The organism is Pseudomonas sp. p21 (genome assembly GCF_001642705.1).
Classification (GTDB): Bacteria; Pseudomonadota; Gammaproteobacteria; order Pseudomonadales; family Pseudomonadaceae; genus Aquipseudomonas.
Map to the genome: position 1 here is coordinate 1 of NZ_LWBV01000003.1, position 107,488 is coordinate 107,488.

Genomic DNA, 107,488 nt, shown 5'->3' on the forward strand with positions numbered 1-107,488 from the left:
CCTTGCTCGTTGGCGTAGCACCGCCACGTTCTGACTGGAGTTGATTCACCCAGCGGCGCAGCGCCGATTCAACCAAGTCGAGCGACCGGGCGGCTTCAGTAAGGCTATAGCCCTGGTCGAGCACCAGGCCGGCTGCCTCGCGCTTGAATTCGGGGGTGAAAGTACGTCGTTGTCTGCTCATCGAACACCTCTGTGTGGCGACCATTTTCGCCTAAAAAGGTGTCCGAGGTTAGTAGACCACTACATTACGCATCCACCAAACCCTTCGGTGATGATCAGTAGCGCATTAGCAGCGGGCTCATGGAAGATTGGATTAAGGTTAGGCCGTTCATCTTCGGCGCGTCTCCCCCATCGAATTCGAACCTACGTCTGTAGGAAAGGGCCGATTCCGGTGTAGGATTGGCACACTTTACGCCTTCACCCCGCGCTACAGAGCAGCAAACCACGGCGCTCGCCATCGCATCTGGTCGAAGGTCTCTGAGAACGCCAGCGTTCGGCGCGCTCTCGAGCGGATCCACTGGCATGGAGTATTTGCATTGAAGCAACGCGGCGTGGCACTTAACCAGATCCTCTTTGGTCCACCCGGTACCGGGAAAACCTATGCGACTATCGACTTAGCTCTGGAGATTCTGGACCCTGAGACGCTGCGGGAACACTCAAAAAACCGCGCCGTCCTCAAGCGTCGGTTCGATGAACTCGTCCAGCAAGAACGGATTCGCTTCGTCACATTCCACCAAAGCTTCAGCTACGAAGACTTCGTAGAGGGCTTGCGCGCCACGACCGATGAAAGCACCCAACAATTGCGCTATGAAGTCGTGGATGGTGTTTTCAAATCAATCTGTGAAGCCGCAGCAGCCAAGGTGACGCACCAAGCTCAAGGCCCAAGTGACCTTAGGGGGCGACGTGTCTGGAAGATGTCCCTCGGAAATACACTAGGGGATGACTCCCACGTTTATCAGGAGTGCCTACAGGGCGGCTACGTGCTGCTCGGGTATGGCGAGGCTATTGATTTTTCCGGGTGTACCAGCCGCCTGGAAGTGCAACAACGTTTCGCTTCATCTGGCGTAATGCCCGCCAACCCGGCCAATGACTATGGCATCACCAGCGTTACAGCCTTCGTTACGCGAATGAAGATTGGTGATTTGATCGTCGTATCCGATGGCAACTTCAAATTCCGCGCGATCGCAGAGGTGACCGGCGATTACCAGTACAAGCCTCACCCAGAGTTCGATGCCGGCTACTCGCAGATGCGCTCAGTGAAGTGGCTGCGTGAGTACGCCCCTTCCCTGCCGCACACCGAGTTGCTTAACGGCCAGTTCAGCCAAATGACCTTGTATGAGATGAGCAGCACCACCTTGGACCGGGACAAGCTGGCCGGGCTTCTCAGTAATGTAGCCAGTAGCGGAGAGCTCGCTCTGCAAGTCGATCAACGTTTCGGCAGCTATGTAGTGCGTAAAGTTGGCAGCGAACAAATCGAATTCGATAAGCCTAGCGGGGGCAGCCTGCCATTGCCGTTGAGCATTATCCGCCAACTCCTCACCTACGTTCAGGACGGCCGCATAACGGTTGAGGACATTCGACAGAAACGGGTATTCGAACGGGTGGCCGAGTCCGACCTAGAGAAGTACCTCGTCAACGGCTATCAGAATCTTTTCGCAGCGCTGGTTGAGCGCCTGCTTCAGCCGACCGAGGCGCCAAGGCTCAACGATGCGCGAGTGCTCATTATCGATGAAATCAACCGCGGCAATATGTCTCGAATATTCGGCGAGCTCATCACCTTGATCGAGCCGAGCAAGCGAGCCGATGCCGATGAAGCACTCTCCGTGATGCTGCCGTATTCGAAAAAACCGTTCAGCGTCCCCAGCAACCTGTTTCTGATCGGCACAATGAACACTGTCGATCGCTCGCTGGCAGGTTTGGATATTGCTCTACGACGCCGCTTTACTTTCCGGGAAATGCCACCCAAACCCGAGCTGCTAGACGATGTGGTGATTAATGGTCAACTCAACATCGGACAACTGCTACGCGTGATGAACCAGCGGATAGAAGCGCTACTGGATAGAGATCACCGCTTGGGTCATGCCTATTTTATGCCGTTGCAAAACGACAATTCGATCACGCGGCTGGAAGAGATTTTTCACAATCAGATTCTTCCATTGCTTCAGGAGTACTTCTTCGAGGACTGGCAACGCATAGCCTGGGTCCTCAATGACCATCGCAAACCAAGCTGCGATCAATTCGTCCAACAGCGCCCGAGCCAAGCGGAGGCTTTGTTTGGCAGCGAAATCGCTCTCGGCCTTGAGAAAGCGTCTTGGGAATTAAACGACGAAGCCTTTCAACGCTTGGAAGCCTACCTCAGCATTCTCGACACCCAGCTGCCGAGCAGCGTACAAGCCGTAAAGCGCGAAGTCGCATCCGGCGATTTGGTCTTGCGAGAACTCGCCAGTGGCTCCATCGAGGTAATACGCCAAGGACAGCGACAACAACCCACATACCCAGCGCTACGGGAATTGGCGAATACGATCGGGTTGAGCATGCAGGGAGAGACCGGCAATAGATTAAACACCCGACGCTTGGGGCGTCAGCTACTTAGCCACCTGCAGAATCAAGAGTCGTGAAAACAACTGTCACGATCCGCGAATACGCGCGCCTCACGACACAAGAAGTGAAGCCTTCGCTCGATTTAGCCCAGGTCTCACAAAGCGCGTTCGATTGGCTGTGTGATTTCAGCGGGTGCTTGGAAGCCAGTGGTGCCAGCGTCCTAAAGCTTACAAATCGGCGCACCTTGAAGTGGGACTCGTATGTCGGGGTGCTGGAAACCCCCTGTGGCACCCGTTTGGAAATACTACCTAAGCATCACGAGGAGGATGGCTGCATAGCAAAAAGTCGTCAGTTGCTACGCAAGCTGATTCAAAACGCGCTTCAACTCAAGCCGCGAAAGGCTGGAGCTGCAAACGTCGAAGCGTTTGATGCGCCACTCAGCGAGTGGGTGATGCAGCAGTTCCTAAGCGAGCTCGATTTGTTACTCAAGCGAGGCATACGCTTTGATTACGAACGTGTCGAGGAAGAGCAGCGTTATCTCCGGGGTCAGTTGAATGCGGTAGCGCAAATGCGCCAGCCACCGGGGCGACAGCACCACTTTCAGATTCGCCACGACATATTCTTACCGGACCGTGCTGAAAACCGCCTGCTTAAGCTTGCGCTGGACCAGGTTGCGAAACTCACGACTAGCCCCCGGAACTGGCGACTTGCGACTGAACTGCAGGTATTCCTGGCAAGCATTCGGGGGAGCCGAAATATCGCTCAAGACCTACGGGCCTGGAGCGAGGATCGGTTGATGAGTCACTACAGGCCGGTTAAACCCTGGTGCGAACTGATCCTCAGTCAGCACGTTCCCCTAGCAGTGGTTGGTAGAACCGCCGGCATGAGTTTACTGTTCCCAATGGAACGGCTATTCGAGCGCTATGTGCAGGATTGGCTACAACGTAACCTCATACCTGAAGCCAAGATGACTGCCCAATCGCGGAGCAAATATCTGTGCGAGCATGACGATCGGCGGATGTTTTGCCTGCGACCGGATATTTTGATCGATCTGCCTGCACAGCAGTGGATTTTGGATACGAAGTGGAAGCGGATCGACGCGGGGAAACACGAGAAAAACTATCATCTGAGCCAAGCGGATTTTTATCAGCTTTTTGCCTATGGCCATCAGCACCGGACAGATGGGAGCGTACCTAACCTCTTTTTAGTTTACCCGTGTTGGTCGGGTCTTCAGGTGGGGCTTCCTGCTTTCGATTACGGGGGAGGCTTGCGGTTGTGGGTGCTGCCGTTTGACCTGGAAGCCGGGCGGTTGGTCGTGGATGAGCGGCATTGTGTTCCCATTCGGAGCCAAACTAGAAATCCATCTTGCCATCCTTGACAGGCTCTGTGGTGATCTACTAACCCCGGAGATCGTGTCCCGGGAAGTGGTGTAATGAATCGCCCCTGGTTCCCTAGACACTCTCCAAGTTCAGGAAATAGCGTTTCTCATATTCTACTGGAGACAGCTGCATAGCACTGCTGTGCCGCCGTTTAGGGTTATAGAACATCTCGATGTAGTCGAAAATATCACTTCGGGCTTCTTCACGGGTTGTGTAGATCTTTCGTCGGATTCGCTCCCGCTTCAAAAGCTGGAAAAAGCTCTCGGCTACAGCATTGTCGTGGCAGTTTCCCCGCCGGCTCATGCTGCTGATTTCATTGTTGGCCTTCAAGAAGCTTTGCCAATCTGAGCTACTGTACTGACTGCCTTGATCTGAGTGAATCATCACTTGCTGCTGTGGCTTGCGTCGCCAAACGGCCATCAGCATCGCGTCGTTAGCCAAGTCGCTGCACATCCTCAGCTTCATTGACCAACCAATTACTTGGCGTGAGAACAGATCCAGCACTACCGCGAGGTAGAGCCACCCCTCATAGGTGCGGATGTAAGTGATATCTGTCACCCAGACCTTGTTTGGCTCACTGACCTTGAACTGCCGCGCGAGGTGGTTGGGCGAGGCCACTGTTGGCTTTCCACCATAAAACCCTGGGCGCCGCCGATAGCCCGTTTGCGAACGCAGCCCCTCCACCTGCATCAAACGCCCGACTCGATTTCGACCGCATTCCTCTCCCAGCTCACGCAGGTCATCGTGGATTTTGCGGTAGCCGTATACACCTCCGCTTTCCAGCCAAGCGTGTTTGATCAAACCAAGCAGACGTTGATCTTCTTTTGCTCGGGCAGATTGAGGCTCGGCCAGCCAGGCGTAGTAGCCGCTGGGGTGCACTTTGAGGGTTTGGCAAAGGCGACGTACCGGGTAATCCGTCGAGTGCTTCTTGATGAAGGCGTACTTCAGCCGCACTCGTTGGCAAAGTACGCGGCGGCCTTCTTTAAGATGTCTCGCTCTTCCGTCACGCGCTTGAGTTCAGCGCGTAGTTTGCGAAGTTCGGCCTGCTGATCGTCATCTTGCTGACCCTGCTCTTGGGGCTTGCTGTAGACCTTGATCCAGGCGTAGAGGCTGTGCACGGACATGCCTAGGCGCTGGGCGACATCGGCCACAGGTTTGCCTTTTTCGGTCACTTGCTTGACCGCTTCGATCTTGAATTCTTCGGGGTAACGCTGACGACTCATGGCACCTCCTATTTGGGCCTCATTATGAGGCTTGGAGGTGTCGATGAAACCAGGGGCGATTCAGCCAAATACAAGCCAACAAAAACTACAACCAATGCGAAGGGATTTGCAAATCATACTGTTTTGCTACGTACTGCAATACACTGAGCAGTGAAACAAACCGCTCCTTGTCATACTCCTGATGAGCAGCGCGACGCCGTATAAGAGTTTCAAACTCATTCAAATTATACAGGCCCAACCTATATAGATTTCCCCAGGAGGCCTCACCAAATAGATTATACACCGTAGCGGTATCATCACGCTCACTAGCTAGTCGCTTTTCCCCAACAAGCCGTGCTAGAGCTTCCTCGCCTTTATCGCGATCTTCGTAAGTAAATAAAAGTTTCACAATAACTCCACTGACTGATCCTCAAGGCCTTCAGGACCGAAGCCGCCCGCATCAATCGGAGTAGGTAAAACAACATCAGACACCAACTCCACTGTTGTCTGATACATAAGGCGCCCATGCTTTTCAACGTGTGAGACTGGAATCTTGGGGTTATTTCGATCTTTACCACCAGTTGCATACCACTTGGCTTCCCATCGAGCAAAGTAAACCTCCAAATCTTCCGGCTCTAAAACATAGACCGCCTGCAGCTCAATGTCTCGATAAATTGCAAATACCCAAGGAACCTCACGATACTTATCAAGTATAGTCGGATTCAAATGATGATGAGTTGAAAAACCCTTAGTTAGCTCGATATTCACCGATTTAAGCTCATACTCCCTTCCAGCAACATCTACGGCGTCATTACCCTCCCGCCCTGGAAGTACCGCAAGGTTGAGTAAAAGCAAGACTTGAAGAAGCTTCCCACCATTATCCTGAAAAATATCGTTTATTCCGTGAGCCTTGGCAAGCGCTTGAAAGTCCTTCACTGCAGGCCAAACCTGAGTCAACTTTTCATAATCAGGGTGAGGCACTAGAGGTTCCACTCAAATCTTCCTTCTCTTCCATTAGAAACGCTGGAGAGACTCTCAGTGCAACTGAAAGTCTCTCAATATTATCTATCGATATATTTCTTTCCCCTCGCTCCACTGACCCGACATAGGTACGATGAAGCCCCGACGCTTCCGCCAGAGCCTCTTGTGACCAACCAAGTGACTCACGTGCGGCTCGCAGATTCCTAGCAAAAACGCGCCTTATCGGGGAGGGGTTTATCTTCTTGATCATGCGAGGGATAATGGTGCTCTGATGACTATGGATCTACAGCCTATGAGTAGCATTTCTCACAACCTAAGCCCCGCTTTCCTACCCGCGTACCACACAGAGAAAGGGGCGACCTACATCGGCGATTCAAGGGAATTACTTGAAAGGGTACCCGACAATAGCGTAAACCTAGTCATGACGAGTCCCCCTTTCGCTCTGCAACGACAGAAAGAATACGGAAACTTAGATCAGCATGAATACATTGATTGGTTTTTGAGCTTTGCAGAGATCGTGTACAGAAAGCTTACCCCTGACGGGAGCTTTGTAGTCGATTTCGGCGGAGCTTACATGAAAGGCGTGCCAGCAAGAAGTCTCTATAACTTCCGGGTCTTAATCCGCATGATCGACGAGCTAGGTTTTTTCCTGGCAGAAGACTTTTATTGGTTTAACCCCTCCAAACTCCCCAGCCCAATCGAATGGGTAAATAAAAGAAAAATGAGGGTAAAGGACTCTGTCAACACCGTATGGTGGCTAAGTAAGACCGAATGGCCAAAAGCAAATGTGAGTAAAGTTTTGGCACCCTATAGCGATCGTATGAAAAAGCTGATTGAAGATCCGGACAAATTTTACACCCCGAAAGTTCGCCCCTCCGGCCACGACATAGGAAAGAGTTTCAGCAAAGATAACGGCGGCGCCATTCCTCCAAACTTACTCCAAATACCAAATTCCGAATCGAATGGTCAATATCAGGCGGGTTGCAAGTCTGTAGGAATTAAGGCGCACCCAGCCCGCTTCCCAGCCAAGCTACCCGAGTTTTTTATAAAAATGCTAACAGACCCCAACGATTTGGTTGTCGACATTTTTGGTGGATCTAATACTACGGGCCAAGTCGCGGAGGCGGAGGGCCGCAGATGGATGACATTCGAACAGCTTCCTGAGTATGTTGCAGCCTCAGCTTTCAGATTCATTGATAAAGGTACTGCTCCCGAGAAAATGCAAGAAATTTTCGAGGCGATTTCACAAGGAAGATCGGTAAATCTCACAGAACACACGCGCCAGCCCGCATTCTCACTCTAATTCCTTGCCACGCTGATTGTTGAAGCTGAACGAAGCCAGCTTCAACAATTACGCCCAAGCTTACCCATTCAATCAAATTGCTTCAGCACCACTAAAAATCTGAAACAATAAAAAAGCCCAGTCGTCACCAACTGGGCTTTTTCGTTTCAATAATGGTCGGGACGGAGTGATTCGAACACTCGACCCCTTGCACCCCATGCAAGTGCGCTACCGGGCTGCGCTACGCCCCGACTGGGCTTTGAAGCATGCTCTCAATGTTACCGAGAACTTTGAAGAATTTACCCTAACCTCCTGATAAATGAAAGCTTTTTCTCAAAAAATTTTCATTCACCGCCAACCAGGTCATTTCTTCAAAACCACCAACACATCCTCCAACTCGACAATCATCTGTCGAATCAGCTGCTTGTACTGGCTAGACTCATCCTTGGCCTCATCACTGGAAAGCCTCAACCGAGCCCCCCCAATGGTGAACCCCTGATCATAAAGCAGCGCACGAATCTGGCGAATCATCAGCACATCCTGCCGCTGATAATACCGCCGGTTCCCCCGCCGCTTCACGGGATTGAGCTGATCGAACTCCTGCTCCCAATACCGCAGCACGTGCGGTTTCACCGCACAAAGCTCACTCACCTCACCAATGGTGAAGTACCTTTTGCCCGGTATGGGGGGCAGTTCGTCGTTATGGCTTGGTTCCAGCATAGGCCTCAACCCGGGCCTTCAACTTCTGCCCTGGACGAAAGGTGACGACGCGCCGTGCGGTGATCGGGATTTCTTCCCCTGTCTTGGGGTTGCGGCCCGGCCGCTGGCGTTTGTCGCGAAGGTCGAAGTTGCCGAAACCGGACAGCTTGACCTGCTCGTTCTCTTCAAGTGCGTGCCGAATTTCTTCGAAAAACAGCTCGACCAGCTCCTTGGCCTCACGCTTGTTAAGCCCCAGCTCCTCGTACAGCCTTTCGGCCATCTCAGCTTTCGTCAGAGCACCCATGCCGTTATTTCCTTAACGTGGTGTTCAACCTTTGTTCGAGCGAGGTGAGGATGTTTTGCAGTGCGGCGTTCACCTCATCGTCGTTAAGAGTGCGCGATGGATGCTGCCAGGTCAAGCCAACGGCAAGGCTTTTTCTATCAGGATCAATACCTTTACCTTGGTAGACGTCAAACAGCCTGAGGTCTGTAAGCCATTCGCCTGCATTGTCACGAATTACTTCAAGCACCGCGCTAGAAGCCACATCACGTCCTGCGATCAAAGCCAGGTCGCGGCGGGTTTCCGGGAACTTGGACAGCTCGCTGAATTTCGGCAGGCGGCCTTCGACCACGTCGCCCAGCACCAGCTCGAACAGGAACACCGGGCGGTCCAGGTCCAGGGCTTTGGCCAGCTCTGGGTGGATGGCGCCGAGGTAGCCGACCAGCTTGCCGTCACGCTCGATGGCGGCGGTCTGGCCTGGGTGCAGGGCTGGGTGCTTGCCGGCGCTGAAGGTGAAGTCGCTCAGGGCACCGGAGTAGCCCAGCAGGGCTTCCACGTCGGCTTTGACGTCGAAGAAGTCGACGCCGTCGCGGCCGTTGGCCCAGCCTTCTGGCAGGCGGCTGCCGGTGACTACGCCGGCGATCATCGGCTGCTGCTTCAGGTCGCCGAGCTGGCCGACGAAGCGCAGGCCGCTTTCGAACAGGCGCACGCGGTCTTGCTGGCGGTTCAGGTTGTGCTGCAGTGCCTTGACCAGGCCCGGCCACAGGGACGCGCGCATGGCGGCCATGTCGCTGGAGATGGGGTTGGCCAGCAGCAGCGGCTCTACGCCCGGGCTGAACAGTTCGAACAGTTTCGGGTCGATGAAGCTGTAGGTGATGGCTTCCTGGTAGCCGCGGGCAACCAGCAGGCGGCGCAGGGTCGGCAGGTCACCGCGGGTTTCCGGCTTGCCCTGTGGGGCCAGGCGGGCTTGCGGGTAGCGAACCGGCAGGTTGTTGTAGCCGTACAGGCGGGCCAGCTCTTCGATCAGGTCCACTTCCAGGCTGATGTCGAAGCGGTGGCTTGGGACGTTAACGGTCCACTGCCCTTCCCCGTCTTTAGTCGTGGTCAGTTCCAGGGCGTTGAGCAGCTGCTCGACCTGGGCTGGGTCCATTTCCATGCCGAGCATCTGGGTGATGCGTTCGGCGCGCAGGGTGACCGGGGCCACTTGCGGCAGGTGCTGTTCGCTGACGGCTTCGACGACCGGGCCGGCTTCGCCGCCGACGATGTCCAGCAGCAGCTGGGTGGCGCGCTCCATGGCTTCGCGGGCCAGCTGCGAGTCCACGCCGCGCTCGTAGCGGTGCGAGGCATCGGTGTGCAGGCCGTAGGAACGGGCTTTACCGGCAACGGAGATCGGCTCGAAGAAGGCGCTTTCGAGGAACAGGTCGCGGGTTTTTTCGGTGTTCACACCGCTGTGCTCGCCACCCATGACGCCGGCGATGGCCAGGGCGCGGGTGTGGTCGGCGATAACCAAGGTGTCGGCGCGCAGGGCCACTTCCTGGCCGTCGAGCAGGACGAGCTTCTCGCCCTCTTCGGCCATGCGTACGCGGATGCCGCCGTTGATTTCTGCCAGGTCGAAGGCGTGCATCGGCTGGCCGAGTTCGAGCATCACGTAGTTGGTGATGTCGACGGCGGCGTCGATGCTGCGCACATCGCTGCGGCGTAGGCGTTCGACCATCCACAGTGGGGTCGGCTTGCTCAGGTCGACGTTGCGGATGACGCGGCCCAGGTAGCGTGGGCAGGCAGCCGGGGCGCTGACTTCGACCGGGCGCACTTCGTCGTGGGCAGCCGGTACGGCTGGCACTACCGGGCGGGTGACCGGGGTGTCGTACAGGGCGCTGACGTCGCGGGCGAGACCTGCGATGGACAGGCAGTCGCCGCGGTTGGGGGTGAGGCCGATTTCGATGCTGGCGTCGTCCAGGCTCAGGTACTGGCGAATGTCTTCGCCAACCGGGGCGTCAGCAGCCAGCTCGAGCAGGCCGTCGTTCTCTTCGCTGATCTGCAGCTCGGCAGCCGAGCACAGCATGCCGAACGACTCGACGCCGCGCAGCTTGGCCTTCTTGATCTTGAAGTCGCCTGGCAGTTCGGCGCCGATCATGGCGAACGGGATCTTGATGCCTGGGCGGGCGTTAGGGGCGCCGCACACAACCTGGAAGGTTTCCTGGCCGTTGCTTACCTGGCATACGCGCAGCTTGTCGGCGTCCGGGTGTTGTTCGGTGGCGAGGATTTCGCCCACGACGATGCCGCTGAACTGGCCGGCAGCGGGGGTAACGCTGTCGACTTCGAGGCCGGCCATGGACAGGCGGGCGACCAGTTCGTCACGGGAGACTTGCGGGTTTACCCAACCGCGCAGCCACTGTTCACTGAATTTCATGCTGTTCTCCTAGAATGTGCGTCGATTGGGCCTAGCGGAATTGGGCAAGGAACCGCAGGTCGTTATCGAAGAACAGACGCAAATCGTTGACGCCGTAGCGCAGCATGGCCAGGCGCTCGGCGCCCATGCCGAAGGCGAAGCCCTGGAACTCTTCAGGGTCGATGCCGGACATGCGCAGCACGTTCGGGTGCACCATGCCGCAGCCCATCACTTCCAGCCAGCCGGTCTGCTTGCACACGCGGCAGCCTTTGCCGGAACACATCACGCACTGGATGTCGACTTCGGCGGACGGCTCGGTGAAGGGGAAGAACGATGGGCGGAAACGTACCGCCAGTTCTTTTTCGAAGAACACGCGCAGGAACTCTTCGATGGTGCCCTTGAGGTCGGCGAAGTTGATATCGCGATCGATCAGCAGGCCTTCGACCTGGTGGAACATCGGCGAGTGGGTGATATCCGAGTCGCAACGGTATACGCGGCCCGGGCAGACAATGCGGATGGGCGGCTGGGTGGACTCCATGGTCCGCACCTGCACCGGCGAGGTGTGGGTGCGCAGCAGCATGTTGGCATTGAAGTAGAAGGTGTCGTGCATCGCCCGGGCCGGGTGGTGGCCGGGGATGTTGAGCGCTTCGAAGTTGTGGTAGTCGTCTTCGACCTCTGGGCCTTCGGCAATGCCGTAGCCGATGTGGGTGAAGAACTGCTCGATGCGCTCGAGTGTACGGGTGATCGGGTGCAGGCCACCGGTGGCCTGGCCGCGGCCTGGCAGGGTGACGTCAATGCATTCGGCAGCCAGGCGAGCGCTGAGCTCGGCTTCTTCGAAGGCGGCCTTGCGGGCATTGAGCACAACGGTGACGCGCTCTTTGGCGTCGTTGATCAGCGCGCCGACTTTCGGCCGCTCTTCGGCTGGCAGGTTGCCCAGGGTCTTCATCACCTGGGTCAGCTCGCCTTTCTTGCCGAGATAGTTCACCCGGATCTGTTCCAGGGTATTGATGTCTTCAGCGCGCTCCACGGCCTCTAGGGCTTGGGAGACCAACGCATCCAGGTTTTCCATGTACAGACTCCAGATACGAAAATAGGGGAAGAGCTTTGAAGGCTCTTCCCCTATCGATGACGTTCAATGCCCGACGGCGCTAGCGCCGCCGGGTGATTGTCGCGGGTACTTAAGCCAGAACGGCTTTAGCTTTCTCGACAATCGCAGCAAACGCCGCTTTTTCGTTCACTGCCAGATCGGCCAGAACCTTACGGTCGATTTCGATCGAAGCCTTTTTCAGGCCAGCAATCAGACGGCTGTAGGACAGACCGTTGGTGCGGGCACCGGCGTTGATACGAGCGATCCACAGTGCGCGGAACTGACGCTTCTTCTGACGACGGTCACGGTAGGCATATTGACCTGCCTTGATGACAGCCTGCTTGGCAACGCGGAATACGCGCGAGCGTGCACCGTAGTAGCCTTTAGCCAGTTTCAGAATTTTCTTGTGACGCTTACGAGCGATGACGCCACGCTTAACACGAGCCATGAGTAACTTCCTCTATCTAAACCAGAATTAACGTACGCGCAGCATGCGCTCGACTTTTGCCACGTCAGACGGGTGCAGCAGGCTGGCACCGCGCAGTTGACGCTTACGCTTGGTCGACATTTTGGTCAGGATGTGGCTCTTGAAAGCGTGCTTGTGCTTGAAGCCGGAAGCGGTCTTCAGGAAGCGCTTCGCAGCACCGCTCTTGGTTTTCATTTTTGGCATGTTGGAACTCCGCATTCGATAAAATTACACAATAATCATCAGGCCTGCCGTGCCCGGGAGATTACTTCTTCTTTTTGGGGGCGATGACCATCATAAGCTGGCGTCCTTCCATCTTCGGATGCTGCTCAACGGAGCCGTATTCGGCGAGGTCGGCTTCGACCCGCTTCAACAGCTCCATGCCCAGCTCCTGGTGGGCCATCTCACGGCCGCGGAATCTCAGAGAGATCTTGGCCTTGTCCCCATCGGTAAGGAAACGTACCAGGTTGCGTAGTTTTACCTGGTAATCCCCTTCTTCCGTCCCTGGACGAAACTTGATTTCTTTGATCTGGATCTGCTTCTGGTTTTTCTTGGCTTCGTTGGCCTGCTTCTTCTTCTCGAAGAGGTGCTTGCCGTAGTCCATCACCTTGCAGACGGGCGGTTGCGCGTCGGCGGAGATCTCCACCAGATCCAGCTTCGCTTCATCAGCGATACGAAGCGCTTCATCAATCGAGACGATGCCAATCTGCTCGCCGTCAGCGCCAATTAACCGAACCTCGCGTGCCGAGATATTCTCGTTGATCGGGGCTTTCGGTGCAGTTCGTTTATCGTTTCTCATTTCACGCTTAATAGTCATTACTCCGATTCTAGGCGACCGCGCTGGGCGACAGCGCTGTTGAGCAGCTGCGTGAATTCAGCCACCGGCATGGAGCCGAGGTCTTTGCCTTCACGGGTGCGTACTGCGACGGTCTGCGTTTCGACTTCGCGATCCCCTATAACCAAAAGGTACGGGACCTTGAGCAAAGTATGCTCGCGGATTTTAAAGCCGATCTTCTCATTTCTCAAGTCCGACTTGGCACGGAAACCGCTACCGTTCAGGGTATTTTCCACCTCGAGGGCGAAATCGGCCTGCTTGTCGGTGATGTTCATGATCACGGCCTGGGTGGGTGCCAGCCAGGCCGGGAACACGCCAGCGTAGTGCTCGATCAGCATGCCGATGAAGCGCTCGAACGAACCGAGGATGGCGCGGTGCAGCATGACCGGGCGAACACGGCTGTTATCTTCGGCGATATAGCTGGCATCCAGGCGTTCTGGCAGGTTCGGGTCGTACTGCAGGGTACCGCACTGCCAGTTACGGCCGAGGCAGTCGCGCAGGGTGAACTCGATCTTCGGGCCGTAGAAGGCGCCCTCGCCCGGCTGGTATTCCCACTCCAGGCCCGATTCGTTCAAGGCATCGGCCAGTGCGCCTTCGGCACGGTCCCACAGCTCTTCGGAGCCCACGCGCTTGGCCGGGCGGGTCGACAGCTTCATGGCGATGTCGGTGAAGCCGAAGTCCTTGTACACGTCCAGGGTCAGCTTGATGAAGTCGGCGGCTTCTTTCTTCACCTGTTCTTCGGTGCAGAAGATGTGCGCGTCGTCCTGCACGAAGCCACGCACGCGCATGATGCCGTGCAGGGCGCCGGACGGCTCGTTACGGTGGCAGGCACCGAATTCGGCCAGGCGCAGCGGCAGGTCGCGGTAGCTCTTCAGGCCCTGGTTGAACACCTGCACGTGGCACGGGCAGTTCATCGGTTTTACCGCGTAGTCACGGCTTTCCGACGAAGTGGTGAACATGTTCTCGGCGTAGTTGGACCAGTGGCCGGAGCGCTCCCAGAGGATACGGTCGACAACCTGCGGGGTCTTGATTTCCTGGTAGCCGTTGACGCGCTGGACCTGGCGCATGTACTGCTCGAGTACCTGGTACACGGTCCAGCCGTTGGCGTGCCAGAACACCATGCCTGGGGCTTCTTCCTGCAGGTGGAACAGGTCGAGCTGCTTGCCGATCTTGCGGTGGTCGCGTTTTTCGGCTTCTTCGATGCGCTGGATGTACGCCGCCAGCTGCTTCTTGTCAGCCCAGGCGGTGCCGTACACGCGTTGCAGCTGCTCGTTCTTGGCATCACCGCGCCAGTAGGCGCCGGACAGCTTGGTCAGCTTGAATGCCTTGAGGAAGCGGGTGTTCGGCACGTGCGGGCCGCGGCACATGTCGACGTATTCTTCGTGGTAGTACAGGCCCATGGCCTGCTCGTCCGGCATGTCTTCGACCAGGCGCAGCTTGTAGTCTTCGCCACGGGCCTTGAACACATCGATGACTTCGGCGCGCGGGGTCACCTTCTTGATGACGTCGTAGTCCTTGTCGATCAGCTCCATCATGCGCTTTTCGATGGCGGCCATGTCTTCAGGGGTGAAGGGGCGCTCGTAGGCGATGTCGTAGTAGAAGCCTTCGTCGATGACCGGGCCGATCACCATCTTGGCGGTCGGGTACAGCTGCTTCACCGCGTGGCCGACCAGGTGGGCGCACGAGTGACGGATGATCTCCAGTCCCTCTTCATCTTTAGGGGTGATGATCTGCAGGGTGGCGTCGTTGCTGATCAGGTCGCAGGCATCGACCAGTTTGCCGTCGACCTTGCCGGCCACGGTGGCCTTGGCCAGGCCGGCGCCGATGGAAGCGGCGACTTCGGCTACGGATACGGCGTGATCGAACGAACGTTGACTGCCATCGGGAAGAGTAATAACGGGCATGGCGCCTCCTCTCCTAGTGGTGACCCCTACCAAAGGTCACGTGGGTTGGGATGAGCCAGTACAAGATCCGACCTGCCTTCCTCGGTGGGAAGCCTGCCTCACAGTGGCAGAAGCCTTTCGGCTTGTCAGGGACGAACCAGAGTGACTGGAAAGAAAAAAGATTGCTGCAAGCTGCACGTTGTCAGCTGCAAGCCGGGCATGCTAGCACGCGGGTTGCGTGGCAGGCAGAAATATTTGGAAATTACAGACTTCGGCTGAACTTACACGGAAAAATTCCTATCAGACCTTGGGAAGCAACCTACTCTTGATGTGACCTAACCCAAGGAGTAACTGGTTATGCGAGTTCCGTCTCTTCTGGCCCTGGCGGCCGCTGGGGCCCTGCTGCTGCCCATGGCTGCGAACGCCGGCAACTTCCCGGCCGGGAAGGAGGCCGCCTACATGACCCAGTGCACGCAAGTGGCTCAAGGCCAAGGCGTTGACGCTGCGGCCGCGAAAAAACACTGCGACTGTGGCGCGCAAACCATCAAAAAGAATTTCACCGACGCAGAGATTGCCGACCTCGACAGCAACGATGGCGTGGACGCCAAGCTGATGCAGAAAGCCCAGACGCTCGTGAAACAGGCCTGCGCACCGAAGAGCTGAAACCTTAAAGCCAGAGCAGGCCAGCCATTCTTTGAGCTGGATCAATATCCTGCGAAGGTAAAAGGCGCTAGATGCGCAGAATTAGACTATGATGTGTCCCGTGCTCCGTAGCCTCGGCCGCATTGCACCACTGAAAAAACTAAATGTTCTGGAGATTCACCCATGTCCAATCGCCAACAAGGCACCGTCAAATGGTTCAATGATGAGAAAGGCTACGGCTTCATCACCCCAGCAGGCGGCGGCGACGACCTGTTCGTTCACTTCAAGGCCATCGAATCTGACGGCTTCAAGAGCCTGAAAGAAGGCCAGACTGTTTCCTTCGTCGCCGAGCGCGGCCAGAAGGGCATGCAGGCTGCACAGGTTCGTCCGGAGTAATTCGGATAGCTGTAAAAAACCCGCCCTTGTGGCGGGTTTTTTTATGGGTGCTGCATGGGCTGACGGGGTTGGCCATGCAGGCACGGCTTTTTTTGTGGAAGCGGCCTTGTGTCGCGAAAGGGGCGCGTAGCGGCCCCAAGGTTTTCAGCTTCGCAGCATCAATGGCCGGGGCCGCTTTGCGGCCCTTTCGCGACACAAGGCCGCTCCCACAAGGACCGCGTATCAACCGCAGTTGACGCGAATCACCTTGCCCTGCTCGTCCACATTCAGGTTCAGGCGCTCGGAGCGGTACTCCAGGGTGACCACGTCGTGCGGCTTGAGAATGCGTGCCATCTGCGAGCCACTGGCCTTGCGCGCCTGCTCCAGCAGCTCGGCGCTGGCTGGCTTGCCAATGGCAAAATCGGCGCCACTGGCTTCGCAGCGGCCGTCGTTGCCTGCCGGCGCAGCGCCACCCGCAGAATTGCCACCAGTGCTGCAACCAGCCAGGACAGCAGCCACCGCCAGGGTTGCCAGGTAAGCACGGGTACGGAACATGAAGCCTCCTAAATCGGTCCGGGAACTGTCTGATCCGACAGTTCCACTCATCATTTGTTGCAAAACCGACCAAGTCTGCCTGAACTCGCCGACATAGGCGAAAACGCAATCGTGACCGGATTTTGCACAACCCGCTGCGTTTGCCATATGCTTAAGCCGCAACGTCACTGACGCAAAGTCATGATTTAGTGCAGGAAGTGGAGCGCACCCCGCCTCCATCGAACACCAGGGTCAGGTGTTCGCCCCTTCGTCCTGGGCCCCAAGCGAGAGCCTTTCATGAGCAGCCACAGCATCGATGCCGATATCAAGGTCAAATGGGCCGAGGGCCAGAGCGCGTACAGCCCTGGCACACCGGAAGAATTGCTGTTGATTGCCATCGACCTGCTGGTGCGCGATCGCGGCGCCGAGGCGGCACGCAGCTTCATCGACCAGGTGTTCGAGCGCTTCGCGCCGCACACGGCTATTCCAATCGCGCCAAACGGGCGCTGAGTAGGTCGAACAGGCCCTGGGCATCACCCTGATCCACCCACATCACGTTGGCTGGCTGCTTTAGCACGCCATACCAGTCTGCAAGGGTCTGGCCGAAGCTGGGGCCTTCGCGGCTGTCGATGCTCATATGGATGCGCCGGCCGCTGAACAGTTCGGGCTTGAGCAGGTAGGCGATCACGCTGGCGTCGTGCACCGGGCCGCCGGGCATGCCGTACAGGTCCATGTCGTGGGTGATGTAGGCGTTGAGGATATCCACTACCCGTTTGCTTGCCTGGTTGTTAACGGCTGCCAGTTGCTTGAGGCGCGCGTCGCTGGTCAGTAGCTTGTGGGTGACGTCCAGCGGCAGGTAGGTCAGTTGCACGCCGCTGGCCAGCACCACTTCGGCGGCATGCGGGTCGGCATAGAGGTTGAATTCCGCCGCTGGGGTGATGTTGCCGCCGTTGAAATGGGCGCCACCCATGACCACCACTTGCTTGATGCCTTTGGCAATGTCCGGGCGCTGGATCAGCGCAAGGGCCAGGTTGGTCTGCGGGCCAAGCATGGCGATGGTGATACTGTGGGGTTGGGCGGCGCCCAAGGTGTCGACCAGGTATTGCACGGCATTGCCCTGGGCTAGCGGCGCTTTCGGTTCGTGGACCTGGATGCCAGTGAGGCCTTCTTCGCCGTGGACGTCGGCGGCGTAGATCGGCTTACGCACCAGCGGGCGCGCGGCGCCGGCGTACACGGGGATGTCTTCGCGGCCGGCCCATTCGCGAGCCAGGCGGGCGTTGCGCGAGGTTTTGTCCAGGCGCACATTGCCGGCCACGGTGGTGATGGCGCGAATCTTGAGCTCGTCGGGCGAGGCCATGGCCAGGAACAGCGCGACCACGTCGTCGGCGCCCGGGTCGGTGTCGATGATCAGGTCGATGGGGGCGGCCTGGAGGGTGGTGGCTGCGGCCATGAGGGCGATTCCTTGTAGCAGGGGTTTGAGCATGGGTGGCACTCCTGTTGCCTGGATTGGTATTCCTGGTACACCGCAAATCCCTGTGGGAGCGGGTTTACCCGCGAAGGAGGCAGCGCGGTGGATGGCACCGGCTTCGCCGGTGTTCGCGGGTGAACCCGCTCCCACAGGGGGCGACGGGCTAGAAAGTCACGCCGGAAATCAGCGCGATGTTGCTGTAGGGCTGGCATTCGCCAGTGCGCACGACCGCACGGGCACTGCGCGACAGTACTTTGAAATCTTCATGGCTCAGCCATTCACGCTTGCCCAGCTTGCCCTTCAGCCGCTCGATTTCGACCAGCGCCGGCGGCACCACTTTCTGCATTTCTTCGGCCAGCACATGGCGCTCCACCTGCAACTCGCTCAGCACGGCCCGCAACACGCTGGCGAAATCCGGCAACCCAGGCGTAACGGCCAGGTCGATCAGTTCGACCCCCGGCGGCACCGGCAGCCCGGCATCGCCGATCACCAGGATGTCACCATGCCCCATGCCGGCGATGGTCCGCGACAAGGCGACGTTCAGCAGTGGGTTTTTTTTCATGGCGTCAGCTCCGCCAGGTAGGGAATGGACGGCTGGGCACCAGCGCGGGTGACCGACAGGGCTGCGGCGCGCTGGCCGAAGGTGATGGCTTCGCCCTCCTCCAGGCCGCGTACCAGGCCAGCGGCAAATCCACCGATGAAAGTGTCGCCGGCTGCAGTGGTGTCCAGCGGCTGTACCACCGGTGCAGGGAAATGCTGGTGGTCCTTGGCCGTGACCAGCAAGGCCCCTTGCGCGCCCAGGGTAATGATCACTTTGCCCGCGCCCAGCTGCAGCAAGTGCTCGCCGGCGCGCCGGGCACTGTCCAGGTCGGTCACTGCCACGCCGGTCAGGGCCTCGGCCTCGCTTTCGTTGGGTGTCAGGTAGTCGATATGGGCGAACCAGTCCGCTGGCAAGGGGCCGGTCGCCGGCGCCGGGTTCAGGATCACCCGCTTGCCCAGTTCATGCCCCCTGGCCAGGGTCCAGGCCACGGTATCGGCCGGCACTTCCAGCTGGCAGATGATCACCTCGGCCGCCTGCAGCAGCGCATCGAAACGCTGCACCGACTGCGGCGTCAGCAGGCCGTTGCCACCGGGGATGATGACGATGCAGTTCTGGCTGGCGGCATCCACGGTAATCAGCGCCACACCGCTGGACACGCCCGAGCAGGTGGTAACGCCCTGGCAGTCGATGCCTTCTACATACAAGGCCCGGTGCAGTTGCTGGCCGTAGGCGTCGTCGCCGACGTTGCCGATCATTGCCACGCTGCCACCCAGGCGCGCCACGGCCACCGCCTGGTTGGCCCCCTTGCCGCCCGGCACGGTGAAAAAGCTTTCGCCGGGGAGTGTTTCGCCGGCCCGGGGCAAGCGCTGGGCGCGGGCCACCAGGTCCATGTTGAGGCTACCGACTACCACGACCTTGGCATTCATGACATTTCCTTAGCATTAGCGGTAATCGTTGAACAGGTCCGGGCGCGGCCCGGTGGACTCGCGCAGCACGATGCGCGGGGCGACGATACGTTGCTCTGCCGCGCCCTGCCGAGGCGTGCCGATACGCGCCAGCAACAGCGACGCGGCGCTCTCGCCCAACGCGCGGATCGACTGGCCCACCGTGGTCAACGGCGGGTACACATAACGGCTGAGTTCGATGTCGTCGAAGCCGATCACCGACAGCTCGGCGGGTACGTTGATATTGTGTTCGGCCGCGGCGCGCAGCACGCCGAAACCGATCATGTCGTTGCCGGCGAAAATCGCCGTGGGCCGCTTGCCCTCCAGCAACCGGGTTGCCGCTGCATGGCCGCCCGGGCTGGTGAAGTCGCAGTGCAGCACGCGGTTGCCCAGCACCGCTGCGCCGGCCTCGGCCATGGCGCGGCGGAAGCCGCTCAGGCGCAGCTGGGTAACCCCGGTCTCGGCGGGGCCGCCGATGTAGGCGATGTCGCGGTGGCCAAGCTCCAGCAGGTGCTGGGTGGCCAGGTAGGCGCCCTGCTCGTGGTCGATGCGCACCAGGTCGGCATCCACGCCGTCCAGTTCGCGGTCGACGATCACCATTGGCGTGCGCACGCCAGCCAGGCTTTGCAGCAGGTCGTTGTCCTGGCCCACCGAGGCCACCACCAGGCCGTCGATGCGTTTTTCCAGCAGCACGCGCAGGTAGCTGCGCTGCTTCTGCGGGTTATCGTCGGAGTTGCACAGGATCACGCAGTAGCCGTTGCGTTCGCAGGCGTCTTCGATACCCCGCGCCAGTTCGGCGAAGTACGGGTTGACGCTGTTGGGCACCAGCAGGCCGATGGTGGCCGTGCTGCGCGCTTTCAACGAACGGGCCACGGCACTGGGTACGTAATCGAGTTCGGCGATGGCGGCTTCGACTTTCAGCCGCACCTGTTCGCTGACCGGCCGGGTCTTGTTCAGCACATGGGACACGGTGGTGTATGAAATACCCGCCAGTGCCGCGACGTCTTTGATGGTTGCCATGTTCTCAGTTCCGCCGGCCTGCACGCCGGCTACGGTAAGTGTCGAGCACCACGGCGATGACGATCACCGCCCCGGTGATGATGCGTTTGGTCGGTTCGCTGGCACCGATCTGCGCCAGCCCGGCGGCCAGCACCGAAATGATCAGCACGCCAAAGAAAGTGCTGATGACCGAGCCACGCCCGCCCATCAGGCTGGTGCCGCCAATTACCACGGCAGCGATCACCTGCAGCTCCAGACCGGAGCCGGCATTGGGGTCGGCCGCTTCCAGCCGCGAAATCTGGAACAGCGCGGCCAGGCCGGCGAGCAGGCCCATCAGGGCGAATACCTGCACCTTGTACGGGCGCGGGTCGATACCGGCCAGGCGCACGGCTTCTTCGTTGGTGCCGATGCCGATCAGGTAGCGGCCGAATACCGTGCGGGTCAGCACCAACTGGGCCAGCACGATCACCAGCAAGGCGATGATGAACGCCGGCGAGATGCCGAATGCAATGGGGTTGGAGAACCAGGCATAGGCATCGCCGATATAGGCGGTGCGCGAGTCGGTGAACTGGTAGGCCAGGCCGCGGGCCATTTCCAGCACGCCGAGCGAGACGATGAACGACGGAATGCGCCAGGCCACGGTGACGCCGCCGGTGATGCTGCCGGCCAGCGCGGCCACGGCCATGCCCAGCAGGGCCGAAGGCAGCACGCCCCAGCCCCAGCCGAGGATCGCCACGCTGACCGTCGAGGCCGCCAGCGCCAGCACCGAGCCCACCGACAGGTCGATGCCGCCGATGATCAGCACGAAGGTCATGCCCACCGCCAGCACCATCAGGTCGGGGATCTGGTTGGCCAGGGTACTGAAGGTGTTGTACGACCAGAAGTGGCTGCTGAGGAACGAGAACAGCACGATCATCGCCAGCAAGGCGCCGGCCAGGCCCAGGTAGGTACCCAGGCCAAAATAGGTACCACTGCGGCGCACCGGTGCGGCGCCTTGGCTGTCGAGCGGGGTGGTTTTCATGCATCCATCCTGGGAGCTGCGTCATGCAGCAGTGCGTCACGTTTCTGATAACCGGCAAAGGCCGCGGCCAGCAGTTGGTCCTGGCTCCAATTGTCACGCTCGAAGGTGTCGATCAGGCGGCCGGCCGACAGCACGGCGATGCGGTCGCAGATCAGCATCAGCTCGCGCAGGTCGCTGGACACCACCACCAGGGCCTTGCCCTGGCGCGCCAGCTCGGCCAGCAGGCCATAGATGTCGAACTTGGCGCCAACGTCGATGCCACGGGTGGGCTCGTCGAACAGCAGCACCTGGCAGTCGCGCTCCAGCCAGCGGCCGATCACCACCTTCTGCTGGTTGCCGCCAGACAGCTCGCCCACCACTTGCTGCGGGCCGGCACTGCGAATGCGCATGGCCTGGATCTGGCGCTCGGCCAAGGCCCTTTCGGCCTCGCCATCGAGCACACCGGCCCGCGATACCGCGCCGAGGTTGCCCAGGGCGATGTTGGCGCTGATCGACTGCGTCAGCAGCAGGCCTTCGCCTTTGCGGTCTTCGGTGATCAGGGCGATACCGGCCTGTACGGCGGCCTTGGGCGAGTCGATGGTGACCGCCTGCGGTGGCTGGCCAAGGGCGATGCTGCCGCTGTCGGCGCGGTCGGCACCGTAGATCAGGCGCAACAGTTCGGTACGGCCGGCACCGATCAGGCCGGAGATGCCGAAGATCTCCCCTGCCCTGACCTCGAACGACACTTCACGCACCTTGTCGGCGCGGCTGAGCTTGTCGACCTTGAGCAGCGGCGCGCCGATCTGCCGGCGGCCCAGGTCGATATGCTCGCCCAGCTCGCGACCGACCATGAGGTTGACCAGCTGGGCGCTGCTGTAGCGCTGGATGGGTTCGTCGCACACCAGCTTGCCGTCGCGCAGCACGACGATGCGCTGGGCCACGCGCTGCAGTTCTTCCAGGCGGTGCGAGATGTAGACGATGGCCACGCCACGTTGGCGCAGGCGTTCGATCTGGGTGAACAGCAGCTCCACCTCGCGCGCGGTGAGCATGGCGGTGGGCTCGTCGAAGATCAGCACATGGCAGTCGCCGATCAGGTTGCGGGCGATCTCGACCATCTGCTGATGGCCGATGCCCAGTTCGCCGACCGGGGTGTCCGGGTCGATGGCGTCGAGGCCGACCTGGGCCATGGCGGCCGTGGCCAGTTGGCGCAGGCGCTTCTGGCTGATCCAGCCGAAACGGCCGGGCAGGTTGTCGAGGAACAGGTTTTCCGCCACGGTCAGCGTGGGCAGCAGGTTCAGCTCCTGCATGACCATGCGCACGCCGAGGCGCTCGGCCTCGCTGCGGCTGCCGGGTGCGTAGGCCTGGCCGCGGTAGCGCATGTGCCCGGTTGTTGGGGTTTCCAGGCCACTGATGAGCTTGGACAGGGTGCTCTTGCCCGCGCCGTTCTCGCCGGTCAGGGCCAGCACTTCACCCGCCCGCAGGTTCAGGCTGACCTCGCCGAGCACGGGCTGGGCATAGGTCTTGCCCAGGCCGCTGGCGGTGAGCACCACTTCATTGGCCGATGCAGGCATGGCCGTTTCTCCTGCCAGCGATCAGGGCTTGGTGATGAGTTGGACCGGGGTCTGGATGACGTTGTCGGCATCCACGTCGGGCTTCTCGCCCTTGACCATTTTCAGCGCCGCCTGGATGCCGTACACCGCCTGCTGGCTGGCCGCCTGGTCGAGGGTGGCGAGCACGCGGCCATCGGCGAGCATCGGCTTGATGGCGTTGATGTTGTCGTAACCCACCACTTGCACCTGGCCGGTCTTGCCGGCGGCACGCACGGCCGACACGGCGCCCAGGGCCATGCTGTCGTTGCCGGCCAGCAGCGCTTTCAGGTCGGGGTATTCGTTGAGCATGGAGGCCGCGACGGCGTTGCCTTTGTCGATTTCCCAGTTGCCGCTCTGCACCGAGACGATGTTGATCTGCGCGGCCTCCATGGCGTCCTTGAAGCCGGCGGTACGCTGCTGGGCGTTGGTGGTGGTCGGCACGCCTTCGATGATGCCGACCTGGTCGCCGGCCTTGAGCTTCTGGCTGGCCAGGAAGTCGCCGACCAGGCGCGCGCCCTGGCGGTTGTCGGGGCCTACGAAGGGTACGCTGATGCCTTTGCTCTTGAGCAGTTCAGGGTCCAGGCGGTTGTCGATGTTGATCACCACCACGCCCTGGTCCATGGCCTTCTTCACCGCCGACACCAGCGCCTTGGAGTCGGCCGGGGCAATGACCAGGGCCTTGGCGCCAGCGTTGACCATCTGCTCGACGATGCGGATCTGCTCGCCGGTGTCGGTCTCGTTCTTGATGCCGTTGGCGATCAGCTCGAATTCATCGGCGTGGGCTTTCTGGTAGTCCTTGGCGCCATCTTCCATGGTGCGGAAGAACTCGTTGGCCAGTGACTTCATGACCAGGGCGACCTTGGGCTTGTCTTCGGCGTGGGCGGCGGAAAACGGCAGGGCAAAGGACAGCGAGGAAATGACCGCGAGGGCCAGCAGACGACCGGGGAACGGCAGTTTCATGGACGATGACTCCGGATCTTGTGTTTTTTGTCGGATCGCAAACGTTTGCGTTGACTCACTATGGAAACAGGACCGGGGTTTGTCAAATCCGTTTGGCTGGCAGAGGTCTAGTCGAGCCGGGCGCAGTTTATCCGGATTTTGTCCGAAAAGCCGAACGCCTTTTCCTGTTTTTGTTCGGAATTCCGAATGGAACGCCGCCTTACGTGGGAGCTGCGCGGCACCTGTGGGAGCGGGCATGCCCGCGAAGAATGCGACACGGTGTATGGCACCGGCTCTGCCGGTGTTCGCGGGCATGCCCGCTCCCACAGGGAAGGTGCAAAACATGAGAATGTGGTTTATTACCTCAATCGCCAGCCAGCGCGACACATCTGCGCGCCAAAATCAGCGTAGGGTCCACCAGAGCAACCGTCCTGCTGCCCAGCTCATAAGCATCACAGTGGCTGAGCACCAGCGGCAATTCCGTACAACCCAGAATCAGCACCGTCGCACCCACTTCCGAGAGATGCTCGGCAGCAATCAGCAGTTGGTCTCGACACAGTCCTTCAGTGAAGCCAGCCTTGATGCCCCGCTCACCGTAAATGGCCTCCATGACCAGCTTCTGGTAATCCGGCGCCGGGACGACAATCTCAAGCCCGGCACGGCTCGCAGCCTGGTGATAGACCTGGCTGGCGACGGTGCCTGACGTCGCCAGCAGGCCGATGGTCTTGTCACGGCCGTAGGCTTTCCTTATCCAGTCGATCGTCTCCGTGAGCATGTTGACGATAGGCACGCGCAGGTGCTCCTGGATGCGCTCAACGAACGCGTGAGCGGTATTGCACGGGATTGCAATTGCGTTGGCACCCGCGCTTTCCAGGCGCTTGCAGGTCGCATACATGGCCATCGTCGGGTCGGTTTCATCATTCAGCAGGCTGGCCGTGCGATCCGGAATTTGCGGGTTCTGCTCTACCACCATCTTGATGTGGTCCTGATCCCGGCCTGCAGGCGTACTGGCAACCACCTTGCCCATGAAATCCACCGTCGCTGCAGGGCCGACACCACCCACGATACCCAGCTTGAAAGGCAGTTCACGCGGCGCATTCGAGCCTTGGGTCGCAAACGTGGCGTAGAGTTCGTTGATATCCAGTGCGGCAATGCCACGGCGCTGCAGATCGGCGCACACCAGCGAAAGCTCGGTCATACCCGGCACGACAAGTGTGGCGCCCTGTGCCTGCACTGACAGGCAGGCCTGGTAGACGGACTCCAGAGGCAGGCCATCCAGGTGCCCATCCTTGATGCCGTTGGCACCATACATGGCCTCCATGAGCGCGACTTGCGCTTGCGCGTCGGGGTACACCACGTCGTATTGGCAGCCCAACGCTTGCTCGAAGAGCCCGGAATGACGCACATAATCCGAAGCAAGCACACCGAGTGTACTGCCCGGTTGGGCGACCTGACGGATGTGTCGTACCAAGGCTTCCATCATGTCCAGCACCGGAATCCCCAGCTCGTCCTGGATCTGCGCGCGGAACGTCTGGCTGGCAAAGCAAGGCAGCATGATTGCATCCACGCCGCTCGCTTCGAATGACCTGCACACCTCGAAAACGTAGAACTTCCGCGAGGTCATGCTCGCGCCTGCGTCCAAAGGCAGCAGGACATCCTTGAAGGGATGTTGCTCGAGCAGGAAATGAAAACGCCCCTGGTCCTCCAGCACCGCCCGCGACTTCACCAGCTTGTAGAAAAGATCGCCACCTGCGAGCGATCCAAGCCCGCCGACAATCCCGATCGTGTGAGAACGGGCTTGCAGACCTGCCGCCTTCTTCGACTTCATGAGCGAACTCCTCAGGCGACCGATACCGGGCGGTCGAGGGTGGGCGCCTCGCTTGCCGCTTGCGGCTCGGACTGCGGCTCTGATTTGGCGATCACCGCCGTGGCAATGCTGTTGCCCACCACATTGGTAGCGGTACGCGCCATGTCGAGGAACTGATCGATGCCGATGATCAACAACAGGCCAGCCTCTGGCAGGTTGAACATGGGCAAGGTCGCAGCGACCACCACCACCGAGGCACGCGCCACACCCGCCATACCCTTGCTGGTAATCATCAGCGTCAAAAGGATCAACACCTGCTGGGTGAAGCTGAGGTCGATGTTGTATGCCTGGGCGATGAACATGATGGCGAACGCCTGGTACATCATCGAACCATCGAGGTTGAACGAGTAGCCCAACGGCAGGACGAAGCTGGACACCCGTTTCGGCGCACCGAACTTCTCGAGCGCTTCCATCGTTTTCGGATAGGCCGCCTCGCTACTGGCAGTGGAGAACGCCAGCAGCACAGGCTCGCGAATCAGTTTGCCGAGCGTGAAAACAGACTTGCCCAGGCACACATAACCCGCACCGAACAACACTGCCCACAGCAGCAGGATGCCCAGGTAGAACTCGACAATGAGCTTGCCATAGTCGACCAGCAGCCCGAGGCCTTGAGTAGTGATTGCCGAAGCGATCGCTGCAAAAACCCCGATCGGTGCAAACGCCATGACAAAGTCAGTGATGCGGAACATCACTTTCGCAAGTTCATCGATGCAGTCCACAATCTTTGTATGGCCGGCACCGTTGACGCCAGCCAATGCAAAGCCGAAAAACAAAGAGAAGACCACAATTTGAAGTATTTCATTATTGGCCATGGCCTCGGCAATACTGCGAGGGAACACATGACTGATAAATACCTTGAGGCTGAAGTCACCTGTATTCACCGGCACTGTAACGGCATCAGCGTGCTGGGCGACCTGCAAGTTGATGCCGGCACCCGGTTCGAACAGGTTGACCAGCGCCATGCCGATCGCCAGTGAAATGGCCGAAGCGCAGACGAACCAGGCCATGGCACGAAAGCCGATGCGGCCGACCGAGCGCGAATTGCCCATGCTTGCGATCCCGCCGACAAGCGTGGCGAACACCAACGGCGCAATGATCATTTTGATCAGACGCAGAAAGATGTCCGTCACCATCGAGAAGTAGGCAGCTATCTGCCTGGCGTCCTGTTCGCTGCCTGCGAAATGATGACATGCCCAGCCGACGACTACGCCCAAAGCGATACCCATCGCAATTCGGCGCGGAAGCTTATTATTTTTCACGACGTTTTCCTCAAGTTATTTTCTATTTCTTCTACTTGGCAGGATTGGAATAAAGACAGGAACAGCAACTCGCGGAGTGAGTGCTGGGGACAAGTTTATCGCCGTGAAAAAACAAGTTGATGAGTAATAGGGCTGACCCTATGCGTTTTCGGAATAGTTTATAAACGTCGCTGTCGAGGCTTGTGCGAACACGCTTACACTGAGCGCCTGGCGAAGGAGATCAGCGATGCAAATCAAGTGGCTGGACGACCTCATGGCGATCGCCGAGTGGAAGAATTTCTCTCGCGCCGCCGAAGTGCGATGCGTTACACAGTCCGCGCTCTCCAGGAGAATCCGCTCGCTCGAAGAGTGGGTGGGCGTCGAGCTGGTTGATCGTGCCACCTACCCGGTACAGCTCACGCCCGCCGGCCAGAGCTTCTGCGCTGAAGCTCGCCAGGCCCTCGCCGCCTTGATGGCGCTGCGCGCCGACCTGAGGGACGTGAAACGCATGCCAGGGCGCTCGATCCAGATCACGGCGGCCCACAGCCTGTCCATGACGTTCCTGCCAAAATGGCTCAGCCAGTTCCAGCAGCAAAACGAGCGCTTCAATGCCCGGGTAGTGGCAGCCAACATCAATGACGCCGTCATCGCCCTCGAAGAAGGCAGCTGTGACCTGATGATTGTCTACCATCATCCGCTCACCCCCATCTCCCTTGACCCTGAGCGCTTCGGCAGCCTGGCGCTCGGCCATGATGCGTTCATCCCTGTATGTGCGCCCGACACGCAAGGCAAGCCGATGTTCCAGCTTTCCGGAAGTAAAAAGCCCATTCCACACCTGGCGTACACGGCCACGACGTTCCTGGGGAAAGTGGCAGACGTCGTCATTCGCAACGCGCCTGAAGTCGCCCCTCTGGAAAGGTGCTATGAAGCCGATATGGCAATGCTGCTGGTTCGCATGGCTGTCGAGGGCTATGGGGTAGCCTGGCTGCCCCACAGTGCAGTGAATGATGAGCTGGAAAGAGGGTTGCTCGTGCAGGCTGGAGGCGCCGAATGGAGCACTCGCCTGGAGATCCGCTCGTACTGCTCGCTGTTGAATCAGAACCCTACGATGAGAAGCCTGTGGAATACCCTGGATAAAGCTGCGCACGGATCGGCTCAGGCTTGAGCACAGTTTTCGCCTGACAGGCTGTTGCGAATTTACTTACAGTGAAATACTGTATGTGCATACAGCAAAACAAGGAACTTCCCGTGTCCAGCACCGCCTCTGCCACCCCGAGCAGCTATGAACAACTGGGTATGCGCATCCAGAAGATCATCAACAGCCCCACCGCCCAGCGCAGCCGCGCGGCGCTGATCTTCCGCCTGGAACAGGAAACCCCGGAAGACTGGGAAACCCTGCTCGAGGAAATCGCCGAAAACGACAACGTCACCCTCGCCCACCGCGACGATGGCGGCGTGCAGATTTTCTGGACCGTACCGAAGGAAGACTGACCGCGGCCAGCATGGCAGTTGCCGGACCCGGATCGACTTCAAGGCCTGCGGCTGAACCTCAGGCCAAGGCTTGCAGGTAGGCGCTGGCTTCGCGATAACGCGCCAGCCGCGCCAAGTCGGTGGGGCCTGGGCACGGGATACGCGAAAGGTCGCTGTTGTCGGCCAGGTCGGCCAGTTTGACGGTGCGCGCCAGCGGGTCACCGCCCAGGCGCACCACGAAGTCCTGGTAGGCCTCGCCCTCACGGCGGCTGAGCGCTAGCAAGGCGGCAAGGATTTTCAGTGCGAAGCCCTCGCGTGCCAGGTCGGACAGGGTCAGCGGGGTGTCTTCGATCACATCATGAAGCACTGCGACAATCCGTTGTTCAGGTGTGGAAACCCGCATCATCACGCGTAACGGGTGGAGGATATAAGCAGCCCCACCCTTGTCGTACTGCCCTTCATGCGCCCTGGCGGCCACGGCAATGGCCCGCTCCAGTGTAGACATGAGGCCCTCCCTGTTCGGCTTCTTCCTGCCAAGCATAGCCAAAACTGTGCGGACAATGTCCAGCACAAGTTTGACTGTTGCCGCTCCCACAAAAGGCCGCGCCTGCAGAAACCGGGTTTAGCGTGCTGCGCCGTGCTGGATGACCACTGAATCGGTACCCAGTTTGGCCATCACCTCGGCCTTGCGTGCTTCGGCTTCCTCACGGCTGGGGAACGGCCCCATCAGCACCACCGGCTTGCCGTCGCGGTACTCCACCGAGGAGGGAATGCCCTTTTCGATCAGGCGTGCGGTCATGTCGCTGAGCGCCCCCATGTTGGCGCCCTGGATCACTTCCACATCCCAGCCTTGCGGGGCCGGCTGGCCAGCCAGGGCTTCGGCGCGGCGCTGCAGCTCGGCGCCGCCGCACATCTCGCGGATGCGCAGGTTGTTGCCACTGTCGTCAACGATGATTTCGTACTGGCCATCGCGCTTGATCGCCACGTAGCTGCGATAGGCTTCGTACTGCCCGGCATCATCCTTGCCGCGGACCTGGCCGCAGATGGTGCCCTGGGTGTCGATCCGCACGTTGCCGAACTTGGCGGTCTTGGGGTTGTGCAGGTGCTCGGCCACCTGCTTGTGCACGCCTTCGACCTCGTTCTCACAGCCCGCCAGGGCGAGCACTGCCATTACCACAGCCAGTTTGCGCACGCGTGTACCTCCAGATTCGAAGGGGCGGATTCTAGCACGCCGGGCAATGCCCCGGACCGCGACCAAACGTTACACGCCGCTTCGTGCGCACAGCAAAAAGGGCGATCATTGCTGATCGCCCTTTTTCGATTTGGTAGGCACAATTGGACTCGAACCAACGACCCCCACCATGTCAAGGTGGTGCTCTAACCAACTGAGCTATGTGCCTGTCGTGTGGTGCGCATATTAGTGATCGAATGCGTACCTGTAAAGCGTTTTTTTGAGAAAAATCAAAAACTTTCGAGATTCATGCACAGGGAGGGCGCTTGGCGCATCAGGCCGCATGAAACCCCAATGAAAAAAGGGGTGACCCTTGCGGATCACCCCTTTTTCGATTTGGTAGGCACAATTGGACTCGAACCAACGACCCCCACCATGTCAAGGTGGTGCTCTAACCAACTGAGCTATGTGCCTGTCGTGTGGTGCGCATTCTACTCATTCCAAAAACCCTGTCAACACTTTTTTTCGCGCTAACCTACTGAATCTTAAACTCTTTATAGAAAGGCGCGCTGGCAGGGAGCGAGTAAAGGATTTTCAACGGACGACTAGCGGGTGTTTATTATTATTGATAGCATCGGTACATTCGTTAAAAATATAAAACACGAGGTTCCTGCAGCATGGCTAACACCCCCTACCCCCAGTCCTACTACGCCGCCTCGGCCAACCCGGTGCCGCCACGTCCGGCGCTGCAGGGTGAGGTGGAAACCGATGTGTGCATCATCGGTGCCGGCTACACCGGCCTGTCCAGCGCCCTGTTCCTGCTGGAGAACGGCTTCAAGGTGAGCATCGTCGAAGCAGCCAAGGTCGGCTTCGGCGCGTCGGGCCGCAACGGCGGCCAGATCGTCAACAGCTACAGCCGCGACATCGACGTCATCGAACGCACCGTCGGCCCCAGGGAGGCCCAACTGCTGGGCCAGATGGCCTTTGAAGGCGGGCGCATCATTCGTGAGCGCGTGGCCAAGTACAACATCCAGTGCGACCTGAAGGACGGTGGCGTGTTCGCTGCCCTCACCAGCAAGCAGATGGGCCACCTGGAGTCGCAAAAGCGCCTGTGGGAACGTTTCGGTCACAACCAGCTGGAGCTGATGGACCAGAAGCGCATCCGCGAAGTGGTCGCCTGCGACAACTATGTGGGCGGCATGCTGGACATGAGCGGCGGCCACATCCACCCGCTGAACCTGGCCCTGGGCGAAGCCGCCGCGGTCGAGTCGCTGGGCGGCATCATCTATGAGCAAACCCCGGCCGTACGCATCGAGCGTGGCGCCAACCCGGTAGTACACACCCCGCAGGGCAAGGTCCGCGCCAAGTTCATCATCGTCGCCGGCAACGCCTACCTGGGCAACCTGGTGCCAGAGCTGGCCAGCAAGTCCATGCCATGCGGCACCCAGGTGATCACCACCGAGCCACTGGGCGACGAACTGGCGCGCACCCTGCTGCCGCAGGACTACTGCGTAGAGGACTGCAACTACCTGCTCGACTACTACCGCCTGACCAGCGACAAGCGCCTGATCTTCGGTGGTGGCGTGGTGTACGGCGCGCGTGACCCGGCCAACATCGAGGCGATCATTCGTCCGAAGATGCTCAAGGCCTTCCCGCAGCTGAAGAACGTGAAGATCGACTACGCCTGGACCGGCAACTTCCTGCTGACCCTGTCGCGCCTGCCACAGGTTGGCCGTATCGGTGACAACATCTACTACTCCCAGGGCTGCTCGGGTCACGGCGTGACCTACACCCACCTGGCGGGCAAGGTGCTGGCCGAGGCCATGCGTGGCCAGGCCGAGCGTTTCGACGCCTTCGCCGGCCTGCCGCACTACCCGTTCCCGGGAGGCCAGATGCTGCGCGTGCCGTTCAGCGCCATTGGTGCCTGGTACTACAGCCTGCGCGATCGCCTGGGCTTCTGATGTAGGCAGGCCTAGCCTCTTCGCGGGTAAACCCGCTCCCACAGGGATATCACTGCACCTGAGGGCAGCGGGTTTCCTGTGGGAGCGGGTTCACCCGCGAAAGGGCCGGCAGAGATAAAGCTATTTGTTCAGGCTACTCACAGCCTGCTTCGCCGCAATCTCCTGCCCTGCCCGGGCCAGTTCATCCGCAGCCTGCAGCCAGCGCTGGCGGTCCACCTGGGCCGGCAGTTGCCGTGGTGGCTGCACCAGCACCGCCCAACTCCCCAGCTTCGCCCATGCCGATGCAAAGGCATCGAATCCCATCACCTGCCGCCGATGCATGCCCGAGCGCAACAGCACCCGCTGCTTGTAACGGTCGTAGCCGATCAACACGGCGTAGCGTGGCTCGCTCCACCAGGCCGAACCGTCCTCGTAACGCAGCAGCACCGGGTTGCCCGCCGCAACCTGGGTCAACAGCGCGTCCAGCTGCTTGTCCAGCGGATACACCACCATGCCGTAGTCGCGCGCCACGCGAGGGATACCGGTGTCCAGCGCCTCGGCGCCCTGAGGCAGGTTCAGCGGTTTGTCCAGCAGCCCCGGCGTGATCGGAGCCCCCTGTTGCGACAGCACCGCCGCCAAAGCCATGGCCCCGCTGTGGTTGGCGTTGCCACGGTAGAACGGCACGCTGCTGATCTCGACCCGCTGCGGCAGGCCCTTGAGGTTGGCGGAGGGTGCGCTGGCACAGCCGGCCAGGCTGGCCGCTACCAGGTAGGCAGCCAGCAGCCGACGGGGGGTGCTTTTGAAGGAATGTTGCTGCATGGACACTCGCTTGCTCCAACGCCAGGCAGGCAGCGCCCGGCTCTGCCACCGATCATAGGTCGGACAGCGGCGCGGGTATAGTCCGACACCGGTTAGGAGCGAATCGGACCAAGCAATAGACCTTTGGTCAATGGAACGTCACAGGCGAAGGGCTAGACTAAAGCAGTGTCTGGACGGCCAGCGCCGGTTGACCGAGCGCGGCCTGTAGAGATGGAGGCACAGATGAGCCTGACCATGGCAATCCTCATGCTGGTGGGCATGTGGCTGAGCGTCGCAGCCGCCATGCTGTGGGGGGTACTGCGTATCGTGCGGCGTCACTCCCACCACCACCTGCCACCGCAGGCACCCGCCAAGCCACAGCCTGTGCGCCGGGCACGGCGGCATGCCGGGGTGCACTGATTTCAGAATTTCCTGAGGCCCATTCGCGGGCTTGCCCGCTCCCACAGGGACCGCGTAGCTATCTGGCTGACGCGGTCCCTGTGGGAGCGGGCAAGCCCGTGAACGGGGCGCAAAGCGCCCCGCTGTTTCGATCAACCTTCAGCCGCCTCACGCTTCAACCGCGCCCGACGGGCCAGGATGTTGAGGACCTCAATCGCCGTCGAGAAGGCCATGGCAGCGTACACATACCCCTTCGGTACATGGGCGCCAAAACCTTCGGCGATCAGCGTCATGCCGATCATGATCAGGAAGCCCAGGGCCAGCATTACCACGGTCGGGTTGTCGTTGATGAAGTTGGCCAACGGGTCGGCGGCCACCATCATGACGATCACGGCAGTGATAACGGCAATGATCATGATCGGCAGGTGCTCGGTCATGCCCACGGCGGTGATGATGCTGTCGACCGAGAAGACGATGTCCAGCAACAGGATCTGGAAGATCGCCGCGGCAAAGCCCAGGGTAACCGTCGACGACACCTTGGCTTCTTCCTTGGCACCGTGCGGGTCGACGTTCTCGTGGATCTCCTTGGTCGCCTTCCACAGCAGGAACAGGCCACCGGCAATCAGGATCACGTCCTTCCAGGAGAAGGCATTACCGAACACTTCGAACACCGGGTCGGTCAACTGGACGATCCAGGCCACCGTGCTGAGCAAGGCCAGGCGCATGACCAGGGCCATGCTGATACCGATACGGCGCGCCTTGGAGCGGTACTCCACCGGCAGTTTGTTGGTCAGGATGGAGATGAAGATCAGGTTGTCGATACCCAGTACAACTTCCATTGCCACCAGCGTAGCCAGGGCAACCCAGGCGGTAGGGCTAGCGACGAGTTCCAGCAAGTATTCCATTGTTCAAATCCTGCAGCAGCGGTTGGGGTCAGATTTCCTGGGTGTCTTCTTTCTTTTCGGCATCCTTGGGCTTGTGCCCTTCGCTGCCGATAGCCTCGCTCAACGCCTGCTGCGCGGCCTTGTTGGTGTCGTCGATGGCCTGCTTGGCCGACTGCGCGGCCTGGTCGAGCATCTGTTGGGCGGATTTCTCGGCCTGCTCGCAACCGGCCAGGGTGAACAGGGCCAAGGCCAGCACCAGCGGCGTGCCGATGGATTTGAGTTGCAGCATGGGTTCCTCGCTTGTCGATATTGCGGCGGCGCACAGGGCGCCTGATGGAGTCGCATTCTAAAGAGCGCAATACATCAGGAAAATTCGTATTTTCAGCGGTTATACTTCGGTTTTTACGAATCCGGAAAAGCACCGATGCTCAACTATCGGCAGTTGCACTACTTCTGGGCCGTGGCCAAGACCGGCAGCATCGCCCGCGCCAGCGAACAGTTGAACCTGACCCCGCAAACCATCAGCGGACAGATCAGCCTGTTCGAACAGACCTACGGCCTGGAGTTGTTCCAGCGCGTGGGGCGGCAGCTGGAGCTGACCGAAACAGGGCGCCAGACGCTGATCTATGCCGAGCAGATGTTCCAGCTGGGCGGCGAACTGGAAGCCATGCTGCGGGCCGGCCCGCAGGAGCAGATCCTGTTCCGCGTGGGCGTGGCGGACGTGGTGCCCAAGTCCATCGTCTACCGCCTGCTGGCGCCGACCATGGAGCTGGACGACGTGCTGCGCATCAACTGCCGTGAAGACAAGCTCGAACGGCTGCTGGCCGACCTGGCGATCCAGCGCCTGGACCTGGTGATTTCCGACAGCCCCATGCCCAGCCACCTGGACATCAAGGGCTATAGCCAGAAGCTGGGCGAATGCGGGTTGAGCTTCTTCGCCACCCCGGCGCTGGCACAACGCCTTGAAGGCCCCTTCCCCGCCTGCCTGCAGGATGCGCCATTGCTTATTCCCGGGCAGGAAACCGTGGTCCGCAGCCGCCTGCTGCGCTGGCTGGCTGAGCAGCAGGTGCAGCCGCGGATCGTGGGTGAGTTCGATGACAGTGCCTTGATGCAGGCATTCGGGCAGTCGGGCAGCGGCATCTTCGTCGCGCCCAGCGTGATCGCCGAGGAAGTGTGCCGCCAGTATGGCGTGGAGCTGATCGGGCAGACCGAGGCCGTGCACGAGTCGTTCTATGCCATTTCGGTGGAGCGCAAGGTCAAGCACCCGGGGATCGTGGCGATTACCGAGGGGGCGCGGCGGGAGTTGTTTCACTGGTGACCGTGGTGGCTTCTTCGCGGGCACGCCCGCTCCCACAGGGACCGCACAGCATTTGAGGCCGGTGCAGTACCTGTGGGAGCGGGCATGCCCGCGAAGAGGCCGCCCCTGCTAGACAAAGGTCTATGGTAAAGTCGCGCCCTTTTTGAACATGCTGGGATATCGCTGCACATGACCCCTGTCCTCCGCTTCCTCAACCGCACCAGTCTGGTGACGCAGATCGTCATCGGCCTGATCGCCGGCATCGCCCTGGCCCTGCTTGCGCCCGCCATCGCCCGCGACATGGCCTTCCTCGGGAAAGTGTTCGTCAGCGCCCTCAAGGCGGTGGCACCCGTGCTGGTGTTCATCCTGGTGATGGCCTCGATCGCCAACCACCGCCACGGCCAGGAAACCCATATTCGCCCGATCCTCTGGCTGTACCTGCTGGGCACCTTCGGCGCCGCAGTAGTCGCGGTGGTCGCCAGCATGCTGTTCCCGTCCAACCTGGTGCTGAGCACCGGCGAGGCTACGCTGAGCGCGCCGGGCGGTATCACCGAGGTGCTGCAGAACCTGCTGCTGAGTGCGGTCGACAACCCGATCAACGCCCTGCTCAACGCCAACTTCATAGGCGTACTGACCTGGGCCATCGGCCTGGGCGTGGCCCTGCGCCATGCCGGCGAAACCACCCGCACCGTGGTCGAGGACCTGTCCAATGGCGTGACCCTGATCGTGCGCGTGGTCATCCGCTTCGCCCCGCTGGGCATCTTTGGCCTGGTCAGCGCCACCCTGGCCCAGTCGGGCCTGGACGCCCTGCTCGGCTACCTGCACCTGCTGGCGGTGCTGATCGGCTGCATGCTGTTCGTGGCGCTGGTGATGAACCCGCTGATCGTGTATTGGAAAATCCGCCGCAACCCCTACCCGCTGACCCTGCTGTGCCTGCGCGAAAGCGGTATCACTGCGTTCTTCACCCGCAGCTCGGCGGCCAACATTCCGGTCAACCTGGCCCTGTCGGAGCGCCTTGGTCTGCATGAGGACACCTACTCGGTGTCGATCCCGCTGGGTGCGACCATCAACATGGCCGGTGCCGCCATTACCATTACTGTGCTGACCCTGGCGGCGGTGCATACCCTGGGTATTCCAGTGGACCTGCCGACTGCTGTGCTGCTCAGCGTGGTGGCCGCGGTGTGTGCCTGCGGTGCCTCGGGTGTGGCTGGCGGCTCGCTGCTGCTGATTCCGCTGGCATGCAGCCTGTTTGGCATCCCTAGCGAAATTGCCATGCAGGTGGTGGCAGTGGGCTTCATCATCGGCGTGCTGCAGGACTCGGCCGAGACGGCGCTGAATTCGTCGACCGATGTGCTGTTTACCGCGGCGGCGTGCCAGGCCGAAGAGCAGCGCACCGCTTGAGATTGCCGGGCACCTGTGGGAGCGGGTTCACCCGCTCCCACAGGTGCCAATTGCCTAACACGATGGCATTACCTACCCTAGTGGCCTTTCCCCAGCAATGAGACAGGGCCATGTCAGAACACGAAACCGCCGGCGAAGGCCGCTTCAACAGCATCGAGATCCGTATTCTCGGCTCGCTGATCGAGAAGCAGGCCACTAGCCCGGAAAGCTACCCGCTGACCCTCAATGCCCTGGTCCTGGCCTGCAACCAGAAGACCAGCCGCGAGCCGGTGATGAACCTCACCCAAGGCCAGGTCGGCCAGGCCCTGCGCGCCCTCGAAGGGCAAGGCATGACCCGCCTGCAGATGGGCAGCCGCGCCGACCGCTGGGAACACCGGGTGGACAAGGCGCTGGAGCTGGTGCCGGCGCAACTGGTACTGATGGGCCTGATGTTCCTGCGCGGCCCGCAAACCCTCAACGAACTGCTGACCCGCAGCAACCGCCTGCACGACTTCGACGACACCGAGCAGATCCAGCACCAGCTGGAGCGCCTGATCTCGCGCGGCCTGGCCTTGCACCTGCCACGCCAGGCCGGCCAGCGGGAAGACCGTTACACCCATGCCTTGGGCGACCCGGCGGAAATCGAGGCGATCCTGGCTGCACGGCAGCAGGAAGGTGGCGCACGCAGCAGCGGCGGCAATGTGTCGGAAGACCGTATCGAAGCCCTGGAAGCCCGCATCGCGGCGCTGGAGGCACGCCTGGCCGAGCTGGAAGGCTGAGCCTTCACGGCTCGGGGTCGGGGAAGTTGCGGCAGCTCTTGCGCTCGGCCAACTCCCGGTCACTGGGGCGCTGGTCGACGAACACGGTGCGGCCGTCGGCGTAGATTTCCAGGTAGCCCCAGTGCAGGTCCTGCTCCTGCTGCCCGGGCTTTGGCGGGACTAGCCACCAGGGTTCGCGGCTGATCAGGGTCATGGGTGTGATTCCTGAAGGGTCTGCAGTAATCATAGACACCTTCAGGTTCCTGCTTTGCCTGCACCGGCCCTTTCGCGGCTAAAGCCGCTCCCACAGGGACCTCCACAGCTTTCAAAAGCTGCGCAGTACCTGTGGGAGCGGCTTTAGCCGCGAAGAGGCCGGTACAGGCTCATGCCGGTGCCGACGTGCGAATCAGGTGGTCAAAGGCCGCCAGCGATGCCTTGGCCCCCTCACCCACCGCAATCACGATCTGCTTGTATGGCACGGTCGTCACGTCACCCGCCGCAAACACACCCGGGATGCTGGTCTGGCCCTTGGCGTCGACGATGATCTCGCCACGCGGCGACAGCTCGACGGTACCTTTCAGCCAGTCGGTGTTCGGCAGCAGGCCGATCTGCACGAAGATGCCTTCCAACGCCACTTCATGCTGCTGGTCGGTGGTGCGGTCCTTGTAACGCAGGCCGGTCACTTTTTCGCCATTGCCCAGCACTTCGGTGGTCAGCGCACTGGTGATCACCTTCACGTTCGGCAAGCTGTGCAACTTGCGCTGCAGCACCGCATCGGCACGCAGCTGGCTGTCGAACTCGATCAGCGTCACCTGGGCGACGATACCGGCCAGGTCGATGGCCGCCTCCACACCCGAGTTGCCACCACCGATCACCGCCACGCGCTTGCCCTTGAACAGCGGGCCGTCACAGTGCGGGCAGTAGGCCACGCCACGGGCGCGGTATTCCTGCTCGCCCGGCACGTTCATTTCGCGCCAGCGGGCACCGGTGGCCAGGATCACGGTCTTGGCCTTGAGCGAGGCGCCGCCGGCCAGGCGTACTTCGTGCAGGCCGCCAGCGGTAGCCGGGATCAGCGCTTCGCCACGCTGCAGGTTCATGATGTCCACGTCGTACTGCTTGACGTGTTCTTCCAGCGCCGTGGCCAGCTTCGGCCCTTCGGTCTCCTGTACCGAGATGAAGTTCTCGATGGCCAGGGTATCGAGCACCTGGCCGCCGAAACGCTCGGCCGCAATACCGGTGCGGATGCCTTTACGCGCGGCATAGATGGCTGCCGAGGCGCCGGCTGGGCCACCACCGACCACCAGCACATCGAAGGCGTCCTTGGCGTTGATCTTCTCGGCCTGGCGGCTGCCTGCGTTGGTGTCGATCTTGCCGAGGATTTCTTCCAGGCCCATGCGGCCCTGGCCGAACACTTCGCCGTTCAGGTAGATGCTCGGCACCGCCATGATCTTGCGCGATTCCACTTCTGCCTGGAACAGCGCGCCGTCGATGGCCACGTGGCGCACGTTGGGGTTGAGCACCGCCATCAGGTTCAGCGCCTGGACCACGTCCGGGCAGTTCTGGCACGACAGCGAGAAATAGGTTTCGAAGGTGAACTCGCCTTCCAGCGCCTGGATCTGCTCGATCACTTCGGCACTGGCCTTGGACGGGTGGCCGCCGACTTGCAGCAGTGCCAGCACCAGCGAGGTGAATTCGTGGCCCATGGGGATGCCGGCGAAGCGCAGGTTTATGTCGGCTCCCGGGCGATTCAGCGAGAACGAAGGACGACGGGCGTCGATACCGTCAGCGCTAAAGGTAATGAGGTTCGACAGGCTGGCAATTTCCACCAGCAGGTCGTGCAATTCGCGGGACTTCGCGCCGTCGTCGAGGGAAGCAACGATCTCGATCGGCTGGGTGACCCGCTCCAGGTAGGTTTTCAGTTGCGATTTAAGCGTGGCGTCCAACATACGGGCGATTCCTTTTTCAAAACTCGGATACAAAAACGCCCAGGCGAGGTCGCCCGGGCGTTTGACGGGGCGGTAAGTACTTCAGCTTTGGCGGCTGCTCACCGCCCGCGACTGGCACATGGACTTAGATTTTGCCGACCAGGTCCAGCGATGGCGCCAGGGTGGCTTCGCCTTCTTTCCACTTGGCCGGGCAGACTTCGCCTGGGTGAGCGGCAACGTACTGGGCAGCCTTCACTTTACGCAGCAGTTCGGCAGCATCGCGGCCTACACCACCGTCGTTCAGTTCGACGATCTTGATCTGGCCTTCCGGGTTGATCACGAAGGTACCGCGATCGGCCAGGCCGGCTTCTTCGATCAGCACGTCGAAGTTGCGCGAAATAACGTGGGTCGGGTCACCGATCAGTGGGTACTGGATCTTGCCGATGGTGTCCGAAGTGTCGTGCCAGGCTTTGTGGGTGAAGTGGGTGTCGGTGGACACACCGTAGATTTCCACGCCCAGCTTCTGGAACTCGGCGTAGTTGTCGGCAAGGTCGCCCAGCTCGGTCGGGCAGACGAAGGTGAAGTCGGCCGGGTAGAAGAACACGACAGACCACTTGCCTTTCAGGTCGGCTTCGCTGACCTGGACGAACTCGCCCTTGTGGTAGGCGGTGGCGTTGAACGGTTTGACCTGGCTGTTGATGATTGGCATGAGAGACGCTCCTTCATGGGGTTGGAATCAGTTGATGGAAAGAATCCTAACCGCTGGTCCCGATAAAGGCTCATTGGCAAAGCTCATGCTTTTGATTGGTTTTGGCTATAACCGGGGTTTATTAATAGAAGGGAATGGGCTGAGCAAAGGATTGCGGGGAGGTTTGTTGTAGAAGCAGCTTTTGTGGGAGCGGCCTTGTGTCGCGAAAGGGCCGCAAAGCGGCCCCTGGATCTCGGCGGTGATGCGCAGATTACCGGGGCCGCCTTGCGGCCCTTTCGCGACACAAGGCCGCTCCCACAGGATGGAACGCGCTCAGCGCGTCGCTGTGCGCATGGTCACGAACTCTTCGGCCGCCGTCGGGTGCACGCCAATGGTTTCGTCGAACTGCTGCTTGGTCGCACCGGCCTTCAGGGCAACGCCCAGGCCCTGGATGATCTCGCCCGCGTCGGGGCCGACCATGTGGCAGCCCAGCACCTTGTCGGTCTCGGCATCGACCACCAGCTTCATCAGGGTCTTTTCCTGGATGTCGGTCAGGGTCAGTTTCATCGCGCGGAAGCGGCTTTCGAACACCTGCACCTTGTGCCCGGCTTCCAGCGCCTGCTCCTCGGTCAGGCCAACGGTACCGATGGGCGGCTGGCTGAACACTGCGGTGGGGATGTTCTGGTAGTCCACCGGGCGGTATTGCTCGGGCTTGAACAGGCGTCGCGCCACGGCCATGCCCTCGGCCAGAGCCACCGGGGTCAGTTGCACGCGGCCAATCACATCGCCAATGGCCAGGATCGACGGCGCGGTGGTCTGGTACTGCTGGTCAACGCGAATGTAACCGCGTGCATCCAGCTCGACGCCGGTGTTTTCCAGGCCCAGGTTGTCCAGCATCGGGCGCCGGCCGGTGGCATAGAACACGCAATCGGTGACCAACTCGCGGCCATCCTTGAGGGTGGCCTTGAGGCTGCCGTCCTCGAGCTTGTCGATGCGCTGGATGTCGGCATTGAACTGCAGGTCGAGGCCGCGCTTTTCCAGTTCTTCCTTCAGGTGCGTGCGCACCGAACCATCGAAGCCACGCAGGAACATGTCGCCACGGTACAGCAAGGTGGTGTCGGCCCCCAGGCCCTGGAAGATGCCGGCGAACTCGACGGCGATGTAGCCACCACCCACCACCAGCACCCGGCGTGGCAGGTCCTTGAGGTAGAAGGCTTCGTTGGAGGTGATGGCCAGTTCCTTGCCCGGGATGTCCGGCACCTGCGGCCAGCCACCGGTGGCGATGAGGATGTGCTCGGCGGTGTAGCGCTGGCCTTCCACTTCCACTTCATTGGCACCGGTCAGGCGCGCATGGCCCTGCAACAGGGTGACCCCGCTGTTGACCAGCAGGTTGCGGTAGATGCCGTTGAGGCGTTCGATTTCCCGGTTCTTGTTGGCAATCAGGGTGCCCCAGTCGAAATGCCCTTCTTCCAGGGTCCAGCCGAAACCAGCAGCCTGCTCCAGTTCGTCGGCAACGTGCGCGCCGTACACCAGCAGTTTTTTCGGCACGCAGCCCACATTGACGCAGGTACCGCCCAGGTAGCGGCTCTCGGCCACTGCCACCTTTGCGCCGAAGCCGGCGGCAAACCGCGCCGCGCGCACACCACCGGACCCGGCGCCAATCACGAACAGATCAAAATCGTAGGCCATGTATTCAGTCTCCTAGGCAGGCGCCCAGCATAACGCACTGGGGCCGCTTTGCGGCCCTTCGCGGGCACGCCCGCTCCCACAGGCTTGTCGCTACCTTGAAGGTCTGCACAATACCTGTAGGAGCGGGCGTGCCCGCGAAGGGCTGCAAAGCAGCCCCAGTTACTAGCTTTAATACAAGTAGCGGCTTATCAGTAAGCCTTGCCAGTCTTGTAGTAGTTCTCAAAGCAGAAGTTGGTCGCGTCAATGTAGCCTTCGGCGCCACCGCAGTCGAAACGCTTGCCTTTGAACTTGTAGGCGATCACGCAGCCGTTCTGCGCCTGTTGCATCAGGGCGTCGGTGATCTGGATCTCGCCACCTTTGCCCGGCTCGGTGTTGGCGATGATGTCGAAGATATCCGGGGTCAGGATGTAGCGACCGATGATCGCCAGGTTCGACGGAGCGTCTTCCGGCTTTGGCTTCTCGACCATGTTGGTGACGCGGAAAATATCGTCACGGATCATGTCGCCGGCGATCACACCGTACTTGTTGGTTTCCTGCGGGTCGACTTCCTGGATGGCGACGATCGAGCAACGGAACTGCTTGTACAGCTTGACCATCTGGGTCAGTACGCCGTCACCTTCCGGGTTCACGCACAGGTCGTCCGCCAGCACCACGGCGAACGGCTCGTCGCCGATCAGCGGGCGGCCGGTGAGGATGGCGTGGCCCAGGCCTTTCATTTCGGTCTGGCGGGTGTAGGAGAACGAGCATTCGTCGAGCAGGCGACGGATACCAACCAGGTATTTTTCCTTGTCGGTGCCCTTGATCTGGTTTTCCAGCTCGTAGCTGATGTCGAAGTGGTCTTCCAGAGCGCGCTTGCCGCGCCCGGTGACGATGGAGATCTCGCTCAGACCGGCATCCAGTGCCTCTTCAACGCCATACTGGATCAGTGGCTTGTTGACCACCGGCAGCATTTCCTTGGGCATGGCTTTGGTAGCAGGCAGGAAGCGGGTGCCGTAACCGGCTGCCGGGAACAAGCATTTTTTGATCATATACGTCCTTACAAAAGGCTAGGCCTGTGGAATTCGGCGCAGTCTAATCAGGCGGCAGTCACCTTACAATGCCCCCACCCGTGCCGACCGATGCCATGATAGAGATAACCCAGTGTAGATAGTTCCGGTGGGTCGTAAATATTGCTGTCATCAATGACAGTCGGATGACAGGAAATGAGCTTACCTGTACTGCCTCTTCGCGGGTAAACCCGCTCCCACAAGGATCACCACAGGCTCTGAATGCTGTGCAGTACCTGTGGGAGCAAGTTTACCCGCGAAGAGGCCGGTACAGGCATTACCTCAGCTACCGGTCCCCTGCCCGATCAGCACCCCATCGACCTTCTGCCCATACAGGTTCACCCCGTCATTGGCATGGAACTTCACCCGCGTCTTCTCGATGGAGCCTTCCACCAACCGCGGATCCTGCGGCCGTTCATGGCGATTGATCCAGGCCGCCACATCCCAGGCCTGCTGGTCACTCAGGCTGCCCGGCTTGCCCAGCGGCATGTTGTACTTGATGAACGACGCCGCGGTGTTGATGCGGTGCATGCCAGCGCCCCAGTTGTAGGAATCCTTGCCCCACAGCGGCGGCATCACATACTCGCCCGCCACCTTCTGCCCTTCACCGTTGTCGCCGTGGCAAATCGCACACTGCTCGCGATAAACCTGCTGGCCGCGCTTGAAGTCGTATCCGCCCTTGGGCTGCGGCACTTCCGGGTAACCACGCCCGGCAATCTCCACGCCAGTCGGCGCCTTGGTCGACAGCCAGTACGAATACACCGCCAGCGCCGTCATCTGCGGGCTATCGGCCGCAGGCGGCTTGCCGTTCATGCTGAACTGGAAGCAGCCCTGGATTCGCTCGGCGTAGGTGTTGACCTTGTCGTTTTTCTTGCGGTACGCAGGGTACATCGGGTACGCCCCCCACATCGGCGCGGAATGCGCCAGCCGACCCTGGTCAAGATGGCAGTTGCTGCAGTTCATGCCGTTGCCCACGGCCTCGGGCATCAGCCTACGGGTGTCGACGAACAGGGCATGGCCCTCGCGCACCATCTTGCCAAAGGCATTGTCTGGCAACTCACTTTCCGCAGGCGGCACGAACTGCGGCGCGGCCTGCACGCCAGGCACTTTCAACTGCGACTGGTCTTCCATGGCAATCTGGGCGGCCTGGGCGCTACCCATGGCCAGCAGCAACAGGGCTGGAATCATCGGTTTCATGGCTTGACCTCCTGGCTGGCGGGGCGGGCGAAGAACTCGGCAACGGCCTTGATCTCGTCATCGGTCATGGCCTTGGCCACGCCGACCATCAGCTGGTTGGGGTCATTGCTGCGGGTGCCGTCACGCCAGGCATTAAGCTGCGCCACCAGGTAACTGGCAGGCTGGCCGGCCAAAGGCGGGAAGTGTTCGCCAACCCCGCCGCCACCCGGGCCATGGCACTGCACGCAGCCAGGAATCTGCCGGTTCCAGTCGCCGTACAGGGCCATGCGGGTGGTGGGGTCATCGGCAATCTGCTGGCGACGCAGGTCACCTGCGGGGTCTGCCGGCAGGCTGGCCAGGTAGGTGCTGACCGCCTTGATCTCATCCTCGCTCAGGGCCTTGGCAAGCGGCTCCATCACCGGCTGCTTGCGGCTGCCGCTGCGCCAGTCATGCAATTGCTTGCTGAGGTAAGCCGCCGGTAGCCCGGCCAGGCGCGGGAAGCCGGCAGCGGCAATGCCCTTGCCGTCCGGGCCATGGCAACCCAGGCAAGCCATGGCGGCGGGGTTGGCCCCGCCCTGGGTGAAGACTTTCTGGCCGTCGGCGGCATGCGCCGTGGGCCAGGCCAGGATCAGCAGGCTGCCGATCACGGCGCGACTCAACGGTGTCATCACGAATCTCCTTTTCTATTGTTATAAGCTTAGGCTTAAAACATATAAGCAAAAGGAGCGTAATCACTTGCCCTGGATCAACTACCAGAGATGCATTTGGTGGCTGCGGTGCGCACATCTCCCAGGCGCAGCGGGAAGTTGTTCAGCCGCTCGTGCAGCTTGATGCTGCTACCGCTGCCACGCTTGTCGATATCCACCAGCGCCGCCGGGCCCACGCCCGAGCTGATCTTTTGCGGCACGATCAGCCGCAGGCCATCGCCACGCGGCTCTTCCACCAGCGGATCGCGGGTATCGGCCAGCTTCTGCTTGACGCAATCGGCATACGCGCGTGGGGATTTGCCAGAGATTACATCCAGCGTTTCACGCGATTGTTCCAGTTCCGAAACACTCACACAGCCACCCAGCGTCACTGCCAACGCCGCCACCATCCACTTCATTTGCAGCACCTCTGCCTTCAAGAATCCGATTCGACCACGGCCAGGCCGTTTTGCTCCCTGCTTTGGCAGATTTATCTGCGCCTGGCGCAACAGCGCGGCAGTGTAACCCGACATCGTGGTATCGTTTGCCTTTGCAGAACCAATCCTTGCGGAGCATCACATGAAATTCGTACACCAGCGCGAGCACCTGAACGAGGACGACATCGTCGTCATCGAGTGCTCCCAGCGCTGCAATATCCGCCTGATGAACGACGCCAACTTCCGCAGCTTCAAGAACGGCGGTCGTCACACCTACCACGGCGGCCATTTCGACAAGTTCCCGGCAAAGATCACCGTGCCCAGCACCGGGTTCTGGAACATCACCATCGATACCGTGACCACCCGCCCGATCTCGGTCACCCGCAAGCCAACCTTGACCCACAAGATCAAGATCGTCCGTCGTTCGTCGTCGAAACTCAGATAAGGCCACCATGACCCAGACCACCAAGTACGTCATCAAGTACAAGCTCGACGGCCAGCGCCGCTGGGATTTCGCGCTGATGCCCGATGCCTCCCTCGAACAAGCCCTGGAAGCCCTGCGCAAGATCCACGGCGAAGATGCCGAGAAGATCAGCGACATCCAGGTCAGCAAAGCCTTGTAAACACCCGCCCCCGCCGCACCGCTCGCCCGCGCAAGGAGAACCGCATGAGCCACTGGCCCGACCGTCGCATCCTCGACCTGCTGGGCATCGAGCTGCCCATTCTGCAGGCCCCCATGGCCGGTGCGACGGGCTCGGGCATGGCCATCGCCGTGGGCCTGGCGGGCGGTTTGGGCGCCCTGCCCTGCGCCATGCTCACCGGCGACCAGGTGCGCGCCGAGATCGCCGCCTTTCGCGCCGGCTGCCCGGGCCGCCCGTTGAACCTGAACTTCTTCTGTCACCAGCCGCCAGCGCCCGATGCCGAGCGCGATGCACGCTGGAAGCAGGCGCTCGAGCCCTATTACCGCGAAGTGGGTGCCGACTTCGCGGCCCCCACGCCGGTGTCCAACCGAGCGCCTTTCGACGAACAGAGCTGCCAGCTGGTCGAGCAACTGCGCCCGGAGGTGGTGAGCTTCCATTTCGGCCTGCCCCAGGCCGACCTGCTGCAACGGGTAAAGGCCAGCGGCGCCAAGGTGCTGTCCAGCGCCACCACCGTCGAGGAAGCCATGTGGCTGGAGCGCCACGGTTGTGATGCGATCATTGCCATGGGCTATGAAGCGGGTGGCCATCGCGGCATGTTCCTCAGCGACGACATCACCAGCCAGATCGGCACCTTCGCCCTGGTGCCGCAGGTGGCCGATGCGGTCAGCGTACCGGTGATTGCCGCCGGCGGCATTGCTGACCACCGCGGCCTGTTGGCGGCACTGGCCTTGGGGGCTTCGGCAGTGCAGATCGGAACGGCTTACCTGTTCTGCCCCGAGGCCAAGGTCTCGCCGGCGCATCGCCAGGCCCTGGACAGCGCGCCTGCCAGTGACACGGCGCTGACCAACCTGTTCACCGGCCGACCGGCGCGTGGCATTAACAACCGCATCATGCGCGAGCTGGGGCCGATGAGCGACCTGGCGCCGCGCTTCCCGCTGGCCGGTGGGGCGTTGATGCCTTTGCGGGCGATTACGGATCCGCAGGGCAATAGCGATTTCAGCAACCTGTGGTCGGGGCAGGCGTTGCGGCTGGGCAAGCATATGCCGGCGGGTGAGTTGACCCGGGAGATTGCCGAAAAGGCGCTGGCCGTGCTCGGCCGCCAGCCGTCTGCGTAAGCAGGCCTGGCCTCTTCGCGGGTAAACCCGCTCCCACAGGTACTGCGCAACATTCACCTATTGTGCCGACCCTGTGGGAGCGGGTTTACCCGCGAAAGGGCCCAGCCTGCTTAAGCATTACTGGGCCCCTTCACGGTCCATGGCCTATCGCTATATAGTTAAGGATATAACGATAACCCCAAGGAGCTGTGTTCATGCGTATCCGCCCGCCCCACCTGGCTGCCACCGCCCTGGCCGGCCTGCTCGCCTTCAGCACTGCCTGGGCCGATGAGGTCCAGGTCGCGGTCGCAGCCAACTTCACAGCCCCCATTCAAGCCATTGCCAAGGACTTTGAAAAAGACACCGGCCACAAGCTGGTCGCCGCCTACGGCGCCACCGGCCAGTTCTACGCACAGATCAAGAACGGCGCGCCGTTCGAGGTATTCCTCGCTGCCGACGACAGCACCCCGGCCAGGCTCGAGCAGGAAAAGGCCATTGTCCCGGGCTCGCGCTTCACCTATGCCATCGGCACGCTGGCCCTGTGGTCGGCCAAACCTGGCTATGTCGACGCCAACGGCGAAGTGCTGAAGAAGAACGCATTCAAACACCTGTCCATCGCCAACCCGAAAACCGCACCTTACGGCCTGGCCGCCACCCAGGTGCTGGACAAGCTGAAGCTGACCGAAGCCACCAGGCCCAAGCTGGTCGAAGGGCAGAACATCACCCAGGCGTTCCAGTTCGTCTCCACCGGCAACGCCGAGCTGGGCTTTGTCGCCCTGTCGCAAATCTACAAGGACGGCAAGGTCGAAAACGGTTCGGCCTGGATCGTTCCCTCGTCCCTGCACGCGCCCATCCGCCAGGACGCGGTAATCCTCGAAAAGGGCAAGGACAACCCTGCTGCCAAGGCCTTGGTCGACTACCTGAAAGGCCCGAAAGCTGCGGCAGTGATCAAATCCTACGGTTATGAAATCTGATGCCACTGGACGCAAGTGACCTGGGTGCCATCTGGCTGACCGTTAAACTGGCCAGCCTGACCACCCTGATCCTGCTGATCGTCGGCACGCCCATCGCCTGGTGGCTGGCGCGCACGCGCTCGTGGCTGCGCGGGCCGGTGGGCGCGGTGGTGGCGTTGCCGCTGGTGCTGCCACCCACGGTGATCGGCTTCTACCTGCTGATCGCCCTCGGCCCGAATGGCTGGCTGGGCCAGGCGACCCAGGCGCTGGGCCTGGGCAGCGCGGTGTTCAGCTTCACCGGCCTGGTGATCGGCTCGGTGATCTACTCCATGCCGTTCGTGGTCCAGCCGCTGCAGAATGCCTTCGGCGCCATTGGCCAGCGCCCGCTGGAAGTGGCCGCCACGCTGCGCGCCAGCCCCTGGGACACCTTCCTCCATGTAGTGCTGCCGCTGGCCCGCCCAGGCTTCATTACCGCCAGCATCCTCGGCTTCGCCCATACCGTGGGCGAGTTCGGCGTGGTGTTGATGATTGGCGGCAACATCCCCGACAAGACACGCGTGGTCTCGGTGCAGATCTTCGACCATGTCGAAGCCATGGCCTACTCGCAAGCACACTGGCTGGCCGGTGCCATGCTGCTGTTCTCATTCCTGGTGCTGCTCCTGCTGTACGCTGGACGCCGCAGCAAAGCTGGCTGGAGCTGAAATGAGCGCATCGATTGTGGCGCGCCTGAAACTGGCGCGCGACGAATTCACCCTGAACGTCGACCTGCATCTGCCCGGGCGCGGTATCAGCGCGCTGTTCGGCCACTCGGGCTCTGGCAAGACCAGCTGCCTGCGGTGCCTGGCCGGGCTGGAACGGGCCACCAGCGCCTACATCGAAGTCAACGGCGAAGTCTGGGAGGACAGCGCCCGCGGCTACTTCCAGGCACCGCACCTGCGCCCGGTGGGCTACGTGTTCCAGGAGGCCAGCCTGTTCCCGCACCTGTCGGTACGTGGCAACCTGGAATTCGGCTGGCGCCGGGTGGCCGCTGCCGAGCGCAAGGTCAGCCTCGACCAGGCCTGTCAGCTACTGGGGATCGGCCACTTGCTGGCACGCCGGCCAGTAACCTTGTCCGGTGGCGAGGCGCAGCGGGTAGGCATTGCCCGCGCCCTGCTCAGCAGCCCGCGCCTATTGTTGATGGACGAGCCGCTGGCGGCCCTCGACGGGCCGCGCAAGCGCGAGATCCTGCCCTACCTGGAACGCCTGCACAACGAACTGGACATCCCGTTGGTGTATGTCAGCCATGCCCAGGACGAAGTGGCGCGGCTGGCCGACCACCTGGTGCTGCTGGAGCAGGGCCAGGCGGTGGCCAGCGGCCCGATCGGCGAAACCCTGGCCCGCCTCGACCTGCCACTGGCCCAAGGCGAGGATGCCGGTGTGGTGTTCGAGGGCCTGGTGGTAGGTCACGACCCGCACTACGACCTGCTCGACCTGCGCCTGCCCGGCAAGCATGGCCCGCTGCTGCGCATCGCCCACCCGGCCCAGGTGATGGGCAGCACCCTGCGGGTCAAGGTGCAGGCCCGCGACGTCAGCCTGGCCCTGGCAGCCGAGAGCACATCGAGCATTCTCAACCGCCTGCCGGTGCGCGTGCGCGAAAGCCGCCCGGCTGCCAACCCGGCCCATGTGCTGGTCAGCCTGGATGCCGGCGGCAATGCCTTGCTCGCGCGAATCACCCGCTTCTCGGCAGACCAACTCGGCCTGCACCCGGGCCAGGTACTGTTTGCCCAGATCAAGTCGGTGGCCTTGCTGGGCTGAGAGCGAAGCCACGCGCCAGGGCAATACACCGGCGGTGTGCAGGCGCTGCTACATCCACCCTGCTGTACATGAACACGATGCCCAGGTGCGTCTGGCCAACTTGCCGAATAGCCGTGTACGCAAGGCCTGAACGATGAAGAAGTGGCCTTGCTGTTATTTCTTCAGGCACTTGAGGAACAGGATGACCATTAACCCGGTCTATTCAGCCGATGATGCGAAGAAATTTCCCATTGGCCGCCAAGCCCCCTATTCTTGCCATCGAGCACCTTGGCCGACAAACCGCTGGCGGTTTGCTTCGGCACCTGCGACTGAAGACACGCAACAGAATTTGTCTGTCGGGGAATTACTATCTGCCGAAAGCGTCTTTAATGAGAAGGAAGAGGGACAAGCTCCCGCCGCCGTGGCAACTAGCCCGACGGACTTTTACATCACCAAGGAGAACTACATGCTGATACTCACCCGCAAGGTTGGCGAAAGCATCGTCATCAACGATGACATCAAAGTCACCATTCTGGGCGTCAAAGGGATGCAAGTGAGGATCGGTATCGATGCACCGAAAGACGTCCAGGTCCATCGCGAAGAGATCTTCAAGCGTATCCAGGCCGGCAGCCCGGCACCGGAAAAACACGACGACTCGCACTGAGCGACCTGCCTCAAGCCGCACGGACGCGCTTGATCGCCCCGCGCCTCAGGTGCCCAGCAGTTCGCGCACCTTGGCGATCATACAGTCCATGTCGAACGGTTTGTCGAACACGGCGGCGAACAGTTCCGGGCATCCCTGGTTGGCCTGCGCGCCACTCATGAGGATGACCGGCAACTCGCTCAAGGCCGGGTCTTCCCGCATCGAGCGCACCAGCTCCTCACCGTTGAGCAGCGGCATCATGTAGTCGGTGATAACCAGCTGAACGCGCTTTTCCTTCAACGCCTCCAGCGCCTTGAAGCCGTTGCTCGCCTTTTCCACCAGGAACCCTTCGTCCTCCAGGGCAAAACCGAGGATGTCGGCAATCAGGTACTCGTCATCGACGATCAGGATGGTGTTCATCGGCGCGCCCCGTCACCCACTCCCCTGCGGCACCGGCGTTCCCGAGAGCACACCGCAGGCGCCTTCGAACGCCTTGCGCAAGGTAATGCCCTGCGGCCCGATCAGCAGCTCATGCAAGGCAGGGTCATGATGGCTGTCACGCACCTTGAGGATCGACAGCATGCGCCGCAGCTGCGAATCCAGTTCGACGAAGCGCATCAGCATCAGGTTGTCGACGATACTCGACAGGTCCGGGGCCGGGGCGCTGATTTCCGCACCGAAGATATCGCGCATTTCCCAGGTCAGCATCACGCTGACATCGCGCGCGCGCAGCTCGCCGGCCAGGGCGCGGAAAAACGCATTGAGCCGCGCCGGGTCGATGGCCAGGCGGCTGAATGCCCCCAGGCTGTCGATCAGCACGCGCTTGCTGCCTTGCGCCTCGACCCGCTCGAGCAGGCGTGCACCAACCTGGTCCAGCAGGCCCTCGGTGGTCGGCTGCCAGCACAGCTGCAGGCTGCCACCCTGCTCCATCGCGGCAAAATCGTAACCCAGCGACGCGGCCTTGATACGCAGGCGCTCCGGCGTTTCGTAAAAGCCGAAATGCAGCCCCGGCGCCTGCGGGCTGCTGGCGCCGAGAAAGGCCAGGCCCAAGGACGTCTTGCCAATACCCGAGGGCCCGATCAGCAAGCTGACCGAGCCCGTGGCCAGGCCGCCACCGAGCATTTCATCCAGGGTTGCCACCCCGCTGCTGATGCGCTCCAGGGTGGCGCTACCCGCCTGGCTGGGGTGGCTGAACAGCGACTCCAGGCGCGGGTAGACGTGCATGCCGGCTCCATCGATGAGGCACTCATGGCGCCCCGACAACGCCGCACTGCCCCGCGTCTTGCGCAGCTGGATATGGCGCACGGCGCGGCTGCCGAACAGTTGCTCGCCCAGTTCGATCACGCCGTCGACCATGGTGTGTTCCGGGCTGCCCTCTTCCAGCCGGGCGCTGGTCAGCAGCAGCAAGGTGCAACCGGCAAAGGCCGCATGGCCCTGCAGTTCGGAGACAAATTTCTTGGTGTCCAGCGCAGTTTCCGCACGCACCCGGGCATTGAGCACACCATCGACGATCAGCAGGCTGGCCTGCTGCCGGGCAATTTCCTGGCGCAGCAGCCGTACCACGGCGTCCAGGCCTTCCTGCTCCAGGGTGTCGAAGGCACTGACGAACTGGATCGGGTCGCCGACCAGCGCCGGGTCGAAGAACTCCAGGGTCGCCAGGTACTGGAACAGCCGCTCGTGCGACTCGCTCAGCAAGGTGGCCACCAACACTCTTCCGCCACCGCGCACATGCCCGCAGGCCAACTGGTTGGCGAGGATGGTCTTGCCGGCCCCCGGCGGGCCCTGGATGATGTAGGACGCGCCGGCCACCAGGCCACCCTGGAGCAACGCATCGAGCCCTTCGATCCCCGTCACCAGCCGCCTGAGTGCCTGTGCCATGGTGTCTACCTGTCGAGTTGGCTGTCCGTCTGGTCCTGATAGATTGGCAAGTAAAGCTGCATGCAAGTTCCCCGGCCGGGCTCACTGTCGACGCAAATGGCGCCACCGCTCTGCCTGGCAAAACCATACACCTGGCTAAGGCCCAGGCCAGTCCCCTTGCCAAAGGGCTTGGTGGTGAAGAACGGCTCGAAGATCCGCGGCAGTACCGCTGGCGCGATACCTTCGCCGCTGTCTTCCACCTCGAAACGTACAAACCCGCCGTGCAGCCCTTCCACTTCGCCGGCCAGTTCGACCACATCGACCGTCAACACGATCCGGCCCTGCCCTGTGATGGCATCGCGGGCATTGAACAACAGATTGAGCATTACCATCTGCAATTGCCCGGCATCCACCTCGATAAGGGGCAAGTCCGGTTGCAACAGCACCTTCAGCTCAATCGAACCAGGCAGCGCATGCTCCAGTAGACCACGGGTGGCAGCAACAAGGTTCGCCGGGGCGACGCGGGCCACATCAAGCTTGCGGTGGCGGGCAAAGCTGAGTAACTGCTGGGTCAGTTCGGTGCCCCGCTGCCCGGCATCGAGAATGTGCTGCAGCATGCGCTGGGCCCGTGCCGGGTCCTGGGTGGCCAGCGCCAGGCGCGCCGAACTGATGATGATGGTCAGCATGTTGTTGAAGTCATGCGCCAGGCCACCGGTCAACTGGCCGAGGGCCTCCAGCTTCTGTGCCTGGAACAGCTGGGCGCGCACCGCGTCCAGTTGCAGTGCCGACTCGCGACGGTCGGTGATGTCCCGGGTCACCTTGGCCAGGCCGACGATCTGGCCATGGTCATCGCGGATCACATCCAGCGCGGCCAAGGCCCAGAACTGCGTGCCATCCTTGCGTACGCGCCAGCCTTCATCCTGCGCCACGCCCTGTTCCAGCGCCTGCCGCAGCAAGCGCTCCGGGCGGCCTTCGGTGCAATCCTGCGGGGTGAAGAACAACGAGAAATGCTGGCCGATCACTTCATCGGCGCGGTAACCCTTGATACGTTGCGCGCCTGCATTCCACGACACTACATGGCCGGACGGGTCGAGCATGAAGATGGCGTAATCCACCACCGACTGCACCAACTGCTCATAGCGGTGGGCAGGCATGACGGGGTGGTCGAGGCAGTCAGCTGAAACCATGCGAGCTCCACCGGCACAACAGCAGGAGGGAAAATAGGCCTGGCCGAACGCGCTCGCCTTTGAGCGCCCGCGTGGTTAGCCCTGCGTGATTGACCCCGCGCGGCTGGCGAGGTTCAGCGCTCAGGTTCAACCAGCACCGGGCTGATGCGCCGCGGCATCGCCACTTTCAGCAGCCACAAGCCGACCAGCAGGATAAGCCCGCCACCGGCCAGGGCCATCAGCCGCTGCGGTTGAGAGTGTTCGGCATCGAACCCCAGCATCAGCAGGTAACCGCCCAGGCTGATCAGGCTGAGGTAGAGAAATGCCCCCAACACGACCACCTGCACGAACAGCAGTCGCCAGAACAGCCGTGGGCGCACGATACGCCCGGAAGCAGCGGATTGAGTCATCACCGCACACTCTTTGGATCCAATTAAAGAGGGCAACAGTGGCGTAATGATAGCAAGGTGTCAATTGCCCATTCGATCGACCCTTCATTCTGTTGATCATAGGTGCTGTGGTTGACTCAACTATAACAATGAGTTATAAAGCGCGCTTGATTGCGAAGCCCTTCTGCTTAGAAGCGAGCTGGTCATTGCGACCCCTTCAAGCGTGCGAGTGTGGTGGAATTGGTATACACAGCAGACTTAAAATCTGTCGGCGTGAGCCTTGCGGGTTCGAGTCCCGCCACTCGCACCAAACTTCTTTGAAAAGGCGCCCTTGCGGCGCCTTTTTGCTGCCTGCCGGCAATCCTGGGCGCAGCTGCTAGAGTGGACCTTGTACCCGTCCACTGGAACGCCGCCATGCGCTACTCCCTGTTCGATGGTCAACGCGACATCATTATCCTGATTGCCCGCGTGCTGCTGATGATCCTGTTCGTCTTGTCTGGCTGGGGCAAGCTGACCGGGTTCGAAGGCACGGTCGGCTACATGACCTCACTGGGCGCCCCTGCCCCCATGCTGGCAGCGGCAGTTGCCGTGCTCATGGAGTTCGTCGTCGGCATCCTGCTGATCCTCGGTTTCTACACCCGGCCGCTGGCCTTCCTGTTTGCACTGTTCGTGCTGGGCACGGCGCTGCTGGGCCACCCGTTCTGGAGCATGGTCGACCCTGAGCGCAGCGCCAACATGACCCAGTTCCTGAAAAACCTCAGCATCATGGGTGGCCTGCTGTTGCTGGCAGTGAGCGGCCCTGGGCGTTTTTCGGTAGACGGGCGCTGAGTCAGTCGTCTTCGCAGTCGTCGAACCAGGCTGGGTGATCGCGTTCCTCGTCATCGAGGTCATCCAGCGTTTCCTCGTCTTCCTCCACCTCGTCCTCGGCGCCCTGGGCATCCGCTTCCGGCTCCACATCGTCGTAGAGGAATTCGTGGTCAAGCAGGTGATCGTGCTCGGGTTCGTGCAGGTCGTCTTCGCCGTTCATGCTGGCTCCTGGGCTAATGGCAGGCCTGTATAGGCCGATCGGCCGTGCAGGTCAATGCGCTACCGCTTAATGCTCGGTTAACCGGCCGGGTCCAGTCTGCAGGCTCTCCCTTCAAACGTTGCTTGCCCGCCTTCCATGGCGGGCTTTTTTTTCCCCTTGGCCTACCCTTCGTCCAGCCTTGGCAAATCACAATGAACTGCGTGCATGTTGCCCGTTGTGAGTGGAAGAAGGCCCTGTACCAGGCCCTGAACAGCACCGCCCGGCACCGCAATTACCGGACCATGACGAAGCTGTTCTGGAACTGAGCCATGCATGACACGCTCATGACCTGACCTTCACGAAACACTGACATCCGGGCGGGCACACTGACCCTGCTCCGTATGTTCTTGCAGCCCGCCGCATTATTGCCGCGGGCTTTTCTTTTTGTGCCTAGTCTCTGGCAGCCGCCATACGCAGGGCAGGTAAATGTGTGCAAGGTGGTTGCCCCCCCAGACCATGACCTGAAGCAGTTTTGCATCACCTGGTAAGGGCTATGCTGATCCGGCGATTACCCAAGCTCACTTGGATAGACACGGAGGCTCCTATGAAAGCTGCTGTTGTTGCACCAGGCCGTCGCGTGGCTGTGGTGGAGAAACACCTACGCCCCCTCGAGCACGGTGAAGCGCTGCTGAAGATGCAGTGCTGCGGTGTGTGCCACACCGACCTGCATGTGAAAAATGGCGACTTCGGTGACAAGACCGGTGTAGTGCTAGGCCATGAAGGCATCGGCGTGGTCCAGGAAGTAGGGCCAGGCGTCACCTCGCTCAAACCGGGTGACCGCGCCAGCGTGGCCTGGTTCTACCAGGGCTGCGGGCATTGCGAGTATTGCAACAGCGGCAACGAAACCCTGTGCCGCGAAGTGAAGAACTCCGGCTACACCGTGGACGGCGGCATGGCCGAAGCCTGCATCGTCAAGGCCGACTACTCGGTCAAGGTGCCCGACGGGCTCGACTCCGCTGCTGCCAGCAGCATTACCTGCGCCGGCGTGACCACCTACAAGGCGGTGAAGATCTCCAACATCCGCCCCGGCCAATGGATCGCCATCTACGGCCTTGGCGGCCTGGGCAACCTGGCTCTGCAATATGCCAAGAACGTCTTCAACGCCAAAGTGATCGCCATCGATGTCAACGAAGAGCAACTGCGCTTCGCCAGCGAGATGGGCGCCGACCTTGTCATCAATTCACGCACCGAGGATGCCGCCAAGGTTATCCAGGCCAAGACTGGTGGCGCCCATGCCGCCGTGGTTACCGCCGTTGCCAAGGCTGCATTCAACTCGGCCGTCGACGCCCTGCGCGCCGGGGGGCGGCTGGTTGCTGTCGGGCTGCCATCGGAAGCCATGAACCTGAATATCCCCCGCCTGGTACTGGACGGTATCGAAGTGATCGGCTCGCTGGTCGGCACCCGCCAGGATCTGCAGGAAGCTTTCCAGTTTGCGGCGGAAGGGAAAGTGGTGCCGAAGGTGACCCTGCGGCCGATCGAGGATATCAACCAGATCTTCGAGGAGATGCTGGAGGGCAAGATCAAAGGGCGGATGGTGATTCAGTTCGAAGGTTGATAGCCTGAAGGTCGATCATTTCGAACAAACAAAAAAAGCCCGTAGATGATCATCTACGGGCTTTTTGCCTTCTCGATAGTCAAGGAACAGACCATGAGCTTCGACTGGCACGCGGGCCCGATTAGCCGCACCACTCCGCTGGACAAGCATTACCGCAATACCCAGAAGGTTCGTCAGTTTCTGCTCAGCGAGTGTGGGGCGGCATTCAAGTTCGACCGTGCCTTCATGGTTTGGATCAAGAGTGGCACGCCGTCCACCATGGGCGATGTGGCGGACGAATGGCTACGAAGGTATCGATGACTCTCGGTATCTGATACCTGTAGACAGATCCGTGCTGCAGCTGCTTGTTTTAGCATCTTGTCCAACGATTCAACCATGCTGGAATAATCCATTTCCTGACTCCCCCGCTGATGGAATTGGCTTGGGTTCAACCATAGCTTGGGAACATTTCAATATTTGATGAGGGTACCGAAAAGAAATCACTCGCCCTTCATGCTGATGACCTGCGCCCCAGAGGTGTGGCTCAAGAAAAGTGCTCAACCTGCAGTGGCGAACCTGTGCATATGAGGAGATAGGTATGTCCATTCGAAGCTTGGCGAAGAACTTGCCACCGGATCCTTCGAGGGAAGGCTGGGTAATGGGATGGGGCGTGCTGAGAGACAGATATCCATGGCATTTCGTCGACATTTATGCCGACCAGAAGACGGCCAAGGCGGAGGCAGAGCGCCGAGGTGATGGCTACGTCGTTGAGTTTGGCTCGCACCGACTGGGATCGCGTGATTTTGTCTGCGGCGTAACCTTACCTGAAGGCTAGCGCTTAATCGGAAATGATCAGGTTTTCCTGACGCGAAAATAAGAACCCCCGCAAACGTTAATCTGCGGGGTTTTCGAATGGTGGAGGCCGAGGTCGGAATCGAACCGGCGTAGACGGATTTGCAATCCGCGATTCATTTTCTTGAATTTCAAAAGTTTACGAGCTTTTCATTTCCGCACTGACCTGATTTTAGATGGCCTGCACCCCTTTAAAATGAAGGGGTATGCATCGAGTTGCGGAACTGATTTTCGGGCGGTTTCGCCAGCTTCCAGTACTGCAATAGAAAAGGAGCGTGATGGCTGCTTTTCTAGCATTGGCTATTAGCTAACGCACTCTACAGGCGCGCCCTACTCGGATGGTTTCAAATCCTCACACCTATCGATTAAGTCATCGGTCTTATCGTTATCCGGGAGTTTCTCCCAATACTCAGGTGTGCAATGCTCTTCCGATACGGAATAGTCCAGATCATCGGCGGCCATGATGGTAGTCGATAACATCGCAGTAGAGACAAGCAGAAAAGCTGTTAGCTTCATAATTTCATTCCTTTGAAGTGGCTGGCCGTTATAGCAAATTTGGGTGATTCACAAAAGGTTCAATGCTCGCACGCTCCGAAGGCGAACCTCCGCTACGGTCGAAAGCAGTCTGTGATCGTGATCCACTAACCTCTCGTACTAAAACAGATCAATGTGCCAGGCTTCCTCATGTTCGAGTAGAGCCCAAAGCCTTGCAGACTCGGCTAGCTCGAGCATGGCGACCAGATCGCCGTGAACAACTTCCCGCCGCCGGCGCGCAGCATAGGCCATCTCACTGAGCACGGCCGCGCGCCCATCGTAATCCGCAACCTGGTCGTCCGTTCGGGCAGCCAGGCACAAGGTTGCCCGGCCGTCTCTCTTCTTACTCCACCAACATCGCCCATAGACCACCGTCCGCTTTCGACCCATTGCAGCTGGTCAGCACGCGCCGGGGCCCGACCATCAACGGAATTAGCGATCGTCAGTAGCGAAAGGATTGTTCCAGAAATTCGGTAATCAGCGAGGCTATCTGCGCCTGTATCTGCGCGCGCGGTCGTGCGTTAACGCCGTCCTGGCAAATGATGCCATCGCCAGGTGCCTCTTCTTCAAGCAATGCCGTCGCGCCCGGTTTGCACATCGACAGGAAGCTGAAGTGGCTGGCGTCCTCGATCTCGACATAACGAGTCGTCGCCGGGGGCAAACGCTTGGCTAGGGCGGCGGATTCCAGCTGTGCAGGGAGATCTTCAGACGCTGCGCCCGCAGCGATCACCAGACTCGGTACTGGCAACGCCACCAGGCTTTCATCGGTCAGGCCGCGTGAAAGGCCCAGATCCAGGGTAACAATGGCAGTGACACGTTTGTCGCGCAGATCGTCGCCCAGTCGAGCTATCGAAGCCGGTGCGCTATCGGGACCGATCTGCTTGTAAACGCTGCAGCTGGATAGCTTGGGATGGGTGATGCAGTCCTGGACGAAACGCTTGGGATCGAAACGGGCACCCGCGATTTCCAGCGCGGTCCAGCCACCCAGTGAATGGCCAGCCACTGCGATCTGACGGTTGGCTACCTGTCCAAACTGATCCGGCTGGGCCATGACTGCATCGATGGCCCGTTGCAAGTCGATGGGGCGCTGCCACAACTGTGCCGCGGCTTCAGGACGGCGATCGTGGGTGGTGGTGCCAGGGTGGTTGACTGCTGCCACGATATAGCCCTGGTGAGCCAGTGCACTGGCCAACCATGACTGGTTCCCCCAATTGCCGCGAAAGCCGTGGGAAAGTACCACCAATGGAAGCGCACCTGCGGCCGGGGGCGCATTGCGGACGGCGAGTTCACCGGCGAATACCTGGGTCTCAGCAATCAATTGTGGTGTAGCGGTGGTTGTACTCGGGTACCAGACTGCCAGCTCCAGCGGGCGGCCATTTTGCGCGCCCGGCAACGTCGATACCTGGAAGCCGATGGTCTTGTAGCCTGCGAACGCGGATGTGTTCAGGCAGATATAGAGCAAGAAGCCGAATACTGTTTTCATTGGCTTATCTTCCTTGATGAGGCCAGCGTCGATTGGGTGCGACCTGATGCGCGGAAAACATATCAGCCATCGCGCCCGCGCGCGCAATCATTTTGAATCGCTCTTGATTTCACAGACACTGAACGACCGCATTTGGCCGACTGCTGCCCCCGCGAAAGACCGCTACATGTCTCGGCCATTGAGCTGATCAGCAGGTCCAGGGCAGTGCCTTCCTCGCACTATCCCTACCGTTAGTCGGATATCTCTGAGGGTTCTGGCGCAACGGCTAGCCTCCAGCCTAGCGTCAGGGATAACGCTGAACATTCGGTCCATGGAGGGCCAGTACGTCTCGTCGTCCCGATGCTTTACCTGCTGAGGAGACGATAATGAGAATAACTCTGAAACACTTGGCATACCTGGGTGCGAGCTTCACCAGCGTGTTCGCCGTGGCCGATTCGGCCGGGCCACCCGTACTATCGCCCACCATCCCCTTCGACGTCACCGCCAACCCGCCCTTCAACCTCGACAGCCTGCAACACGATTTCGACGTGCTGTCGTGGCAGACCTTCGTCGCCCTCAACTGGCCCGCCAACGCCGACGGCAGCGCCAACACCTCAGCGACCATCGGCGCGCCCGGCAAGACGGTGTGGGAATCGTGGAAAGAGAGCTACGAGATCTTCCTGCCCCAAGGCCAGAAACCGGTCGCCTGGGACCAGCAGGCGCCGGTACCCGCTGCCTGCCAGGGCAAGGGTGACCTGCCCGTACTACAACAGATGGGCAAGGTCGCCGGTGTGCTCGACGAATTCATCCAGCCGTTCAAGACCGGCCCACTGGTGGACCAGAACGGCACCTACACGCGCAACGCGATCATGGTCAACCAGCCGATGTTCGATGACATCGTCAACAATGGTCTCTACAGCAAGGAAGGCCAGCAGGCGTTCTTCAGCAAGGCCGACAACCGCATCGCCTTCTCCTGCGGCTCGCAGAAGGCCCAGCAAGTCGGCGCGATCATGGTCAAGTCGGCCTGGAAGGTACTCGGCGGCAACGACAACCCGCAGGACTTCCACGCCGTTGACGCCTTGGTCTACACCCCCGGCAACGCCGACCCGAACAAGGGCGCGGTGATCCCCGAGTCGTGCAGCGCGCAGAAGGTCGGGCTGGTCGGCCTGCACATCGTGCACAAGACCAAGGATGCGCCGCAGTGGGTGTGGTCGAGTTTCGAGCACGTGCGCAACGTGCCGGAAAAGACCACGCCGATCAACGAGCGCAAGGGCCCCTACCTGTTCTACGACGCCCAGGCCAGCGACCGCCCGGTGAACGAGCCGCCCGCGCAACCGTGGGACCCGTCGAAGAAGGCCACGCCTTCGCAGATCGTGCGGGAAATTCCGCTCACCGCCGCGACCCACCAGCTCAACGCGCAGTGGCAAGGCGCGCTCAAGGGCACGGTCTGGGCCAACTACCAGCTGATCAGTACCCAGTGGCCGACCGACCCGGCCAAGGATTGCCAAGTGCCGTCGCCGACCAACCCGCTGGGTACGCCTGCACCAAACTTCCTGGCCAACGCCACGCTGGAAACCTACAACCAGGGCACTACGCCGCAGGCCTCGTCCAGCTGTATGGAATGCCACAACAACGCGACCACCCGCGTGACTCAGTCCCCGCGCACCAGTTTCGCCGATTTCACCTTCCTGCTTGAACGTGCCCAATCCACCGGCGCCAAGGAGTGATGCCATGAGCGACCCGAACCTGCAGAACTTCATCGAACTGTCCGCCGCACTCACTGGCCTGTCAGCCGACCTGCTGGCACCCTCCGTTGATCCGATCAACCTGCCGCCACTGTTCTTCGCCACTGCCCAGCAAGGCATGGGCACCGCAGCGTTCAGTAACCTGCTGGAGCTGTATGCCAGCATCAGGAGCGAAACGCCTGAGCAAATTGCCAGCACCGTGCTCGGCAACCCGGACCCGCAGATCGCCCAGGGCGCCCGCTCGATCATGAAGCTGTGGCTGCTTGGCAGCTGGTACCAGCCGTATGACCAAGGCAGCAAGCACAAGGGTGACACCAGTGTGGTCTCCGACCAGGCCTACAAGGAGAGCTGGGCGTGGAAGATCGCTCAATCCCACCCCATGGGCTACAGCCAGTACCACTTCGGCTACTGGGCTGAGCAGCCACCGACCCTCAAGCAATTCACCGGTGTCGACGCCAAGGAAGGGCAGCAGCCATGAGCAATGTAAAAACACAGAGTATCGAAACCGCCGATGTGATCGTGGTGGGCGCCGGCATGGCCGGCAGTGTCATGGCCTACCAGTTGGGCCTGGCCGGGTTGAAAGTGCTGGTGCTCGAATCCGGCCCGGCCATTCCGCCAAATCGCAGCGAGTACCTGGAGCGCTTCTACACCGCGGTACTCAAGTCGCCCGAGTCGCCGTACCCGCCTGAGCAGAGCGAGCAGACTCCGGCCACACAGTTCGCGCCACGGGCGACCATCCAGGACCTGATCACCGCCGGCAGCAAAGACCCGAACAAGGCGCAGAAGAGCTACCTGGTACAGAAGGGGCCGCAGCTGTTCGCCAGCACCTACGAGCGGGTTGGCGGCGGCACCATGTGGCACTGGATGGGCACGGCCCTGCGCCTGCTACCCAACGACTTCCGCATGCGCACTGCGTACAACGTCGGGGTCGACTGGCCGATCAGCTACGACGACCTGCAGACCGCCTACTGCCGCGCCGAGGAGGAAATGGGCGTGTCCGCCGATGTTACCTCGCAGACCTACCTGGGCGTGACCTTCCCGCAGGGCTATGAGTACAGCATGCACGGCATCCCGCCGTCGCTGGTCGACCAAGGCCTGGGCAAGAACATCACGGGCACGCTGTACCAGAGCCCGGAGAAGGCGCCCGACGGCAAGCCGTACCCAGGTGTCACCCTCAATGTCCGGCAGACCCCGGCCGGGCGCAACTCGCAGAGCGACAACGGCCGCCGGGTGTGCGCTGGCAATACCAGCTGCACGCCGATCTGCCCGATCCAGGCCAAGTACGACGCCACCGTGACCATGGCCAAGGCACTGGATACCGGCAACGTGCGCATCCTCTACCAGGCCGTGGCAAGCCAGGTGCGGGTCGATGCCAATGGGGTCACGGGCATTGACTTCATCCAGTATCAGAACAATGGCACGCGCCAGAACGGCACGGCCCAGGGCAAGCGCTACGTGATTGCCGCCCACGCGATCGAAACGCCGAAGCTGCTGCTCAACTCCATCGGCCCGAACAGCCCTCAAGGGGTCGCCAACAGCAGCGGCCAGGTTGGCCAGGCATTGGCCGACCACCCGGTGTATCTGGCTTGGGGGCTGATGCCCGAAGGCAAGCCGCTGTTCCCGTTCCGCGGGCCGTTGTCCACCTCGGGGATCGAGGACATGCGCGATGGCCCGTTCCGCAGCCAGCGTGCCGCCTGGCGTATCGAGATCGGCAACGAGGGCTGGAACTGGTCGGTGAACGACCCCTACACCTCGGTCTGCGATTTCATCGACGGCACCAACAACGGCGGCGCTAACCCCAACAAGCTGGCGTTGTCCGGCAAGGCGCTGGTGCAGCAGCTCAACAGCGTGCTGACCCGCCAGTTCCGTCTGGGCTTCTTGATCGAGCAGGTGGAGAAAGACCCCGACAATGCACTGTGCCGGGTGGAGAGGAGCACAGAGTTCACAGACGGCTTGGGCCTGCCTCGGCCTCAGATCACCTACAAACTGTCCGACTACACCAAGGAGGGCTTCAAACAGGCGCGCCTGGCTGCCACGCATATCATCACCGAGCTAATGGGCGCCACCGAGCTGACCGACCTGAACCCTAAGCTTGAGCCCGGCTCGCAAACGGTGTTCGAGTACGACGGCCAGAACTACGCGTTCTTCGGCGCTGGCCACCTGATGGGTACCTACCGCATGGGCTCGGACCGCACCAAGTCGGTGGTGGACAAGGACCAGCGCAGCTGGGACCACCCCAACCTGTTCCTTGTCGGCGACGGCGTGTTCCCCACCACCGGCACCGCCAACCCGACCTTGACCATCACCGCGCTGACCTTCCAGGCCGCCGACGTGGTGGCCAGCGACCTGCTCAAGCGCACGGTGCAGGTGCAGGCCAACCAGGCATGGCAGGGCACGGGCATGCAGGTCAACGGGCAGAGCTGGCAGTTGGCGGTATGTACAGGCGGGCAGTGGACGGCCAACCCGGCCACCGGCATGGTTGGCGCGCAGGGCAACCCTGCGTTGATTGCCAAGCCGGGCTACACCCTGCCGGGGCAGAACGAAGGGGCGTTGATCGGGCGCATCGGCAGCAACGGCGTGCCGTTCCTGGTGGGTAACCAGGTGCAATTGCCGCGAGGCCAGCAGGGTGAGTTGCAGCTGTGCATCAATGACGACCTGACTGGGCGCTATGGGGCTGGCCTGAGCGATAACCTGGGAAGCCTGTCGGTGGAGGTGCGTTTCGGGGCACTGTAGGGGCTTCCTACCAACCCTACAATGCTCCGGCAATGCCTCAGTATTGTGGGGTTGCTCTCTCGGCCTATCGGGAGAAACCAGAACCGCGTCGCCTGTATGCTTCTGGCCGATAGTAATCCTCCGCGAAGGACTGCAATGGGTCGATAGCTGTCGCGATTTCACAGACACTGAACGACCGCATTTGGCCGAAAGCAGCCGTTCAGCAGACTACTCTGGCCGGGGTTACCCCTTGGTCAGATCAACCAAGGGCGTCTGCCGCACCTCGCTTTCGCGCCCACCCTGAATCTCGCTCACCTGCTTCAAAGCCTTGTCCACCGCAGCCTTGTCCGCCAACAAGCTGTAGCTGATATGGAACTGCCGGTGTTCCTTCGGTCCGATTGTCGGCACCAGGTTCAAGGGCCTCTGGTAACGGCGGTTGTAGGAAAAACTTGTCCCTGGCTCCAACCCCGTTACATAGCCCTGGCCTTGGGTGTCGGTATTTTTCCACAGGGAAAATACAGGCAATGTCCGAGTATTGAAGCCTACCGAAACGCCCAGACTACCAGCCTTGTTGTGCAACACGGCCAACGTATTGCCCTGTGCATCGGCATACGGCACCACGTTGTAAACCGTTTCGTCATAGTCCTTGGTGGGCGCTCGGTAGCTCTGCCAGTCGGGCAGATCGCCCCTGGCCTTGTCGTTGAACGGCGATACCTGTTTCACCGGTGCGGCGAAACGAGCGCCCTGCTCCAGGAACGGGGTGCTGAAGTTACTGTGATACAGCGCCTGGTATTCCTTCGGATAGTCGCCGTTGTTGGTCAAGGTGTCATTGAGGACGAACACCGCGCTGCCGGGTTCGGTGACTACTTCGGTCATAACGGAGAAGTCGACTTTCTTGAACGCCTGCTCTTTCAGTTCGCCGCGCAAGGTGATCGCGTACGGTGGTTTCTCATCAATGTGCAGGGTGACTTTGCTCGCAGGAATATTGGCGGCCCGACCGTGCAGGGTCAGCAGTTCGCCGTTGTCGACGCCGGGGTGCCCGACCCATTCGTAACCGCAGCGGGTGACCAGTTCGTTGAAACCCTCCAGCCAGCCCAGACCATTACGCCCATTGAGTTCGATGAAGGACGGGTTGATCACTTCCTTGACTGGCGAATCCCAGCCCATGCGCACATTACCGACCGACGCCTGCAAGATGTTCATACCGCGGGTTGGCACTACGGAGAGTTTCATCGTTCCGTTATCAATGTCGACAATGCTGACCCCTTCCTGCCGACCTCCGTGCAAGGTGCGCAGGGTAACGCTGAAGGGCTTGTCGGTTTTTACGCCAAGTTGCTGGCTGGTGATCTGCCAGTTCTGGGCGGCTTTGTCAGTGTCGAGTAGAACGTAATCCCAGGCCAGGGCATGAGAGGTTGCGGACAGGGCGCCGAGAGCAATGAAGAGTTTGAGGAGGGACATGGCAGTAGCCTTTCTTGGAGTTGTACCTTTTTATAAACGCGAAGAAACGTTTCAGCAAGCCAGTAAACCAGACATCTCGGCGCATTTGATGGCTAGCGCAGCCTCCGGCCGTGATTACGTGCGCGTCACTACGACGAGCCAGTGGCTATCCTTCAGGTTGGAGGGCGTATGTGTGGAAGGTTGAGCCAATACCGTGGCATACATGACTTCGTTGAAACCCTGAGCCTGCCAGAGGCCTGGAGGAACAACGTCGGTGACCAGCCGCTTGGCCGGTACAATGTCGCGCCGACCACGCCGGTAGCAGTGCTACGCGTGGATGATGCAGGCCCGAGGGCGGACCTGGTGCGGTGGGGCTGGCGGCCGCATTGGGCAACCGATCGCGCGGCGCCGATCAATGCCCGAGTCGAAAAAGTTGCGCACGGCCCGTTCTTCCGGGCGATCTGGCCGCACCGGGCCATCACGCCCATCGACGGCTGGTACGAATGGGTTGATGAAGGCAGGCCGAAGAAACAACCGTACTACATCCGCCGCCGGGATGGGCGCCCTGCCCTGTGCGCCTCGATCGGCCAGTTCACTGGAAGCGAGCACGACGGGTTCGTCATCATTACCGCCGATGCCCAGGGCGGGATGGTCGATGTTCACGACCGCAGGCCCGTCGTGCTGCCACCTGAGCTGGCATACGAATGGATCGCGGCGGAAATGCCGAGCGAGCACGCGGAGCAACTGGTGCTCAACCTGGGAGAGCCGGCCGTGGCCTTCGAGTGGTACCGGGTGAGCGCAGCTGTGGGGAATGTGCGCAACCAAGGTGCCGAACTGATTCACCCGCTTCAGTGTTGAAAGGCGCCGAGAGATCGCCAACGCTCACACGCCAGGCGTTTTTAGCTTCGAGCAACACCCATAACGAAAACCCCGCAGACGTTAATCTGCTGGGTTTTGAATGGTGAAGGCCGAGGTCGGAATCGAACCGGCGTAGACAGATTTGCAATCCGATCCAAGAACTACCGTCTCATGCGGGCTGGGCGAGAAAATCAGTTCCAAAACGAATCGAGATTTTCCGGGCTGCAAGCCGCATTCTACAAGGGTCGCTAATATAGTTTTGGAACGGATTTTCCTGCTGAAACCATGGCCTGGTCTGAGACTCGCACCAGCACGTTCACCATCGACATAGATGCGAAAGTAGCTGTCGCCGTCCGCCATCGACCCAGCCAGTCAGCGTCAGCAGAAGCCGTTCAAAAGCGGACAAAAACAGCCGGGCTCACTTTAGTCTAAACACAGAGGCGATCCATTTGGTCTAGAGTTTCAGTTCAACCCTGTAAGCCTATCGATGGTAGGGCCAAGGCAGAAGAAGCGGCGCCCTCCTTTGCTCCGATTGCTTCACCGGTCAAGGACAGCGGATAGATACGTTCAAGCCCGACATTGAGGGGATATGAAATGTCCTAACTGCCAAAACCAAGAAGGTCGAAAGCTGACTAAAGAGCTCATTTAGGCTCTTACATGACGCTTTTCTGTGGGCGGGACTATCATCCGTTACCACTGCGGCGTAGCGGCTGTCATTCTTCGAAGCGAGTATCATTTTAGGAGGAGCGATCCATTCCTCTCTACTTGACTAAAAGATGACAAAAGCCATTGAGAGAGGTATCTAATGTTTGGTAACCAATGGCGAGAAGGATCAAGTAAAAAAAGTTTAAGATCCACTGCATTATGGATCCCTATTTGGTTTATCATACTTTCAGCAGCTCCATTTTATTATGAAATGACGAATCACATTCCAACCCACCTGATTGAATCAAACGGCATTCTTTCAGTTAAGAAAATTGGGAAAGATCTATACACAAGCATATCTGGCGAGCAAGGCACTCGAGTACTTACGTGCGCATCAAGTTACAAAGGTTACACTCGATGCCTACCGCATAAAATCACGCCTAGCCTTATCGACAAAGAGGTGAAAGTTCTCTGGTATGAGCAGGAGGTACTGCCGTTCATGAAGAACAATAAGCTGGTAGAACTTCATGTTAATGGAAATCCAGTAATCACTAGGGAGATGTCGGAAGAGAGAATGGCCAGAGGGAAGAAAGACAGCATCTACGTGCACTTTGGCATGATGCTACTCGCACTTTCGATTTCCGCTTTATTTCTAAAGATAGAAAAAAAGCTAAGTTGATCCCAAAACGCTAAGAGGCGGCATCCAGCTATCTATTAGCTCGTAGACAGAACCTGTGCCAGATCAAAACCACACGCGAAAGGCTAACCCACAATTTCTGAGGTTAGTCAATCAACAGCCGAGGAAAGCTGTACACATAGTGGAGTGTGCGCAATGGGTGAATTTATGTATTTCTTGCTGACTTTCATTCCTGGGTTCGCATTCGCAGTCCACTCCTATGAGGATTACCGAAGGGCCATCACCAATATCCCGTTCAAACGTCCCACGCCTGGCAGTCTTGGTGCAAAGTTGTAGTGGTCTACTAACCCCGGACACCTTTTTAGGCGAAAATGGTCGCCACACAGAGGTGTTCGATGAGCAGACAACGACGTACTTTCACACCCGAATTCAAACGCGAGGCAGCCGGCCTGGTGCTCGACCAGGGCTATAGCCTTACTGAAGCCGCCCGGTCGCTCGACTTGGTTGAATCGGCGCTGCGCCGCTGGGTGAATCAACTCCAGTCAGAACGTGGCGGTGCTACGCCAGCGAGCAAGGCGCTGACCGCCGAGCAGCAGAAGATCCAAGAGTTGGAAGCTCGGATCAACCGGCTGGAACGGGAGAAATCGATTTTAAAAAAGGCTACCGCGCTCTTGATGGTCGAGGAACACGAGCGCTCGCGTTGATTGATCAGCTCCGCCGCGAGGAGCCAGTCGAATTACTCTGCTCGGTGTTTGAAGTCACTCGCTCGTGTTACTACGCGCATTGCCATAAACGGCGATCTCCGGACGTTGCGCTACTGGCACTGCGCGTTCGGGTTAACGAGCTATTTACACAGAGCCGTAGTGCCGCAGGTAGTCGAACCATCATGTGCATGATGCGCGAAGAAGGCATTCAGATCGGCCGCTTCAAGGTGCGCAAGTTGATGCGCGAAATGAAGCTGATCAGTAAGCAACCGGGCTCACATGCCTACAAGAAGGCCACAGTGGAGCGCCCTGACATCCCGAATGTGCTGGAGCGCGCATTCGATGTCACGGCACCGAATCAAGTATGGTGCGGCGTCATCACGTACGTGTGGGCTCAAGGTCAGTGCCACTATGTGGCGGCAGTTATCGACCTGTTTGCACGGCGCATGGTGGGATACCCGCGAGGCTGCCAGGGTGAAAGCTGAACTGGAGAAGAAGCCAGACCTGGCCAATCGAATCGCCCAGTTCCAGTTCCGCGATATCCGGCCGAAGGCCGCATCGGAGATCAACGACCTGAGCGAGGCAAGCGTGCTGTTGGGCCGCTCGAAAGAGGGGATTACCGAGCGCGTTTACCGGCGCGTCGGCGCCATCGCCAAGCCCTCGAAAGGCTGAAGTTTCGGAACTCCATGCCTTTAGTTTCGGAACTCTTGGCTTTTTTGACCCGCAAAGAAAAACCCCGCAGACGTTAATCTGCGGGGCTTTCGAATAGTGGAGGCCGAGGTCGGAATCGAACCGGCGTAGACGGATTTGCAATCCGGTCTCAACCTGCTATTTTATTGGAGCAAATCGCTCAACCCCCTGTATCCATTGGGGTTTCCCTCATTTTCCTGCATCTTGATTCATCATCATTTGGGACATTCAATGTCCCAGATTTGTCCCACGCTTCTTGCCGTCCCTCTCCGGCGTTCTGCCGACCGATTCCCTTCCTTTATATAACTCCTCACAGATCCGCGCCATCCAGCACCCACAGCCTGGCCGACTCGACCAGTTCGAGCATATCGACCTCTCGCCGCCTGCGCGCGGCATAGGCCATCTCATCGAGCGCTGCTGCACGCCCATCGGGATCCTCGACCAAGGCAACCTAGTCGTCCAGTTCTGACACCCAGGCCTGCGGTACCCCGGCCATCATTCCTATCTGCACCGTCCGCTTTCGACCCATTGCGGACATTCAACAGAGGCTACAATACAGCACCAAATCACCAACAACTGCCTGCCCTACTGTCTTCCTCAATAAAGCTCGCAATCGCATCAAGGTGTTGTATTGGGAGCGTCGACAGCCAGTCTCTGCCTAGCGTTCGTGCGCCAGTCGCCATGAAGGCGAGAGCTGTGATTTCTCCACGCCGCGGCACGGCGTGATAGAAGGCACGTGTCAGGCGCCCGAAGACCCTCGATAAGTGCTGCCCCTGCCTGAGGGCCTAAAGCATTGGTTAGGGGCCGTCAGCATCCTGCCCCGGGGCGACGGAATGCTGCATCCTTAAAATGAATTGCTGGGTTTCGGGCAATAGTTTCTGGAACACCTCGTCCAGTTCCGGGGCAATCTGGATATCCCCGCCTCGTAAACCCTGGGCAACCTGATCCTGGTAACGCTCAACAAAACGCTGCCGGATGTGCAGTGCCTCGGGGGTATCGTTGGCGACAAGTTCTTCAAGAACCCCTTGCACTGCCTGCATGAACACCAAGCTGCGCTTGTACTGCTGGTCTCGAAGCCTGGATTGCTCGAGCGCTGCTGCATAATGCTCATCCATGACCTCAACCCTTGCCTGCAACAGGTCATTGGTGCTCTGCAACGCCTCAAACGCTTTTGACATTCCCGTCGTCTGTCCGCCCTCGGCGCGCTTGCCCGCTTTCGCGACTTGGGAGAGTTGTTGGTACATCAGGTCAATCATTGTCTCCTGGCGCTCTACAACGGCCCTGAGCTGCACTGCCTCCTCGAAATACTGCCGGAGATGCCCCCTCAGCGGCTCCAATTTTTCATTGGCGCACGCCGCCCCCGCATCCCAGCCTTGCGAGTAGCCTTGGGAATGCCCTTCATCGAAGCCCTCCTTGCGCCCTTCTTGCTGCCCCTGGCTGCGCCCGACATGCAAGTTGGAGATCGCATGGTCCAGCGACCCGGTATAACCGCCATCCAGGCCGCCACCGCGCCTGCCCGCACCCCAGTTGTGATCCATCCGCCACCTCCTTTGATCCGCCTGTCGTTAGCATGCCCACCGGCAGTCTGGCACAGGGTGGCGGATGAATGTCAGCGTCGTACAGCGCTCGGAATCGGGCAACATTAGTGTGGGTAGCCTTGGGCTGGCCATGTCCTTGTTGCTGCCAGTACCATCAAAGTGCACCGTGACGTGCAATGAATCATTCATGCCATTTCCCTATGAACATACGTCGGATCAGTCCGCATTCAACTTCAGAATGTGATCACGTATTGCAAACCCGGCCTGGTCGATGAGTGGCTCCCAGAACTCACGCCCCCTGGTCATGAGTGGCGATCCTCGCAAAGCGTCCGCCGAGGCATGCAGTGCAAGCACTCCGAACTCTTCAGCCATGCTGGTGACGCTGCGCTTACGCCTGTCCAGGTTGTCATACGGTTTCTGATACCACGTCGCGATCTGGAACTCGACACCCTGCTCTTCGAACTTGGCGTACAGATGAGAGACCAGTGAAATGATGGTTTCGCGAATCAGGCCAGGGTCAACGCCCTGTCTTTCCAGGAAAGCCTGGGTAGCAATCTGGGCAACCGCAGACAGATCTTCGTGGGTATAGCCAGACATCGGCGGAAAAACGCCATCCGGCATTTCCATCTCGGCACCTAAGTCGTGGCAGGTATTTTCATCATCTTGCATGAAGGGCTCCAGAGCAGTTCAGCTCATGAAAATGAATGCCGACAAAGTGCAGTTGAACACATGCAGCCCTTGCTGGGCGAGTGTGGCCAGGCTTACCCAGCGCTCGTAACGCCGGTCGAGGGCTCCATCCTGGCTCGCGAGTTTGCCCACGAACGTGCCGCACAGCAGGCTGACGTCAGCCAAGACTGGCTGAACGCTGCCGATATACCCACCACAGGGATCATCGAGTCAGCCGCAGACGGCATCTGGAACATGAACCCTTAGCCAAAAATGCAGGCACAAAACCGACAAAAGCAGGTGAATTCACGCGCTATCGCGAAGCAGTCTTGAACTGCCGGGTGCTGTCCTTGCACCCCATGGATGCAACCGTGAACAACACCTCATACCGCGTGTATGCACTGGCATAAATGCTCGATGGCCTAGGCCCCTTGTCCACGGTCTTGCTGTATGCAAGCACCGCATCGCACGCGATAGCATCCACGACCTGGTTGCTGACACTAGCCGCACGCTGGCGCATCCCCAGCTCGAACTGCGCATCATCCAGAACAACCGGCGTACGCGCTGGCGTGGTCGCCAATGCAGCGTAAGTCCCTTGGGTTTCCCCCAGCAAACGTACGGCAATCGTGATACCGCCACCGTTCTCGATCCGCGGATACCCGGCAAACCGCGCAGTGAACTTATCCGTAGCCGCCAACTGGCTTACCGTGCGACCCACCACTTTGGCCCAGTATTCATTTGGCGGATTGGACGGCTCATAAGCTGGCGCCCCTCGATCATAGGGCTTGCCCGCCATCCTGAGCTGCTCCTGGCGCAAGAAGTAGCTGGAGCGGCATTTATTACTAATCTGCGCCTCCAGCGGCCGACCAGACTTTGCGCTGTAAAGCAAAGCAGATGCGCATTGCAGCTCGAACTGCCCATTGAGGTACAGTGGCTCACCGGTCCCCAGCGGGCTTATAGTGGGGATAAGGTTGACCGCCCCCCCACCTGCACCACCCGCAACCCCGGTCACAAGGGCATTAGGCATCATCGAGGTCAGCGAATTGACAGCCTCGTCCGAAAAGCGAATCTTGGTGGTCCCGTCCGGCATCTGCTCGGTGGTTACACAGCCCGCCATTCCCGCAGTCGCCAGCAGGAGCAGGATGAGTTTGTACTTGGTCATGCTTGTGTCCTTACTTGAAAAATCGAACCAATTTATCAACCCCACCTGCCTACAAGGTGAGGCCTTAGTTTACCGTGGCATTACTGGCTTACAGTTCCACGGCAACAACGCTTCGAAGTCACCAACTGTTGACGTATGCGGCAACAGTTTCAGTGCGTAGCGCAGCCACGCATAGGGGCGCTGGCTATCGATCCATTGAAACTCGCATGAATGTGACGATGTTAGGCCAGACCGACTCAATACGCATGACGCTGAGGTTGCCTGAGCATCACGCAAGCAAAGGGCGAAGGAAGGTTCTCTCGTAGCTCACGATGAACTTCAATTCGGACGCTTCCTCAACCAAACGTACACATTCAGGATCGACTGCGGCTTCTTGCCGATACCGTTCGTAGTCGGCAAGGCTGGAGAAGCTAAAGAGGCAATACGCGACGTTATTTGCTCCTTCAGCCGGTAGGAAGTAGCCGTGATGCTGGCCACCCATTCGGGTTACTACCGGAATCCAAGAGCGAGAATAGCGTTCGAACGCATTGATCTGATGGGGGTCGATGATGTACCGGACATGACAGGTGATCATGAAATCGTTCCTTGATTTGGGATCGCTATTTTAGGGGGGGGCAACGACGGGTCAAGAGCAATGACAATCGATCACGTGCGGATGTGATTCTTGAGTCGCTCTTGGTTTGGTACCTCGAATGGCTGCAAAGGGTCGAAAGCAGCCATTCACGACCGGCAACTAACGCCCCCTAGCCGCGGGGCGCATCGAGCGGCTCAAGCTGCCTCTTCATCCTCAATCAGTGCCCACAGCCTAGCCGTCTCGGCAAACTCCAGCATGTCGGCCAACTGACCCGCATCAACGTCCCCGCGTCGGTGCGAAGAAATCGCGAGCTCGGCAAGCACCGCGGCTCGGCCATCAGGATCAGCAACCAGGGCAACCTGGTCATTCAGCTCGGCCAGCCAAGCCTGCGGAAGTTCAGTTGCCATAAGCGCCCACCACCCGGCACCACCAGGATTGGGCGTACGGTACCCCGTCAATTTCCTCGACACCGTTGATGTTGATGCCGAGCTGGGCCATGCCATTGAGCTTGGCGTCGTGCAGCCGGGGGATGATGTCGGGCCCGGGTGACGGGTTGAACACCCACGCCTGGGTCGACACCCGGCCCAGCGGCTCACTGTGGTGGTCGCCGATATGGATGTCGGCCCGCAGGGGCTGGATCTTCCTGAGCTGATCGGAAGGGATGGCCACGCCATTCACACGGCGGCGAACGAGGAGGAAGTACATGCTGCACCAAATACTGTATATAGATACAGTATTTCAGCATCAGGCAAAGCACCCGCGCCAGTACCGCCCGGCGGACTATGCTTGTTTGCTCAGGCAGGAGGGAGGCGTATGTGTGGAAGGTTGAGCCAGTACCGGGGTATACACGACTTCGTTGAAACCCTGAGCCTGCCAGAATCCTGGAGGAACAACGTCGGCGACCAACCGCTTGGCCGTTACAATGTCGCGCCAACCACGCCGGTGGCAGTGCTGCGGGTGGATGATGCAGGCCCGCGGGCGGACCTGGTGAGGTGGGGATGGCGGCCGCATTGGGCGACCGACCGTGCTGCGCCGATCAACGCCAGGGTCGAAAAAGTGGCACACGGCACATTCTTCCGAGCGATCTGGCCGCACCGAGCCATCACACCCATCGACGGCTGGTACGAATGGGTTGATGAGGGTGGACCGAAGAAGCAGCCGTATTACATCCGCCGCTGGGACGGGCGCCCAGCCCTATGCGCCAGCATCGGCCAGTTCGCCGGCAGCGAGCACGACGGGTTTGTGATCATCACCGCCGACGCCCAGGGCGGCATGGTCGATGTTCACGACCGCCGGCCTGTCGTGCTGTCACCTGAGCTGGCGCACGAGTGGATCGCGGCAGGAATGCCGAGCGAGCATGCAGAGCAACTGGTGCTCAACTTGGGCGAGCCGGCCGAGGCCTTCGAGTGGTACCGGGTCAGCACGGACGTTGGAAATGTGCGGAACCAAGGGGCAGAGCTGATCAACCCAATCAGTGAGCCTGGCCAGCAGGGCCGCCTAACGCTTTGAGCTGGTAGTCGGTGACCGCCTGGAACTGCGACTCGGCAATCATCCGCAGACGCTCCACCTCTTCCGTCGGCTCACCCGAAGCCTGGGCTTCGTGATAACGCTTCAAGGCGTCCACGGCGTCGGTGTACATGGGATGGTCAGGGAAAAGGATCGGCGGCTTACACTTCATCGGGGTTCCATCCTGAAGAGGCCATCACTGAATGGTAGACGGTGCCCGCCCTGCTTGGATTAACTGGTAATCGATAACCGCTTGGTATAGCGAATCCGCCAATAGACGTAGGCGCTCGACCTCTTCAGGCGGCGCGCCACGGTCCTGGGCTTGGTGGTACTCCCGTATGGCGTCGATGGCCTGCTGGATCAGCGGCTCGCCAGCCTCGACCATACCGATAACGGTACGCTTGTTCATTGTCCTGCCTAGGCTAAGCACTTCAGCGCAATAGTGCCCGTGGATATTGACGCCGTCTAGGCCTCGTTTAGACCCGCGAAAACACGTCCAAGAAACCTAGATGACACAAGCGGGGCGAGGCCCTATGATGACTAGTGGCCAATAGGCAGCATTGAGTCATGAAAACATAAGAGAGCAGTGCAGTGAGCGAAAGAATCCACGTAATCAGCTGTAAAACAGTGGAGGAGTTCATCGAATGGATCACTCCAGACGATGATGAAGAAAAGCATCAGTGGTTCATATATCGCGGGCAAGCTGATGCGCGCTGGGGGTTGATACCGTCTGCATTTAGGGATACCGGACACATTACTGCAAGGAGCTTATTCGGCAGTTATCGCGCCACTCACAAAGAGCAAGCGCATTTCGAGGCTCTAACTCTACAGCGGTTTCTAAAGGCTTGTGATCAGTCAGGATTGAGCGTTCCTGGATATACAAGAGGCTTATCAGAGGAACTTGAACTTATCCTTACGCAAAAAATGGACCTCCAGTGGCCCTCTGCAGTTTTCGACGAACCTCTCGCAGTAGCACAGCATTACGGGGTCCCTACGAGGCTATTGGATTGGACGCGCCGATCATTCGTAGCAGCGTACTTCGCCGCGTCTTCCTGCGTGAAGCTGACACAGCGCCCACCAGAGATAGCGGTTTGGGCCATAAATCTCACTCATAAGAATAAATGGTCTAACGTTTCCTTAGTTTCCCTTCCCGGCGGAACCGCAGCGAATTTGGCGGCGCAATCAGGACTCTTCACTATCCAGCGAGGTGTGAAAGCTCCCGACTTCGAATCACTTGGCCTAGAGAACGACCCGGATATGTTCGAAGTCGCAGATTCGCAGGGTGAACACGCTTTTGTAAAAGTGACGCTGCCATCCTCAGAGTGCGAAAAGCTCCTGCGCATCTGCGCCCGCTACGGGGTTTCGGCTCCAGTGCTTTTCCCTGGGATGGAGGGAGCGAGAAAGTATGTGGAGGACTGGGCGTACAGCGAATTTAATGGTCCCCCGGATAATCTGATCTAGAAAACCCTATCGGCTTCAAGGTGCGCCAAGCGGGATAAATGATCATCGGTGAAGTTGGTCTGCCATCGACTCACATGACAGGCCAGCTATTCGACTTCGCTCAAGCGCTGCCGCGAGGTCTCCCGCCATTCGGTCAGCCTCCTCAAGCAATCCCCCGAGCACCACGACGGCAGAGGTTCCTGCTTGGCGCTGCTGGGCAGCGATGGCATGGCAGGTGGCTCGGTGGCCATCCCGCAATCTGGCGATTTCCCCGCGCAGCCCATCAGCAGCAGACTCAGCATCAGCGGCGCGGCTTTTGGCCAGTTCCAGTTTCTTGCGTGCACTCTCACCCTCCTCCTCCGCCGCTGCTTGGCGGCGCTGTTCTTCGATTCTTGCTTGGGCGGCGGCGCGTCGGTCCCGCTCGGAGACTTCCAGGCGGTAGTCGGACAGTTCCTTGCGTGCTTCTGTGGCTTCTCCATTGGCAAGCACAACGCGGTACTGCTGCCCGCCGGCGACCAGCACCAGAGCGATCAGCCACCAGCACCAGGCCGGTACAGCGCCGAGCCAGTTCACGCCAGCGCCCCGCCGAGCTTCTGCCACTGAGCCAGCAGTTTGTCCAGGCGGTGCGGGGTCTGCCCATAGGTGTTGCCTGGGAAACTGGCCCATATGTTCGAGCACTTGGAGATGGCCTGCTGGATGCGGCCAGCCTTGATGTCGTCCAGGGCCTTGCGCTCGCGGATCTGCTGCAGCGCGATTCGGTCCTGGTTCTCCGGCGTGAACCCGCCCGACAGGTGAAGGCTGACCCGGTATGCATCCCAGTAACGCTCGAGCAGCTGGTATCGGCCGGCTGCCGTGCTGGTTACCGACTTGCCGTTGATTGGGAACGTCAGCTTGCGCCGCGGGTGGTCCGCGTAGCCCTGAAATAGGCCGCCGCCATACAGCACATTGTACCCGTCGTCGCTTGCCTTGATGGTTGAGGTACCTTCAGAGAAAGCGATCAGGTCCAGAAACCGGTGGACGTTGGCGCCGCCGGCAGCAGAAGAATCTATTCGAGCCATTTTTTCTCCTAAAAGAAAAACGCCCGCAAATGCGGGCGCAAACAAATCTCTACTATCTGGTCAGCCTTAACCACCTAGCTCAACGTTACAGCTATTAAGCACAGCAGTACCGCTGTCGCCAGTAGAACAAGCAGCAACATCGAAGGTGAGTGCCTCATTCGGGAGGTCTATGTTCCCGGACAAAATTTGGCCAACTGCGTCACCTAAGTTCTGCGTTGCCCCCAAGCACGAAAACTGCAAAACGAAGGCATTACGGGCACTGGTTGGGCGCATAAAAAGTTCAATACGACCATAAGATCCAGCAGCCACTCGGTAGGTGCCTAGAGCGACAGACTCACCGCTACTTAAGCGAACCCTAGGCGTAAAAAGTCCGTCTGCTGCTTGGGCCCGACAAGTCATAATCACACGAATTGCCTGATCCTGATCAGCCACATACCCAGTGCGTGTTGCCGCGACACCACTTAAAACAGTAGCCTCTCCGGTGCCAGTGACCGACCCTCCTGTATACCTAAGTGTGATATCGCTCCAACGATTCGATCTGTATTGCGAGATATCGTCGACGCCTCCCGCACGACACAAATACCGTCTGATATTGGCCTCTGCACCTACGCCATACACATCCGGAATACCTGGGTTGTCGGCACCGAATCCACCTCGGAGGTTCCAACAAATATTGTTCTGATAAAACTTACAGCCCCGCGTATCGATAGAGCAATTCGATTTATACCCAAAAAGAGCCGCACCATACGCTGCTGCCGCTTGCAGCCTCCCATTGTTACGGAACTCCGTATAATCAAGAACTGTACTGGAGTCATGCTTGGAGTACAAACCGTATTCAAGGGCATTCCTGACTACGGTATAAGTGGAACTTGTCGCACTTAGCGACATTCGCCCACCCGTATTATCCAGGCCATATCTGGCCCCATCCAAAATCCCCCCAGATACCGTTACAGACCCACCTGGAAGCGCGGAAATATTGGACAATCCGTTACTGTAGAATCCGCAATTCTGGATGAACGCTACACTCCCTGAAGAGACCGCCAGTGCACGGCGAACCTGCTTAACGTTCGACAAATTTTGATCGTACCAGTTTCTCATACAGAGGTTACTGATACTGATTCGGTTGCCCTGACCAGAAGTAAAGCCACTTATTGCGGTTAAACCAGTTCCATCAAGGAACGCCGTATACGCGCTTGGCTCCACCTGGGCACCTCCAACCGCCGGAAAGTCAAACGCAAGATAATTAGCGCCATTGGCCAACCAGTCTGGCAAAGTTACCGCCTCATTGTAGACACCAGCGGAACCTACGATGATCCATCTTCCTGTAAGCGGCATGTAATTCCGCAATGCCGCTATGGCGCCAGCAAAGCCATTAAGTGGACGCTCAGGACTCAAGCCATCTCCTGTACCTCCCGGCGCCATGTAAAGCTTGTTGATGTCGGTACTCAACGGCTTAAGATTGAACACATTAGAGCCAGCTCTAATACTTCCTGCACCAACGTGACGAACAGAATGAAGACCAGAGATAGGCTGATCACTCACTAATGGAACGGCTCCATTCGACCAATAGAGATCCGCACCATTAGAAACTGCGACAGCGATAGCTGACTCCAAGCCAACTTGACTGACTGCTGAGCCAGAAACTTCAACATAGTCTTTAACCGAGACCACATCGCGAAGTCTTTGCTGAACAGAACGACTCAGCTGACCTGGGCCACTGGGAATATATAGTACATTTTCAGCGTCGCTCACTTCGCCGACTTGCGGCAGGGCATCTGTGTTATTGGTCATATTATCCGACATAGCCATTATGCGTTCCCCTCTACCATTTGCTGAAGAGCATCAGCTACAGAAACAGTGACCTTTGCGGAATACCGCTTCATCACCTGTGCGGTCCGTACGAGCGCAGTTGGTTGCTCCTCCAAGAGGCTGCGTGCCGCGGCGTCTGCCTCCTGTTCGGTGACATACTCATTCTGGTGAATGGGATCGAAGTTGTTACTACTGTTGATGACGATGAAAGGCATGTGTTATCTCCAGGCAAAAAAGTACCGCCGGGTGGCGGTTGGGTTTGGGTGTTGCTGCAAGTCAGGCGGTAGCGCCGACCAGTCAATTTTAGTTGGCCAACTGCCCTGCTCTGGCGCACGGCTGAGCAGTACGCAGAACCGTGCGCCAGTCCGTTAGCATTTCAGCCTCCGCCTCGCTGGCCATTTTTAGGTCCACCGCATCGACCAAAAGCCCTATCGCAGGGCTCAATCGAAGATGTGTCTTCAGAAAAGACAAACGGGTCCAAAATCCGGGAGACGTTCGCGCCTCCGGCCTGGGCTTCGGTAAGTCTGGCCATATTTTCTCCAGGCATAAAAAAGCCCGCGAATGCGGACATTGATATGAGGCAGGACCTACGGTTTTAGCACCTTGTTTGCCGAAACTGCGAACGCTCGGCGGATCCGCCACTCGTCCATGTAGCGCAGAGTGGCAACCATGCCATCCGGCAGGCTGACCGGCCCCCAGGAGTAGCCGCCTCGCCATTGGTAAGACTTGCCGGCCTGCAGCCGCATCGCATTGGCTGGGTCTCGCTGCAGGAACTTGTGGATAGCTGAGGTGTACTGCTTGGAGCTCGCCGATCCGCCACCTATGATCTTCCCGTAGCCCTCATAGATATGCTCCTCGGCAGCCACCCCATAGTTCCGGTCGATCCATGCCCCCAGCTGGCCATTGGCGCTGGTGGTGAGCACGGCCCACGCATCGGGATACGCCGATGGCGCACCAGAGTTGACCGTGCCGTCGAACGGAATCGGTGTGGGGAACTGACCGCCCAAGTAGAACAGCGTGTCGTTGACGCCGCTTGTCACGATCTGGCAGGCGTAGTCGATGTAGATATCCACGTCCTCCAGCGCCATGATCTCGGCGTGCACCCCGGCAACGCCGGGCATGAAATCGACCTGGAAGGCCTGCAGCAGCGGGTACCGCCCCAGACTCACAGTGTTACCAGCCATCAGCTTATTGATGATGCGGCAAGTGACCCGGCTGGCCGTTCCGCTCGACCCGGGCACCAGGGTGACGCCATCGGCCTCAATCACGTAGGCGACTGAAGCAGCCGTCACCTTGCCGTCCACCAGGTGGTTGCCACCGGTGAACTCAAGGGTTGGCCAACCGTCGCCGTTGTTCACGGCGTCGAAGATCATGGGCGGCAACCAGTCGGTAGCGAACGAGCTGATTACCCCACCATTCAGGATCACCTGGGCAAAGTTGGCCAGGCTGTTGGCACCGTTCAGGCCGAAGACGAAGCCTCGAGTACCGACCCCATCCGGCCAACTCAGGGTAAGGCGCATCGACGAATCAACGCTGTAGGTCACTCGGGAGGGCGTGCCGCCGCTTGTTACGGGGAACTCGTAGCAGGCCGGGTCGATTACCTGCGAGTACCCGTTTTGGAAAATGGCATTCATCCCGTATTGGGTGCCATAAGCCTGCAGCTTGGAAGCGTCCAGCACCAACTCGATGCGCACATCGGTCTTGGTGTTGATCAGCAGCGTCTGAATGCCCAAGGTGCGGTCGATCGCCGGCTGCGGGTCGGCCAAGGCCGAGATGCTGTTGCCTGTAGTGATGACCGAGGCGTCATAGCCCGCAATGTCTACCTCTTCCACGATCCAGCCATCAGCTGCCGGAACCACGGCAGCGTTGCCGTTCTGGAAATACCGCAGGCCGTAGTACTTGCCACGCTTGGCGTTGATGACCCGAGCGTTGAGGATCACGTTAGTCTGCAGCGGGCTTGGAGTCGATACCGAGCCGCCGCGACTGGTGTTGCGGAAAGGCACGATCTGCCCAGCGTTGAGGCTGATCGAGTTGGTCGATTCGCTTTTGGCCGGGATGTAGCGGCTCGGGTCAATGATGTAGCTGTAGCCCGGGTTAATCGTGTTAGCCGCACCGATGAAGGTGCCATAGGCCGGCAGCTGGGCCGTGTCCAGGGTGATCAGGATTCGCAGGTCGATCGCCACCGTACTGGCCAGCACCACCGTCTGGATGCCGTCCCGAGCAATTGTAGGGGTGCCCGCATCTGCCACACTAATGACTTGGGTAGCAACGTTGGCGGCCGTCTCGTAGTTGGCCTGGTCAATCTCTTCGATGATCCAGCCGTCAGGCTTGGCCGAGGGCAAAGCGGTGCTGCCGTTCACGAAGTAGGCCAGACGGTAGTACTTGCCTGGGCGTGCGCCGATGATGCAGATGTTCAGGATCGCCTTGCTGAAGGCGGTCGGCTCGGCACTGGTGGTGCCGTTGCGGGTCATCTTGCGCAGCGGGTAGACCTTACCCCGGTTGATACTCAACGAGTCATCTCTGATGACTGGGGGGGCCGAGTAACGAGATGGATCTATGATCCAGCTTCGGCCATTTGTACCCGTGCTGCTAGAGTCGATAGCAGTTCCAGAGGCAGGCAGTGCACTGGCATCTACCACGATCTTGAATCGGAGATCTGGCCGCAGATTCGGCGTAACGATCAGCGTCTGAACTCCGCCAGTTCGATCGATGTTCGGCGCCGGATTGGTATACGAGTGAATTTCCGTGACTGCGCCGGTAGATGCATAGGTCGCTGGGTCGGCCTCGTACAGAATCCAGCCGAATTCATAGCTCCCCCCCAAACTGGCGCCGTTCTTCTGGAGAGAGATGAGGTAGTACTTGGTCAGATCCGCCCCGAGGACCTCGCAGTTCAGCAGGAACCGGTTCATCACCGGGTTTGCTGGCGATGTCACGCCACCCCGGTTCATTTGGCGAAGCGGATACGCCTTGCCTTTGTTGATGGTCAGCGCATCCGCCAGCCAGGACAGCAGGGACGAGATCTCAACCGCGACCCCGGCATCGTTCCGGTAGCGGGTTTCAAACACATCGCCAGTTCCCGGTACCGAGAAGAAGCGGTTATTGGTGCCCGAACCGCTGGTGGCGGCCAGGCCGGCTGCCACAGTGGTATAGGTCCCCATGCTCGCGAGGAATTCGGCGTAGATCTTTTTTAGGGTGGGCTTGGTGATGCCGTTGATGGTGACTAAGTCAGCATCAGACAGGAACAGCGAGTTTGCGTTAGCCACAAGCTGTTGGAACAGCTGCAGAGATTCTGCGCCGGTCATATGTTTCCTCTCATATCCCGGAACCGGGCATTGTTAAATCAGGCGGGTGGGAACTGGTCGTCGTAGGTGTAAACGCGGGCGTCGTAGGGCATGGCTTTCATGGCCCTGTTGCCGTTGACTGGATCGGATAGCGTGATCAGGGCTGGGTATGCCCAGCGCGTTGCTGGACCGAACAGGATGTGTGGCGGCTCCAGCGGGCCGTCGACCACGGGCGTGAAGTCAAGGGCATCAACCCGCGCCGTGTACGGATCCACCTGTGTGGCGGTCCATGGTCCGGACAGCGTGCCGTCCAGTTTTCGAAGCCCGATCAGGTGCTCACCGCCGGCGCTGAAGTCCAGTGGCTCCGATGAGCTCAGCAGCGTTCCCGCACCGGTAACCTCGAAGGCCAGCAGGATCGCGCTCTGGCAACCCTTCGGCCTATCATCGCCAACCGCCGCAAAACTGAGGTAGCCGCTGTTGCTGCCGTCCATCTCCGTTTCCCAGGCGTACACGTCTGTCCGATACTTCTGGTGGCCACGCCGACGCATGCCGATGCGCCAGGCTCTGGTCCTGTCGCTGATTCCGGGCATCTTGATCTTCTCGACCTTGTTGCCCAGGTCGCCTGGCCAGCGGCACTCGACCGTTTCCCACGCCCAGGTGGTGCGCGAGAAGTACTCCACATCCACGCCGTCGAAGTCGTTGATCGACGGCATGGCGCCGCTGATCTTGAGCATCTTGGTCATGTTCTGGGGCGAGTAGGTCTGCGTCTTTGGCCCGTAGGTGACATCGAACGCAGCCCGGACGCTGTCCCGCACAGGCCGTAGCAGGCCACGGAACGTCACCAGCTCGCCGAACCCGCACGCCAGGGCGTTGTTCACCATGTCCTTCAAGGTGATCGTCGCGTCCAACGTCTCGTCGTAGGTGTCGCCACGGGCCACACAGACCTCGTGGAAGGCCTGCCACTCAGGCAGGTCCAGGTCGTCGTCCGTGTATCCGCGCTGTTTCAGCTGGTAAATGCACCAAGGCACGATGTCGCGTGTTGGCCCAGTTCCGCCCTCCATAAGAGGCAGGATGCGAGTTGCCTCACCGCTTACCTGGCTCTCCGATTGCGCGGATAACCGGTCACCCCCGCGGATGTTGCAAGTGATGACCGTCATCGGATAGCTGGTTGGCGAGTTCTGCATGCGCCCGCGCAGATCAGTCCATGTGGCGTCGTCGCGGGCCTCGTCGTTGATTCGCCCCGGGCGGTCCTTGTACAGCTTGCGAACCCTGGCCTCTGCCCGCATCGGGTATGGCAGCGTCACGCGGTCGGTGAAGCCCTGGGCATCCAGCGAGCCGCCCGTCTTCATCAGTTCAATGACGGTCCAGGCTCCGGCCAGATCCATGTCCCGATACTCGAATGCGTAGTAGGTCGGAATCTCGTAGATCTGCCCTTCCCGGCCAATGCCGCACAGGCCATTGGCGTAAGTGACCGACCATTCCAGTTCGACTACCTTTTCGTTGTCCGGGCAACAGGCGAACGGGCCGCGGTAGCCACCCTGCAGGTTAGATGCGTCCAGCGTGATCAGGCCGTTGACCGTCTGCATGGCGTTGAAGCCTGGCCAGCCGGTATCGGTAGAGCCGGATGCAGTCAGGCGTTCCACCTCGAGCAGGCTCGTGCTGAAGGCCGTGATCCGGTACCGAAGCCCCCGCGGGCCGATGGTTGCCAGGCCCTGACCCAGTGCCAGGCCCACCACCGGGGATCCACCGTCATAGTCCAGGGTCATCTCGGCCGGCTGCTCGGGGATAGCACTGGTGGTGGCCGTGCCAGTGGCGCCACCTGGCGACGACCCCAGGATGGTGGAAGCACTGGTAGCGGTGATGGCCTGGCCGGCGAATGGCGTCAGTTCGACAATGCGAAGCACGCTGCCGCTCACTTGCGCCTGGAACGGCTTACCGCTGAACTGCGTGTTGAGCGCCGATACCAGCCCGGACAGGTTGGTGGTCGCGGTGTTCAGCGTGATCGGGTAGCTGGTAGCCCCACGGAGCAGGGTGAAGCTCAGTGGGGTGACGTCGAAATCATACCGGGTTGGTGCAGCGGACCCGGTGAGAGTCGAAGCGGTGCCAGGATTGGCCGGAACGGCCGGGCTGTATGGCGTGTAGCTGTGCACGACGTACAGCCCCGCGTTTGCCCCCGCCACCTCGATCAGCATGCCCGGCGTTGGGTTCAGCATCTCCAGCGGCCCACGCACGATGTCACGCCCTGCTCCGCCGTCAATGACGGTGTAGGTGTAGGGCGCGAGTACGCGGATGATGATCCCGTTCGACCAGTCAGCCGGGAACTGGCCGGAGCCGGCCGGCACGCTGATCGTGCCGCCCACGAACTGGTACGCCGAAGCCGTGGCCGACCTGGTCAGGTCGGTGGCCATGGTCAGTTCCAGGCCGGCAGAGCCGCTTGAGCTTGCCCCCACCTCTGGCGCGTTAAACCAGTTGATATGCGCCGGATCGGCAGACAGGTCGGCGCCTGGCGGATAGATGGTGAACGTAGCATCCGCGCCCAAGGAGATCAGCGGGGTTTCCCCAACCTTGACCTTGGCCAGCGGCACGTCGTACTCACCTTCGCCGATGTACAGCAGCATTTCCACGCGCTGGTCCCGCGGCGCCAGGAATGCTCGGCGCGGCTGGGCCAGGTACGACGGATAGACGCGCTGGTGGCCTGCGATCTGGCGCACCGGGTCGCCGAGCTTGACCTTGTTGCCTTTGGCACTGGCCTCGGTCAAGGGGTCGCCCTGCTGGGTGCCTGCGCTGGATGGCATGCCTGGCATCTTGGGCATGAGCAGCTTGGAGACCGCCTTAACCCCTGCGAATAGGGTAACCGCCATGAAAGCCTGTTCAAGACCTTTTGGCTCTCGGTAGATCTGCAGCAGGTCGGACGGCTTGAACTTCACCTTGTGCCATAGGTGCTGGTCGATGATCTCGTCGTTCAGCACCACGCTGAATGGTGGGCTTTTCCGGCGCTCGTACGACTGGGCCTGGCTCTTCAGCCACTCCTCGATCGTCATACGGCGGTCGGTCTTCCAGGTGCCGAGCGGCGCCGTATCACTCAGCTTGTTCGGGTAGAACTCGATCACGGTAATAGACCACCTTGGGATGAGCGGCTTCGAACCCGCCGGTTGTCCGGAGGCAGGCGCCGCCGGGGTTTGTGTCCAGCACCTTCAGGCGCCCTTCGCTTTCCACCACCACACCTACGTGCAGGCACAGCGCGCCACGGAACACGGCGGCAATGGCGCCTGGCTCTGGGGCGCACTCCTCCATGCCCTGGCGAAGTTCGTGGTAGGCGGCGGTATTGGCCTTTGGCTTGCTCTTGCCAACGGCACCCAGGCTGGGCAGCAGGGGCAGGCCGAACACCTCATGGCGCACGGCGATGCAGAGCCCCCAGCAATCGAAGGCAATAGGCCCCCGTGCACCCTCGCGATACGGGGCGCGCATGAATTTCTCGATCATGATCAGACGTACTTCAGGCCAGGTGCCACGATGGTGGTCAGGACGGTTCGCAGACCGTTGGTGTTCAGAAGATCCATCAGCCCGCAGGTGAGCTTGGCCACGCCATCCTCATATTCTCGACTGAGCATCGTCATGCGGTACCGCTCTTGCGGGAACGACAGGTCTTCAGCTAGGTAGCGTCGGAAGGTGATGATGAAGCGCTCGTCGGCCGCTTTGGCCTCCTCAACGACCTCCTGCACTTCACCTGTCGTGTTATCCAGGCCTAGCACGATGTTCTGGAACGCACTGTTGTCGTTCTTTGGCAGACCCAAGTCCATCGCCATCGCGATGAAGGTCAGCGTGCGGCCATCCTCGGTGGTGCACACCCGGTCTTCCCAGCCAGAGCAGTACAGGTGGGAGACGGTGCCGCCCTCCTTGCGCGCCTCGATGGTGTCGACCAGTTCGCCCCTTCCCGATGCATAGCACTCCTCGATCAGGCTCATCCGAAGTACCTCGTGTACCACTTGTCCAAGCTGCCGGACAGCTGCGTGTTGAACTGGTCGAGCGGCATGCCCATCGCAGCACCGAGGTACTGATCCTCGGTGTATACCGGGCGGACTTTGAACTCGAGCTCAGCGGAGAATCGCCACCGCTTTACCTGAGCCAGCTCCCCGCCGGTGTACATGCCCTTGAAGTGCACCAAGTGCACCTGCAGGCCAAGAGGCGTCTGCAGCGGCATCTCGAACCATTCAAAACCGAGATTCAGCGCCCAGGTGTGCCAGCCCTCGAAAAGGGCCGCTTCCTGCTCGCTGAAGTTGAAGGTGAACCGTGCGGACGTTGGAGGCTTCCGGGTGGTGATCCGGTACCGCGCGCGCCCGGTGACCATCGGCGTAGCCCGCATCGGATCAACCGTGCTCAGGCCATACCCCTCCTGCAGCGGAAGTGGCAATTCTGCCGGGTATTGAATCATTGCCGTTCCTCAGCTGAGGTTTGCGTTTAGGTGAGCGGGCTGAGGCCCAGCGCCTCCTCGATGCGAGCGAGCCGCCTTTGGAGAAGAAGCTCTTTCTCATCTGGCGGCACAACGGGCTCGGGCACAGTTGCGCCCGCCCCGCTGTCGGCCTCGTCGGTTTCGGTGGTCATGGGATCTACCTACGTTGGGTTGCGCGAGAGCCCGTAGGCCGCTTCGATTGCCTGCGCACGCTCGCCCCCGCCCCAGATATCAGCCACGAAGGCGTCGATCTGCAGCTGGCCGTCTTCACCGGTGCGCTGATCAACAGTGCCGGCACGGGACCGGTCTTCGATCAGGTTCACGGTGACGCTTGGCTGGGCGACCACGGGCGCCTGGGTGCTGCCAGACGATTGAGTCGAAACAACCGAGCCGCCACCACCAGCCACCGATACCCGCTCGTTCGAGTTGATCGCCTCGAGCAGCACCCGGTTACGCTTGGTCGCCGCGGCATTCACCACGAACTCGCCGTCGCTCAGGCGGGCCATGATGCTGTCGGAGGTGCCGGTACCGGCGCCGGACACATAGCCACCGGTGGCGAAGCCCGGGATCACGGCCAGGCTTGACGCCAGAGCCGTGGTCGAGGTCAGCGCGGCCGCTGCAGGAACGGAGTTGGCGCCCAGCGTTGCAAGGGATGCCATCGCCGCCGCCGGTGCCCAGGCCGTGGCCGTGGTACCCGCCAGGATCATGCTCTGGCCGGCCGCGGCTGTGCCGAGAGTGGCGTTCAGCGCAGCATTCAGTGCCATCTGCACGCCCATCTTCACGAAACCGGCGATGATCTCGCGCACCACGTTCGAAGCGATATCGCCAAGCGTGCTCATGGACAGCTGCCCGCTCATGATCGCGTCGGTGATATCGGTCGAGATGGTGTTGAATGCGCTGGAGAAGATCGACTGCGTTTGCCCAGCAATGTCGCGCGCCTGGTTGCCGAAGTTCTGCACGGCAGCCGTCCACCCGTTGATCGGGTTGAGCATGGCCTGGTCGATCTGCGCCCAGCCAGCCTGCATCGCTGCAAGCTGCTGAGGCAGGAACTCGTTCGTCAGGTCGATCTGCGCCTGCAAGTCCTGCCGCTGCTTCTCCGTCGTGGCGTTCGCCAGTTCGGTGCGCAGCTGCAGGATGCGGTCGTTGGTCTGCTGCTCAAGCTGTACGCGCTGCTGCAGTCGTTGCGTCTGCTGGTCGCCCATGCCGACACCGGCTGCAGCAATGCTGTACTCGCTCTGCTGGCCTGAAAGCTGCCGCTCAAGCTGTGCCCGGTACTGCTCGGCCTGAGTGAGGCCTTGGGCTCCCTTTATGGCGGCGGCGTAGTTCAGCGAGGACTGGGCCAGCGCTTCATTGTACTGCTGCTGAGTGATCTTCCCTTTCGACAGCAGAAGCTCAAGCTGAGATTGGCGCTCGACATACTCTTGCAGCGCGAACTTGGCCGGCTGGGCCGCCTTATACAGGTTGTCGAAAGCGGTCTGGGCTTCGTTCAGCTTGCTCGATAACCCCTTCTGCCCTTTCGGAGATCCAGTGTTTCCGGGCTTCGCAGTGGTGTTTCCGTCAATCTGATCCAGTACTTCCTGAACCATCTCCGCAACCGTCTTGGTTTTCGGCGATGACTTCGGTTGCGAGGTCGGCTGCTGCTGGCCAAAGGTCAGAAGGCTAGCCCCCTGCAGAGTTTGCTTAGGCTCGTATTTCTCGACCAGCGAAAGCCCCTTGGCGTAGCGCACTGTCTGGTCGATAACGGTTTGAATCGCATCAACCTGGCGCTTGGCGCTGGACTCGGCGTTCTCAGCCATGGTCTTCATGGAGCGCCCTTGGCTCTCCATTTGCGACTTAATGGCTTCGGACGCAGTGATCGAAGCTGTGAGCTGAACCCGCAGCCTTTCCTGGTCTTCCTTCTTGCCGTCCTTGACTGCCTCCTCGTACTTCTTGAGGAGGTCGGTTTGTTCTCCGATCAGGCGCGCATATTCGACCTGCTGGCTGTTGAATCCAGCCTTCGCAGCCGTATATGCAGCCTCTTGGGCAGTATTTGCGCCAATGAGGTCACGGGTTTGCGTCAGCTGGGAAATGTACTTTTCCCAGGCCTGCTCGCCACCACCGACTGCCGCAGCCGAGGCCTGCTGCGCGCTCGCCTGGGACTTGGCTGAACTGGTAGCACCATCAGTTGCGGTCTTGCTGCGGTCAAGCAAGCGGGCGTAGTCGTCAGCCTTCTGGCTGCTGGCGGAGTATTCGGCGCCGATCCTGACCAGTTCGTCGCGGTACACGCTGGAAATCTGGGTGTTGCTGGTCAGCCATCCGGTCAGCGAGTCCAGCGATCGCTGTCCGTTCCTGACCTCTTCAAACATGCGCTTGAAGGTGTCGGCCGACTCGACTCCACTGACGCCTAGCGAGTTCAGGCCATCGAACGCCCGGGTGAAATACTCGCTGAGCGCGCTACTGGCGTCCTTAGCCGCGTCACGCTGGGCCTCCATCCATTTGGCCGACTGAAAGCGCTGCTGCTCGGCACTGAGCTGCCGGTATTTAACGATGGAATCGTCAAGCGTCAGGTTCTGGTCAATCAGCGACTGAGTGGCGCTGTCTGTGCTCGACGAAAAGTAGATGACGGCACCTGCAGCCACGGTCAGCGCAGTGGTGAGCAGGCCTATAGGCCCTCCGGCCAATGCCATCAGCCCAGCCGAGGCCCGCGCGCCAAGCGATTGCGCGGTGTTCAGGCGAACCTGTGCGGCGTTTTGCGCCACGACAGCAGCCGTGTCAGCCTCGCGCAGAGTCGTTAGCCGGGCCTGGCCTGCCGCAAGCTGGCTCTGAATGATGACCTCTTGCCCTGCCATCTGCCCAAGGGCGCGCTCCGCTGCTGCCTGCTGCAATGTTACTGCGGCCTCGGCCCTTCTGATCTCAGCAAGTCGGGTCAACGACTGCTGGCGACCAACATCGTTGATCTGCGCTTGGAGGCGCTGCGCCTCAAGCGCGCGATCAGCTGCCAGCTGCTGCTGCACTGCTTGCAGCTGGGCAACGGTATTTGCCTGGGCCGCTCTCGCCGCTGCGGTCTCGGCCATCGAACGCTGAGTGATTGAAACTGCAGCGGCTTGTTCGGCCACGGCCTTCCGAGAGGCTTGCGCCGTAGCTGCCGTGGCCGCCACTTCTGCCTGCCTCTCAGCGACTACCTGCTGCTGACTCGCCGCCAAATCGGCATAGCGAGCCTTAGTAGCAGCCGCAAGCGAAACCACCAGCCCAGTTCCGACCTTGGCTGCGTAGGCGCCAGTGATGGCCATGAGTACATCGGTGTTTTCCGCTACTGCCTTGAGGCCATCGCCGCCGACCGCCACCAGGCTACCAAGAGCATTGGCAATGCTCTGGATACCCATGACCACTTCAGGCTTGGCGAGCGAACTGGCCAGGGCATCTACCGAGCTAACAACCGGGTCTACGTTGATCTGTCCGATAGCGGCCAAGAAGTTGTTCTTCAGCGCGACAGACGCCTGCTCGAAGCGGCGCGGCATCTTGTCCAATTCACTGTTCAGTGACGACAGCGATTGCAGAAGCGCGTTCGTAACCACATCGGATGTGATCTTGCCGTCAGCTGCCATCTGGCGAATTTCGCCGTTTGTGACGCCGAGATAATCCGCCAAGGCCCTGGTAATGCGAGGCCCTTGCTCCATGACAGAGTTCAGCTCTTCACCGCGCAGGGTGCCGGATGCCAACCCTTGGGACAGCTGAATGGCGGCGTTCGACGCCTCTTGCATCGTCGCGCCAGAGATCACGAACGCCTTGTTGAGCGCGTCTGTGACGTTTAACAGTTGCTCCTGGGTGAATCCTGCGCCGCGCGTAGCGTTAGCCAGGCGCGTATACAGCGATACAGTGGCCTCCAGCGAGCTTCCGGTGTTGTTGGCCATCGCCAGCAGTTTCTGGAACGACTCATTAGCGTTCGTAGTCGACGTGCTAACAAGGGCCAGCGAGCCCTGCATGGACTTGAAGGAATCGGTTAGGCGCAGAACCTCTCGCGTCACTGCGCCGACGCCAAGAGCAGCAAGGGCACTGCCAGCCGCTCTAGCGGCATCACCTACTCCTCTGGTGCTTTCGGCAGCATCGTCGCCAGCCGCCTGCAGATTTCCCAGGCCAGATCGCAACTGGTCGACCTGCTTCTTTGCACCACGCGAGTCGATGACTATCGCGAGTCTTGATTCCTGGGTCATGCCTTTCTCCGGGCGAAAAAAAACCGGCCATTGCCGGTTTAGTTAATTTTCATTCTCTTGAGGCGCTTATTTCCTCAGCGCCATCAAAATCAGGACGAACACCACGCAAAAGGCGATAGCTCCAAGTGCCTTGCCGATAGCCTCGTTCTTTTCAGTTTCTGCGGCAGCCCTCTGATTTAGATCATCTGCCTGCCTGTTTAATCTATCAGCCTCAGCGCTCATGTGAAGGGTGTTTGCATTAAGCTCTTCCGCATACATGGCCTGGAGGGCAAGCGCCTCATCTGGAGGCAGGTTTTTCAACTGTTCGTTGAACCTATCCTGCTGATCAAGAGCGATCTGATGAATATTCTCGCCTCTTGCTGCGGCCGCCAGCAGTTCGTCGCTATCTGTCTTGACGTATCTCCGCACAGCCTGCCTATCCAGAGTCCTTTCCTGGCGACTGCTTCCCTCATGATGATCATTCTGATGGGGGGATTCCTGCAGAGAGCTATTCGACTTCGCTTCGAGTTCTGCAACATACGCGTCAGTGAAGATAACTACGTCCTCATCTGGCCATCCTTGCATGAGGTTTTTCTGAGACTCCTCATGCTTGAGCAGGAGAGCCTGAATATCCTCACCGCTTTTGGCCGCATGCTCCAGTTCAGCCATGAAATGTGCAGCAACAGTCCTTGCTAGGCTATTCAGATCATCCCTGCTTTGAGCCATTTTTTGCCACTCCCGAGTTGATGGCAGCAATCTACCACCATCAGCAGGAAGCGCCAAAACCCCGCGAATACAGGGTGAAAAAAAGAAAGGACACCCAAAGGTGCCCTCTCGATGCCGTTTACGGCCCACGCCGGACCAAGCCATACCATGGCCAACCACGGCACGCCTTGTCACGCCCCAGCTCAATTGGCGGCTTACGCCACCGCAATACCCCCTCGACGAAGGAGCATTACGCTGTTTTCAGCCCATGCCACACCTTGTCACGCCATATCGCGCCGGACCCTTGCGAACCTAGCCGCATGATGCTTTCGCACCGCAATGCCCTCTCATAGAAAGGGCATGACGCTACTCAGCGCAGGGCCTTCGTCGCCATCCCGCGCAGCGCGGAGAACTTCGCCACCTGATCCAGGTTATCTCGTCGCTGATCGTCGGTCAGCTCAGTGATGCGCAGATTTCTCAGCTTCTGCCCAGTGCTGCGGAACACCTTGCGAACGTTGCGCCCAAGCTCTTCCATGGCCACCCCCGTCTGCTCATGCGGTGGCACCCAGCGATAACCGCGCCCTCGTACTGACTGCAGGCAGACCTGGTGATCGCGCAGCAACTCGGCCTTGAACGCCTCGACGTTTGCCAGCCATTCGAACTGCCGATCGCGGAACTGCTCGACCGTGAGCGACTTGGAGTCACCCATGGAGGGCATGCCGAACCGCGCCTCAAGCCAGTCGTGCCCCACAAGGTCGCCGTACTTGAACTCCTTGAGGAAGTCCTCGACCGCCTGCTTGTGACCGGGATATTTGGTGAGCTCAGACATAGACCACCTTGAAACGACCGAACCGTGGGCGATACTCGCAGACACCGATCAGCTTGCCGGAGTCCTCGATGGCCTTCTTCACCTCCTGAAGGTCAAGCACATCGGCATTGATCGCCACCTCAAGCTGGCATGCCCAGTCGAGAAAGATCGGCCGGTACCGCATGATCTTGGCCTGGCCGACCTTCACTCCGCGGCAGTCGACGAAACGCTGATCATCCCAAAGCGACTCCGGCGTCGATGGGCCGGCGAATTCAAGCTCAGCCTTGTCAGTCATTACCAAGGCTCCGCGCTTCCAGTGCGTCCCCAGCTTCTGCAGCTTGGCGCCTGCAAGGAATGTCGCGTCGAAGTTCGCGCCAGGGATGAAGAACCCGGACGATGAATCAAAATAGGCACCGGCGATGAACTCAGACCGAGCAATGGCCAAGTGATCATCATCAGTTTTCTTGCGCTTGGCGGTCAGCTCCTTGTGAGCCTTCGTAGCCGGGTGCAGCGGGTTTGCCAGCTTGTCGCTGTGCATCATCAGCGGCGAAGTGCCCTTGATACTCAGAGTTAACAGCTCCATGCTCATTTCCCGGCCCTCCGGGTCATGTACTCGTATCGGCTTTTCAGGTTCACGACAGCCGCCATCAAGAACTGGAACATTTCGGGAATCGAGACAGGAATATCGCCAGGAGTAGCAACCATGCCCTCCATCAACTCGCGCTTGGACAGGATGAATGCGCCTTCTGATATTTCCTCAATGCTCTGCTGGCCTTTGTGGTCGAAAGCCAGCAAGTAGCGCTTGTGTGGCTCGCCGGCGATCTGAACAGGCTCACGCTTAGGCAGGTGCTCGCCCTCGAAAACGTAGGCAGCGACGAAGTTACAGGCATTGGCCAGTTCTTCCGCCGGAATCAGTGCGGTCTTCTGAACGCTGAAGCGGGTGCGCAGCCGGCTCTTCATGGTGTGTTTGAAGCTACGGCGCAGTGCGACCGGGAGAGCGTTGGCCTTCTGATCGATGACCTGATCCAGAACGTGCTCGCCGTCACTACCTATTACCGTTCCCATGAGAGTCTGAACAGGTACAGGGAAGGAGCTTCCACCTTGCCCCTTAATCTGGAAGTAGCTGTCTTCCAGCTTCTCGAACACCTCCCAGGCTTCGTCGGTGTCCAGCATCTTGGCATGACGAGCAGCACCACGCTCAGTCCAGAGGATGAGGCTACGCGCCTGCTTATCAACAGACCCGATATTATCGGGGCTGTTCTTGAAAGCCTTGAGATCCGCGCCTTCCAGCTTGAAAAAGTGCTTCCCGGCTTCAAATCGGTCTGCGTTGTTCTGGAAATTGTCCTGGATGTTTTTGGGCTTGGCTCGGTACACGCTAGCGAGTGCCGCAGTGGTAATGACCGGCAGCCCGGTAAAGCGAATGCGCGGGAGGTTGTCCGGCGTAATTGTTGTGCTATTATTCATCTCGACGTTTTTCCTAGACCGATTGACGTTATCCAAAGCCTCAGCGCCTGCCAGCACTGGGGCTTTTTCATGCCCGCTGCTTTTTCTCATCCTGCATCTCCTGCTCGAGTGATTTTCTGAGCCGGAAGACAATCTCTCCGCTCAAGCTTCGCCCATTAATCTCCGCGCGCTGCTCCAGCTTTTGTCGCATATCGCACAGCATTCTCACTGCGGTGGTTATCTTCTTGGTACCCATACCTGGCTCCTTTTCTTGCGTTTTGTGAGTTTAATGCCTTTGATTGCCTTGTCAAACATTTTTTGCTTTTTGTGCGTTTGATGTATGCTTCTAGAGACGTACATAGGGCGCGCCATGTCTGACGATTTCGCAACAAAACTCATCTACCTGCGCGGCGAGAGAAACCTCACGCAGCAGGAACTGGGAGACGCCAGTGGTGTGTCTCCCTCACAGATTTCAAGGTATGAGGCTGGCCAGGCAAAGCCTCGTAAGACTGTGCTGAGAAAACTGGCCGAAGCACTTTGCGTGCCGGTGGAGGAGCTTCAAGACGAGGTTCCAGTCGTCCTAGAGAGTCCTGACGGCGATAAAATGCCGATCACGATAGACCGCGAAACCTTCGACCAGATGCAAAAAGCAGCCCGCGCATCAGGCAAGTCCTTGGGCGAAGTCCTGTCTGAAACCCTCGCCTGGGGCCTCCGAATGCTCAAAGAGAGCCCCGAATTCGCCGCCAGCCTTAAGCGACAGATCGAAGAAAGCCGAAAGGCAGATAAGGACGAGTAACCCCAAGCCCGGCCAAGCGCCGGTCTGACCCATCCGTTCATCGGGAATCACGAACGCCGCGGTCAGGCGCTCTACAATCGTCATTAACGACCCACGTTAAGCGTTAACGATGATTATCAGCTTCCGTTGCCAAGAAACGCAGACGCTGTTCACGACTGGCGCCTCTCGCAGATGGGCGCCAATTCTGTCTGTCGCTCAACGAAAGCTGACGATGTTGAATGAGGCGGTCGCCCTGAAGGACCTCAGGGCACCTCCCGGGAATCGCCTGGAAGCACTACAAGGGAACCGGCAAGGTCAATACAGCATCCGAATAAATGATCAGTACCGAATTTGCTTTACCTGGGATGCTCAGGGGCCTGAAAACGTTGAAATTGTAGACTACCACTGAGGTGACTTGTGTTTACTAACGGCATGCGCCCGGTCCACCCGGGCGAGATCCTAAAGGAAGAGTTCCTCCATCCACTGGATCTCACTCCGACAGAGGTTGCTCGGAAACTTCACGTTTCCCCTCCCACTGTATTGGACATTGTGAACGAGAAGCGCGGCATCACCGCTGACGTAGCATTGCGCCTCGCAACCTGTTTTGACACCACCCCCCAATTCTGGACGAACCTCCAGTCTGCCTACGAGTTGCGCAAAGCTGAAATCGCGCATGGAGCAGAAATACAGCGGCAGGTGCAAAGGGTTGTGGAGAATGCTGAGACATAGGCGCTTGCTGGAGCTTAGCTAGACTTCTGCGCGCAGCCACCAGGCACTCTGAACGCGAACCTACACTCACCTTTAAATGCCTTGGCCACACTGAGCGCGTCGACGGCACGATCGCGAGCTACACGATTGAGGTGACCTGCTCGCGCAATAGTCGAGTTGATATACTGGAGGTAGAACCCAGTCACCTCGCCTCGGTCCGAAGCATGAAAAGACTTCTCTTAAACCGATGCATGCTTTACTCGACCACTCAGAAAAAGCACACCGAGACCATAGCTGCGATGTTCGACGCGCAGGACACTGAAGCGGAGCGAGAGAACAGCCTCGACCAAGCCATCTCGTAGCACGGCGACAGCTAGGCGCAGGCCAGAGCTAGTCACAAAAAGCCCAGCGCGGGGCTGAGCCGGTCACTTTGACCTACCAACTACTGCGCTTGGGACGGTAATAGAGAAACAAGCTCACGGGGATCAAAAGCGCTATCACCAAGCAAAGGATGCTCACTCCACCATCCAGCCTCAGCCAACCCACAATCGCAAGAATCTCTCCAATTATCCATGCAAGCACCCACTCACCCGTCGAGTACTCCCTGGGCCCTCCACTCGAGCTCGCTCGGCTTTGCTTGGCCTTGTAAAGCGTTGAGCTTGAAATGCCAGTTCCTGGTATTCCTGTCGTAACGCGAGTACCGCGTTTGCTGAGATTGACAGTTGCCCCTTTGACGCCGAGCGAGGTGCTAACGCCACTCTTGCTAAGGTTGATTCGTACGCCGGGGGCGATCTTGATGCTTTTTCGAAAACGTAGCGCCATAGCTCGACTCCTTGAGGAAGGCAATGAGCCATCATCGCTGAAAGCTGATCACCTGACCACCCTGTCCGCCCATCCACCCTGGACGGAAAGCCAGTAACCCGCCATGCGGGTGCCGTAGTAGCGTTGTGCCTCCACATCGCAAGGAGGGTTAGACATGGCCCAATACGCTTCGGACACAAAGAAATACTTAAGCGAAACTACAGAGCCCAATGCGGATCATTGGAAGAAGATGTACGGGGTCGGCGCGATAGTGCCCGTTTCTGGCATATACCGCTGCAGAGGCTGCGGCGACGAAATTACCTCGAACAAAGGTGACCCCTTCCCACCCCAAAACAAACACCAGCATGCAGACCCAAAAGTTGACATTTGGTGGGAGCTGATCGTTAAAACCCAAACTACTGGTTCAGGCCGGTAACAAACCGCCCCGGTCCGTTGCCGGCAAGCCCATGGACCGGGGCAACATTGACCAGGAGGTCGCATGAGCTACGAACAAGAGATGCATCGCTTCATTGAGCAACAGCAGAAGTACATTCAAGAGCTAGCTAACACCGTTGAGACTATGGCCTGCTTGACTCGAGGACTGCTCAAGGCTGTGCATCAGTCGTCAGGGGATAGCGGCGTTGATGCAGTCCTCGACACGGCACTGGCGGCAGCAAGCGGTATGCGCTGGAGCGGCGAAGCCAGAGCTAACAAGGTTCTGATCAAGCAGCTGTGCGACGAGGCTAAATCCGCTAGATAATCGGATTCAATCCGAGCGCTTCTTCGAGGCGCGTGAGCCGGCGCTCTAATAGGTCGGCCTCATCACTCGCGAGCTTCTTCAACTCCTCAAGCGTCTTTACCGGTTTACCATCAGGCTGCTCTTCCATTTCTTCCAGATTTTGCATGCTCATCTCCTAATTTTCGTCCTCTTCCGCCAGCGCGGCCTCATCCAAGGCGAATATCACCTCGTCGACAAGGCGCCTGGGCAGTGGTAGCGGGTGAACCTCAAGCCAGTCGGTGATCTCCCGGGCTGAAAGCCTTAGTGGCTGCACTGCGGCGGCGCCAACCAGGTAGCGCCGCCCGCGCGCCGAACTACTCATTTTTTCCGGCGCGCATCCTTCGGCCGCTCTTTTTCCTGCTGCTCGGCCCAGTGCCTGCGGAACTCGTCGTCCAGGGCGAAGATCGCTGCATCAATCTCTTCGCGGCATATCGCTGATGGCTTGCGGTCGAAATACTCGTTGATGGGGGTTAGCGCTATAGGAGCCGGCGCTCCGATCACGCCCACATACTGTCGAGACCTGCTGATGGCGGCGTAAGCTTCAAGGACCTCGGTCACCACGTTGTCGATCTCCGGCGGATCCTGAGCCTTCAGCCCTAAGCGCTCGTGCTTCCAGCGCTTTTTCTCATTCTCCTGGCCAGACCAATCACGCGACCAGCGATATGCCTCTACGGCTTTTTTGCCGTCTCCTTGGCCCGCTCCTCGGCCCGCGTGGCGATGTCGGTGGCCACTTGCAGAGCGGTGAAATAGACATCCGGGCGCTGTGCGATGAGAAGCTTGCCGCGCTCTTGCGTGTACTCGATATCAACGCCTGGCTGCTCGGCCTCTTCCACGCCCTCCCAGCCAAGGATGATGTGCTTGCACACCAGGTCGACCAGCATGTCATCCATGCTTTCGATGTCTGGGATCTCAGCGTTCACCGGGTCGAAACCTTCGGTGCCCACGCCGTAGCGAGAGTCCACAATCGCCTGATGCCGCTGGATCAGGGCGTGGTGAGACTTGAACTTCGGATTACCCGCCGATCCGACCTTGATCCTCACGCCCGGGGCGATATCCACCCACCGCGTGCCTTCAAGGTCCAACTTTGGAGCCTGGGAAATGACGATAGCCATGGTATTCCTCTGCGGTAAAAGGCCCGACACACACCGCAGGGCGCGCCGGGCAAAGGGTTAAGCGGTGACGGTGACAGCACAGGTGTCGGTCTTGGTGCCGTCTGCGGCGCTGGTCGCGGTGATGGTGGCGGTGCCGGCAGCCAGGCCGGTTACCAGGCCGGTGGCGCTCACGCTTGCGATGGCCGGGTCCGAAGAGGTCCAGGTAACCAGCTGGCTTGCGCCAACTGGGGTGACCACGGCCTCGAGATCTGCAGTTTCGTCCACCGCTAGGCTCAGGGTGGCCGGGGTTACTTCCACCGCAGCAATGACGACGGGCGCCGGCAGACGGGTGATGGTCGGCGGCACGCGGCGGGCGGTGTATGACAACTCGACTTGAACGATGTCGGTGGCGCCACCGTCCGGCCAATCGCCGCTGACTTCCATCTCGGGGATGAGGAAGGTGTAGCCACCGTCTGCGTTGCTCAGGGTGAACTCGAAGCTGAGCGAGTCGCCGGTCTGCTGCGCCTTCCAGTACTGGTAGGCGGTCTTGGACCAACTCAGGGTGATCGAGCCGGACGGAACGAACGTCGTTGTGATCACTGCCCCGGGAAACGGGTTGCCGTTGCCGATGCAGCGCTGGGTCTGCGAGTTGTTGGCGAACTGCAGGTTGAAGGTGTCAACGCACGCGTTGTCGTCACCCAGCTGCACGCCGTTGATCTTCAGCCCGGTCACATCCTTGAAGCCGTAGCGCCGCTGGTTGGCCTCGGGCGCAGGACTGACGATGAAGGAAGTGTTGTCGGCCTTGTCCTGCCACGAGGTGGCCATGAACGTGGTGGTGACGCTGATCTCGTTGTCGTTCGGGACCTCGATGTTGATCGTGTCAACCTGGGCTCCGCGAGCGATGCCGGCGATACCAACGTCCGCGTCATAGGCAGCGATGGAGAACGAAATGCGATCGTTGCCCATGGTCAGGGTATTACCGGACCAGTTCGCGCCGAAGCAGGAGGCCAGGAACTCGTCCAGAGCCCCGTAGCGGAACTTGGTCTCGATATCGCCGCCGACATCCACGGTCGTCTGGGCAGTGCCCTGCGACATGCGAGTCTCGCCGATCTCGTTGTTCTCTTCGGTGTTGTAGGTAGGCACCAGGCCGAAGCTGACGCGGGTCAGCACGTTCCATGGGCCTGGCGGGGTAATTCCCGGGGTGATCTCGCGAATCCACGCGGTCGAGCGCTTTGCACCGCTACTCATGGGGTGTTTCTCCTTTCGATAGGCGTAAAAAAACCGCCATGTGGCGGTGAACGATTTGATGCGCGATGCCGGCCCGGATAGCATCAATAATTTTGCGGCAACATTGGATACAACAAATGGAAACGGAAACCGCTACCTACATATCGTTTGCACTGAGCGCTATCTCTGCTATTGCTGCTGCCGCATCTGCTTTTGGCGCTTTCTATACGATCAAAAAAACTGCCCAGAACTCTAAACTTGAGCAGGAGGCCGATAATCAAGCAAGGGAGGATGAGCGATTAATGAATCACGCGAAAACAACTTTAGAACGCGCATATCTGGCGCTAAGGGGTCCATCCGAAAGGGCAGCAGAACCACCGAGAGACAGACTGAACTGGCTTACCTCAGCGAGATTGATCGAGGAATACAAAGCCACCAAAAAGCGCATAACAAGCGACTTCACCATGAGGGAGTGCGAGAGCCATGAGGAGCACTGGCGACATCAGTTCTACCTTCTCCTTAGTCCAGTTGCGAAACGGCTAGGAGGAATTGAGTACTACAGGAGGATCAGTGACCAGGAGCTCGGGATTGACCCGGTCTCTGCCATCATAGTGAAAGCCTTTGCTACCTGGCCCGACGACAAAAATGACCCCCTTGATAAATACAGATCACCTCAAGATGCGGCAAACAAGCTAGGTGTTAGCAACATTTGGACATCCTTCAGATTTCACTTAAAGGACATCAAAGTTAACCTTCCTGATTAGTAGGCCCGGTATGGGATCGACACGTTTACCTGGTACCAGCCGTGGCCGTCATCGCCGATCGTATTGGCCGAGGCCGTGTAGCACTCAAACGGACCGGTCGGGTCGCTGTAAAACTCGAAGTGCTGTACCAGCGTGTCGGCGGCCTTGGTGATGGCCAGTGTGCCCTTGTAGCTCGGCACGAACAGCTGAATCATGATGATGCCGGTCCGGCGCACGCATGGGCCAATGCCGACCTCCGGCGCGCTGGCCAGACCTGGAACGTCCGCCAGCCTGGCCCAAATGGTTTTCCCGGACGGGTCGAACGGCCCCTGCGGGTTGTTCGGGTAGTCGACAGCGGATGCGGGAATGCCCGCCCACTGCGTCATGCGGCCAGCGACGATGGCCCGGATCTGTTCGAAGGTCATGAGTAGGCCTGCGAGACGCCATGGAAGGACGCCGCATAGACGCCACCAGGCGCCTGGGTCGAGTGGCCGTCCTCCAACTTGCCGGCGTAGGGCAAGTTCGTCTGAACGTAAATGACGGTGAACGGCTCTAGGCCTGAAAGCTGCCGCTGCCCTTCGGCGGTGGTTTCGGCGCCGTTCTTGTCGATTTTTGTCGTCTGGGTGTAGACGGGGGCTCCGATGCTGACGATGTGGCTTCCCCGGAATCTGCCGCCTGTATAGCCTGGGGGTGCCGGGCTCTCCCATAGATCAGGGTTGCCAACTGGCGAGCGCAACACGATCTCTCCAAGCATCGCCATGGCTATCGCCCTTGATCGCTGCGTCAGCGCATCTTCCACTACCCCAGCAAATGTGCTTGGGGGCGTGCTCCACCCATTGCCCTTGCCTTTGGCCATAGTCACTTCCTCAGCTGGATTTCGTAGTGCGCCTTGGCTGGGTCAATGCCTGGGCTGATGATGCTGTATGTCACTGGCTCGCCAGTGATCAGGTCGGTGGCAGTAATCTGGTGCCCAACGGCAGGCCTGTCAGTCACTTCGTTGGCCAGGCATATCAGCAGAAGGTCGCCCACCAGGATGTTCAGGCCGTCGATGCGCCGGCTGTCGTAGCTGTCGAGCACCCCGCGCCCGGTGTAGGTCACTGGCTGGGCCGTGGTGGTCTCGTTTACCGGGTCCCAGACGCCGGGCCCCATGTAGGTACCGGTGAACGTCGATACCGCGTCGGCCAGGTCTTCGTCGAAGGCCTCAGCCAGGTCTGCCTGGATATCGTCGCGGAGCCCCATGGCTATCCCCTTTTCACAGCAAAGGCGAACGGATTGCTGCGCCATGGCGTCAGCAGGGCCAGTGCCAACTGCACACAGGCTGGCTGGGCGACAGTGCAGGTCTTGTCGATCGAGCCGAAGGTCTTGCTGGTCGATACCGATCCGGCCTTGACGGTCTTCGCCTCGAGCGAGCCCTCGGTCTGCTGCTGGTACAGCCTCCCCTGCGAAGCGCATTTGGCCAGCCTGGCGCCGGCCTGCTTAACGTCGTCAGGGATGTTGTCCATGTCGATGCCGACCAGGTTGAGCGCGGTCAGATAGGCATTCGCCTCGAAGACCGCCTCGTCCTTCAGCTCTGGAGCTGCCCAGTCAGGCCCGAGAATGGTGTCCACGTCGGCCACGGTGATGTAGGTAGCCATCAGGCCTCCGCTTGAATGAGTGGGGCCGCAGCCCCGGGATTACTGTTGGCCGAGTTCAGTGACCTGCTTCTGCAACGTCTCTTTCGAGGCGTTGGCGCGGTAGGTGACGTTCGCAGCGTCCAGCGTGGCCTTGAGCTCGGCGACCTCTTTGGCCTCGCGGCTTTCTTCGGTCTCAAGCTCCCGCTTGGCTGCTTGGGCCAGCAGGTCGTCCACTTGCTTCTGCAGCACTCTAGCCTTCTCGACTTCACCGTCGCGCTCGCGCTGAAGGCTCGCGATACCGGCGTTGACCGCTTCCAACACCTGGAATAGGTGGCCAGCAGTTTCGCCAAGCTCGCCTTCAGGGCGCTCCAGGCGCTGCGCGGCGAAGGAGTCGACGATCACGCCGATGGATGCAAGCTCGGTGACCACGCGATCGAGCGCTGCATGATCGGGACCTTCGACAAGAGCCACGCGTGTCGGTACCTCAACCACTGACACATCAGCGCCAGCGGCTTCGTAAGCATCGACCACCTTGGGCCAATCGCCGATCACCACAACCGATTCGACGCCTGGTTCGGCCTGATCAAAGTGTCGTGGGTTGCGATAGGTACGGCCTTGCTCGAAGCCGTCACGCTGGGTGGTGTAAATCAGTTCCATGGATTATCTCCAAGGCAGGCCCGCTGGACCCGCCTTTGCTGTGGCCGATTAAGGCGCGGACAAGTCGATCAGGACGCCGGCAGTAGCCTTGTCGCTGGTCGCATGCTTACGCCAGTTCGCGCCGGCGCCGAGAGCTGCGAGGTTCGGGTTTACGCCTGCGGTGTCCTTCCAGGAGTAACCCATGATGTCGACGTTGAAAGCGCCTTCCGCGCGATAGCCGATCGCCAAGTTTTCCTGGGTGTTTACCGGATACGAGCGCACACCCGGGGCTTGGGACTCAGTCACCGAAACAGCGCCCACCTGCAGGCCGAAGATGCGCTCTTCGGTGACTTTGTCAGAGACGAGGACCGGTTTGCCCATGGTGCCAGGCGAGCCGCCGTAGATGACCACGCCCGCCTCTTCGTAAATCTTCTGGTCGATTGCGTCGTCAACCAGATCGAAGTAGGTGGCGGAGTCCATGGCGAAGAGCGCGATGCGATTGAAACGATCGCCAAACTTGCGCATGCCCTTGGTCAGCACCTTCTTGTGATCGACTGCGAAGGAGCCGGTGGCGACCATGTTGGCGTTAGCACCGATAGCCGCGCCCAGAGCCGCGAAGGCAGTCTGGATGTAGTAGTCCAGGGCTGCGTCGGCCATATCCTGGCCAACCAGCATGGAGAACTCTTCGGGGCTTCGCGCACGTCGCTTGAAGGCCTCCTCCGTGGTCTCGTACGGGCCGTACTTCCACGGGGTTTTCACGCCGACCGCTTCGTCGGCGCCGATCTTGATGCCGGCTACAGCGGCGTCAGAGTTGACGTTACGGTGGCCCAACGTGCCGCCGATCTTGTAGAACGAACGCTTGCGCAGGTCGCCCTCGATCAGTTCGTTACGCAGGATCAGCGCACCGCCCGACGAGGCGTTGAACACCTCCAGAACGTCCTGCAGACGCTCCAGATAAGCGGTTTGGGCAAGATCGTTGTAGATGATCATGTCCGAGTTGAGGGTGGTAGGCATCTGCTACTTCCTATTTTGGCAATTTGAGGTATGCCTCCTGCCCATGCGCTTCGATGTATTCGCGCTTCTGGACAGAGGTCATTTCGGAGCGTTTCTGTGCGGCCCCGCCGCCTTTTCCAGCACCGCCGGCCCCGCCGCCAGATGCCTTGCTACCAGCGATCAGCGGGCCGAAGGCCGGATCGTTGGTGAATTCTGCTTTCAGCTCATCCAGCGTTGCCGCCGAGAGCTTGCCGGCAGCGTCCAGCACGACAACGGTTGGTTTACCGTCGCGCTGCTCGACGCTCAGCCGGCGTTCGATGTGGGGAAGCAATGCCTTGGCGCTGCCTGGCACGGCCAGAGCAGTCGCGATCTCGGTGGCGGTACGGCCCACGGTCAGATCCCGGATCTGGCCTTGCAGGGTGGCGCGCTCGCTTTCGAGGGTGCCGGTCAGCTCAGCTTCGCGGCGGTTGTATTTCTCGGACCAGGACTTTTCGAGCTCCTCGACGTTGCCAGACTTGCGCAGGGCTTCCTCGCGCTCCAGGCGAGCCTGTTCTTCGGCAGCCTTGCGCTTGTCGGCTTCGGCCTTCTTTTCGTCAAGCAGCTCTTGGACTTTGGCCTTCAGGCCGGTGACATCCTCCTGCTGCGGCAGACCATCGATGCCGAGGACGAACTTGCCGTCCTTCTCGACATACAGGGCTGCTACCGATTCATCGACGCCTTCGAGGCTGTCAAGTTGGAATTTCAAGGTCATTGCTGTCTCCCAGAGACTTGTGCAGGCCCTGCCTGCGGGCATAAAAAAGCCCCGCACTGGGCGAGGCCTTGGATTTGCGCGCCACGTTTAACGAGGCAGCTTTTTGTGGCGCGGGGAGCTCATAACGAAAAAGCCCCGGCGGATGCCAGGGCTTTCATGGATGTCTGTAGCTCAGGGTTTGTCGAAGTCGTCTTCGAGCTTTTGCAATACTGCATCTGCCATCTGCTTGCTGAGTTCTTTCCAGGCTTTGCCGCCATCAAAAACGCCAACGCCTCGGGCAAGATTCGCCTGATGCTCACGCCGGGCTTCTTGAATCAAATCCTGCGCGCTTTTTTTGTTGGTCGTCATGATCTCTCCCGGCTGTATTTCAAGCCCACCCTGCCGCTCAGGATACTCCAGAACTGGTGTTCAGCTTCCGACTGGGTATGCTCGCGTTCAAGCTCGCCTCGATTGACCAAATCATACACGCGTTTTACGGCCTCTTGCTCGACCTGGCCAGACAGCTTGTCGACGACCTCACCACTTGGCCATCCCTTTTCAGCAACCATCGAATAGCGAAGGGTCGGGCCGACGGCCCGCAGTTCATACAGGCCAATGTAGGATGCAAGCTCAACATCCTCAATCGAGAACGGGCTATTGCCCGGATGATTGTGGGTGAAGGTCGTTCCCTTCAGCTTGCCGAACTCGCTCACTGGGAAGCCGACACGATCAGGCTGACCCTGACGCTGAAGCAGAATCGAGCCGTCGTCACCAATGAACGCTCCCGTTTCCAGCGCGTCGCTACGAATTCGATTTTCGAGCTCGACTGCGGTCCGTCGCGCAGGCGTGGATACATCCGGTTTTGCCACCGGATAACCAATGTCATACACCGTGAACTCACCAGTCGGCTGCTTGAAAGTAACCGCTTCGCGTTGTCGCAGTTGCTGCAGGGTAAGGGTCTTCCCGTTGTCATCTACGAATTTGTCCAGCGTCAGTTCGCCCTTGCTGAACAACTCATAGCGGGCTGGGCCCAGCACATCCTTTTGGAACGCCGCGGGCTGCCGCGCCAGCCATTCGCCGTAGCTGGTCTTGCTGCTCACCTGCTCAACGCCATTCGGGCCAATAGCTGGCCTGGTCGAACCGGGGATCTCCCTGGCGAACTCGTCTTTCAGCACCGGGATTACCGTAGTCCGGCACCGCCAGTGATACGGCGGCTTCGGACCATCCAGTGGGATGATCGTCTGGTCGATGCTCATGCAGAACAGCGTGGTTCGACTGTCCAAGGTGGCGATCCGGCGCATCCCCTTGAGGATGTCGTCGTTATCCTTGAGCACTTCCACCCGCGCCGTGGTGGCGATGTGGTTGGTCATGGTGTTGACCAGGGCCTGAGCTTGATCGCGCTGCTGGACGCCCAGTGACGTCAGCCGGCGACTGATCTGGCCGGTTGTCTCGCCCAGTGCCGACCCCATGCGAATCTCGCTGATGATCTCGGCGCTCTTCTTGGTGCCGTACTGGTCGAGCGCGCCGTTGATGCTGATGCGCTGCCGACCCTTGCCGACTTCCAAGTCGAGCGGATCGGCCAGCACTGCGGCGGCGACCTGCTCGATGCTGGGCCTGTTCAGTTGCACGACCGTTTTCACGACCTTGCCAAGTAGGGTCAGGTTGAACTCGGCCTCGTAGCCGCCGAACTCAGTCAGGTCGAGCACTGCCTGCTGCTTCATCTCGCCGTAGACACCAGCGAGTTCGCCCTGTAGCTCCTGAATTTGCTTCTCGTACCGTTGGGTGCCGTAACGGCTCAATCCCTCTGATACGCGCGATTTGGCGGTGCCAATGGCCTTCGTGATGAACTTGGCCAGGCGCTTGAGGCTTCCCCCGGCGTAGCGTTGCACGTGCACCTGGTGGCGAGTCGCCGCGTCTGACAGGTAGCCGTCACTGCTCATCCTCGCCGCCTCCGGTGTCGTTGCCGGTCACCGGCGGCTGCTGGGCCAGTTCATCGTCGATGAGCTCGTCGGTGCGGTCAGCCTCAATCACACCGCCCTGGCGCAGATTGGTGCGCAGGTCGGACTTCGCGATGATGCCCTGCTGCCAGAGCTGGACCTGGGCCAGGATGTCCTGAGCGGTCATCGTCTCGTCGAAGAACGACTGGTTGAGCCAGAAGACCGTCCCGTCCTCGTCCGGCTCGTCCATCATGAAGCGCTCGGCGTCGAGGATGGCCCGTTTCAGGGCCTCGGACACGTTGCCGGCGATGGTGCCCAGCACGCTGTTGTCCGAGCTGTAGCGAATACGAACGGCCTCTGCTGTCTCGGCACCGCCCGCCTTCTGGACGATGCGTGCGCCGATCATCAGCATCTGCTCTTCCTTGTCCTTCATCAGCGTGCGAGAGAGCTGGCTCTCGTCCGCCTGGACAAGCTTTGCGTCACCGGACTTACCGAGGTTGAACCCGCGGGTAGAGCCGATGTGGATACCGTTGGGGTTAAGCTTGGCGAAATCGTCCGCGCTGATGTCGGTGGTGATGAACAGCGTGGGCTGGCTGCTGATGAAGCCGCTCTCTTCCACTGTGGCGCTGTTGCCGTAGTGCAGGATGTTTACGTCGGCCAGGTCTTCCAGCGGCGACTTGTCGATGCTGGCGTCGTTGTTCTGGGCGCCGTAGAAGCTGAACAGGATGTGGTCGAAGGCCCGGCCGTTCTTGTCGAGCGGTGCGAACTCCGTGAAGGTATTGCCATCCTTTGCGTAGACACGCTGGAAATACCTACCTTCGATCAGCAGAAGCACCCGGTACTGGGTATCAGTGGTGCGCTCTAAGCTGTCCGGGCTGAATGCAGACACGCGCTCGAGCAGACAGACATAGACCAGACGCTTCACGCCATCGATCACCTGCTCATCCCAGTCGATGATCGACTCGGCGTCGTAGTGGTGGATCAGGGCGCGCCGGCCCTGCATGTCCGCCATCGAGGACACGCCCTCAACCGCAGGGAAATCCACGAGGAAGCCGCCACGGCCAGCATCCAGGCATTCCCCTACAGCATCCTTGGAAAGCTGCTCCAGGCTCGTGCCGTCGCCGCTGGCGTTCTCCTTCAGGTACTCCACGCCCGCGGGCAGGGTCAGCTCCGCAGTCTTGCGGAACACCGCGCCCAGCAGGCCGGTACGCGTACGCCCGGTGATGTTCAGGAACATCGCTCGCTTCTTGTACTGCTTGTACCGCGCCAGGTTCTCCGGTGATTTGTTCTCCGGGTCCGGCATCGGCAGGTATTCGTCGTGCTTGCGCACCTCACGGGCGCCGGCCACGCAGCGCTTGACCAGCTGCCAGCCGGGCAAGGCCTCCGAGTACTCTGCCCGGGGAATGAAGTTCGGCATGGGTGGCCTCAGAAAGTGAACGTGATTGGTACGTGGGTAACCGGCCTGCTGATCGGGTAGTCGTGGTGGATGAAGTAGCCACCCGCGTCGTTCGCGTGGTCCACGCCGGACTTCTTGTCGGGCTCGCCGTTGGCCGCCCATACCTGCTGCTCCAGGCCGTCCGCATAGGTCGGGCAGCGCAGCGGGTTGACCAGGTAGCGGCGTTCGCCATTCGCGTTGCAGAACATCGCGTTCATGGCGTTGATGCGGTCTTTCACTGGCGGGTTGGCATCGGGAGCTATGACGCTGAAGCCGGCCTGGCGCAGGATGGCAATGTCCGTCTCGCTGGCGTTCACCGACTTGCGTGACCCGCCCGAGGCGTCGGGGTAGATCCTGATCTCGCAGGTCTTCTCGTAGCCCCTGCCGTTGTGCCGCCAGTAGCGCTCCTTGATGCGCCGGATCATGTCCGGGGTATCGAAGCCGTCGATCAGCTCATCCACCGCTCTGGGCTTTCCGTCAGGCCGTTTGACATGAACGATCGCCGCCATCTTGCCGACGTTGAAGTCCATGCCAATGAACAGGGGTTCTCCAGGCTCTACGGTGTCGAAGCAGGAATTCAGCTTCCTGTCGTAGGCGTGGTAGATCGACCCGGAGTTCAGGTTGACGAACTGGCCGTTCAGGTAGGCCATGATCAACTGGGCCGGGTACGACTCCATCAGCGACGGGATGTAGTCAGGCGGTAGGTTCAGCTCGTTGTCGAACGTGCTGGCCTGGACCAGGCCGTACATGCCCTGCAGGGCCGGCTTCTCCCGAAGCTGCTTCACGAACTGCTGGTAGACGAACTTGAACCCCTCAGGGGTCGTGGTCACATCCACGCCGTTCTTCAGCCCTGGCTCGTTGTAGCGCATCCGGGCAATGATCTTGCGCCAGGCGTGTTCGGCCTTCAGTGCGGGCAGCACATCGAGCTCATCGACCAGGGCGTGCCCGATCTTGAAGCCCACGATAGTCTGCGGCTTCTCCATTGAGCGGCAGATGGTCGTGCTGCGGTACTGGCCGCCGCTGTAGAACTCGACCTCCTTGTCGCTCTCCTTCGTCTTGACCTTCAGGCCCCAGTCGAAGGCGACCTCCTCGATGGTGGGGAAGAAGATGTCGCGG

General features: G+C 60.0%; 120 protein-coding genes, 4 tRNA genes and 6 pseudogenes (1 of these 130 cut by a window edge). 40 read left to right on the forward strand and 90 right to left on the reverse strand.

From position 1 onward, the window contains the following. The coding region (locus A4C63_RS09235) for a transposase (protein WP_156510858.1) at positions 1 to 181 on the reverse strand (181 nt) is incomplete at its 3' end. Positions 182 to 536: 355 nt separating this feature from the next. On the opposite strand from A4C63_RS09235, the gene A4C63_RS09240 reads away from it, so the two are divergent. Both A4C63_RS09240 and A4C63_RS09245 read left to right on the forward strand, forming a co-directional pair. After that, positions 537 to 2,618 carry an AAA family ATPase gene (locus A4C63_RS09240; protein ID WP_256202914.1) on the forward strand — a complete coding sequence of 694 codons (2,082 nt, stop codon included), beginning with the start codon at positions 537 to 539 and terminating at the stop codon, positions 2,616 to 2,618. Continuing rightward, a complete protein-coding gene (locus tag A4C63_RS09245) occupies positions 2,615 to 3,919 on the forward strand; it encodes an McrC family protein (RefSeq protein ID WP_063912417.1) in 1,305 nt (434 codons plus the stop codon). Before A4C63_RS09240 ends, A4C63_RS09245 begins: the two co-directional genes overlap by 4 nt. A gap of 73 nt (positions 3,920 to 3,992) precedes the next feature. Here the strand turns inward: A4C63_RS09245 and A4C63_RS09250 are convergent. The 4 genes from A4C63_RS09250 to A4C63_RS26265 form a co-directional block, all read right to left on the reverse strand. Then, positions 3,993 to 5,143 (reverse strand): IS3 family transposase gene (locus A4C63_RS09250; protein ID WP_156510859.1). Its coding sequence is split into 2 segments (ribosomal slippage): positions 3,993 to 4,900 and positions 4,900 to 5,143, totalling 1,152 coding nucleotides; the frame shifts between segments, so codons are not numbered across the junction. A gap of 85 nt (positions 5,144 to 5,228) precedes the next feature. Then, entirely contained in the window at positions 5,229 to 5,531 is a 303-nt protein-coding gene (locus A4C63_RS25470) for a hypothetical protein (protein ID WP_082888288.1), read from the reverse strand. Further along, the gene (locus tag A4C63_RS09260; RefSeq protein WP_218186505.1) at positions 5,528 to 6,115 is read right to left on the reverse strand and encodes a hypothetical protein; all 588 of its coding nucleotides are present in this window, start codon (positions 6,113 to 6,115) and stop codon (positions 5,528 to 5,530) included. The genes A4C63_RS25470 and A4C63_RS09260 overlap by 4 nt, the downstream gene beginning before the upstream one ends. After that, the gene (locus A4C63_RS26265; RefSeq protein ID WP_156510860.1) at positions 6,090 to 6,353 is read right to left on the reverse strand and encodes a helix-turn-helix domain-containing protein; all 264 of its coding nucleotides are present in this window, start codon (positions 6,351 to 6,353) and stop codon (positions 6,090 to 6,092) included. Before A4C63_RS26265 ends, A4C63_RS09260 begins: the two co-directional genes overlap by 26 nt. Before the next feature lie 21 nt (positions 6,354 to 6,374). Between A4C63_RS26265 and A4C63_RS09265 the strand changes: the two genes are divergently transcribed. Continuing rightward, the gene (locus A4C63_RS09265) at positions 6,375 to 7,406 is read left to right on the forward strand and encodes a site-specific DNA-methyltransferase (RefSeq protein WP_256202915.1); all 1,032 of its coding nucleotides are present in this window, start codon (positions 6,375 to 6,377) and stop codon (positions 7,404 to 7,406) included. 153 nt (positions 7,407 to 7,559) lie between these two features. Here the strand turns inward: A4C63_RS09265 and A4C63_RS09270 are convergent. From A4C63_RS09270 to thrS, 9 genes are all read right to left on the reverse strand, one after another. After that, a tRNA-Pro gene (locus tag A4C63_RS09270) sits at positions 7,560 to 7,636 on the reverse strand. 112 nt (positions 7,637 to 7,748) lie between these two features. Next, positions 7,749 to 8,105 carry a MerR family transcriptional regulator gene (locus A4C63_RS09275; RefSeq protein ID WP_003250681.1) on the reverse strand — a complete coding sequence of 119 codons (357 nt, stop codon included), beginning with the start codon at positions 8,103 to 8,105 and terminating at the stop codon, positions 7,749 to 7,751. Then, on the reverse strand, positions 8,086 to 8,388 hold the full coding sequence (gene ihfA / locus A4C63_RS09280; RefSeq protein WP_003250679.1) for an integration host factor subunit alpha: 303 nt from the start codon (positions 8,386 to 8,388) through the stop codon (positions 8,086 to 8,088). Before ihfA ends, A4C63_RS09275 begins: the two co-directional genes overlap by 20 nt. Positions 8,389 to 8,392: 4 nt before the next feature. Further along, positions 8,393 to 10,774, reverse strand: coding sequence for a phenylalanine--tRNA ligase subunit beta (gene pheT / locus A4C63_RS09285; protein WP_063912420.1), 2,382 nt, complete (start codon positions 10,772 to 10,774; stop codon positions 8,393 to 8,395). 31 nt (positions 10,775 to 10,805) lie between these two features. Beyond that, positions 10,806 to 11,822, reverse strand: a complete 1,017-nt coding sequence (gene pheS / locus A4C63_RS09290; RefSeq protein WP_013972006.1) for a phenylalanine--tRNA ligase subunit alpha — start codon at positions 11,820 to 11,822, stop codon at positions 10,806 to 10,808. A 109-nt stretch (positions 11,823 to 11,931) separates the two neighbouring features. Beyond that, positions 11,932 to 12,288 (reverse strand): 50S ribosomal protein L20, encoded by a 357-nt coding sequence (rplT, locus tag A4C63_RS09295; protein WP_003250671.1) that lies wholly within the window; start codon positions 12,286 to 12,288, stop codon positions 11,932 to 11,934. Positions 12,289 to 12,315: 27 nt separating this feature from the next. Next, positions 12,316 to 12,510, reverse strand: a complete 195-nt coding sequence (gene rpmI, locus A4C63_RS09300; protein ID WP_003250667.1) for a 50S ribosomal protein L35 — start codon at positions 12,508 to 12,510, stop codon at positions 12,316 to 12,318. A gap of 61 nt (positions 12,511 to 12,571) precedes the next feature. Beyond that, positions 12,572 to 13,123, reverse strand: coding sequence for a translation initiation factor IF-3 (gene infC / locus A4C63_RS09305; RefSeq protein ID WP_013972005.1), 552 nt, complete (start codon positions 13,121 to 13,123; stop codon positions 12,572 to 12,574). After that, complete coding sequence (gene thrS / locus A4C63_RS09310; RefSeq protein ID WP_013972004.1) at positions 13,123 to 15,045, reverse strand: threonine--tRNA ligase; 1,923 nt, start codon at positions 15,043 to 15,045, stop codon at positions 13,123 to 13,125. Before thrS ends, infC begins: the two co-directional genes overlap by 1 nt. Before the next feature lie 336 nt (positions 15,046 to 15,381). Here thrS and A4C63_RS09315 point away from each other — a divergent pair, with 336 nt between their 5' ends. Together A4C63_RS09315 and A4C63_RS09320 are read left to right on the forward strand one after the other, a co-directional pair. Further along, the gene (locus A4C63_RS09315) at positions 15,382 to 15,687 is read left to right on the forward strand and encodes a hypothetical protein (protein WP_063912421.1); all 306 of its coding nucleotides are present in this window, start codon (positions 15,382 to 15,384) and stop codon (positions 15,685 to 15,687) included. 162 nt (positions 15,688 to 15,849) lie between these two features. Continuing rightward, entirely contained in the window at positions 15,850 to 16,062 is a 213-nt protein-coding gene (locus A4C63_RS09320) for a cold-shock protein (RefSeq protein WP_003250656.1), read from the forward strand. A 222-nt stretch (positions 16,063 to 16,284) separates the two neighbouring features. On the opposite strand, the gene A4C63_RS09325 is transcribed toward A4C63_RS09320, so the two are convergent. Continuing rightward, complete coding sequence (locus A4C63_RS09325; RefSeq protein ID WP_063912422.1) at positions 16,285 to 16,596, reverse strand: I78 family peptidase inhibitor; 312 nt, start codon at positions 16,594 to 16,596, stop codon at positions 16,285 to 16,287. 276 nt (positions 16,597 to 16,872) lie between these two features. Here A4C63_RS09325 and A4C63_RS09330 point away from each other — a divergent pair, with 276 nt between their 5' ends. Next, on the forward strand, positions 16,873 to 17,085 hold the full coding sequence (locus tag A4C63_RS09330; protein ID WP_063912423.1) for a hypothetical protein: 213 nt from the start codon (positions 16,873 to 16,875) through the stop codon (positions 17,083 to 17,085). Here A4C63_RS09330 and A4C63_RS09335 read toward each other — a convergent pair. The 9 genes from A4C63_RS09335 to A4C63_RS09375 form a co-directional block, all read right to left on the reverse strand. Beyond that, a complete protein-coding gene (locus tag A4C63_RS09335; RefSeq protein WP_063912424.1) occupies positions 17,057 to 18,058 on the reverse strand; it encodes a nucleoside hydrolase in 1,002 nt (333 codons plus the stop codon). The two genes, A4C63_RS09330 and A4C63_RS09335, sit on opposite strands and share 29 nt — an antisense overlap. A gap of 148 nt (positions 18,059 to 18,206) precedes the next feature. Next, a complete protein-coding gene (rbsD, locus tag A4C63_RS09340; protein WP_063912425.1) occupies positions 18,207 to 18,605 on the reverse strand; it encodes a D-ribose pyranase in 399 nt (132 codons plus the stop codon). Further along, entirely contained in the window at positions 18,602 to 19,510 is a 909-nt protein-coding gene (gene rbsK / locus A4C63_RS09345; protein WP_063912426.1) for a ribokinase, read from the reverse strand. Before rbsK ends, rbsD begins: the two co-directional genes overlap by 4 nt. A gap of 15 nt (positions 19,511 to 19,525) precedes the next feature. Next, complete coding sequence (locus A4C63_RS09350) at positions 19,526 to 20,548, reverse strand: LacI family DNA-binding transcriptional regulator (protein WP_063912427.1); 1,023 nt, start codon at positions 20,546 to 20,548, stop codon at positions 19,526 to 19,528. Between the two features lie 4 nt (positions 20,549 to 20,552). Beyond that, positions 20,553 to 21,548: an ABC transporter permease gene (locus A4C63_RS09355; RefSeq protein WP_063912428.1), complete on the reverse strand. Its 996-nt coding sequence runs from the start codon at positions 21,546 to 21,548 to the stop codon at positions 20,553 to 20,555. Further along, positions 21,545 to 23,098, reverse strand: coding sequence for a sugar ABC transporter ATP-binding protein (locus A4C63_RS09360; protein WP_063912429.1), 1,554 nt, complete (start codon positions 23,096 to 23,098; stop codon positions 21,545 to 21,547). Before A4C63_RS09360 ends, A4C63_RS09355 begins: the two co-directional genes overlap by 4 nt. Positions 23,099 to 23,119: 21 nt before the next feature. Then, positions 23,120 to 24,076: a sugar ABC transporter substrate-binding protein gene (locus A4C63_RS09365; protein ID WP_063912430.1), complete on the reverse strand. Its 957-nt coding sequence runs from the start codon at positions 24,074 to 24,076 to the stop codon at positions 23,120 to 23,122. Positions 24,077 to 24,419: 343 nt separating this feature from the next. Continuing rightward, on the reverse strand, positions 24,420 to 25,883 hold the full coding sequence (locus A4C63_RS09370) for an aspartate/glutamate racemase family protein (RefSeq protein ID WP_063912431.1): 1,464 nt from the start codon (positions 25,881 to 25,883) through the stop codon (positions 24,420 to 24,422). Between the two features lie 11 nt (positions 25,884 to 25,894). Continuing rightward, the gene (locus A4C63_RS09375; protein WP_063912432.1) at positions 25,895 to 27,181 is read right to left on the reverse strand and encodes a dicarboxylate/amino acid:cation symporter; all 1,287 of its coding nucleotides are present in this window, start codon (positions 27,179 to 27,181) and stop codon (positions 25,895 to 25,897) included. A gap of 226 nt (positions 27,182 to 27,407) precedes the next feature. Here A4C63_RS09375 and A4C63_RS09380 point away from each other — a divergent pair, with 226 nt between their 5' ends. Next, a complete protein-coding gene (locus A4C63_RS09380; protein WP_063912433.1) occupies positions 27,408 to 28,325 on the forward strand; it encodes a LysR substrate-binding domain-containing protein in 918 nt (305 codons plus the stop codon). Between the two features lie 83 nt (positions 28,326 to 28,408). Then, positions 28,409 to 28,651, forward strand: a complete 243-nt coding sequence (locus tag A4C63_RS09385) for a DUF1654 domain-containing protein (RefSeq protein ID WP_003260955.1) — start codon at positions 28,409 to 28,411, stop codon at positions 28,649 to 28,651. A 58-nt stretch (positions 28,652 to 28,709) separates the two neighbouring features. On the opposite strand, the gene A4C63_RS09390 is transcribed toward A4C63_RS09385, so the two are convergent. The 4 genes from A4C63_RS09390 to A4C63_RS09405 all read right to left on the reverse strand — a co-directional run bounded on the left by A4C63_RS09390 (position 28,710) and on the right by A4C63_RS09405 (position 30,275). Then, positions 28,710 to 29,135 (reverse strand): hypothetical protein, encoded by a 426-nt coding sequence (locus A4C63_RS09390; RefSeq protein ID WP_063912434.1) that lies wholly within the window; start codon positions 29,133 to 29,135, stop codon positions 28,710 to 28,712. Positions 29,136 to 29,252: 117 nt separating this feature from the next. Further along, positions 29,253 to 29,822, reverse strand: a complete 570-nt coding sequence (locus tag A4C63_RS09395; protein WP_025338525.1) for an SPOR domain-containing protein — start codon at positions 29,820 to 29,822, stop codon at positions 29,253 to 29,255. Positions 29,823 to 29,953: 131 nt separating this feature from the next. Further along, positions 29,954 to 30,030: transfer RNA gene (locus A4C63_RS09400), tRNA-Val, on the reverse strand. Between the two features lie 168 nt (positions 30,031 to 30,198). Further along, positions 30,199 to 30,275, reverse strand: a tRNA-Val gene (locus tag A4C63_RS09405). Positions 30,276 to 30,478: 203 nt separating this feature from the next. Here A4C63_RS09405 and A4C63_RS09410 point away from each other — a divergent pair. Further along, a complete protein-coding gene (locus A4C63_RS09410) occupies positions 30,479 to 31,762 on the forward strand; it encodes an FAD-binding oxidoreductase (RefSeq protein WP_063912435.1) in 1,284 nt (427 codons plus the stop codon). A gap of 120 nt (positions 31,763 to 31,882) precedes the next feature. Here A4C63_RS09410 and A4C63_RS09415 read toward each other — a convergent pair whose 3' ends face one another. After that, on the reverse strand, positions 31,883 to 32,560 hold the full coding sequence (locus A4C63_RS09415; protein WP_063912436.1) for a peptidase C39 family protein: 678 nt from the start codon (positions 32,558 to 32,560) through the stop codon (positions 31,883 to 31,885). A 222-nt stretch (positions 32,561 to 32,782) separates the two neighbouring features. On the opposite strand from A4C63_RS09415, the gene A4C63_RS26520 reads away from it, so the two are divergent. Further along, the gene (locus A4C63_RS26520) at positions 32,783 to 32,959 is read left to right on the forward strand and encodes a hypothetical protein (protein WP_167506588.1); all 177 of its coding nucleotides are present in this window, start codon (positions 32,783 to 32,785) and stop codon (positions 32,957 to 32,959) included. A 131-nt stretch (positions 32,960 to 33,090) separates the two neighbouring features. On the opposite strand, the gene A4C63_RS09420 is transcribed toward A4C63_RS26520, so the two are convergent. Both A4C63_RS09420 and A4C63_RS09425 read right to left on the reverse strand, forming a co-directional pair. Beyond that, a complete protein-coding gene (locus A4C63_RS09420; RefSeq protein ID WP_063912437.1) occupies positions 33,091 to 33,843 on the reverse strand; it encodes a TerC family protein in 753 nt (250 codons plus the stop codon). A gap of 28 nt (positions 33,844 to 33,871) precedes the next feature. After that, the gene (locus A4C63_RS09425; RefSeq protein WP_063912438.1) at positions 33,872 to 34,111 is read right to left on the reverse strand and encodes a hypothetical protein; all 240 of its coding nucleotides are present in this window, start codon (positions 34,109 to 34,111) and stop codon (positions 33,872 to 33,874) included. A gap of 135 nt (positions 34,112 to 34,246) precedes the next feature. Between A4C63_RS09425 and nhaR the strand changes: the two genes are divergently transcribed. The 3 genes from nhaR (at position 34,247) to A4C63_RS09440 (ending at position 37,278) form a co-directional block, all read left to right on the forward strand. Then, positions 34,247 to 35,140, forward strand: a complete 894-nt coding sequence (gene nhaR, locus A4C63_RS09430; RefSeq protein WP_063912439.1) for a transcriptional activator NhaR — start codon at positions 34,247 to 34,249, stop codon at positions 35,138 to 35,140. Between the two features lie 168 nt (positions 35,141 to 35,308). Further along, positions 35,309 to 36,520, forward strand: coding sequence for a serine/threonine transporter SstT (gene sstT, locus A4C63_RS09435; RefSeq protein WP_063912440.1), 1,212 nt, complete (start codon positions 35,309 to 35,311; stop codon positions 36,518 to 36,520). Between the two features lie 110 nt (positions 36,521 to 36,630). Continuing rightward, positions 36,631 to 37,278, forward strand: coding sequence for a YceH family protein (locus A4C63_RS09440; protein ID WP_063912441.1), 648 nt, complete (start codon positions 36,631 to 36,633; stop codon positions 37,276 to 37,278). Between the two features lie 4 nt (positions 37,279 to 37,282). On the opposite strand, the gene A4C63_RS09445 is transcribed toward A4C63_RS09440, so the two are convergent. The 8 genes from A4C63_RS09445 to A4C63_RS09480 all read right to left on the reverse strand — a co-directional run bounded on the left by A4C63_RS09445 (position 37,283) and on the right by A4C63_RS09480 (position 44,886). Beyond that, positions 37,283 to 37,471, reverse strand: coding sequence for a hypothetical protein (locus tag A4C63_RS09445; RefSeq protein WP_013973178.1), 189 nt, complete (start codon positions 37,469 to 37,471; stop codon positions 37,283 to 37,285). A 169-nt stretch (positions 37,472 to 37,640) separates the two neighbouring features. Then, positions 37,641 to 39,203, reverse strand: coding sequence for an alkyl hydroperoxide reductase subunit F (ahpF, locus tag A4C63_RS09450; RefSeq protein WP_063912442.1), 1,563 nt, complete (start codon positions 39,201 to 39,203; stop codon positions 37,641 to 37,643). 124 nt (positions 39,204 to 39,327) lie between these two features. Continuing rightward, the gene (ahpC, locus tag A4C63_RS09455; protein ID WP_004375926.1) at positions 39,328 to 39,891 is read right to left on the reverse strand and encodes an alkyl hydroperoxide reductase subunit C; all 564 of its coding nucleotides are present in this window, start codon (positions 39,889 to 39,891) and stop codon (positions 39,328 to 39,330) included. A gap of 312 nt (positions 39,892 to 40,203) precedes the next feature. After that, positions 40,204 to 41,559 carry a glutathione-disulfide reductase gene (gorA, locus tag A4C63_RS09460; RefSeq protein ID WP_063912443.1) on the reverse strand — a complete coding sequence of 452 codons (1,356 nt, stop codon included), beginning with the start codon at positions 41,557 to 41,559 and terminating at the stop codon, positions 40,204 to 40,206. A gap of 188 nt (positions 41,560 to 41,747) precedes the next feature. Beyond that, complete coding sequence (gene galU / locus A4C63_RS09465; RefSeq protein ID WP_063912444.1) at positions 41,748 to 42,587, reverse strand: UTP--glucose-1-phosphate uridylyltransferase GalU; 840 nt, start codon at positions 42,585 to 42,587, stop codon at positions 41,748 to 41,750. A gap of 300 nt (positions 42,588 to 42,887) precedes the next feature. After that, positions 42,888 to 43,802: a c-type cytochrome gene (locus tag A4C63_RS09470; RefSeq protein WP_063912445.1), complete on the reverse strand. Its 915-nt coding sequence runs from the start codon at positions 43,800 to 43,802 to the stop codon at positions 42,888 to 42,890. After that, positions 43,799 to 44,449, reverse strand: a complete 651-nt coding sequence (locus tag A4C63_RS09475; protein WP_063912446.1) for a cytochrome c — start codon at positions 44,447 to 44,449, stop codon at positions 43,799 to 43,801. The genes A4C63_RS09470 and A4C63_RS09475 overlap by 4 nt, the downstream gene beginning before the upstream one ends. Before the next feature lie 77 nt (positions 44,450 to 44,526). Next, a complete protein-coding gene (locus A4C63_RS09480) occupies positions 44,527 to 44,886 on the reverse strand; it encodes a hypothetical protein (protein WP_063912447.1) in 360 nt (119 codons plus the stop codon). A gap of 160 nt (positions 44,887 to 45,046) precedes the next feature. Between A4C63_RS09480 and A4C63_RS09485 the strand changes: the two genes are divergently transcribed. The 8 genes and pseudogenes from A4C63_RS09485 to csrA all read left to right on the forward strand — a co-directional run bounded on the left by A4C63_RS09485 (position 45,047) and on the right by csrA (position 50,029). After that, positions 45,047 to 45,349 (forward strand): DUF1883 domain-containing protein, encoded by a 303-nt coding sequence (locus tag A4C63_RS09485; RefSeq protein WP_004375922.1) that lies wholly within the window; start codon positions 45,047 to 45,049, stop codon positions 45,347 to 45,349. Between the two features lie 7 nt (positions 45,350 to 45,356). After that, on the forward strand, positions 45,357 to 45,527 hold the full coding sequence (locus A4C63_RS26525; RefSeq protein WP_013973186.1) for a hypothetical protein: 171 nt from the start codon (positions 45,357 to 45,359) through the stop codon (positions 45,525 to 45,527). Positions 45,528 to 45,571: 44 nt separating this feature from the next. Beyond that, positions 45,572 to 46,660 carry a nitronate monooxygenase family protein gene (locus A4C63_RS09490; protein ID WP_063912448.1) on the forward strand — a complete coding sequence of 363 codons (1,089 nt, stop codon included), beginning with the start codon at positions 45,572 to 45,574 and terminating at the stop codon, positions 46,658 to 46,660. Positions 46,661 to 46,854: 194 nt separating this feature from the next. Then, entirely contained in the window at positions 46,855 to 47,613 is a 759-nt protein-coding gene (modA, locus tag A4C63_RS09495; RefSeq protein WP_063912449.1) for a molybdate ABC transporter substrate-binding protein, read from the forward strand. Further along, positions 47,613 to 48,293 carry a molybdate ABC transporter permease subunit gene (gene modB / locus A4C63_RS09500; RefSeq protein ID WP_063912450.1) on the forward strand — a complete coding sequence of 227 codons (681 nt, stop codon included), beginning with the start codon at positions 47,613 to 47,615 and terminating at the stop codon, positions 48,291 to 48,293. Before modA ends, modB begins: the two co-directional genes overlap by 1 nt. A 1-nt stretch (position 48,294) precedes the next feature. Beyond that, entirely contained in the window at positions 48,295 to 49,386 is a 1,092-nt protein-coding gene (gene modC, locus A4C63_RS09505; RefSeq protein WP_063912451.1) for a molybdenum ABC transporter ATP-binding protein, read from the forward strand. A gap of 7 nt (positions 49,387 to 49,393) precedes the next feature. Then, a pseudogene (locus A4C63_RS26710) lies at positions 49,394 to 49,578 on the forward strand (DNA topoisomerase IB); the annotation flags it as partial. Positions 49,579 to 49,831: 253 nt separating this feature from the next. Then, positions 49,832 to 50,029, forward strand: a complete 198-nt coding sequence (gene csrA, locus A4C63_RS09510) for a carbon storage regulator CsrA (protein WP_004375914.1) — start codon at positions 49,832 to 49,834, stop codon at positions 50,027 to 50,029. A 45-nt stretch (positions 50,030 to 50,074) separates the two neighbouring features. On the opposite strand, the gene A4C63_RS09515 is transcribed toward csrA, so the two are convergent. The 4 genes from A4C63_RS09515 to A4C63_RS09530 form a co-directional block, all read right to left on the reverse strand. Then, positions 50,075 to 50,428 (reverse strand): response regulator, encoded by a 354-nt coding sequence (locus A4C63_RS09515; protein WP_063912452.1) that lies wholly within the window; start codon positions 50,426 to 50,428, stop codon positions 50,075 to 50,077. 12 nt (positions 50,429 to 50,440) lie between these two features. Beyond that, positions 50,441 to 51,886, reverse strand: a complete 1,446-nt coding sequence (locus A4C63_RS09520; protein WP_063912453.1) for an ATPase domain-containing protein — start codon at positions 51,884 to 51,886, stop codon at positions 50,441 to 50,443. A 5-nt stretch (positions 51,887 to 51,891) separates the two neighbouring features. After that, complete coding sequence (locus A4C63_RS09525; protein WP_063912454.1) at positions 51,892 to 53,052, reverse strand: nitrogen regulation protein NR(II); 1,161 nt, start codon at positions 53,050 to 53,052, stop codon at positions 51,892 to 51,894. Between the two features lie 113 nt (positions 53,053 to 53,165). Then, positions 53,166 to 53,441 carry a hypothetical protein gene (locus A4C63_RS09530; protein ID WP_063912455.1) on the reverse strand — a complete coding sequence of 92 codons (276 nt, stop codon included), beginning with the start codon at positions 53,439 to 53,441 and terminating at the stop codon, positions 53,166 to 53,168. A 204-nt stretch (positions 53,442 to 53,645) separates the two neighbouring features. Here A4C63_RS09530 and A4C63_RS09535 point away from each other — a divergent pair. Both A4C63_RS09535 and A4C63_RS09540 read left to right on the forward strand, forming a co-directional pair. After that, positions 53,646 to 53,730 (forward strand) — tRNA-Leu (locus A4C63_RS09535). A 104-nt stretch (positions 53,731 to 53,834) separates the two neighbouring features. Next, the gene (locus A4C63_RS09540) at positions 53,835 to 54,248 is read left to right on the forward strand and encodes a DoxX family protein (RefSeq protein WP_063912456.1); all 414 of its coding nucleotides are present in this window, start codon (positions 53,835 to 53,837) and stop codon (positions 54,246 to 54,248) included. Between the two features lies 1 nt (position 54,249). Here A4C63_RS09540 and A4C63_RS09545 read toward each other — a convergent pair whose 3' ends face one another. Beyond that, entirely contained in the window at positions 54,250 to 54,447 is a 198-nt protein-coding gene (locus A4C63_RS09545) for a hypothetical protein (protein WP_063912457.1), read from the reverse strand. A gap of 583 nt (positions 54,448 to 55,030) precedes the next feature. Here A4C63_RS09545 and adhP point away from each other — a divergent pair. The 3 genes from adhP to A4C63_RS25480 all read left to right on the forward strand — a co-directional run bounded on the left by adhP (position 55,031) and on the right by A4C63_RS25480 (position 56,855). Further along, positions 55,031 to 56,041: an alcohol dehydrogenase AdhP gene (gene adhP / locus A4C63_RS09550; protein WP_063912458.1), complete on the forward strand. Its 1,011-nt coding sequence runs from the start codon at positions 55,031 to 55,033 to the stop codon at positions 56,039 to 56,041. Positions 56,042 to 56,134: 93 nt separating this feature from the next. Continuing rightward, the gene (locus A4C63_RS09555; protein WP_063913059.1) at positions 56,135 to 56,341 is read left to right on the forward strand and encodes a DUF6434 domain-containing protein; all 207 of its coding nucleotides are present in this window, start codon (positions 56,135 to 56,137) and stop codon (positions 56,339 to 56,341) included. A 277-nt stretch (positions 56,342 to 56,618) separates the two neighbouring features. Beyond that, the gene (locus A4C63_RS25480; protein ID WP_082888289.1) at positions 56,619 to 56,855 is read left to right on the forward strand and encodes a hypothetical protein; all 237 of its coding nucleotides are present in this window, start codon (positions 56,619 to 56,621) and stop codon (positions 56,853 to 56,855) included. A 674-nt stretch (positions 56,856 to 57,529) separates the two neighbouring features. Here A4C63_RS25480 and A4C63_RS26715 read toward each other — a convergent pair. Both A4C63_RS26715 and A4C63_RS09570 read right to left on the reverse strand, forming a co-directional pair. Continuing rightward, positions 57,530 to 57,771: pseudogene (locus A4C63_RS26715) on the reverse strand (hypothetical protein); the annotation flags it as partial. Between the two features lie 77 nt (positions 57,772 to 57,848). Next, complete coding sequence (locus A4C63_RS09570) at positions 57,849 to 58,889, reverse strand: alpha/beta fold hydrolase (protein WP_063912461.1); 1,041 nt, start codon at positions 58,887 to 58,889, stop codon at positions 57,849 to 57,851. Positions 58,890 to 59,254: 365 nt separating this feature from the next. Here A4C63_RS09570 and A4C63_RS09575 point away from each other — a divergent pair, with 365 nt between their 5' ends. From A4C63_RS09575 to A4C63_RS09585, 3 genes are read left to right on the forward strand one after another with little or no spacing between them, the layout of a single operon-like run. Continuing rightward, entirely contained in the window at positions 59,255 to 60,595 is a 1,341-nt protein-coding gene (locus A4C63_RS09575) for a hypothetical protein (RefSeq protein ID WP_063912462.1), read from the forward strand. 4 nt (positions 60,596 to 60,599) lie between these two features. Beyond that, on the forward strand, positions 60,600 to 61,091 hold the full coding sequence (locus A4C63_RS09580; RefSeq protein WP_063912463.1) for a hypothetical protein: 492 nt from the start codon (positions 60,600 to 60,602) through the stop codon (positions 61,089 to 61,091). After that, a complete protein-coding gene (locus tag A4C63_RS09585) occupies positions 61,088 to 63,346 on the forward strand; it encodes a GMC family oxidoreductase (RefSeq protein ID WP_063912464.1) in 2,259 nt (752 codons plus the stop codon). The genes A4C63_RS09580 and A4C63_RS09585 overlap by 4 nt, the downstream gene beginning before the upstream one ends. Before the next feature lie 222 nt (positions 63,347 to 63,568). On the opposite strand, the gene A4C63_RS09590 is transcribed toward A4C63_RS09585, so the two are convergent. Further along, positions 63,569 to 64,783 (reverse strand): aldose 1-epimerase family protein, encoded by a 1,215-nt coding sequence (locus A4C63_RS09590; protein WP_063912465.1) that lies wholly within the window; start codon positions 64,781 to 64,783, stop codon positions 63,569 to 63,571. Positions 64,784 to 64,951: 168 nt separating this feature from the next. On the opposite strand from A4C63_RS09590, the gene A4C63_RS09595 reads away from it, so the two are divergent. From A4C63_RS09595 to A4C63_RS09610, 4 genes and pseudogenes are all read left to right on the forward strand, one after another. Continuing rightward, a complete protein-coding gene (locus tag A4C63_RS09595) occupies positions 64,952 to 65,620 on the forward strand; it encodes an SOS response-associated peptidase (RefSeq protein WP_063912466.1) in 669 nt (222 codons plus the stop codon). Between the two features lie 805 nt (positions 65,621 to 66,425). Then, positions 66,426 to 66,944 carry a hypothetical protein gene (locus A4C63_RS26270; RefSeq protein WP_156510861.1) on the forward strand — a complete coding sequence of 173 codons (519 nt, stop codon included), beginning with the start codon at positions 66,426 to 66,428 and terminating at the stop codon, positions 66,942 to 66,944. Positions 66,945 to 67,297: 353 nt separating this feature from the next. After that, positions 67,298 to 68,064: pseudogene (locus A4C63_RS25485) on the forward strand (IS3 family transposase); the annotation flags it as partial. Further along, positions 68,054 to 68,278 (forward strand): annotated as a pseudogene (locus tag A4C63_RS09610) (integrase); the annotation flags it as partial. The pseudogenes A4C63_RS25485 and A4C63_RS09610, both read left to right, overlap by 11 nt. 328 nt (positions 68,279 to 68,606) lie before the next feature. On the opposite strand, the gene A4C63_RS09615 reads toward A4C63_RS09610, so the two are convergent. The 9 genes and pseudogenes from A4C63_RS09615 to A4C63_RS09650 all read right to left on the reverse strand — a co-directional run bounded on the left by A4C63_RS09615 (position 68,607) and on the right by A4C63_RS09650 (position 72,941). Beyond that, on the reverse strand, positions 68,607 to 68,741 hold the full coding sequence (locus A4C63_RS09615; protein WP_256202939.1) for a hypothetical protein: 135 nt from the start codon (positions 68,739 to 68,741) through the stop codon (positions 68,607 to 68,609). Between the two features lie 352 nt (positions 68,742 to 69,093). After that, positions 69,094 to 69,834, reverse strand: a complete 741-nt coding sequence (locus A4C63_RS09620) for a hypothetical protein (protein WP_063912469.1) — start codon at positions 69,832 to 69,834, stop codon at positions 69,094 to 69,096. Between the two features lie 216 nt (positions 69,835 to 70,050). Then, positions 70,051 to 70,503: a hypothetical protein gene (locus tag A4C63_RS09625; RefSeq protein WP_063912470.1), complete on the reverse strand. Its 453-nt coding sequence runs from the start codon at positions 70,501 to 70,503 to the stop codon at positions 70,051 to 70,053. An 18-nt stretch (positions 70,504 to 70,521) separates the two neighbouring features. Further along, positions 70,522 to 70,686: a hypothetical protein gene (locus tag A4C63_RS26275; protein ID WP_156510862.1), complete on the reverse strand. Its 165-nt coding sequence runs from the start codon at positions 70,684 to 70,686 to the stop codon at positions 70,522 to 70,524. Between the two features lie 127 nt (positions 70,687 to 70,813). Then, positions 70,814 to 71,662 carry a hypothetical protein gene (locus A4C63_RS09635; protein ID WP_063912471.1) on the reverse strand — a complete coding sequence of 283 codons (849 nt, stop codon included), beginning with the start codon at positions 71,660 to 71,662 and terminating at the stop codon, positions 70,814 to 70,816. 69 nt (positions 71,663 to 71,731) lie between these two features. Further along, a pseudogene (locus tag A4C63_RS26720) lies at positions 71,732 to 71,854 on the reverse strand (transposase domain-containing protein); the annotation flags it as partial. A gap of 76 nt (positions 71,855 to 71,930) precedes the next feature. Beyond that, positions 71,931 to 72,236, reverse strand: coding sequence for an NIPSNAP family protein (locus A4C63_RS09640; RefSeq protein WP_016714925.1), 306 nt, complete (start codon positions 72,234 to 72,236; stop codon positions 71,931 to 71,933). 194 nt (positions 72,237 to 72,430) lie between these two features. Further along, positions 72,431 to 72,643 (reverse strand): hypothetical protein, encoded by a 213-nt coding sequence (locus tag A4C63_RS09645; protein ID WP_063912472.1) that lies wholly within the window; start codon positions 72,641 to 72,643, stop codon positions 72,431 to 72,433. Further along, positions 72,633 to 72,941 (reverse strand): hypothetical protein, encoded by a 309-nt coding sequence (locus A4C63_RS09650; protein ID WP_063912473.1) that lies wholly within the window; start codon positions 72,939 to 72,941, stop codon positions 72,633 to 72,635. The genes A4C63_RS09645 and A4C63_RS09650 overlap by 11 nt, the downstream gene beginning before the upstream one ends. 108 nt (positions 72,942 to 73,049) lie before the next feature. On the opposite strand from A4C63_RS09650, the gene A4C63_RS09655 reads away from it, so the two are divergent. Continuing rightward, positions 73,050 to 73,745 (forward strand): SOS response-associated peptidase, encoded by a 696-nt coding sequence (locus A4C63_RS09655; RefSeq protein ID WP_063912474.1) that lies wholly within the window; start codon positions 73,050 to 73,052, stop codon positions 73,743 to 73,745. Here the strand turns inward: A4C63_RS09655 and A4C63_RS09660 are convergent. Continuing rightward, positions 73,708 to 73,914 carry a hypothetical protein gene (locus tag A4C63_RS09660; protein ID WP_063912475.1) on the reverse strand — a complete coding sequence of 69 codons (207 nt, stop codon included), beginning with the start codon at positions 73,912 to 73,914 and terminating at the stop codon, positions 73,708 to 73,710. The genes A4C63_RS09655 and A4C63_RS09660 overlap by 38 nt on opposite strands. 24 nt (positions 73,915 to 73,938) lie before the next feature. After that, complete coding sequence (locus A4C63_RS09665) at positions 73,939 to 74,151, reverse strand: hypothetical protein (RefSeq protein ID WP_063912476.1); 213 nt, start codon at positions 74,149 to 74,151, stop codon at positions 73,939 to 73,941. A gap of 182 nt (positions 74,152 to 74,333) precedes the next feature. On the opposite strand from A4C63_RS09665, the gene A4C63_RS25490 reads away from it, so the two are divergent. Next, positions 74,334 to 75,203, forward strand: a complete 870-nt coding sequence (locus tag A4C63_RS25490; protein ID WP_082888290.1) for an FRG domain-containing protein — start codon at positions 74,334 to 74,336, stop codon at positions 75,201 to 75,203. Between the two features lie 42 nt (positions 75,204 to 75,245). Here A4C63_RS25490 and A4C63_RS09675 read toward each other — a convergent pair whose 3' ends face one another. The 16 genes from A4C63_RS09675 to A4C63_RS25505 form a co-directional block, all read right to left on the reverse strand. After that, entirely contained in the window at positions 75,246 to 75,755 is a 510-nt protein-coding gene (locus A4C63_RS09675; protein ID WP_063912478.1) for a DUF2514 family protein, read from the reverse strand. Beyond that, positions 75,752 to 76,240: a glycoside hydrolase family protein gene (locus A4C63_RS09680; protein WP_063912479.1), complete on the reverse strand. Its 489-nt coding sequence runs from the start codon at positions 76,238 to 76,240 to the stop codon at positions 75,752 to 75,754. The genes A4C63_RS09675 and A4C63_RS09680 overlap by 4 nt, the downstream gene beginning before the upstream one ends. A gap of 66 nt (positions 76,241 to 76,306) precedes the next feature. Beyond that, the gene (locus A4C63_RS26280) at positions 76,307 to 78,049 is read right to left on the reverse strand and encodes a hypothetical protein (RefSeq protein ID WP_156510863.1); all 1,743 of its coding nucleotides are present in this window, start codon (positions 78,047 to 78,049) and stop codon (positions 76,307 to 76,309) included. After that, positions 78,049 to 78,264 (reverse strand): hypothetical protein, encoded by a 216-nt coding sequence (locus A4C63_RS09685; RefSeq protein ID WP_063912480.1) that lies wholly within the window; start codon positions 78,262 to 78,264, stop codon positions 78,049 to 78,051. The genes A4C63_RS26280 and A4C63_RS09685 overlap by 1 nt, the downstream gene beginning before the upstream one ends. A gap of 372 nt (positions 78,265 to 78,636) precedes the next feature. After that, positions 78,637 to 81,351 carry a hypothetical protein gene (locus A4C63_RS09690; RefSeq protein ID WP_063912481.1) on the reverse strand — a complete coding sequence of 905 codons (2,715 nt, stop codon included), beginning with the start codon at positions 81,349 to 81,351 and terminating at the stop codon, positions 78,637 to 78,639. A gap of 38 nt (positions 81,352 to 81,389) precedes the next feature. Continuing rightward, positions 81,390 to 84,440: a host specificity factor TipJ family phage tail protein gene (locus A4C63_RS09695; RefSeq protein WP_063912482.1), complete on the reverse strand. Its 3,051-nt coding sequence runs from the start codon at positions 84,438 to 84,440 to the stop codon at positions 81,390 to 81,392. Next, on the reverse strand, positions 84,409 to 84,813 hold the full coding sequence (locus A4C63_RS09700; RefSeq protein WP_063912483.1) for a hypothetical protein: 405 nt from the start codon (positions 84,811 to 84,813) through the stop codon (positions 84,409 to 84,411). The genes A4C63_RS09695 and A4C63_RS09700 overlap by 32 nt, the downstream gene beginning before the upstream one ends. Positions 84,814 to 84,815: 2 nt before the next feature. Beyond that, positions 84,816 to 85,295, reverse strand: coding sequence for a DUF1833 family protein (locus tag A4C63_RS09705; protein ID WP_063912484.1), 480 nt, complete (start codon positions 85,293 to 85,295; stop codon positions 84,816 to 84,818). Further along, positions 85,292 to 85,762: a hypothetical protein gene (locus A4C63_RS09710; RefSeq protein WP_063912485.1), complete on the reverse strand. Its 471-nt coding sequence runs from the start codon at positions 85,760 to 85,762 to the stop codon at positions 85,292 to 85,294. Before A4C63_RS09710 ends, A4C63_RS09705 begins: the two co-directional genes overlap by 4 nt. A 26-nt stretch (positions 85,763 to 85,788) precedes the next feature. Beyond that, positions 85,789 to 85,932 carry a hypothetical protein gene (locus A4C63_RS26530; protein ID WP_172827503.1) on the reverse strand — a complete coding sequence of 48 codons (144 nt, stop codon included), beginning with the start codon at positions 85,930 to 85,932 and terminating at the stop codon, positions 85,789 to 85,791. 9 nt (positions 85,933 to 85,941) lie between these two features. Then, positions 85,942 to 89,970: a tape measure protein gene (locus A4C63_RS25495; RefSeq protein ID WP_082888291.1), complete on the reverse strand. Its 4,029-nt coding sequence runs from the start codon at positions 89,968 to 89,970 to the stop codon at positions 85,942 to 85,944. Positions 89,971 to 90,036: 66 nt separating this feature from the next. Beyond that, positions 90,037 to 90,675 (reverse strand): hypothetical protein, encoded by a 639-nt coding sequence (locus A4C63_RS09720; protein ID WP_156510864.1) that lies wholly within the window; start codon positions 90,673 to 90,675, stop codon positions 90,037 to 90,039. 349 nt (positions 90,676 to 91,024) lie between these two features. Next, complete coding sequence (locus A4C63_RS09725) at positions 91,025 to 91,483, reverse strand: hypothetical protein (RefSeq protein ID WP_063912487.1); 459 nt, start codon at positions 91,481 to 91,483, stop codon at positions 91,025 to 91,027. Next, a complete protein-coding gene (locus A4C63_RS09730) occupies positions 91,476 to 92,051 on the reverse strand; it encodes a hypothetical protein (protein WP_063912488.1) in 576 nt (191 codons plus the stop codon). Before A4C63_RS09730 ends, A4C63_RS09725 begins: the two co-directional genes overlap by 8 nt. Beyond that, complete coding sequence (locus tag A4C63_RS26730; RefSeq protein WP_256202916.1) at positions 92,048 to 93,016, reverse strand: ORF6N domain-containing protein; 969 nt, start codon at positions 93,014 to 93,016, stop codon at positions 92,048 to 92,050. Before A4C63_RS26730 ends, A4C63_RS09730 begins: the two co-directional genes overlap by 4 nt. Beyond that, positions 92,994 to 93,161, reverse strand: a complete 168-nt coding sequence (locus A4C63_RS25505; protein WP_082888292.1) for an Arc family DNA-binding protein — start codon at positions 93,159 to 93,161, stop codon at positions 92,994 to 92,996. Before A4C63_RS25505 ends, A4C63_RS26730 begins: the two co-directional genes overlap by 23 nt. 114 nt (positions 93,162 to 93,275) lie before the next feature. On the opposite strand from A4C63_RS25505, the gene A4C63_RS09740 reads away from it, so the two are divergent. From A4C63_RS09740 to A4C63_RS09745, 3 genes are all read left to right on the forward strand, one after another. Then, positions 93,276 to 93,701: a helix-turn-helix transcriptional regulator gene (locus tag A4C63_RS09740; RefSeq protein WP_063912489.1), complete on the forward strand. Its 426-nt coding sequence runs from the start codon at positions 93,276 to 93,278 to the stop codon at positions 93,699 to 93,701. Between the two features lie 109 nt (positions 93,702 to 93,810). Then, complete coding sequence (locus tag A4C63_RS25510) at positions 93,811 to 94,089, forward strand: type II toxin-antitoxin system RelE/ParE family toxin (RefSeq protein WP_082888294.1); 279 nt, start codon at positions 93,811 to 93,813, stop codon at positions 94,087 to 94,089. A 23-nt stretch (positions 94,090 to 94,112) separates the two neighbouring features. Beyond that, positions 94,113 to 94,409: a HigA family addiction module antitoxin gene (locus tag A4C63_RS09745; protein WP_063913060.1), complete on the forward strand. Its 297-nt coding sequence runs from the start codon at positions 94,113 to 94,115 to the stop codon at positions 94,407 to 94,409. A 414-nt stretch (positions 94,410 to 94,823) separates the two neighbouring features. Here A4C63_RS09745 and A4C63_RS27015 read toward each other — a convergent pair whose 3' ends face one another. Beyond that, positions 94,824 to 95,210 (reverse strand): DUF4236 domain-containing protein, encoded by a 387-nt coding sequence (locus A4C63_RS27015; RefSeq protein ID WP_063912490.1) that lies wholly within the window; start codon positions 95,208 to 95,210, stop codon positions 94,824 to 94,826. A gap of 478 nt (positions 95,211 to 95,688) precedes the next feature. On the opposite strand from A4C63_RS27015, the gene A4C63_RS09760 reads away from it, so the two are divergent. Continuing rightward, complete coding sequence (locus tag A4C63_RS09760; protein ID WP_063912492.1) at positions 95,689 to 95,949, forward strand: hypothetical protein; 261 nt, start codon at positions 95,689 to 95,691, stop codon at positions 95,947 to 95,949. Here the strand turns inward: A4C63_RS09760 and A4C63_RS26285 are convergent. The 4 genes from A4C63_RS26285 to A4C63_RS09780 form a co-directional block, all read right to left on the reverse strand. Then, positions 95,942 to 96,094: a hypothetical protein gene (locus A4C63_RS26285; RefSeq protein WP_156510866.1), complete on the reverse strand. Its 153-nt coding sequence runs from the start codon at positions 96,092 to 96,094 to the stop codon at positions 95,942 to 95,944. The genes A4C63_RS09760 and A4C63_RS26285 overlap by 8 nt on opposite strands. A gap of 191 nt (positions 96,095 to 96,285) precedes the next feature. After that, positions 96,286 to 96,525: a hypothetical protein gene (locus A4C63_RS09770; protein WP_256202917.1), complete on the reverse strand. Its 240-nt coding sequence runs from the start codon at positions 96,523 to 96,525 to the stop codon at positions 96,286 to 96,288. A gap of 110 nt (positions 96,526 to 96,635) precedes the next feature. Continuing rightward, positions 96,636 to 97,079: a hypothetical protein gene (locus tag A4C63_RS09775; RefSeq protein WP_063912495.1), complete on the reverse strand. Its 444-nt coding sequence runs from the start codon at positions 97,077 to 97,079 to the stop codon at positions 96,636 to 96,638. Between the two features lie 57 nt (positions 97,080 to 97,136). Continuing rightward, complete coding sequence (locus A4C63_RS09780; protein ID WP_063912496.1) at positions 97,137 to 98,306, reverse strand: phage tail tube protein; 1,170 nt, start codon at positions 98,304 to 98,306, stop codon at positions 97,137 to 97,139. A gap of 116 nt (positions 98,307 to 98,422) precedes the next feature. Here A4C63_RS09780 and A4C63_RS09785 point away from each other — a divergent pair, with 116 nt between their 5' ends. Next, positions 98,423 to 99,049, forward strand: a complete 627-nt coding sequence (locus A4C63_RS09785; RefSeq protein WP_063912497.1) for a hypothetical protein — start codon at positions 98,423 to 98,425, stop codon at positions 99,047 to 99,049. Here A4C63_RS09785 and A4C63_RS09790 read toward each other — a convergent pair. The 11 genes and pseudogenes from A4C63_RS09790 to A4C63_RS09835 all read right to left on the reverse strand — a co-directional run. Then, positions 99,046 to 99,453 (reverse strand): phage tail terminator-like protein, encoded by a 408-nt coding sequence (locus A4C63_RS09790; protein ID WP_063912498.1) that lies wholly within the window; start codon positions 99,451 to 99,453, stop codon positions 99,046 to 99,048. The two genes, A4C63_RS09785 and A4C63_RS09790, sit on opposite strands and share 4 nt — an antisense overlap. Beyond that, positions 99,450 to 99,884: a hypothetical protein gene (locus tag A4C63_RS09795; RefSeq protein WP_063912499.1), complete on the reverse strand. Its 435-nt coding sequence runs from the start codon at positions 99,882 to 99,884 to the stop codon at positions 99,450 to 99,452. The genes A4C63_RS09790 and A4C63_RS09795 overlap by 4 nt, the downstream gene beginning before the upstream one ends. A 2-nt stretch (positions 99,885 to 99,886) precedes the next feature. After that, positions 99,887 to 100,267 (reverse strand): hypothetical protein, encoded by a 381-nt coding sequence (locus A4C63_RS09800; RefSeq protein WP_063912500.1) that lies wholly within the window; start codon positions 100,265 to 100,267, stop codon positions 99,887 to 99,889. A gap of 2 nt (positions 100,268 to 100,269) precedes the next feature. Then, positions 100,270 to 100,662 carry a hypothetical protein gene (locus tag A4C63_RS09805; RefSeq protein WP_063912501.1) on the reverse strand — a complete coding sequence of 131 codons (393 nt, stop codon included), beginning with the start codon at positions 100,660 to 100,662 and terminating at the stop codon, positions 100,270 to 100,272. Between the two features lie 39 nt (positions 100,663 to 100,701). Next, entirely contained in the window at positions 100,702 to 101,298 is a 597-nt protein-coding gene (locus A4C63_RS09810; RefSeq protein WP_063912502.1) for a hypothetical protein, read from the reverse strand. Between the two features lie 48 nt (positions 101,299 to 101,346). Then, a complete protein-coding gene (locus tag A4C63_RS09815; RefSeq protein WP_063912503.1) occupies positions 101,347 to 102,291 on the reverse strand; it encodes a major capsid protein in 945 nt (314 codons plus the stop codon). A gap of 10 nt (positions 102,292 to 102,301) precedes the next feature. After that, positions 102,302 to 103,021 (reverse strand): hypothetical protein, encoded by a 720-nt coding sequence (locus tag A4C63_RS09820; RefSeq protein WP_063912504.1) that lies wholly within the window; start codon positions 103,019 to 103,021, stop codon positions 102,302 to 102,304. A gap of 171 nt (positions 103,022 to 103,192) precedes the next feature. Further along, positions 103,193 to 103,369, reverse strand: coding sequence for a hypothetical protein (locus A4C63_RS26290; RefSeq protein ID WP_156510868.1), 177 nt, complete (start codon positions 103,367 to 103,369; stop codon positions 103,193 to 103,195). Positions 103,370 to 103,908: 539 nt separating this feature from the next. Continuing rightward, positions 103,909 to 104,940: pseudogene (locus A4C63_RS09825) on the reverse strand (phage head morphogenesis protein); the annotation flags it as partial. Continuing rightward, positions 104,930 to 106,354 carry a DUF4055 domain-containing protein gene (locus A4C63_RS09830; protein WP_063912505.1) on the reverse strand — a complete coding sequence of 475 codons (1,425 nt, stop codon included), beginning with the start codon at positions 106,352 to 106,354 and terminating at the stop codon, positions 104,930 to 104,932. The pseudogene A4C63_RS09825 and the gene A4C63_RS09830, both read right to left, overlap by 11 nt. An 8-nt stretch (positions 106,355 to 106,362) precedes the next feature. After that, positions 106,363 to 107,488, reverse strand: partial view of a terminase large subunit domain-containing protein gene (locus A4C63_RS09835; protein WP_063912506.1) — the 3' portion only. It continues 176 nt past the right edge of the window; only the last 1,126 of its 1,302 coding nucleotides appear in the window; its start codon lies off the right edge, out of view; it ends in the stop codon at positions 106,363 to 106,365.

Excerpts from the sequence above, each read along its gene's own strand:
- A4C63_RS26525 (WP_013973186.1), top strand. The coding sequence starts at position 45,357 with ATGACCCAGACCACCAAGTACGTCATCAAGTACAAGCTCGACGGCCAG.
- A4C63_RS09445 (WP_013973178.1), bottom strand. The coding sequence starts at position 37,471 with ATGACCCTGATCAGCCGCGAACCCTGGTGGCTAGTCCCGCCAAAGCCC.
- sstT (WP_063912440.1), top strand. The coding sequence starts at position 35,309 with ATGACCCCTGTCCTCCGCTTCCTCAACCGCACCAGTCTGGTGACGCAG.
- A4C63_RS26520 (WP_167506588.1), top strand. The coding sequence starts at position 32,783 with ATGAGCCTGACCATGGCAATCCTCATGCTGGTGGGCATGTGGCTGAGC.
- A4C63_RS09540 (WP_063912456.1), top strand. The coding sequence starts at position 53,835 with ATGCGCTACTCCCTGTTCGATGGTCAACGCGACATCATTATCCTGATT.
- A4C63_RS09655 (WP_063912474.1), top strand. The coding sequence starts at position 73,050 with ATGTGTGGAAGGTTGAGCCAGTACCGGGGTATACACGACTTCGTTGAA.
- rbsK (WP_063912426.1), bottom strand. The coding sequence starts at position 19,510 with ATGAATGCCAAGGTCGTGGTAGTCGGTAGCCTCAACATGGACCTGGTG.
- A4C63_RS25495 (WP_082888291.1), bottom strand. The coding sequence starts at position 89,970 with ATGACCCAGGAATCAAGACTCGCGATAGTCATCGACTCGCGTGGTGCA.
- A4C63_RS26730 (WP_256202916.1), bottom strand. The coding sequence starts at position 93,016 with ATGAGAAAAAGCAGCGGGCATGAAAAAGCCCCAGTGCTGGCAGGCGCT.
- A4C63_RS09710 (WP_063912485.1), bottom strand. The coding sequence starts at position 85,762 with ATGATTCAATACCCGGCAGAATTGCCACTTCCGCTGCAGGAGGGGTAT.
- A4C63_RS25505 (WP_082888292.1), bottom strand. The coding sequence starts at position 93,161 with ATGGGTACCAAGAAGATAACCACCGCAGTGAGAATGCTGTGCGATATG.
- A4C63_RS09320 (WP_003250656.1), top strand. The coding sequence starts at position 15,850 with ATGTCCAATCGCCAACAAGGCACCGTCAAATGGTTCAATGATGAGAAA.
- A4C63_RS09645 (WP_063912472.1), bottom strand. The coding sequence starts at position 72,643 with ATGGCAACTGAACTTCCGCAGGCTTGGCTGGCCGAGCTGAATGACCAG.
- A4C63_RS09700 (WP_063912483.1), bottom strand. The coding sequence starts at position 84,813 with ATGATCGAGAAATTCATGCGCGCCCCGTATCGCGAGGGTGCACGGGGG.
- A4C63_RS09650 (WP_063912473.1), bottom strand. The coding sequence starts at position 72,941 with ATGTACTTCCTCCTCGTTCGCCGCCGTGTGAATGGCGTGGCCATCCCT.
- A4C63_RS09275 (WP_003250681.1), bottom strand. The coding sequence starts at position 8,105 with ATGCTGGAACCAAGCCATAACGACGAACTGCCCCCCATACCGGGCAAA.
- A4C63_RS09365 (WP_063912430.1), bottom strand. The coding sequence starts at position 24,076 with ATGAAACTGCCGTTCCCCGGTCGTCTGCTGGCCCTCGCGGTCATTTCC.
- csrA (WP_004375914.1), top strand. The coding sequence starts at position 49,832 with ATGCTGATACTCACCCGCAAGGTTGGCGAAAGCATCGTCATCAACGAT.
- A4C63_RS26270 (WP_156510861.1), top strand. The coding sequence starts at position 66,426 with ATGTTTGGTAACCAATGGCGAGAAGGATCAAGTAAAAAAAGTTTAAGA.
- A4C63_RS09595 (WP_063912466.1), top strand. The coding sequence starts at position 64,952 with ATGTGTGGAAGGTTGAGCCAATACCGTGGCATACATGACTTCGTTGAA.
- A4C63_RS09370 (WP_063912431.1), bottom strand. The coding sequence starts at position 25,883 with ATGAAGTCGAAGAAGGCGGCAGGTCTGCAAGCCCGTTCTCACACGATC.
- A4C63_RS09780 (WP_063912496.1), bottom strand. The coding sequence starts at position 98,306 with ATGAGTAGCGGTGCAAAGCGCTCGACCGCGTGGATTCGCGAGATCACC.
- A4C63_RS09740 (WP_063912489.1), top strand. The coding sequence starts at position 93,276 with ATGTCTGACGATTTCGCAACAAAACTCATCTACCTGCGCGGCGAGAGA.
- A4C63_RS09660 (WP_063912475.1), bottom strand. The coding sequence starts at position 73,914 with ATGAAGTGTAAGCCGCCGATCCTTTTCCCTGACCATCCCATGTACACC.
- thrS (WP_013972004.1), bottom strand. The coding sequence starts at position 15,045 with ATGCCCGTTATTACTCTTCCCGATGGCAGTCAACGTTCGTTCGATCAC.
- A4C63_RS09410 (WP_063912435.1), top strand. The coding sequence starts at position 30,479 with ATGGCTAACACCCCCTACCCCCAGTCCTACTACGCCGCCTCGGCCAAC.
- A4C63_RS09720 (WP_156510864.1), bottom strand. The coding sequence starts at position 90,675 with ATGGCTCAAAGCAGGGATGATCTGAATAGCCTAGCAAGGACTGTTGCT.
- pheT (WP_063912420.1), bottom strand. The coding sequence starts at position 10,774 with ATGAAATTCAGTGAACAGTGGCTGCGCGGTTGGGTAAACCCGCAAGTC.
- A4C63_RS09815 (WP_063912503.1), bottom strand. The coding sequence starts at position 102,291 with ATGCCTACCACCCTCAACTCGGACATGATCATCTACAACGATCTTGCC.
- A4C63_RS09590 (WP_063912465.1), bottom strand. The coding sequence starts at position 64,783 with ATGTCCCTCCTCAAACTCTTCATTGCTCTCGGCGCCCTGTCCGCAACC.
- A4C63_RS09480 (WP_063912447.1), bottom strand. The coding sequence starts at position 44,886 with ATGAAGTGGATGGTGGCGGCGTTGGCAGTGACGCTGGGTGGCTGTGTG.
- galU (WP_063912444.1), bottom strand. The coding sequence starts at position 42,587 with ATGATCAAAAAATGCTTGTTCCCGGCAGCCGGTTACGGCACCCGCTTC.
- A4C63_RS09575 (WP_063912462.1), top strand. The coding sequence starts at position 59,255 with ATGAGAATAACTCTGAAACACTTGGCATACCTGGGTGCGAGCTTCACC.
- rbsD (WP_063912425.1), bottom strand. The coding sequence starts at position 18,605 with ATGAAAAAAAACCCACTGCTGAACGTCGCCTTGTCGCGGACCATCGCC.
- A4C63_RS26280 (WP_156510863.1), bottom strand. The coding sequence starts at position 78,049 with ATGGCTATGTCGGATAATATGACCAATAACACAGATGCCCTGCCGCAA.
- ahpF (WP_063912442.1), bottom strand. The coding sequence starts at position 39,203 with ATGTTGGACGCCACGCTTAAATCGCAACTGAAAACCTACCTGGAGCGG.
- A4C63_RS09680 (WP_063912479.1), bottom strand. The coding sequence starts at position 76,240 with ATGGCTCGAATAGATTCTTCTGCTGCCGGCGGCGCCAACGTCCACCGG.
- rplT (WP_003250671.1), bottom strand. The coding sequence starts at position 12,288 with ATGGCTCGTGTTAAGCGTGGCGTCATCGCTCGTAAGCGTCACAAGAAA.
- A4C63_RS09485 (WP_004375922.1), top strand. The coding sequence starts at position 45,047 with ATGAAATTCGTACACCAGCGCGAGCACCTGAACGAGGACGACATCGTC.
- A4C63_RS09515 (WP_063912452.1), bottom strand. The coding sequence starts at position 50,428 with ATGAACACCATCCTGATCGTCGATGACGAGTACCTGATTGCCGACATC.
- A4C63_RS09800 (WP_063912500.1), bottom strand. The coding sequence starts at position 100,267 with ATGGGGCTCCGCGACGATATCCAGGCAGACCTGGCTGAGGCCTTCGAC.
- A4C63_RS09725 (WP_063912487.1), bottom strand. The coding sequence starts at position 91,483 with ATGTCTGAGCTCACCAAATATCCCGGTCACAAGCAGGCGGTCGAGGAC.
- A4C63_RS09475 (WP_063912446.1), bottom strand. The coding sequence starts at position 44,449 with ATGACACCGTTGAGTCGCGCCGTGATCGGCAGCCTGCTGATCCTGGCC.
- modA (WP_063912449.1), top strand. The coding sequence starts at position 46,855 with ATGCGTATCCGCCCGCCCCACCTGGCTGCCACCGCCCTGGCCGGCCTG.
- A4C63_RS09790 (WP_063912498.1), bottom strand. The coding sequence starts at position 99,453 with ATGACCTTCGAACAGATCCGGGCCATCGTCGCTGGCCGCATGACGCAG.
- A4C63_RS09690 (WP_063912481.1), bottom strand. The coding sequence starts at position 81,351 with ATGACCGGCGCAGAATCTCTGCAGCTGTTCCAACAGCTTGTGGCTAAC.
- A4C63_RS09490 (WP_063912448.1), top strand. The coding sequence starts at position 45,572 with ATGAGCCACTGGCCCGACCGTCGCATCCTCGACCTGCTGGGCATCGAG.
- A4C63_RS25510 (WP_082888294.1), top strand. The coding sequence starts at position 93,811 with ATGATTATCAGCTTCCGTTGCCAAGAAACGCAGACGCTGTTCACGACT.
- nhaR (WP_063912439.1), top strand. The coding sequence starts at position 34,247 with ATGCTCAACTATCGGCAGTTGCACTACTTCTGGGCCGTGGCCAAGACC.
- modB (WP_063912450.1), top strand. The coding sequence starts at position 47,613 with ATGCCACTGGACGCAAGTGACCTGGGTGCCATCTGGCTGACCGTTAAA.
- A4C63_RS09265 (WP_256202915.1), top strand. The coding sequence starts at position 6,375 with ATGACTATGGATCTACAGCCTATGAGTAGCATTTCTCACAACCTAAGC.
- A4C63_RS09570 (WP_063912461.1), bottom strand. The coding sequence starts at position 58,889 with ATGAAAACAGTATTCGGCTTCTTGCTCTATATCTGCCTGAACACATCC.
- A4C63_RS26285 (WP_156510866.1), bottom strand. The coding sequence starts at position 96,094 with ATGCAAAATCTGGAAGAAATGGAAGAGCAGCCTGATGGTAAACCGGTA.
- A4C63_RS09830 (WP_063912505.1), bottom strand. The coding sequence starts at position 106,354 with ATGCCGAACTTCATTCCCCGGGCAGAGTACTCGGAGGCCTTGCCCGGC.
- A4C63_RS09315 (WP_063912421.1), top strand. The coding sequence starts at position 15,382 with ATGCGAGTTCCGTCTCTTCTGGCCCTGGCGGCCGCTGGGGCCCTGCTG.
- A4C63_RS09760 (WP_063912492.1), top strand. The coding sequence starts at position 95,689 with ATGAGCTACGAACAAGAGATGCATCGCTTCATTGAGCAACAGCAGAAG.
- adhP (WP_063912458.1), top strand. The coding sequence starts at position 55,031 with ATGAAAGCTGCTGTTGTTGCACCAGGCCGTCGCGTGGCTGTGGTGGAG.
- A4C63_RS09745 (WP_063913060.1), top strand. The coding sequence starts at position 94,113 with ATGCGCCCGGTCCACCCGGGCGAGATCCTAAAGGAAGAGTTCCTCCAT.
- A4C63_RS09360 (WP_063912429.1), bottom strand. The coding sequence starts at position 23,098 with ATGCCTGCATCGGCCAATGAAGTGGTGCTCACCGCCAGCGGCCTGGGC.
- A4C63_RS09380 (WP_063912433.1), top strand. The coding sequence starts at position 27,408 with ATGCAAATCAAGTGGCTGGACGACCTCATGGCGATCGCCGAGTGGAAG.
- A4C63_RS09325 (WP_063912422.1), bottom strand. The coding sequence starts at position 16,596 with ATGTTCCGTACCCGTGCTTACCTGGCAACCCTGGCGGTGGCTGCTGTC.
- pheS (WP_013972006.1), bottom strand. The coding sequence starts at position 11,822 with ATGGAAAACCTGGATGCGTTGGTCTCCCAAGCCCTAGAGGCCGTGGAG.
- A4C63_RS09420 (WP_063912437.1), bottom strand. The coding sequence starts at position 33,843 with ATGGAATACTTGCTGGAACTCGTCGCTAGCCCTACCGCCTGGGTTGCC.
- A4C63_RS09785 (WP_063912497.1), top strand. The coding sequence starts at position 98,423 with ATGGAAACGGAAACCGCTACCTACATATCGTTTGCACTGAGCGCTATC.
- A4C63_RS25480 (WP_082888289.1), top strand. The coding sequence starts at position 56,619 with ATGTCCATTCGAAGCTTGGCGAAGAACTTGCCACCGGATCCTTCGAGG.
- A4C63_RS09620 (WP_063912469.1), bottom strand. The coding sequence starts at position 69,834 with ATGGATCACAACTGGGGTGCGGGCAGGCGCGGTGGCGGCCTGGATGGC.
- A4C63_RS09665 (WP_063912476.1), bottom strand. The coding sequence starts at position 74,151 with ATGAACAAGCGTACCGTTATCGGTATGGTCGAGGCTGGCGAGCCGCTG.
- A4C63_RS09355 (WP_063912428.1), bottom strand. The coding sequence starts at position 21,548 with ATGAAAACCACCCCGCTCGACAGCCAAGGCGCCGCACCGGTGCGCCGC.
- A4C63_RS09580 (WP_063912463.1), top strand. The coding sequence starts at position 60,600 with ATGAGCGACCCGAACCTGCAGAACTTCATCGAACTGTCCGCCGCACTC.
- A4C63_RS09635 (WP_063912471.1), bottom strand. The coding sequence starts at position 71,662 with ATGACCAAGTACAAACTCATCCTGCTCCTGCTGGCGACTGCGGGAATG.
- A4C63_RS09685 (WP_063912480.1), bottom strand. The coding sequence starts at position 78,264 with ATGCCTTTCATCGTCATCAACAGTAGTAACAACTTCGATCCCATTCAC.
- gorA (WP_063912443.1), bottom strand. The coding sequence starts at position 41,559 with ATGGCCTACGATTTTGATCTGTTCGTGATTGGCGCCGGGTCCGGTGGT.
- A4C63_RS09795 (WP_063912499.1), bottom strand. The coding sequence starts at position 99,884 with ATGGCCAAAGGCAAGGGCAATGGGTGGAGCACGCCCCCAAGCACATTT.
- A4C63_RS09585 (WP_063912464.1), top strand. The coding sequence starts at position 61,088 with ATGAGCAATGTAAAAACACAGAGTATCGAAACCGCCGATGTGATCGTG.
- A4C63_RS09640 (WP_016714925.1), bottom strand. The coding sequence starts at position 72,236 with ATGATCACCTGTCATGTCCGGTACATCATCGACCCCCATCAGATCAAT.
- ahpC (WP_004375926.1), bottom strand. The coding sequence starts at position 39,891 with ATGCCAATCATCAACAGCCAGGTCAAACCGTTCAACGCCACCGCCTAC.
- A4C63_RS09415 (WP_063912436.1), bottom strand. The coding sequence starts at position 32,560 with ATGCAGCAACATTCCTTCAAAAGCACCCCCCGTCGGCTGCTGGCTGCC.
- infC (WP_013972005.1), bottom strand. The coding sequence starts at position 13,123 with ATGACTATTAAGCGTGAAATGAGAAACGATAAACGAACTGCACCGAAA.
- A4C63_RS09820 (WP_063912504.1), bottom strand. The coding sequence starts at position 103,021 with ATGACCTTGAAATTCCAACTTGACAGCCTCGAAGGCGTCGATGAATCG.
- rpmI (WP_003250667.1), bottom strand. The coding sequence starts at position 12,510 with ATGCCAAAAATGAAAACCAAGAGCGGTGCTGCGAAGCGCTTCCTGAAG.
- A4C63_RS09440 (WP_063912441.1), top strand. The coding sequence starts at position 36,631 with ATGTCAGAACACGAAACCGCCGGCGAAGGCCGCTTCAACAGCATCGAG.
- A4C63_RS09425 (WP_063912438.1), bottom strand. The coding sequence starts at position 34,111 with ATGCTGCAACTCAAATCCATCGGCACGCCGCTGGTGCTGGCCTTGGCC.
- A4C63_RS09555 (WP_063913059.1), top strand. The coding sequence starts at position 56,135 with ATGAGCTTCGACTGGCACGCGGGCCCGATTAGCCGCACCACTCCGCTG.
- A4C63_RS09525 (WP_063912454.1), bottom strand. The coding sequence starts at position 53,052 with ATGGTTTCAGCTGACTGCCTCGACCACCCCGTCATGCCTGCCCACCGC.
- A4C63_RS26530 (WP_172827503.1), bottom strand. The coding sequence starts at position 85,932 with ATGACCACCGAAACCGACGAGGCCGACAGCGGGGCGGGCGCAACTGTG.
- modC (WP_063912451.1), top strand. The coding sequence starts at position 48,295 with ATGAGCGCATCGATTGTGGCGCGCCTGAAACTGGCGCGCGACGAATTC.
- A4C63_RS09390 (WP_063912434.1), bottom strand. The coding sequence starts at position 29,135 with ATGTCTACACTGGAGCGGGCCATTGCCGTGGCCGCCAGGGCGCATGAA.
- A4C63_RS09350 (WP_063912427.1), bottom strand. The coding sequence starts at position 20,548 with ATGGCAACCATCAAAGACGTCGCGGCACTGGCGGGTATTTCATACACC.
- A4C63_RS09775 (WP_063912495.1), bottom strand. The coding sequence starts at position 97,079 with ATGGCTATCGTCATTTCCCAGGCTCCAAAGTTGGACCTTGAAGGCACG.
- A4C63_RS26290 (WP_156510868.1), bottom strand. The coding sequence starts at position 103,369 with ATGACGACCAACAAAAAAAGCGCGCAGGATTTGATTCAAGAAGCCCGG.
- A4C63_RS09545 (WP_063912457.1), bottom strand. The coding sequence starts at position 54,447 with ATGAACGGCGAAGACGACCTGCACGAACCCGAGCACGATCACCTGCTT.
- A4C63_RS09470 (WP_063912445.1), bottom strand. The coding sequence starts at position 43,802 with ATGAAACCGATGATTCCAGCCCTGTTGCTGCTGGCCATGGGTAGCGCC.
- A4C63_RS09805 (WP_063912501.1), bottom strand. The coding sequence starts at position 100,662 with ATGGCTACCTACATCACCGTGGCCGACGTGGACACCATTCTCGGGCCT.
- A4C63_RS26265 (WP_156510860.1), bottom strand. The coding sequence starts at position 6,353 with ATGATCAAGAAGATAAACCCCTCCCCGATAAGGCGCGTTTTTGCTAGG.
- A4C63_RS27015 (WP_063912490.1), bottom strand. The coding sequence starts at position 95,210 with ATGGCGCTACGTTTTCGAAAAAGCATCAAGATCGCCCCCGGCGTACGA.
- A4C63_RS09530 (WP_063912455.1), bottom strand. The coding sequence starts at position 53,441 with ATGACTCAATCCGCTGCTTCCGGGCGTATCGTGCGCCCACGGCTGTTC.
- A4C63_RS09705 (WP_063912484.1), bottom strand. The coding sequence starts at position 85,295 with ATGAGCCTGATCGAGGAGTGCTATGCATCGGGAAGGGGCGAACTGGTC.
- A4C63_RS09330 (WP_063912423.1), top strand. The coding sequence starts at position 16,873 with ATGAGCAGCCACAGCATCGATGCCGATATCAAGGTCAAATGGGCCGAG.
- ihfA (WP_003250679.1), bottom strand. The coding sequence starts at position 8,388 with ATGGGTGCTCTGACGAAAGCTGAGATGGCCGAAAGGCTGTACGAGGAG.
- A4C63_RS09335 (WP_063912424.1), bottom strand. The coding sequence starts at position 18,058 with ATGCTCAAACCCCTGCTACAAGGAATCGCCCTCATGGCCGCAGCCACC.
- A4C63_RS09520 (WP_063912453.1), bottom strand. The coding sequence starts at position 51,886 with ATGGCACAGGCACTCAGGCGGCTGGTGACGGGGATCGAAGGGCTCGAT.
- A4C63_RS09730 (WP_063912488.1), bottom strand. The coding sequence starts at position 92,051 with ATGAGCATGGAGCTGTTAACTCTGAGTATCAAGGGCACTTCGCCGCTG.
- A4C63_RS09810 (WP_063912502.1), bottom strand. The coding sequence starts at position 101,298 with ATGGAACTGATTTACACCACCCAGCGTGACGGCTTCGAGCAAGGCCGT.
- A4C63_RS09625 (WP_063912470.1), bottom strand. The coding sequence starts at position 70,503 with ATGCAAGATGATGAAAATACCTGCCACGACTTAGGTGCCGAGATGGAA.